At 71.5% G+C, this 110,725-nt stretch carries 112 protein-coding genes and 2 tRNA genes (1 of these 114 cut by a window edge); 50 read left to right on the forward strand and 64 right to left on the reverse strand.

Translation table 11 applies throughout. The annotated features are described in order from the left end of the window. A partial coding sequence (locus OJ997_RS11885; protein WP_270025315.1) for a hypothetical protein occupies positions 1 to 371 on the forward strand: 371 nt, incomplete at its 5' end. Here the strand turns inward: OJ997_RS11885 and OJ997_RS11890 are convergent. Next, on the reverse strand, positions 352 to 1,707 hold the full coding sequence (locus tag OJ997_RS11890) for an FAD-dependent oxidoreductase (protein ID WP_270025316.1): 1,356 nt from the start codon (positions 1,705 to 1,707) through the stop codon (positions 352 to 354). The two genes, OJ997_RS11885 and OJ997_RS11890, sit on opposite strands and share 20 nt — an antisense overlap. Before the next feature lie 155 nt (positions 1,708 to 1,862). Here OJ997_RS11890 and OJ997_RS11895 point away from each other — a divergent pair, with 155 nt between their 5' ends. The 3 genes from OJ997_RS11895 to OJ997_RS11905 all read left to right on the forward strand — a co-directional run bounded on the left by OJ997_RS11895 (position 1,863) and on the right by OJ997_RS11905 (position 4,604). Further along, a complete protein-coding gene (locus OJ997_RS11895; RefSeq protein WP_270025317.1) occupies positions 1,863 to 4,109 on the forward strand; it encodes a CocE/NonD family hydrolase in 2,247 nt (748 codons plus the stop codon). Positions 4,110 to 4,170: 61 nt separating this feature from the next. Next, on the forward strand, positions 4,171 to 4,446 hold the full coding sequence (locus OJ997_RS11900) for a hypothetical protein (RefSeq protein WP_270025318.1): 276 nt from the start codon (positions 4,171 to 4,173) through the stop codon (positions 4,444 to 4,446). Further along, a complete protein-coding gene (locus OJ997_RS11905) occupies positions 4,443 to 4,604 on the forward strand; it encodes a hypothetical protein (RefSeq protein WP_270025319.1) in 162 nt (53 codons plus the stop codon). The genes OJ997_RS11900 and OJ997_RS11905 overlap by 4 nt, the downstream gene beginning before the upstream one ends. Position 4,605: 1 nt before the next feature. On the opposite strand, the gene OJ997_RS11910 is transcribed toward OJ997_RS11905, so the two are convergent. The 9 genes from OJ997_RS11910 to OJ997_RS11950 form a co-directional block, all read right to left on the reverse strand. Further along, positions 4,606 to 5,157, reverse strand: coding sequence for a TlpA family protein disulfide reductase (locus OJ997_RS11910; protein WP_270025320.1), 552 nt, complete (start codon positions 5,155 to 5,157; stop codon positions 4,606 to 4,608). Next, positions 5,154 to 5,546, reverse strand: a complete 393-nt coding sequence (locus OJ997_RS11915; RefSeq protein WP_270025321.1) for a hypothetical protein — start codon at positions 5,544 to 5,546, stop codon at positions 5,154 to 5,156. The genes OJ997_RS11910 and OJ997_RS11915 overlap by 4 nt, the downstream gene beginning before the upstream one ends. Before the next feature lie 13 nt (positions 5,547 to 5,559). Beyond that, positions 5,560 to 8,184, reverse strand: coding sequence for a hypothetical protein (locus OJ997_RS11920; RefSeq protein WP_270025322.1), 2,625 nt, complete (start codon positions 8,182 to 8,184; stop codon positions 5,560 to 5,562). A 152-nt stretch (positions 8,185 to 8,336) separates the two neighbouring features. Next, positions 8,337 to 9,617, reverse strand: a complete 1,281-nt coding sequence (locus tag OJ997_RS11925; RefSeq protein ID WP_270025323.1) for an ABC transporter ATP-binding protein — start codon at positions 9,615 to 9,617, stop codon at positions 8,337 to 8,339. Next, complete coding sequence (locus tag OJ997_RS11930; protein WP_270025324.1) at positions 9,614 to 10,636, reverse strand: ABC transporter ATP-binding protein; 1,023 nt, start codon at positions 10,634 to 10,636, stop codon at positions 9,614 to 9,616. The genes OJ997_RS11925 and OJ997_RS11930 overlap by 4 nt, the downstream gene beginning before the upstream one ends. Before the next feature lies 1 nt (position 10,637). Next, positions 10,638 to 11,669, reverse strand: a complete 1,032-nt coding sequence (locus tag OJ997_RS11935) for an ABC transporter permease (RefSeq protein WP_270025325.1) — start codon at positions 11,667 to 11,669, stop codon at positions 10,638 to 10,640. A 3-nt stretch (positions 11,670 to 11,672) separates the two neighbouring features. Continuing rightward, positions 11,673 to 12,698 (reverse strand): ABC transporter permease, encoded by a 1,026-nt coding sequence (locus OJ997_RS11940; protein WP_270025326.1) that lies wholly within the window; start codon positions 12,696 to 12,698, stop codon positions 11,673 to 11,675. A 4-nt stretch (positions 12,699 to 12,702) separates the two neighbouring features. After that, positions 12,703 to 14,163: an ABC transporter substrate-binding protein gene (locus tag OJ997_RS11945; RefSeq protein ID WP_270025327.1), complete on the reverse strand. Its 1,461-nt coding sequence runs from the start codon at positions 14,161 to 14,163 to the stop codon at positions 12,703 to 12,705. Between the two features lie 278 nt (positions 14,164 to 14,441). Continuing rightward, positions 14,442 to 15,686 carry a helix-turn-helix domain-containing protein gene (locus OJ997_RS11950; RefSeq protein WP_270025328.1) on the reverse strand — a complete coding sequence of 415 codons (1,245 nt, stop codon included), beginning with the start codon at positions 15,684 to 15,686 and terminating at the stop codon, positions 14,442 to 14,444. A 46-nt stretch (positions 15,687 to 15,732) separates the two neighbouring features. On the opposite strand from OJ997_RS11950, the gene OJ997_RS11955 reads away from it, so the two are divergent. After that, on the forward strand, positions 15,733 to 18,837 hold the full coding sequence (locus OJ997_RS11955; RefSeq protein ID WP_270025329.1) for a hypothetical protein: 3,105 nt from the start codon (positions 15,733 to 15,735) through the stop codon (positions 18,835 to 18,837). Here the strand turns inward: OJ997_RS11955 and OJ997_RS11960 are convergent. From OJ997_RS11960 to OJ997_RS11975, 4 genes are all read right to left on the reverse strand, one after another. Continuing rightward, positions 18,834 to 19,835, reverse strand: a complete 1,002-nt coding sequence (locus tag OJ997_RS11960) for a proline racemase family protein (protein ID WP_270025330.1) — start codon at positions 19,833 to 19,835, stop codon at positions 18,834 to 18,836. The two genes, OJ997_RS11955 and OJ997_RS11960, sit on opposite strands and share 4 nt — an antisense overlap. A gap of 3 nt (positions 19,836 to 19,838) precedes the next feature. Next, positions 19,839 to 20,726 (reverse strand): dihydrodipicolinate synthase family protein, encoded by an 888-nt coding sequence (locus OJ997_RS11965; protein WP_270025331.1) that lies wholly within the window; start codon positions 20,724 to 20,726, stop codon positions 19,839 to 19,841. A gap of 2 nt (positions 20,727 to 20,728) precedes the next feature. Further along, entirely contained in the window at positions 20,729 to 21,412 is a 684-nt protein-coding gene (locus OJ997_RS11970; RefSeq protein ID WP_270025332.1) for a FadR/GntR family transcriptional regulator, read from the reverse strand. Positions 21,413 to 21,713: 301 nt separating this feature from the next. Then, positions 21,714 to 22,466: an oxygenase MpaB family protein gene (locus OJ997_RS11975; protein WP_270025333.1), complete on the reverse strand. Its 753-nt coding sequence runs from the start codon at positions 22,464 to 22,466 to the stop codon at positions 21,714 to 21,716. A 25-nt stretch (positions 22,467 to 22,491) separates the two neighbouring features. On the opposite strand from OJ997_RS11975, the gene OJ997_RS11980 reads away from it, so the two are divergent. Genes OJ997_RS11980 through OJ997_RS12035 form a run of 12 tightly spaced genes read left to right on the forward strand, consistent with a single transcriptional unit; the run spans position 22,492 to position 32,619 of the window. Beyond that, positions 22,492 to 23,241 carry a precorrin-2 dehydrogenase/sirohydrochlorin ferrochelatase family protein gene (locus tag OJ997_RS11980; protein WP_270025334.1) on the forward strand — a complete coding sequence of 250 codons (750 nt, stop codon included), beginning with the start codon at positions 22,492 to 22,494 and terminating at the stop codon, positions 23,239 to 23,241. Positions 23,242 to 23,290: 49 nt separating this feature from the next. Continuing rightward, positions 23,291 to 24,940: a S8 family serine peptidase gene (locus OJ997_RS11985; protein ID WP_270025335.1), complete on the forward strand. Its 1,650-nt coding sequence runs from the start codon at positions 23,291 to 23,293 to the stop codon at positions 24,938 to 24,940. A gap of 10 nt (positions 24,941 to 24,950) precedes the next feature. After that, positions 24,951 to 25,445, forward strand: coding sequence for a MogA/MoaB family molybdenum cofactor biosynthesis protein (locus OJ997_RS11990; protein ID WP_270025426.1), 495 nt, complete (start codon positions 24,951 to 24,953; stop codon positions 25,443 to 25,445). Beyond that, the gene (locus tag OJ997_RS11995; RefSeq protein WP_270025336.1) at positions 25,423 to 26,076 is read left to right on the forward strand and encodes an ATP-binding cassette domain-containing protein; all 654 of its coding nucleotides are present in this window, start codon (positions 25,423 to 25,425) and stop codon (positions 26,074 to 26,076) included. Before OJ997_RS11990 ends, OJ997_RS11995 begins: the two co-directional genes overlap by 23 nt. After that, entirely contained in the window at positions 26,069 to 26,743 is a 675-nt protein-coding gene (locus OJ997_RS12000) for a heme exporter protein CcmB (RefSeq protein WP_270025337.1), read from the forward strand. Before OJ997_RS11995 ends, OJ997_RS12000 begins: the two co-directional genes overlap by 8 nt. Beyond that, on the forward strand, positions 26,740 to 27,480 hold the full coding sequence (locus OJ997_RS12005) for a cytochrome c biogenesis protein (protein ID WP_270025338.1): 741 nt from the start codon (positions 26,740 to 26,742) through the stop codon (positions 27,478 to 27,480). The genes OJ997_RS12000 and OJ997_RS12005 overlap by 4 nt, the downstream gene beginning before the upstream one ends. A gap of 1 nt (position 27,481) precedes the next feature. Continuing rightward, positions 27,482 to 27,682 carry a hypothetical protein gene (locus OJ997_RS12010; protein WP_270025339.1) on the forward strand — a complete coding sequence of 67 codons (201 nt, stop codon included), beginning with the start codon at positions 27,482 to 27,484 and terminating at the stop codon, positions 27,680 to 27,682. After that, the gene (hemA, locus tag OJ997_RS12015; protein ID WP_270025340.1) at positions 27,679 to 28,974 is read left to right on the forward strand and encodes a glutamyl-tRNA reductase; all 1,296 of its coding nucleotides are present in this window, start codon (positions 27,679 to 27,681) and stop codon (positions 28,972 to 28,974) included. Before OJ997_RS12010 ends, hemA begins: the two co-directional genes overlap by 4 nt. Beyond that, positions 28,971 to 29,783 carry a hydroxymethylbilane synthase gene (hemC, locus tag OJ997_RS12020; protein ID WP_270025341.1) on the forward strand — a complete coding sequence of 271 codons (813 nt, stop codon included), beginning with the start codon at positions 28,971 to 28,973 and terminating at the stop codon, positions 29,781 to 29,783. Before hemA ends, hemC begins: the two co-directional genes overlap by 4 nt. Before the next feature lie 11 nt (positions 29,784 to 29,794). Continuing rightward, entirely contained in the window at positions 29,795 to 31,198 is a 1,404-nt protein-coding gene (gene cobA, locus OJ997_RS12025; protein ID WP_270025342.1) for a uroporphyrinogen-III C-methyltransferase, read from the forward strand. Positions 31,199 to 31,213: 15 nt separating this feature from the next. Continuing rightward, the gene (locus tag OJ997_RS12030) at positions 31,214 to 31,942 is read left to right on the forward strand and encodes an SAM hydrolase/SAM-dependent halogenase family protein (RefSeq protein WP_270025343.1); all 729 of its coding nucleotides are present in this window, start codon (positions 31,214 to 31,216) and stop codon (positions 31,940 to 31,942) included. Beyond that, complete coding sequence (locus tag OJ997_RS12035) at positions 31,939 to 32,619, forward strand: biotin--[acetyl-CoA-carboxylase] ligase (protein ID WP_270025344.1); 681 nt, start codon at positions 31,939 to 31,941, stop codon at positions 32,617 to 32,619. Before OJ997_RS12030 ends, OJ997_RS12035 begins: the two co-directional genes overlap by 4 nt. Here the strand turns inward: OJ997_RS12035 and OJ997_RS12040 are convergent. The 4 genes from OJ997_RS12040 to OJ997_RS12055 are packed head-to-tail and all read right to left on the reverse strand — an operon-like array spanning position 32,603 to position 39,966. After that, positions 32,603 to 33,994 carry a hypothetical protein gene (locus tag OJ997_RS12040; protein ID WP_270025345.1) on the reverse strand — a complete coding sequence of 464 codons (1,392 nt, stop codon included), beginning with the start codon at positions 33,992 to 33,994 and terminating at the stop codon, positions 32,603 to 32,605. The genes OJ997_RS12035 and OJ997_RS12040 overlap by 17 nt on opposite strands. Beyond that, on the reverse strand, positions 33,991 to 35,439 hold the full coding sequence (locus OJ997_RS12045; RefSeq protein WP_270025346.1) for a hypothetical protein: 1,449 nt from the start codon (positions 35,437 to 35,439) through the stop codon (positions 33,991 to 33,993). The genes OJ997_RS12040 and OJ997_RS12045 overlap by 4 nt, the downstream gene beginning before the upstream one ends. A 36-nt stretch (positions 35,440 to 35,475) precedes the next feature. Then, positions 35,476 to 36,255 (reverse strand): SDR family oxidoreductase, encoded by a 780-nt coding sequence (locus OJ997_RS12050; protein ID WP_270025347.1) that lies wholly within the window; start codon positions 36,253 to 36,255, stop codon positions 35,476 to 35,478. Further along, positions 36,256 to 39,966, reverse strand: a complete 3,711-nt coding sequence (locus tag OJ997_RS12055; protein ID WP_270025348.1) for a DEAD/DEAH box helicase — start codon at positions 39,964 to 39,966, stop codon at positions 36,256 to 36,258. It abuts the gene before it with no gap. A gap of 351 nt (positions 39,967 to 40,317) precedes the next feature. Between OJ997_RS12055 and OJ997_RS12060 the strand changes: the two genes are divergently transcribed. The 4 genes from OJ997_RS12060 to OJ997_RS12075 are packed head-to-tail and all read left to right on the forward strand — an operon-like array spanning position 40,318 to position 42,908. Next, positions 40,318 to 40,908, forward strand: coding sequence for a TlpA family protein disulfide reductase (locus OJ997_RS12060; protein ID WP_270025349.1), 591 nt, complete (start codon positions 40,318 to 40,320; stop codon positions 40,906 to 40,908). Continuing rightward, a complete protein-coding gene (locus tag OJ997_RS12065; protein WP_270025350.1) occupies positions 40,889 to 41,842 on the forward strand; it encodes a galactose-1-phosphate uridylyltransferase in 954 nt (317 codons plus the stop codon). The genes OJ997_RS12060 and OJ997_RS12065 overlap by 20 nt, the downstream gene beginning before the upstream one ends. Beyond that, positions 41,839 to 42,264, forward strand: a complete 426-nt coding sequence (gene dtd / locus OJ997_RS12070; protein WP_270025351.1) for a D-aminoacyl-tRNA deacylase — start codon at positions 41,839 to 41,841, stop codon at positions 42,262 to 42,264. The genes OJ997_RS12065 and dtd overlap by 4 nt, the downstream gene beginning before the upstream one ends. Positions 42,265 to 42,320: 56 nt before the next feature. Then, a complete protein-coding gene (locus tag OJ997_RS12075) occupies positions 42,321 to 42,908 on the forward strand; it encodes a hypothetical protein (RefSeq protein ID WP_270025352.1) in 588 nt (195 codons plus the stop codon). Between the two features lie 3 nt (positions 42,909 to 42,911). Here the strand turns inward: OJ997_RS12075 and OJ997_RS12080 are convergent, their stop codons facing one another. Continuing rightward, complete coding sequence (locus OJ997_RS12080) at positions 42,912 to 43,547, reverse strand: ATP-dependent Clp protease proteolytic subunit (protein ID WP_270025353.1); 636 nt, start codon at positions 43,545 to 43,547, stop codon at positions 42,912 to 42,914. A gap of 67 nt (positions 43,548 to 43,614) precedes the next feature. Between OJ997_RS12080 and OJ997_RS12085 the strand changes: the two genes are divergently transcribed. The 4 genes from OJ997_RS12085 (at position 43,615) to OJ997_RS12100 (ending at position 45,647) form a co-directional block, all read left to right on the forward strand. Further along, positions 43,615 to 43,974: an SRPBCC family protein gene (locus tag OJ997_RS12085; protein ID WP_270025354.1), complete on the forward strand. Its 360-nt coding sequence runs from the start codon at positions 43,615 to 43,617 to the stop codon at positions 43,972 to 43,974. Beyond that, entirely contained in the window at positions 43,962 to 44,273 is a 312-nt protein-coding gene (locus tag OJ997_RS12090; RefSeq protein ID WP_270025355.1) for an ArsR/SmtB family transcription factor, read from the forward strand. Before OJ997_RS12085 ends, OJ997_RS12090 begins: the two co-directional genes overlap by 13 nt. Before the next feature lie 10 nt (positions 44,274 to 44,283). Further along, positions 44,284 to 44,976: an SDR family oxidoreductase gene (locus OJ997_RS12095; protein WP_270025356.1), complete on the forward strand. Its 693-nt coding sequence runs from the start codon at positions 44,284 to 44,286 to the stop codon at positions 44,974 to 44,976. Between the two features lie 74 nt (positions 44,977 to 45,050). Next, complete coding sequence (locus tag OJ997_RS12100; RefSeq protein ID WP_270025357.1) at positions 45,051 to 45,647, forward strand: Clp protease N-terminal domain-containing protein; 597 nt, start codon at positions 45,051 to 45,053, stop codon at positions 45,645 to 45,647. A gap of 464 nt (positions 45,648 to 46,111) precedes the next feature. On the opposite strand, the gene OJ997_RS12105 is transcribed toward OJ997_RS12100, so the two are convergent. From OJ997_RS12105 to OJ997_RS12120, 4 genes are read right to left on the reverse strand one after another with little or no spacing between them, the layout of a single operon-like run. Next, entirely contained in the window at positions 46,112 to 47,182 is a 1,071-nt protein-coding gene (locus OJ997_RS12105) for an ABC transporter ATP-binding protein (protein ID WP_270025358.1), read from the reverse strand. Further along, positions 47,179 to 48,246, reverse strand: a complete 1,068-nt coding sequence (locus OJ997_RS12110; RefSeq protein ID WP_270025359.1) for an ABC transporter ATP-binding protein — start codon at positions 48,244 to 48,246, stop codon at positions 47,179 to 47,181. The genes OJ997_RS12105 and OJ997_RS12110 overlap by 4 nt, the downstream gene beginning before the upstream one ends. Then, a complete protein-coding gene (locus tag OJ997_RS12115; protein WP_270025360.1) occupies positions 48,247 to 49,218 on the reverse strand; it encodes an ABC transporter permease in 972 nt (323 codons plus the stop codon). A 7-nt stretch (positions 49,219 to 49,225) separates the two neighbouring features. Beyond that, positions 49,226 to 50,218, reverse strand: a complete 993-nt coding sequence (locus OJ997_RS12120) for an ABC transporter permease (protein ID WP_270025361.1) — start codon at positions 50,216 to 50,218, stop codon at positions 49,226 to 49,228. Between the two features lie 115 nt (positions 50,219 to 50,333). Between OJ997_RS12120 and OJ997_RS12125 the strand changes: the two genes are divergently transcribed. Beyond that, positions 50,334 to 50,405: transfer RNA gene (locus OJ997_RS12125), tRNA-Arg, on the forward strand. Between the two features lie 13 nt (positions 50,406 to 50,418). On the opposite strand, the gene OJ997_RS12130 is transcribed toward OJ997_RS12125, so the two are convergent. Then, on the reverse strand, positions 50,419 to 50,979 hold the full coding sequence (locus OJ997_RS12130; protein ID WP_270025362.1) for an orotate phosphoribosyltransferase: 561 nt from the start codon (positions 50,977 to 50,979) through the stop codon (positions 50,419 to 50,421). A 42-nt stretch (positions 50,980 to 51,021) separates the two neighbouring features. Between OJ997_RS12130 and OJ997_RS12135 the strand changes: the two genes are divergently transcribed. Continuing rightward, on the forward strand, positions 51,022 to 52,134 hold the full coding sequence (locus OJ997_RS12135; RefSeq protein ID WP_270025363.1) for a carboxylate-amine ligase: 1,113 nt from the start codon (positions 51,022 to 51,024) through the stop codon (positions 52,132 to 52,134). On the opposite strand, the gene OJ997_RS12140 is transcribed toward OJ997_RS12135, so the two are convergent. Genes OJ997_RS12140 through OJ997_RS12150 form a run of 3 tightly spaced genes read right to left on the reverse strand, consistent with a single transcriptional unit; the run spans position 52,089 to position 54,594 of the window. Then, entirely contained in the window at positions 52,089 to 53,063 is a 975-nt protein-coding gene (locus tag OJ997_RS12140; protein ID WP_270025364.1) for a L,D-transpeptidase family protein, read from the reverse strand. The two genes, OJ997_RS12135 and OJ997_RS12140, sit on opposite strands and share 46 nt — an antisense overlap. Further along, complete coding sequence (locus OJ997_RS12145; RefSeq protein ID WP_270025365.1) at positions 53,060 to 53,929, reverse strand: CPBP family intramembrane glutamic endopeptidase; 870 nt, start codon at positions 53,927 to 53,929, stop codon at positions 53,060 to 53,062. Before OJ997_RS12145 ends, OJ997_RS12140 begins: the two co-directional genes overlap by 4 nt. Next, entirely contained in the window at positions 53,926 to 54,594 is a 669-nt protein-coding gene (locus OJ997_RS12150) for an HAD family hydrolase (protein ID WP_270025366.1), read from the reverse strand. The genes OJ997_RS12145 and OJ997_RS12150 overlap by 4 nt, the downstream gene beginning before the upstream one ends. A 29-nt stretch (positions 54,595 to 54,623) precedes the next feature. Here OJ997_RS12150 and OJ997_RS12155 point away from each other — a divergent pair, with 29 nt between their 5' ends. From OJ997_RS12155 to thiL, 5 genes are all read left to right on the forward strand, one after another. Continuing rightward, positions 54,624 to 55,385: a mechanosensitive ion channel family protein gene (locus tag OJ997_RS12155; protein ID WP_270025367.1), complete on the forward strand. Its 762-nt coding sequence runs from the start codon at positions 54,624 to 54,626 to the stop codon at positions 55,383 to 55,385. A 73-nt stretch (positions 55,386 to 55,458) separates the two neighbouring features. Then, a complete protein-coding gene (locus tag OJ997_RS12160; protein WP_270025368.1) occupies positions 55,459 to 57,591 on the forward strand; it encodes a transglycosylase domain-containing protein in 2,133 nt (710 codons plus the stop codon). A 64-nt stretch (positions 57,592 to 57,655) separates the two neighbouring features. After that, a complete protein-coding gene (locus OJ997_RS12165) occupies positions 57,656 to 57,859 on the forward strand; it encodes a cold-shock protein (protein WP_270025369.1) in 204 nt (67 codons plus the stop codon). A gap of 3 nt (positions 57,860 to 57,862) precedes the next feature. After that, complete coding sequence (gene infA / locus OJ997_RS12170) at positions 57,863 to 58,081, forward strand: translation initiation factor IF-1 (protein ID WP_270025370.1); 219 nt, start codon at positions 57,863 to 57,865, stop codon at positions 58,079 to 58,081. Next, on the forward strand, positions 58,053 to 58,961 hold the full coding sequence (thiL, locus tag OJ997_RS12175; RefSeq protein ID WP_270025371.1) for a thiamine-phosphate kinase: 909 nt from the start codon (positions 58,053 to 58,055) through the stop codon (positions 58,959 to 58,961). Before infA ends, thiL begins: the two co-directional genes overlap by 29 nt. A gap of 24 nt (positions 58,962 to 58,985) precedes the next feature. Here the strand turns inward: thiL and OJ997_RS37525 are convergent, their stop codons facing one another. The 3 genes from OJ997_RS37525 to OJ997_RS12190 all read right to left on the reverse strand — a co-directional run bounded on the left by OJ997_RS37525 (position 58,986) and on the right by OJ997_RS12190 (position 61,800). Further along, positions 58,986 to 59,096: a flagellar biosynthesis anti-sigma factor FlgM gene (locus tag OJ997_RS37525; RefSeq protein WP_270025372.1), complete on the reverse strand. Its 111-nt coding sequence runs from the start codon at positions 59,094 to 59,096 to the stop codon at positions 58,986 to 58,988. Between the two features lie 176 nt (positions 59,097 to 59,272). Continuing rightward, positions 59,273 to 59,983 carry a class E sortase gene (locus OJ997_RS12185; RefSeq protein ID WP_270025373.1) on the reverse strand — a complete coding sequence of 237 codons (711 nt, stop codon included), beginning with the start codon at positions 59,981 to 59,983 and terminating at the stop codon, positions 59,273 to 59,275. Continuing rightward, positions 59,980 to 61,800 (reverse strand): hypothetical protein, encoded by a 1,821-nt coding sequence (locus tag OJ997_RS12190; RefSeq protein ID WP_270025374.1) that lies wholly within the window; start codon positions 61,798 to 61,800, stop codon positions 59,980 to 59,982. The genes OJ997_RS12185 and OJ997_RS12190 overlap by 4 nt, the downstream gene beginning before the upstream one ends. A gap of 55 nt (positions 61,801 to 61,855) precedes the next feature. Here OJ997_RS12190 and OJ997_RS12195 point away from each other — a divergent pair, with 55 nt between their 5' ends. The 4 genes from OJ997_RS12195 to OJ997_RS12210 all read left to right on the forward strand — a co-directional run bounded on the left by OJ997_RS12195 (position 61,856) and on the right by OJ997_RS12210 (position 66,696). Beyond that, a complete protein-coding gene (locus OJ997_RS12195; RefSeq protein ID WP_270025375.1) occupies positions 61,856 to 62,566 on the forward strand; it encodes a response regulator transcription factor in 711 nt (236 codons plus the stop codon). 3 nt (positions 62,567 to 62,569) lie between these two features. Further along, the gene (locus OJ997_RS12200) at positions 62,570 to 64,024 is read left to right on the forward strand and encodes a sensor histidine kinase (protein WP_270025376.1); all 1,455 of its coding nucleotides are present in this window, start codon (positions 62,570 to 62,572) and stop codon (positions 64,022 to 64,024) included. After that, positions 64,021 to 65,157 (forward strand): S1C family serine protease, encoded by a 1,137-nt coding sequence (locus OJ997_RS12205; protein ID WP_270025377.1) that lies wholly within the window; start codon positions 64,021 to 64,023, stop codon positions 65,155 to 65,157. Before OJ997_RS12200 ends, OJ997_RS12205 begins: the two co-directional genes overlap by 4 nt. Positions 65,158 to 65,229: 72 nt before the next feature. Next, positions 65,230 to 66,696 carry an alpha,alpha-trehalose-phosphate synthase (UDP-forming) gene (locus OJ997_RS12210; protein ID WP_270025378.1) on the forward strand — a complete coding sequence of 489 codons (1,467 nt, stop codon included), beginning with the start codon at positions 65,230 to 65,232 and terminating at the stop codon, positions 66,694 to 66,696. Here OJ997_RS12210 and OJ997_RS12215 read toward each other — a convergent pair. Continuing rightward, positions 66,693 to 67,175, reverse strand: coding sequence for a hypothetical protein (locus tag OJ997_RS12215; protein ID WP_270025379.1), 483 nt, complete (start codon positions 67,173 to 67,175; stop codon positions 66,693 to 66,695). The two genes, OJ997_RS12210 and OJ997_RS12215, sit on opposite strands and share 4 nt — an antisense overlap. 60 nt (positions 67,176 to 67,235) lie before the next feature. Between OJ997_RS12215 and rpsF the strand changes: the two genes are divergently transcribed. Further along, positions 67,236 to 67,610 carry a 30S ribosomal protein S6 gene (rpsF, locus tag OJ997_RS12220; protein WP_270025380.1) on the forward strand — a complete coding sequence of 125 codons (375 nt, stop codon included), beginning with the start codon at positions 67,236 to 67,238 and terminating at the stop codon, positions 67,608 to 67,610. Between the two features lie 561 nt (positions 67,611 to 68,171). Here the strand turns inward: rpsF and OJ997_RS12225 are convergent. Next, on the reverse strand, positions 68,172 to 68,672 hold the full coding sequence (locus OJ997_RS12225) for a single-stranded DNA-binding protein (RefSeq protein ID WP_270025381.1): 501 nt from the start codon (positions 68,670 to 68,672) through the stop codon (positions 68,172 to 68,174). Between the two features lie 247 nt (positions 68,673 to 68,919). On the opposite strand from OJ997_RS12225, the gene rpsR reads away from it, so the two are divergent. Then, positions 68,920 to 69,243, forward strand: coding sequence for a 30S ribosomal protein S18 (rpsR, locus tag OJ997_RS12230; RefSeq protein ID WP_245971830.1), 324 nt, complete (start codon positions 68,920 to 68,922; stop codon positions 69,241 to 69,243). Between the two features lie 10 nt (positions 69,244 to 69,253). Continuing rightward, positions 69,254 to 69,706, forward strand: coding sequence for a 50S ribosomal protein L9 (gene rplI, locus OJ997_RS12235; RefSeq protein ID WP_270025382.1), 453 nt, complete (start codon positions 69,254 to 69,256; stop codon positions 69,704 to 69,706). Positions 69,707 to 69,771: 65 nt separating this feature from the next. Here the strand turns inward: rplI and OJ997_RS12240 are convergent, their stop codons facing one another. Continuing rightward, positions 69,772 to 70,452 carry a hypothetical protein gene (locus OJ997_RS12240; protein ID WP_270025383.1) on the reverse strand — a complete coding sequence of 227 codons (681 nt, stop codon included), beginning with the start codon at positions 70,450 to 70,452 and terminating at the stop codon, positions 69,772 to 69,774. A 143-nt stretch (positions 70,453 to 70,595) separates the two neighbouring features. Here OJ997_RS12240 and OJ997_RS12245 point away from each other — a divergent pair, with 143 nt between their 5' ends. Then, the gene (locus tag OJ997_RS12245; protein ID WP_270025384.1) at positions 70,596 to 70,970 is read left to right on the forward strand and encodes a DUF3592 domain-containing protein; all 375 of its coding nucleotides are present in this window, start codon (positions 70,596 to 70,598) and stop codon (positions 70,968 to 70,970) included. Position 70,971: 1 nt separating this feature from the next. Beyond that, positions 70,972 to 71,430, forward strand: a complete 459-nt coding sequence (locus tag OJ997_RS12250) for an RNA polymerase sigma factor (RefSeq protein ID WP_270025385.1) — start codon at positions 70,972 to 70,974, stop codon at positions 71,428 to 71,430. Here the strand turns inward: OJ997_RS12250 and OJ997_RS12255 are convergent. Beyond that, positions 71,406 to 74,111 (reverse strand): ATP-binding protein, encoded by a 2,706-nt coding sequence (locus tag OJ997_RS12255; protein ID WP_270025386.1) that lies wholly within the window; start codon positions 74,109 to 74,111, stop codon positions 71,406 to 71,408. The two genes, OJ997_RS12250 and OJ997_RS12255, sit on opposite strands and share 25 nt — an antisense overlap. Before the next feature lie 79 nt (positions 74,112 to 74,190). Here OJ997_RS12255 and dnaB point away from each other — a divergent pair, with 79 nt between their 5' ends. Genes dnaB through OJ997_RS12270 form a run of 3 tightly spaced genes read left to right on the forward strand, consistent with a single transcriptional unit; the run spans position 74,191 to position 77,719 of the window. Further along, positions 74,191 to 75,567, forward strand: a complete 1,377-nt coding sequence (gene dnaB / locus OJ997_RS12260) for a replicative DNA helicase (protein ID WP_270025387.1) — start codon at positions 74,191 to 74,193, stop codon at positions 75,565 to 75,567. After that, positions 75,567 to 76,373, forward strand: a complete 807-nt coding sequence (locus OJ997_RS12265; RefSeq protein ID WP_270025388.1) for an ATP-binding protein — start codon at positions 75,567 to 75,569, stop codon at positions 76,371 to 76,373. Before dnaB ends, OJ997_RS12265 begins: the two co-directional genes overlap by 1 nt. 23 nt (positions 76,374 to 76,396) lie before the next feature. Continuing rightward, on the forward strand, positions 76,397 to 77,719 hold the full coding sequence (locus OJ997_RS12270; RefSeq protein ID WP_270025389.1) for an adenylosuccinate synthase: 1,323 nt from the start codon (positions 76,397 to 76,399) through the stop codon (positions 77,717 to 77,719). Here the strand turns inward: OJ997_RS12270 and OJ997_RS12275 are convergent. From OJ997_RS12275 to OJ997_RS12335, 13 genes are all read right to left on the reverse strand, one after another. Further along, positions 77,716 to 78,699 (reverse strand): Gfo/Idh/MocA family protein, encoded by a 984-nt coding sequence (locus tag OJ997_RS12275; protein WP_270025390.1) that lies wholly within the window; start codon positions 78,697 to 78,699, stop codon positions 77,716 to 77,718. The genes OJ997_RS12270 and OJ997_RS12275 overlap by 4 nt on opposite strands. Before the next feature lie 114 nt (positions 78,700 to 78,813). Continuing rightward, entirely contained in the window at positions 78,814 to 79,587 is a 774-nt protein-coding gene (locus OJ997_RS12280) for an aminotransferase class IV (protein WP_270025391.1), read from the reverse strand. 179 nt (positions 79,588 to 79,766) lie between these two features. Next, entirely contained in the window at positions 79,767 to 80,483 is a 717-nt protein-coding gene (locus tag OJ997_RS12285) for a hypothetical protein (protein ID WP_270025392.1), read from the reverse strand. After that, on the reverse strand, positions 80,480 to 81,319 hold the full coding sequence (locus tag OJ997_RS12290) for an ABC transporter ATP-binding protein (RefSeq protein ID WP_270025393.1): 840 nt from the start codon (positions 81,317 to 81,319) through the stop codon (positions 80,480 to 80,482). The genes OJ997_RS12285 and OJ997_RS12290 overlap by 4 nt, the downstream gene beginning before the upstream one ends. Before the next feature lie 17 nt (positions 81,320 to 81,336). Then, positions 81,337 to 81,675: a hypothetical protein gene (locus OJ997_RS12295; RefSeq protein WP_270025394.1), complete on the reverse strand. Its 339-nt coding sequence runs from the start codon at positions 81,673 to 81,675 to the stop codon at positions 81,337 to 81,339. A 191-nt stretch (positions 81,676 to 81,866) separates the two neighbouring features. After that, positions 81,867 to 83,129 carry a calcium-binding protein gene (locus tag OJ997_RS12300; protein ID WP_270025395.1) on the reverse strand — a complete coding sequence of 421 codons (1,263 nt, stop codon included), beginning with the start codon at positions 83,127 to 83,129 and terminating at the stop codon, positions 81,867 to 81,869. Between the two features lie 75 nt (positions 83,130 to 83,204). Further along, positions 83,205 to 84,875 (reverse strand): GGDEF domain-containing protein, encoded by a 1,671-nt coding sequence (locus tag OJ997_RS12305; RefSeq protein ID WP_270025396.1) that lies wholly within the window; start codon positions 84,873 to 84,875, stop codon positions 83,205 to 83,207. Positions 84,876 to 84,932: 57 nt separating this feature from the next. After that, a complete protein-coding gene (locus tag OJ997_RS12310) occupies positions 84,933 to 85,442 on the reverse strand; it encodes a CAP domain-containing protein (RefSeq protein ID WP_270025397.1) in 510 nt (169 codons plus the stop codon). Positions 85,443 to 85,494: 52 nt separating this feature from the next. After that, on the reverse strand, positions 85,495 to 87,165 hold the full coding sequence (locus OJ997_RS12315) for a GGDEF domain-containing protein (RefSeq protein ID WP_270025398.1): 1,671 nt from the start codon (positions 87,163 to 87,165) through the stop codon (positions 85,495 to 85,497). 2 nt (positions 87,166 to 87,167) lie between these two features. Continuing rightward, positions 87,168 to 87,755: a hypothetical protein gene (locus OJ997_RS12320; protein WP_270025399.1), complete on the reverse strand. Its 588-nt coding sequence runs from the start codon at positions 87,753 to 87,755 to the stop codon at positions 87,168 to 87,170. A gap of 79 nt (positions 87,756 to 87,834) precedes the next feature. Then, positions 87,835 to 88,554 carry a helix-turn-helix transcriptional regulator gene (locus tag OJ997_RS12325; RefSeq protein ID WP_270025400.1) on the reverse strand — a complete coding sequence of 240 codons (720 nt, stop codon included), beginning with the start codon at positions 88,552 to 88,554 and terminating at the stop codon, positions 87,835 to 87,837. 162 nt (positions 88,555 to 88,716) lie between these two features. Next, positions 88,717 to 89,517: a helix-turn-helix domain-containing protein gene (locus OJ997_RS12330; RefSeq protein ID WP_270025401.1), complete on the reverse strand. Its 801-nt coding sequence runs from the start codon at positions 89,515 to 89,517 to the stop codon at positions 88,717 to 88,719. Between the two features lie 53 nt (positions 89,518 to 89,570). Continuing rightward, positions 89,571 to 90,983, reverse strand: coding sequence for a DHA2 family efflux MFS transporter permease subunit (locus OJ997_RS12335; RefSeq protein ID WP_270025402.1), 1,413 nt, complete (start codon positions 90,981 to 90,983; stop codon positions 89,571 to 89,573). Between the two features lie 57 nt (positions 90,984 to 91,040). Here OJ997_RS12335 and OJ997_RS12340 point away from each other — a divergent pair, with 57 nt between their 5' ends. Continuing rightward, positions 91,041 to 91,520 (forward strand): winged helix-turn-helix transcriptional regulator, encoded by a 480-nt coding sequence (locus OJ997_RS12340; protein WP_270025403.1) that lies wholly within the window; start codon positions 91,041 to 91,043, stop codon positions 91,518 to 91,520. 33 nt (positions 91,521 to 91,553) lie between these two features. Here the strand turns inward: OJ997_RS12340 and OJ997_RS12345 are convergent. From OJ997_RS12345 to OJ997_RS12360, 4 genes are all read right to left on the reverse strand, one after another. Then, a tRNA-Lys gene (locus OJ997_RS12345) sits at positions 91,554 to 91,626 on the reverse strand. Positions 91,627 to 91,660: 34 nt separating this feature from the next. Beyond that, positions 91,661 to 92,371, reverse strand: coding sequence for a tetratricopeptide repeat protein (locus OJ997_RS12350; protein ID WP_270025404.1), 711 nt, complete (start codon positions 92,369 to 92,371; stop codon positions 91,661 to 91,663). Between the two features lie 13 nt (positions 92,372 to 92,384). Continuing rightward, positions 92,385 to 93,383, reverse strand: a complete 999-nt coding sequence (gene tatC, locus OJ997_RS12355; RefSeq protein ID WP_270025405.1) for a twin-arginine translocase subunit TatC — start codon at positions 93,381 to 93,383, stop codon at positions 92,385 to 92,387. Between the two features lie 28 nt (positions 93,384 to 93,411). After that, positions 93,412 to 93,678, reverse strand: coding sequence for a Sec-independent protein translocase subunit TatA/TatB (locus OJ997_RS12360; RefSeq protein ID WP_270025406.1), 267 nt, complete (start codon positions 93,676 to 93,678; stop codon positions 93,412 to 93,414). A 158-nt stretch (positions 93,679 to 93,836) separates the two neighbouring features. On the opposite strand from OJ997_RS12360, the gene OJ997_RS12365 reads away from it, so the two are divergent. Next, on the forward strand, positions 93,837 to 94,268 hold the full coding sequence (locus OJ997_RS12365; protein ID WP_270025407.1) for a hypothetical protein: 432 nt from the start codon (positions 93,837 to 93,839) through the stop codon (positions 94,266 to 94,268). A 9-nt stretch (positions 94,269 to 94,277) separates the two neighbouring features. Here OJ997_RS12365 and OJ997_RS12370 read toward each other — a convergent pair whose 3' ends face one another. The 10 genes from OJ997_RS12370 to OJ997_RS12415 form a co-directional block, all read right to left on the reverse strand. Beyond that, positions 94,278 to 95,252: a polyprenyl synthetase family protein gene (locus OJ997_RS12370; protein WP_270025408.1), complete on the reverse strand. Its 975-nt coding sequence runs from the start codon at positions 95,250 to 95,252 to the stop codon at positions 94,278 to 94,280. Positions 95,253 to 95,307: 55 nt separating this feature from the next. After that, a complete protein-coding gene (locus tag OJ997_RS12375; RefSeq protein WP_270025409.1) occupies positions 95,308 to 95,988 on the reverse strand; it encodes a ubiquinone/menaquinone biosynthesis methyltransferase in 681 nt (226 codons plus the stop codon). Positions 95,989 to 96,000: 12 nt separating this feature from the next. Beyond that, on the reverse strand, positions 96,001 to 96,744 hold the full coding sequence (locus OJ997_RS12380) for a c-type cytochrome (RefSeq protein ID WP_270025410.1): 744 nt from the start codon (positions 96,742 to 96,744) through the stop codon (positions 96,001 to 96,003). 1 nt (position 96,745) lies between these two features. Then, complete coding sequence (locus OJ997_RS12385; protein ID WP_270025411.1) at positions 96,746 to 97,549, reverse strand: cytochrome b; 804 nt, start codon at positions 97,547 to 97,549, stop codon at positions 96,746 to 96,748. Continuing rightward, complete coding sequence (locus tag OJ997_RS12390) at positions 97,546 to 98,235, reverse strand: QcrA and Rieske domain-containing protein (RefSeq protein WP_270025412.1); 690 nt, start codon at positions 98,233 to 98,235, stop codon at positions 97,546 to 97,548. Before OJ997_RS12390 ends, OJ997_RS12385 begins: the two co-directional genes overlap by 4 nt. Before the next feature lie 50 nt (positions 98,236 to 98,285). Continuing rightward, positions 98,286 to 98,726: a hypothetical protein gene (locus OJ997_RS12395; protein ID WP_270025413.1), complete on the reverse strand. Its 441-nt coding sequence runs from the start codon at positions 98,724 to 98,726 to the stop codon at positions 98,286 to 98,288. Continuing rightward, entirely contained in the window at positions 98,723 to 100,009 is a 1,287-nt protein-coding gene (gene hemL / locus OJ997_RS12400) for a glutamate-1-semialdehyde 2,1-aminomutase (RefSeq protein WP_270025427.1), read from the reverse strand. Before hemL ends, OJ997_RS12395 begins: the two co-directional genes overlap by 4 nt. Continuing rightward, entirely contained in the window at positions 100,006 to 101,085 is a 1,080-nt protein-coding gene (gene ahbA / locus OJ997_RS12405; protein WP_270025414.1) for a siroheme decarboxylase subunit alpha, read from the reverse strand. Before ahbA ends, hemL begins: the two co-directional genes overlap by 4 nt. Then, entirely contained in the window at positions 101,070 to 102,047 is a 978-nt protein-coding gene (gene hemB, locus OJ997_RS12410; RefSeq protein ID WP_270025415.1) for a porphobilinogen synthase, read from the reverse strand. The genes ahbA and hemB overlap by 16 nt, the downstream gene beginning before the upstream one ends. A gap of 173 nt (positions 102,048 to 102,220) precedes the next feature. Next, positions 102,221 to 103,555, reverse strand: a complete 1,335-nt coding sequence (locus tag OJ997_RS12415) for an AI-2E family transporter (RefSeq protein WP_270025416.1) — start codon at positions 103,553 to 103,555, stop codon at positions 102,221 to 102,223. A 204-nt stretch (positions 103,556 to 103,759) separates the two neighbouring features. Here OJ997_RS12415 and OJ997_RS12420 point away from each other — a divergent pair, with 204 nt between their 5' ends. Further along, complete coding sequence (locus OJ997_RS12420) at positions 103,760 to 104,530, forward strand: TIGR00282 family metallophosphoesterase (protein ID WP_270025428.1); 771 nt, start codon at positions 103,760 to 103,762, stop codon at positions 104,528 to 104,530. Here OJ997_RS12420 and OJ997_RS12425 read toward each other — a convergent pair. Both OJ997_RS12425 and OJ997_RS12430 read right to left on the reverse strand, forming a co-directional pair. Beyond that, entirely contained in the window at positions 104,490 to 105,962 is a 1,473-nt protein-coding gene (locus tag OJ997_RS12425) for an alkaline phosphatase family protein (RefSeq protein ID WP_270025417.1), read from the reverse strand. The genes OJ997_RS12420 and OJ997_RS12425 overlap by 41 nt on opposite strands. Then, positions 105,963 to 106,556, reverse strand: a complete 594-nt coding sequence (locus OJ997_RS12430) for a DUF4126 family protein (protein ID WP_270025418.1) — start codon at positions 106,554 to 106,556, stop codon at positions 105,963 to 105,965. A gap of 24 nt (positions 106,557 to 106,580) precedes the next feature. On the opposite strand from OJ997_RS12430, the gene OJ997_RS12435 reads away from it, so the two are divergent. Genes OJ997_RS12435 through OJ997_RS12445 form a run of 3 tightly spaced genes read left to right on the forward strand, consistent with a single transcriptional unit; the run spans position 106,581 to position 110,449 of the window. Further along, positions 106,581 to 107,918 carry an aminotransferase-like domain-containing protein gene (locus OJ997_RS12435; protein ID WP_270025419.1) on the forward strand — a complete coding sequence of 446 codons (1,338 nt, stop codon included), beginning with the start codon at positions 106,581 to 106,583 and terminating at the stop codon, positions 107,916 to 107,918. After that, positions 107,915 to 108,859 (forward strand): D-alanine--D-alanine ligase family protein, encoded by a 945-nt coding sequence (locus OJ997_RS12440; protein ID WP_270025420.1) that lies wholly within the window; start codon positions 107,915 to 107,917, stop codon positions 108,857 to 108,859. The genes OJ997_RS12435 and OJ997_RS12440 overlap by 4 nt, the downstream gene beginning before the upstream one ends. 51 nt (positions 108,860 to 108,910) lie before the next feature. Further along, a complete protein-coding gene (locus OJ997_RS12445) occupies positions 108,911 to 110,449 on the forward strand; it encodes a hypothetical protein (protein WP_270025421.1) in 1,539 nt (512 codons plus the stop codon). Here the strand turns inward: OJ997_RS12445 and OJ997_RS12450 are convergent. Further along, positions 110,446 to 110,725, reverse strand: partial view of a bifunctional nuclease family protein gene (locus OJ997_RS12450; protein ID WP_169542186.1) — the 3' portion only. 203 nt of this gene lie beyond the right edge of the window; the window shows 280 of its 483 coding nt (coding positions 204-483); its start codon lies beyond the right edge, outside the window; it ends in the stop codon at positions 110,446 to 110,448. The two genes, OJ997_RS12445 and OJ997_RS12450, sit on opposite strands and share 4 nt — an antisense overlap.

Here is a 110,725-nt window from a genome sequence, read left to right on the forward strand (position 1 = left end):
CGCCCCCCGCGCCGCCGGCCCCGCCGGCACCCCCGGCGCCCACGCCGACCGCGACGCCGACGCCGGCCCAGGCCACGCTCGCCCCGGGCGCCAAGCCGAAGCTGACGAAGACGCTCGCGCTCCCGATCACCTGCCCACCCGGCACCGCCTGCGAGGTGAGCGGCACCGTCACCGTCGGCGGCAAGACGCTCGCACGCTTCACCCGCGAGCGGATCCCGGCCGCCGCGACGCGCACGCTGCGCCTGAAGCCGGCGGCGTCCGTGCTCCGCACCCTCAAGCGCAAGTCCTCCGTCACCGCCACGGTGACGATCGCCACCGCCCGCGCCGGCTCGACGCGTCAGACGGTGCGGATCACTCTGCCGCGGTCTTGATCAGCACGTCGAGCTGCACCGGCCGCATCGGCGCGCGCGAGCTGAACCGCGCGGGCTCCTCCGGCAGCCGGGACGCGACGAGCCGCTCACAGGTGCGGCCCTGGCACGGGCCCTGCCCGGCGCGGGTGACGACCTTCAGCGCCGACATCGAGGTCGCGCCGCCGGCGACGGCCGCGTCGACCTCGCCGAGGGTGACGTCCTCGCAGCGGCACAGGATCGTGTCCGGCGTGGCCAGCGACCGCAGGCCCGGCCGCGGGTCGAAGAGCTCGCCGAGGATGCCGGCGAAGTCCGCGAGCTTGGCCCGCCGTGCGCGCAGCTCCGACGGCACGGTCGGCTTCGCCTTGCCGTTGCCGTTCGTGCCCCGCGCGACGTACGCGGCCGCCGTCCAGCCCGCGAGCTCGCCCTCCACGCGCGCGAGGTCGGAGCCGCCGATGCCCGTCGCCTCGCCGGCCACGTAGACACCGGGGACCGACGTCGCCATGTCGGCGTCGTGCGCGACGGCGTCGCCGCGCAGCTCGCAGCCGAGCGCGCGCGCCAGGTCGACGGACGGCAGGAAGCCGTAGGCGGTGCAGACGGCGTCGACGTCGTAGGTGCGCTCGTTCCCGGTCGGCGCCCAGTCGGGGCCGCACTCGGCGATCGTCGCCGACTCCACGCGGTCGCTGCCCTCGGCGCGGACGAGCACGTGACCCCACTCGATCCGGCGCACCTTCGTGCGGTACCCGACGTACTCCTTCAGCTTGCCGGGATGGCCGGACATGCGCGGGCTGACGCGGGCCCAGTCGCGCCGGCGCGTGGCCTCGGCGACCGCCACGACCTTCGCGCCCGTCGCCGCGAGCTGCGCCGCGACCGGCAGCAGGAACGGGCCGGCGCCGGCGAGCAGCACGCGCCGGCCGGGGACGATGCCCTGGCCCTTGGCGAGCGCCTGCGCGCCGCCGGCCGTCATCACGCCGGGAAGGGTCCAGCCGGGGAAGGCGATCGGGCGGTCGTAGGCGCCGGTCGCGAGCACCGTGGCGGTCGCGCGCACGCGCTCCACCGGGCCGGTCAGCAGCAGGTCACCGGGAGCGGGCGCGGCCCAAACAGAAACGCCCGACAGCACCGTCACCGTGGAGGCGGCGAGCGCGGCGCACAGCTCGCGCGCCGCGCCGGGCAAGGAACGCGGCGCGGCCTCACCCACTTCGTCGAAGCGACGGCGCCAGATCTGCCCGCCGGGCGCGGCGTACTCGTCGATCAACGCGACCCGGAGCCCGGCTCGCGCGGCCGCCAGCGCGGCGCTCATGCCCGCCGGCCCGCCCCCGACCACGGCCACGTCGACGTGCAACTCCTCCATCATCGCCATCGAGCGTACGGTCGCCCCGGCCGCCCATATACCGGCAGTTGTCGAACGTTGGCCCGCCCCGCTTACACGATCTGCCGGAACCTACGCGCGCGCGATTGACCCGCCCTCCCCACCCGAGTAGGACTCATCGTGGGAACCCAAGGAGGGCTTTTTACATGCACAGCAAGATGCGGCGAGTGGGCCTCGCCGCGGCGGCGGTCACCGCCATGCTGGTCACCGCGCCGACCGCGTTCGCGCAGACGGCACCGGTACTCGAGGGCGGCAAGACGTCGCCCGTGTTCGGCTACGCGGACTCGATCCGCGAGCGCGTCTTCATCGAGTCCCCGTACGACTCCGACAAGAACGGCGTCAAAGACGTCATCGCGATCGACATCAAGCGTCCCAAGGCCACGAGCACGGGCCTGAAGGCGCCGGTGATCATGGATCCGAGCCCGTACTACTCGACGCTCGGGCGCGGCAACGAGTCGCAGCTCAAGCGCGACATCGACGGCGACGGCCTGCTGGACCAGTGGCCGCTGTTCTACGACAACTACTTCGTCCCGCGCGGCTACGCCGTGATCCTCATGGACATGATCGGGACCAACAACTCGACCGGCTGCCCGACCGTCCACGACGAGTCGGACAACCTCAGCGCCAAGATCGTGATCGACTGGCTCAACGGCCGGACGAAGGGCGTGGACAAGAATGGCGTTGAGGTCAAGGCCGACTGGCACAACGGCAAGACCGGCCTCATCGGCAAGTCCTACGACGGCACGCTGGCCAACGCGGTCGCCGCGTCCGGCGTCGAGGGCCTGACGACGATCGTCCCGATCTCCGCGATCGCGTCCTACTACGACTACACGCGCACCAACGGCGTCATCCAGCGCGACAACAACTACGTCGCCAGCCTCGCGCTCGCGGTCACCAACCCCGACCGGCGCGACTACTGCAAGCCCGTGCGTGACGCGCTCGACGCCGCCGACGGCGACGACACCGGCGACTACAGCGACTTCTGGGCGGTCCGCGACTACCTGAAGGACCTCGACAAGGTCAAGGCGAGCGTGTTCATCACGCACGGCGTCCAGGACGAGAACGTCCGCGCCGACCACTTCTCCAAGTGGTGGTACGGGCTCAAGGAGCGCGGCGTCAAGCGCAAGCTGTGGATCCTGCGCCAGGGCCACGTCGACCCGTTCGACGGCCGCCGCGCGGTCTGGGTGGACACGATCCACCGCTGGTTCGACCACGAGCTCTACGGCATCCAGAACGGGATCGACAAGGAGCCCGCCGTCGACATCGAGGAGTCCGTGGACAACTGGAAGTCCTACACGGACTGGCCGATCCCGGGCACGCAGATGACCAACGTCTTCCTGCAGAGCAACGGCGCGACGCAGACGCTCGGCGGTAGCTCGGGCGGCACGGACGCGACCACGACGTTCCGCGACAACAACCTGAGCGAGAACAACTACCTCAACCTCAACAGCAACGCGACGCAGCAGGGCCAGAAGCGCATGTTCCTGTCGCCGCCGCTGAAGAAGCCGCTGCGCCTCTCCGGCACGGCGATCGTCGACCTGCAGGCCTCGCTGAGCAAGGTCTCGTCGAACCTGACGGCGTTCATCGTCGACTACGGCCCGAGCACCCAGACCAACCGCAGCGGCGACGGCGTCTCGACGCCCGCCAACGCGACCGTCTCCTGCTGGGGCGAGTCGGTGCCGGACGACACGGGCTGCTTCAAGGAGACCACCAAGCCGCAGCAGACCGTCACCCAGTGGCGCGTCACCAAGGGCATGATGGACTCCAAGAACCGCAACTCGCTGCGGGTCCCCGAGCCCGTCACGATCGGCTCGTCCTACAAGTTCAGCTGGCCGATGCTGCCGGAGGACTTCACGTTCGCCGCCGGCCACCGCGTCGGCATCGTCATCGGCGCGAACTTCAGCGGCTACGGCTCCACCAACGGCCTGACGCAGACCGACGTCACGATCGACACCAAGTTGTCGAAGATCCAGCTGCCGATCGTCGGCGGCTACAGCGCGGCCGTGCAGGCCGGCCTGTTCGGTGAGGCGGTCGAGGCTCCGGTCGGCGGCACCGTCCCGGCCACGCTGAGCCTCGCGCTCGGCGCGCCCGCGACGTTCGGCGCCTTCACGCCGGGCATCGACAAGGAGTACACGGCCCAGACCGACGCGACGGTGATCTCCACCGCCGCCGACGCGGCCCTGACCGTGAGCGAGCCCGGCCACCTGGCCAACGGCGCGTTCACCCTCTCCGAGCCGCTGCAGGTCGCGTTCAGCAAGGCGGCCTGGACCGGCCCGACCTCCAACGAGAAGGTCGACATCACGTTCAAGCAGCTCGTGAAGAAGACCGATCCGCTCCGGACCGGCGCGTACAGCAAGACGCTGACCTTCACGCTCAGCACCACCACGCCGTAGCCCTCACCGGTGGGCGCCGGCCTGTTCGCCGGCGCCCACCCCGGGTACTGTGCAGCCCGGAATGGAACGGCTCCGCCAGATCGGCACGGTCATCGGTTGCGTCTGGGGCGGCGGGATCCTCGGGCGTCTGATCTCGGATTGGATCCTCGGATTGGACCGCGGCTGGGTCCGGGCGACCGTGATCGTCTTCATGCTGATCGGGCTCGCCATCGGGATCTCCGCCGCACGCGAGCTCGAGCCGTGGAACGCGCGGGACCGGCGCGACGCGAAGATCGGCTGGGGGATCGTGCTCGCCTTCGTCGCGCTGATCGCCGTGTCGGCGGTGGTGGCAGGATGAACGCCGACCGCCGCGACACGATCCTCGTCGTCATCGCGCTGCTCGGCGCGCTCCTGAGCTTCTGGATCCCGATGCCGTGGGGCGCGATCCCCGCCGCGATCACGCTGCTGATCGCGGGCGCGGCGCTGATCCGCAGCCGCCGCGCCCGCGACCGCTAGCTCAGTCGCGCACGAGCGCCTCGAGCTCGTCCTCGAGCACTCCCCGCTCGACGCCGCCCGTCCACCCGCGCAGGAGCTTGCCGCCCGGCGCGACGAGCACCACCGCCGGCGGCGTGCGCACGGCGTACTGGCGCCACTTCTTCAGGTCCGGATCGATCCCGACCGGATAGCCGACCTTGTGGTCGGTCAGCCACGGGCGCAGCTTCTCCTTCGTGTCCTTCCCGGCCACGCCGACGAACGCCACCTTGTCGCCGTAGCGCTCGCCCATCGCCGCGAGCGTGTCCTGCTGCGCGGCGCAGCGACTGCACCAGGAGGCGAAGAAGAACAGCACCGTGGGCCGGTCGCGCCACAGCGTGGCCACGTCCAGCTTGGTGTCGTCGAGCAGCGTCAGCTCCAGCGGCGGGCTCTTGGCCTCGGTCTCTGCCGGGGCGTAGCTCACGCCGTCCGGCACCGGGCCCGGCACGGAGCCCTTGCCGCCGTCGTAGGTCGCGTCGTCGCCACCACAGCCGGCGACGACCACCGTCGCCGCCAGCACCGCAAGCCATCGCCTCAATTGAGCGTCACCATCGCCTGTCCGTCCTTGAACCCGAACTCCTGCGGCGCGCTGTCGCCCAGCCGCAGCGTGTAGCGCCCGGACGCCTCGACGTCGACGCGCACCCGGAAGGTGCAGTTCGTCGGCACGCGGTCGACGCCCGGGTCGTGGTTGAGCAGCGCCGTCGCCTCACCCTCCGGCAGGACGTCCTCCTCGAGGATCTTGCCCGACGCGTCGGCGAGCGTGAACTCCGCTGTGGCGTGGGCGTAGAGGAACGGCTGGCCGCCCGCGCACGGCTCACCGAGCTCCCGCAGGACGCCGTCCGGAGCGACGACGCGCAGCACCAGGCCCTGCGGCCAGGACGGCTTCTCGCCGCCGCAGCCCGTCAACAGGGCCGCGGCGGCGAGCACGACGACGGGCCCGCTACGGGTTGGTCGTCGAGAGCGTGAACGTGAGCGTCTTGGTGTAGGCACCCGTGCGCAGCGGGTCATTGAGGCCGATCGTCTGCTTGAAGTCCAGCGAGACCTCTTCGCTGGAAGTCGGCTTGTCCCAGGTCAGCAGGTTCAGCGAGGAACCCACATTGTTGTACGCGGTGCCGGTGTTGCTGGCGTTGCGCGCGCGAGCCTGCAGCGGCTGCGGGAGCGAGAACGAGCCGTTGACCAGGTGGCCGGTGTTGACCGAGGAGGCGTCGGACACGCTCAGGAGCGCGTCGCCGGCCGTCGAGGTCACGGTCGCCTTCGTGTCGGCGAAGTAGTCACGCGCGACGCCCGGCTGGAACGCGCCGAACGAGGCGGGAGCGCCGAGCGAGAGCGCCAGCGTCGCCGGCACGTTGCCGCCGACCGTGCCGTCGGTCTGCGTCGAGGCGCAGGTCGCCGTGGCGGTCTTGCTCGGATCGCTGACCGAGGTCGCGGTCAGCGTGACGGTGTTGCTGGCGCCGGTGCCCTTCGTGATGTACACGGGGACGTCGACGCTCTCGCCGAACTTCGCGGTGGCGAGCGCGTTGCGCAGCTCCGCCTTCCAGCCCTGGCCGGAGGCCGAGGCGGAGAGGCGGTAGATGTCGTTGTTGAACGACGCCGTCTCGTCCTGCGGGTGCAGCGCCGGGTCGGTCGCCGCGGCGACGCCGGTGTTGGTGACCTTGAACGTGCACGACTCCAGCGCCGTGCCCGGCTGGCTCGCGACGCTGACGCCGCGCGTCTGCGGGCCCGCGCCCTTCGGGTTCTGGACGCCGAGGACGTAGTGCAGCAGGCCGCGTGCGTCCTTGTAGGTGTCGACCACGTAGAACTGCAGGTCGTTCGGCTCGTCCTTGAGCTCGTACGAGGAGCCCGAGTTCGTGCCGGCGTGGAACAGCGCGTCGTTGAGCTGCCGGTAGTCGGCGGCGGTGCGCATGATCGGGGTGCCGTCGGGCTTGTAGTAGTCGACGGTGTTCATGTCCTCGGGATGCGCGTCCTTGACCCAGGTGAAGCAGTTGTAGCCGCAGGAGCTGCCCTCGGTGCCGCGCGTCGCGCCGGCCGCCCAGGCCTTGTTCTTGGCGATCAGCACCCCCTGGTCGGCCCCGAAGGAGCCGTAGCCGATGCGCTGGACGGTCTCGAGCGAGTAGTTCGTCCAGGTGCCGCCGTCGCACAGCGGGTCGGTGTTGATGTTGCACGCCGGGGTCTTGTCGACCGGGGCGGCGCCGTCGAGGAAGACCTGCACGCCGGCGCGGATGCCGGCCGGGAGCGGCTCGGCGTTGGCCGCGCGCGCGACCACGTCCGCGACCGCGAGACCCGTCTGCGCGAGCCCGTTGCGGTTGAGCCGCAGCACGGCCGAGTTGGGCACGAAGCCCATGCCGACCTTCGAGCGCAGCGTGTGCTCGGCGCCCATCGACCCGCCGTACAGCGCCGGCACCTGCCAGCGGTTGTGCGGGCCACCCGGGCCGTTGAAGGACCCGCGGTCCATCATGTCCCAGGTGCCCGAGCCGACACGGCGGTACGGCGTCACGTACGGGTTGTTGTTGTTGTCGCCGACCGAGAAGATGTTGTGGCTGATCTCGTGCGTGATCGTGCCCGAGCTCTCGCCCTGGCGGATCGAGGACTCGCCCCACTGCTGCTGGCCGGCGAACCACGACGTCCAGTCGACGTAGCGGGTGGCGACCCAGTTGGGCTTCTTCGGGTTCGGGTTGCCCCAGACCTCGTGCGGGATCTGCTCCTTGTTCTGGAACATGATCTCGCCGAACTCCTGCCACACCGACGTCTCGTCGTAGCCGGCGTACATGTACAGGTGCACGGTCTGCCCGCAGTTGGTGGCCGCGCAGCCGGTATCGGCGTTCCAGAGCGCGGTCGCGTCCTGGTTGAACTGGTTGCTGGAGAAGTTGCAGTCCTGCACCGCGGTGCCGGCCGCGACGGTGATCGGCACGCTGACGGTGATGTGGGTCGAGTCCGGGATCGCCGTGACGGTCTTGTTGCCGGTCGGGGTGACCGCGCCGAACTGGATCACGTCACCGACGTAGAAGAACGCCGAGTCCTCGACGGTGATCGTCTGCGTCGCGGTGTGCGCGCCGACGACGGTCGTCGCCGCCGGGCAGCCGTTGCCCGTGGGCTTGCCGGACTGGCCGATGTCGCTGACGCCGTACTGGTAGAGCCGCTTCGGCATCCGGTACGGGCCGTAGGTCTTGACGTCGGTGACGCCGACCCGGCCGCCGGACTGCTCCATCCAGTAGCCGTTGATCGTGTGCCCCTGGTTGAGCGGGCTCGGCGTGTTGTAGAAGTCCGCGTAGAACTTCGGCACGTCCTCGCGCTTGACCGGATCGATCTGCGGGTTGCCGAACGGGTCGCTGTTCTTCTTCTGCGTGATGACGAACGGCTGGTCCTCGAAGTCGAACGCGACCAGCGCGATCGTGACCTTGCGGACGCTCGGGACGGCGCCGTTGGTCGCCCAGTCCACGCCGGGGATCGGCTTGTAGTCCTGGAACGTCATGTCCTGCTGATCCTGGACCTTCTGCGGATCAAGCGGCGGCGGGACCGCGGCCTGCGCTACGGCAGGCAGTGTGACGCCGACGGCGAGTGCAGCCATCACCGCGGCGGACCGACACGAGCTGAAAATCCTCACAACACCCTCTCTCATCGAGACCCTGCCTGAAACCTACGGGCAGGGACCCTCGATGAGCATCCGTCAATCGCCAGAACTCTGGTATCCGGCGACCGACGGATGGCGAAGCGGACGGACTACTCCGGCTTGTAGAGCAGGCAGGCGGCCCGGGAGCTGTCCGTGTCGTACAGCGGCGGGTCGATGCCGGGCTCGAACGCGATGCGCACGCCGTGCGCCTCCGCGTTCATGGCGTTCACGCCCTTCCACAGCGGCTCGTCCGGCTCCTCCTCGCGGATCTTCTCCAGCATCGCGAGGAGCGCGCCCGGGTCCTTGCCCGAGCCGGCCGGGACGAACGCGTCGTGACCGGCTTCGTCGAGCTTCTCCAGGTCGCCGACGAGCGGACGCTCGGCGTTGTAGAGGTCCTCGCCGCCCTCGACCCAGCGCTGCTCGAGGATCGCCCGCATGTCGCGCGACTCCCAGCCGCAGATGTCGAACGCCTTCGGGCAGCGCGGGTGGAACGCGCAGCCGAGCGGCGGCCGGGCCGCGTCGGGGATCTCGCCGCGCGGCAGGTCGCGCGGGAGCGCCTTGTCCGGGTTGGGCTCCGGGATCGCGCGGATCAGCGCCTGCGTGTACGGATGCTTCGGGTTCTCGAAGATCTCGTCGACGGTGCCGATCTCCACGATCCGGCCGAGGTACATGATCGCCACGCGGTCGCAGAAGAACTTCGCGCTCGCCAGGTCGTGCGTGACGTAGACGTACGTCAGCCCGATCCGGTGCTTGAGGTCGATCATGAGGTCCAGGATCTTCGCCCGGACGCTCATGTCGAGCATCGAGACGGGCTCGTCGGCGACGACGAGGTCCGGCCCGGTGATGATCGCCCGCGCGATCGCGGCACGCTGCTTCTGGCCACCCGACAGGTCGCTCGGGTAGCTCGTCGCGAACCGCTCGGTCGGGTACAGGCCGACGAGCTCGAGCGTCTCGCGGACCTTCGCCTCTGTCTCCGCGTTCCCGCTGGTGAGCTTGTGGATCTGCAGCGGGTGCGCGAGCGCGGTCTGCAGCGTCATGCCCGGGTTCAGCGACGCGTGCGGGTCCTGGAAGACCATCTGCAGGTGCCGGCGCTTCGGGCGCAGCGCGCGCTCGGGCTGCCCGACGAGCTCCTCGCCGCGCAGCTTGACGCTGCCCGCGGTGGGGCGCACGAGGCCGAGCAGCGCGCGGCCGAGCGTGGTCTTGCCGGAGCCGGACTCGCCGACCAGGCCGAGGACCTCGCCCTCCGCCAGGTCGAACGACACGCCGTCGACGGCCTTCACCGACGCGCCGCCGCGACCCGTGAGCCGCGACTTGAACGACGTGTTCAGGCCGAAGTGGACCTGGAGGTCACGGACCTCGATCAGGTTCTTGGTGGCGACGGGAGCGCTCATGCTTCCTCCGCGGCGGCCAGCGCCTCGCGCTCGAGCGGGGCGTCCAGCCCCTTGGGGATCTGATCCTTGGAGTGCAGCCAGCACTCCGAGCGCCGGCCCGGGCTCGTGGCCACGGTCGTCGGCCACTGCTGCGCGCAGATCTGCATCGCGTCCGGGCAGCGCGGGTGGAACCGGCAGGCCGGCGGCGGCGAGACGAGGTCCGGCGGCGCGCCCGGGATCGAGTGCAGCTCCGTCGTCGACAGCGAGATCGTCGAGCGCAGCAGCTCCCGCGAGTACGGGTGCGACGGCTTGGTCGTGATGTCGTACGCCGGGCCCTGCTCGACGACGCGGCCCGCGTACATCACGGCCACGCGGTCGCACGCCTCGGCCACGATCCCCAGGTTGTGGGTGATCAGCAGCAGCGCCGTGTCGAAGTTGCGGCGCAGGTCGGCGAGGATCCGGATGATCTGCGCCTCGACGAGCACGTCGAGCGCGGTCGTCGGCTCGTCGGCCACGACCACCGCCGGGCGCAGCACGAGCGCCAGGGCGATCATGATCCGCTGGCGCATGCCGCCCGAGAACTCGTGCGGGTACTGCTTGTAGCGCGTCGGCGGGATGCCCATGCCGCGCAGCGCTTCCATGGCGCGGTTGCGGGCTTCCTTGCGGCTGAGCTTGGGCTCGTGGATCTTCAGGACCTCTTCGAAGTGGTCCGAGATCTTCATGAGCGGGTTGAGCCGCGTCATCGGCTCCTGGAAGATCATCCCGAGCTCCGGCCCGCGCATCGCGCGCAGGCGCTTGGGCTTGAGCTCCAGGATGTTCTGGCCCTTGTAGTTGACCTCACCGGCATGGCCGGCGCCGGCCGGCAGCAGGCCGATCACGCCGCGACCGAGCGTGGACTTGCCACAGCCCGACTCGCCCACGAGGCCGACGGTCTCACCGGGCAGCAGGTCCAGCGAGACGCCGTCGACGGCACGCACGGCGCCGCGCTCGGCGCCGTACCAGATGCGCAGGTCGCGCAGGGAGAGCACGGGATCAGCCATCTCAGCCCACCTCGCTCTCGACCTCGGGCGCGGACGCGGGACCCACGGCGCTCGACGAGATGACCGGCTTCTTGACGCGGCGGCGGCGCAGCGTCGGGTTGAGCACGTCGTTCAAACCTTCTCCCACCAACGTCAGTGCGGTCACGGCGAGCACGATGCCGAGACCGGGGAAGAGCGCCGTCCACCAGATGCCGGCACCGGCATCGGAGATCGCGCGCTGCAGGTCGTAGCCCCACTCGGCGGCCTCATCCGGCTGGATTCCCAGACCCAGGAACCCGAGGCCCGCGAGCGTGAGGATCGCGTCCGCCGCGTTGAGCGTCGCGATCACCGGCACGCTCTGGATCACATTGCCGAACAGGTACTTGCCGATGATCGTCCGCGGCCGCGCGCCCATCGCGCGCGCCGCCTCGATGTAGGTCGCCTCTCTCGCACTCAGCGTGGAGGCGCGGACGACTCTGAAGTACTGCGGCACGTACACGACCGTGATCGCGATCGCGGTCACGACGATGCCGCTGTCGATCGTGTTCGTCAGCAGGAAGGCCGCGACGATCGCGAGCAGCAGGTACGGGAACGCGAACAGCGCGTCCATGATCAGCACGAGGATGCGGTCCACCCAGCCGCCGACGTAGCCCGAGATGAGCCCGAGCGGCACGCCGATGGCGAGCGAGAACGCAACCGCCAGGACGACGACCTCGAGCGCCGTGCGCGCGCCGTAGATCGTGCGCGACATGACGTCGAAGCCCTGCACCGTGGTGCCCCACGGGTTGAGGTCGCTCGGCTCGCCCTGCGTCGGGAAGCGCACGCCGTCCGACTGGTAGGTGTCGAAGCTGAACGGGGCGATCAGCGGAGCGAAGATCGCCATGAAGATGAAGAGCAGGGACACGAGCGTCCCCGTGACGAGCATGAAGCGCTGGATGCCGTGCGACTGCTTGTACGGCTGCGCGATCTTGCTCAGGATGCCGCCGCGGCGCTTGGGCGGCTCCGCGATCGGGGGCTTGTCCGGCGTGCCGGTGACGGTCGACGTCGCGGTCATCGCCTAGTACCTCACGCGGGGGTCGATGAGCGCGTTGACGATGTCGATGATCAACGAGATGAACACGACGATCAGCGCGAAGAACGTGATCAGACCTTGGACGCCGATGTAGTCGCGGCTATTGAGGTACTGGAGCAATCGTGTCCCCAGTCCCGGCCAGCTGAAGGTCTGCTCGGTGAGCACTGCACCTCCGAGCAGCAGCGCGGCCTGGAGGCCCATGACGGTGACCACCGGCACGAGCGCGTTGCGGAACGCGTGGCGGGAGACCACGCGGCGCTCGGACACGCCGCGGGCGCGGGCGGCCTCGACGTAGTCGCCGCCGAGCGCCTGCCCGACGTTGACCCGGACGAGCCGGATGAAGACGCCCATGACCAGCAGGCCGAGCGTCGTCGCCGGGAGGATGAGGTGCTGGATCACGTCCCAGACCCCATCCCAGTTGCCGTCTATCGCCAGGTCTATGAGGAGGATGTGCGTGTGCACCTCCGCCGTCGCCTGGGTGATCGGCGAGGCCATCTTCGACGCCGGCAGCCAGTCGAGGTTCTTCGCGAACAGCAGCTGCGCGAGCAGGCCGACGAAGAACGGCGGCGCCGCGTAGCCGAGGATGGCGAACACGCGGATGAAGGCGTCCGGGATCGTCTCCCGGTAGCGCCCGGCGATGAGGCCGAGCGGAAGGCCGAAGACGAGCGCGACCACGAGGGCCGCGACCGTCAACGTCAACGTCGCACCGCCGTTCTCGACGATCAGCGAGCCGATCGTCTGCCCGTCGGTGACCGTGGTGCCGAACTGGAAGCGAACGGCATCCCACAGGTAGTCGAAGTACTGCACGATCAGGGGGCGGTCAAAGCCGAGCGCCGCTTCGCGCTCGGCGATCTCCGCAGGCGGCAGCTTCCCGCCCAAGGTGGCCGAAACCGGACTGCCCGGGGCCACGCGCATCATCAGGAACACCACGGTCAGAAGCACCCAGACCATGGGGATCATCAGCGCGATCCGGACGAGGACGTAGCCCCGTAGCGATCCGGCACGGCTCATGTTGCTAGTCGGCCTTCTTGGAGACGACCCAGAAGCGGAACTGGAAGGCGGGGTCGAACGTCGTCTCGACGCCCTCCACACCCTCGCGAATGGCCGCGACCTGCTTGCCTTCCCACAGCGGGATCAGCGGGGCGTCCTCGGCCTGGATGTCCTGGATCTTGCCGAAGGCTTCCTCACGGACGGCCGCGTCATCGGTCGCGAGCTCCTCGTCGAGGAGGTCATTGACTTCCTTGTTCGAGTAGCCGTTGACGAAGAAGCCACCGTCGCGCATGAACGGCGACAGGTAGTTGTCGGCGTCCGGGAAGTCCGGGAACCAGCCCATGCCGTAGAAGTAGTACGTGCCCTTCTCGAAGGCCTCCGACTTGTACTGATCCCACTCGGTGGAGTCCAGGGAGACCTTGAAGAGGCCCGAGCCCTCCAGCTGACGCTTGAGCTCGTTCCACAGGTCAGCCTCGACCGGGCCGTAGTGGGTCGGCGTGTACCAGCCGTCGAGCGCGACCGGGGTCGAGACGCCGGCCTCCTCGAGGATGGCCTTGGCCTTCGCCGGGTCCGGATCGCCGTAGGCCTCCTGGAACGCCGGCTTGGCGCCCGGGAAGGCAGACGGGACCGTCGAGTACAGCGGGGTCGCCGTGCCCTTGTAGATGTTCGTCGTGATGGCCTCGCGGTCGATCACCTGGGCGATCGCCTTGCGGACCGCGACGTTGTCGACCGGCTTCTTCTTCACGTTGAACGTGATGTAGCGGATCTCCGTACCGGCGCCGTCCACGACCTTGACGCCGTTGCCGCCGCTGCGCAGCGACTCGAGGTCGGTCGGGGAGAGGCTGCGGTAGGCGATGTCGACCTCACCCTGCTCGATCGCCAGCTTGAGGGCCGAAGCCTGCTCGAAGTACTGGACGATGAAGTTGGGGGTCTTGCCCTTGTTCGGGCCGGTGTACTCGGGGTTGATCGAGAACACGGCCTGCTGGTTCGGGGTGTACTTGTCCAGCTTGTACGGGCCCGAGCCGACGATCTTGTCGTCCGGCTGCTTCTCCGTCGCCGAGTACACCTCGTCCGGCACGATCGCCGCGACGTTGTGGGTGAGGATGAAGGGGAAGGTCGCGTCGGCCTTCTTGAGCTTCATCGTCACGGTCGTCGGATCAGTCGCCTCGACGCTGTCGAGCGAGCCGAGCAGCGTGTACGGACCAGTCGCGTCCGCGATCTTGACCATGCGGTCGAGGGAGAACTTGACGTCCTCCGCCGTAAGCGGGTCACCGCTCGAGAACTTCAGGTCCGGCTTCATCTTGCAGACGTACGTCTTCTCGTCCGTGAACTCGCAGGACTCGGCAGCATCGGGCTCGGGCTTGTTGCCGCCCGCCGGAACCGAAAGCAGGTTCTGGTAGATGTTGCCGATCAGCTGCTGAGAGCCGAGGTCGTAGGCCCCGACCGGGTCCAGCGCCACGACCTTGTCGGTCGAGCCGAGGATCACCGTGTCGGCGACCCCCGCAGAAGCTTCGGGGGTCGAGCCCCCGGCAGGTGCGTTGCCGTCGTCATCCGAGCTGTCACCGCATGCTGCGGCACCAACCGCGAGCAACGCAGTACAGCCGAAAACGGCCAATCGATATGCGCTCATAGTCTCCGCCCCCCTCCAATGGGCACGGGTTCGTCCTCCGTCCGTCCCTCAACTTAGTGGACGGGCGGGGAGCGGCTCGTCGTGCATGTGTCGAAACCGCAGCGCGGCAGCGTAAACCAACGTCGCAACCGTGACTAGTCGGCGTTGGTGCGTCTCAACGCGGGATGGGTGCCCACGAGGCGTGCCAGCTTGAGGCCCGAGTGCAGCGCCAGGCGGTCCGCGCCGCTCTTGAGCGAGGTGCCGGTGATGGCCTCGATCCGCTGCAGTCGGTAGTACAGCGACGCACGGTGCAAAAACAGCGCCTCTGCGGTGAGTTTCGTGTCGCAGCCGTTGTCCAGATAGGCCTCGAGCGTCTGCACGAGGGACTCCTTGCTCTGGAGCGCGAACAGCTTCGGCAGACCCGGGTGGATGAGCTCGCGAGCGTGCGGCGTCTCGGCCGCGCGGGCCAGCAGCCGGTAGGCGCCGAGACCATCCCAACCAGCTGGTGTGCCGTGCTCCGGAAGTGCGCCGGAGACCCTTAATGAGAGCCGGGCGTGCTCATGCGCACGGTGCGCGTCCCGCAGGTGCTCGTGCTGACCGCTGTAGCCGAGCGCGATCCGCACCGGACCCTCGGCGAACGCCTGGTCGAGCGCGTCCTGGGCGCGGGTCGCGAGCTCGTCGAGCGTGCCGTGGCGACCGTCCAGCGCGACCAGCATCACGCCGTGGTCGCCGTGCACGACGCTGAGCGACTGGCGGCGCGGCAGCGCGCGCCGGAACTGGTCGAGCGCGAGGCCCAGGCGGGCGCGTTCGGACGTCGGCAGCTCCTGCTCAGGGTCCCGCCACGGCCGCATCGCGAGCACCGCGATGTGCGCGCTGGCCACCAGCAGCTCCTGGGCGGACAGCTCGTGCGCGGCCGTCTCGCGCTCCGCCGGGTCCGGCCCGAGCAGGGCTTCGAGCAGCTTGAGCTCGTGCTCGCGCTGCGGGCGCTCGAGCTCGTCGCGGCGGTACATCGCCGTGCCGATCTCCGCCGCGGTCAGCTCGGCCGCCTCGCAGTCGGCGTCCGTGAGCGACTGGTCGGCGTCGATCAGCCACAGGTAGCCGAACAGCGCGCCCTGGCAGCGGATCGGCACGCACACGCGCGACTCGAGCCCGACGTCCGGGCGCGGCGCGGTGCGCACCGGCCGGGAGGCGTTGGCGATGCCCTGCGCGAAGTGCAGGTCGCGGATCACACGCGGGGTCTCACGCGTGAGGATCGCGGTCTTGCGCACCTCGTCCTCGCTGCCGAGGGTCGGGCTGTAGGCCAGCAGACGCAGGCTGGCGTCGTCGACGAGCACCGAGCGATCGAGTTGCGCGCTCAGCTGCTCGACGAGGGCCTGAACCTCGTCATCGCGCGCGGCCATACCCCGGGAGCGTACCGTGCCCGGGGTGCCCCGATCGGCCAGAGATGTGCGCATTGCGGAGCTGGGCCGCGCGCTGCGGCGACTGCGCGACCTCCCCGACGCCCTGCTCGTGGCCGACGGCGCGGTGTGGACGGTGCCGATGGACGCCGACCGCACGCCCAGCTGGCTCACGTCGCCCACGCTCGCTCCACCGCACGTGACGGTGAAGGTCGACGAGGCGACGGTGTGGCGGGCGCGCGGCGCGTTGCGGCGGGCGCGCTGGACGCGCGACGCCACCGGGCTCGTCGGCGAAGGACCGCTGCGGACGTTCCGCCCGGCGGACGTCGAGCGCCTGTGCGCCGCCGCGGAGCCGGTGATCGAGCGGCTCGAATGGGCGTTCTCGCCCACGGGCGCACGGCCGCGCGGCGTGCTGGTCGCCGAGCCGGCGACGGAGCTGCGCTACGCGTCGCGGGTGCCGCTCCCGGCGGTGCGCTGCGGCCGGCTGCGCGTGGAGCTGGCGATCGCCGACCGGCTCTACGACCTGCGTGGACCGGTGCTGGCAGACCGCTGGCTGCGCTCGTGCGCGGCGCGGACCTGGCCGACGCCGGCCCTGCTCGCCGAGCTCGCCCGGCTGCGCTCCGCCGACGACGAGACACTCCGCGTGTGGGCGCTCGACCATGGCGTCGGCGAGGGGATCGGCGCCGCGCTGCGGGCCGACGGCGCCGACCGCGCGAAGGTCCACGAGCGCGTCGTCGACCGCATGTGGGGCTCCGACGACAACTACCGCGCGGCCGTGATCGGCGTGCTCTTGGCGGACCCCGAAGCGCGCTACCACGTCCCGGCCCGGCCGGAGAACGAGTGGGAGCTCTACGGCGCGATCGTCGAGCTGGAGGCGGCCACGCCGCGCTGGCGCGCCCGTACCCGGGCGCACATGCCGCGCTGGCTCGCCGATCCCGACGTGACCTTCGAGAGTGACCTCGCCCGCTTCCCGCCCGACCTCGCGATCCGGGTGATGCGGCTCGGCGGGGCGTTGCCGGAGCCGCCGCGCGGAAGCTGGCCCACACGCTCGCTGCGCCGCTACGTCGAGCTGCTCGAGCGCGTCGACGAGCCCACCCGGAAGCTGCTGCGCAGCCCCTGGGTCGTGGACGTGCTCTCGAGCCGGCTCGGCGACGGGGCGTTCGGGCTGCTGGCCGCGGCGAAGCGGATCACGCCGGGTACGGAGGACGCGATCGCCGCGCTGCTGGCGACGCAGCGTCCGGGCGCGGGCGACGCGCAGCGGGCGCTGACGGCCTGGCAGCGCAGCCCGGTGACCGAGGACGCCGAGGCACTCGCGGTCGCGACCGGGCTCGACGCGACGCTGATCGCCCGCTGGCGCCACCACCGCGAGCTGCTGGGCGAGCCGGTCGCGCTCCCGCGGCGCGCGGCGCAGGTCGCGGACGTGCCGGCGCGGCTCGCCGCGGAGGCGGAGGCGATCCGCGCGAAGCTCCAGATGGCCGCCGATCGCGCCGCCCCCGTGCCGGTCGACCCGACCGGGACACGCGCCGCCCCCACGCCCGCCGATCCGTCCGGGACACGCGCCGCGCCCGCGCCCGCCGATCCGTCCGGGACACGCGCCGCGCCCGCGCCCGCCGACCCGACCGGGACACGCGCCGCGCCCGCGCCCGCCGCGCCGTCCGCGACACGCGCCGCCCTCGCCCCTGACGCGATCGCCGAGCTCGAGCGGCGGCTCACGCGGCTCGAGGACCCCGACGGGGTCGCCGCCCGCGTGGAGGCGGCCCGGCGCCAGGCGGCGCGCAGCCTCGAGCGGGCCGTGGCCGACGCCCGGCTGCGCTCGCTGCGCGCGGTGCTGGAGGCCGAGGCGCGCCGTCGCCTCCCGGGCCTCCGCGACGGCCTGCCGCTCGTCCTGCTCGCCGATCTCGCCGGGCTGGCCGCGCTCGCCCCGCTCGACCAGCGCCTCCTCGAGCGGCTGCTCGCGACGATCCTGGACGGCGGTGACGTCTACGCGTGGCCGGAGAACGCGGCGTGGCTCGCCCGGCGGCGGTTCGATGCACGCGCCTGGCGCGCCGGCTTCGACGCGACGGTCGAGGGGGTCCGGTACGTCACCGAGACCGACCCGCTGAAGGCGCTGCACATGGGCAGCTGGTTCGACACGTGCCTGTCCCTCGACGGTGGGATCAACCAGCACGCGGCGCTCAACAACACGATCGAGGCGAACCGGCACGTCGTCTACGGGTACGGCCCGCGCGGCGAGGTCCTTGCGCGGCGGTTGCTGGCCGTGACCGACGACGGGACCCTGCTCAAGTTCCACACGTACGCGTTCGCCGACCGGCGCGCGCACGAGCACGCGATGGACGCCCTGTGCGAGGCGCTCGCGGCGCGCTCCGGGCTCACGCTCGGCACGCGCGGCGAGCCCCGCTCGTTGACCGGCTCGCCGTTCTATGACGACGGCGTCCAGTCGTGGGCGTCCGCCCCGGCCGAAGCCCAGCGGCACCGGATCTCGTCGCTGGACCTGCTGACCCTGCCGATCGACGAGGTGCGGCGGACCGTGGAGGCGGGGGTGGTCGCGATCCAGGCGACGCCGCTGGTCATCCGCGCGCTGCGCCGGCGGGGTGTCGCCCCGGAGGCGCTCGTGGCGATCGCCGACGTCTACTGGTCCCTCGGGCTGCGCTGGCCGGCGTCCTCCACCGAGCAGCTGCTCGAGCACCTCGACGAACCCGCGGCCGTGCTGGAGCTCGTCGACCGCGACGAGGGGGCCGACGCGATCCTGGCCGCGCTCGCCGAGCGGCCGCGCGACGACGTGCTCGGGCTCGCCGCCGCCGCGCTCACCGGCGCGCCGCTCCGGCGCATCCGGCCGAACGCCGCCCCCGAACGGCTGCTGCGCCGCGCGATCGGGCGCACGGAGGCGCGGCTGCCGGCACGTCCGGCCGGGGTCAAGCTGCGCGTACCGCTGATCCGCCGCTTCGACGCGGCCGTGCGTGAACGGGACTGGCGCGCGCTCGAACGCGCGCTCCGGGCCGCTCCCGCGTTCGCCGACGACCCGCGCGTCGAGGACCTGCTCCTCGACGCGTGCACGGACCCGCCGGTGAGCGCCCAGGTCAGCCGGATCGTGCACGACCTGGCCGAGCGCCGGCAGGAGCTCGGGACACTCTCGGTGCAGCTGCTGCAGGGCTAGAGCGCGAAGCCCGCCGGGAACGGATCCTCGGCGTCGAGCAGGTACTGGCCCATGCCCGTGACCCAGGCGCGGCCGGTGATCTCGGGGATGATCGCGGGCTTGCCGGCCACCGTCGTCTCCTCGACCACGCGGCCCGTGAAGCGGGTGCCGATCACAGACTGGTTGACGAACGGAGCGCCCGTGGCGAGCTCGCCGCGCGCGTGGAGCTGGGCGAGGCGGGCACTCGTACCCGTGCCGCACGGGGAGCGGTCCAGCCAGCCGGGGTGGATGCTCGTCGCGGCGACCGCGTCGGCGCCGTCCCGGCCGGGCTCGTGGAAGACGACGTGGCGGCAGCCGCCGATCCGCGGGTCCTCCGGGTGGACCGGGCGGGCCTGCTCATTGATCGCGGCCATCGTCGCGAGGCCCGCTTCGATCAGCTCCTGCGAGCGGGCGGGGTCCACGACCAGGCCGGCGTCGGCCGCGGGCGTGAGCGCGTAGAAGTTGCCGCCGTAGGCCATGTCGTAGGTGACCGGGCCGAGGCCGGGCACCTCGACGGTGCGGTCGGTCTCGTGCAGGAACGACGCGACGTTGCGGATCGTGACGCTCTTCGCGCGCCCGTTCTCGACCTGCACGCGCGCTTCGACGAGGCCGGCAGGGACGTCGAGCTTGATGATCGTCTCCGGCTCGGTGACCTCGACCATCCCGGTCTCGACGAGCACGGTCGCGACGCCGATCGTCCCGTGCCCGCACATCGGCAGCAGGCCGGAGACCTCGATGTAGATCACGCCCCAGTCGGCGTCCGGGCGGGCCGGCGGCTGCAGGATCGCCCCTGACATCGCGCCGTGGCCGCGGGGTTCGCGCATCAGCAGTTGGCGCAACTCGTCGAGGTGCTCCTCGAAGTGGAGCTTGCGGTCCAGCATCGTGGCCCCGGGAATCGGGCCGATGCCCCCCGTGATCACACGGGTCGGCATCCCCTCGGTGTGGGAGTCGACGGCGGCGAAGTAGCGGGCGGCGCGCATGGTTTAGACCGTAACGGGCTCGCGCAGGATGGCGAGGGCGGCGCTGAGTGCTTCGACCTCGTCGGGCTTGAGCGGCAGGCGCGGAGCGCGGGTCGGACCGCCGGTGAAGCCGACGGCGTCCTGGGCGGCCTTGAAGTACTGGACGAGCTTGGAGGTCATGTCGAAGCGGGCGACGGGCAGCAGCCGGCGGTACACCTCGCGCGCCGTCGCCAGGTCGTTGTCGCGGACCGCGTCGAAGAGCTCCACGCACTCGCGCGGCGCGAGCACGCCGACGCCCGTGATCCAGCCGACCGCCCCGGCCGCGAGGCCCTCGAGCGCCCAGTCGTCGCCGCCGACGATCACCTCGAGGTCGCCGTCCAGGTGCAGCAGCGCGGGAATCCGGCGCGTGTCGCCCGAGCACTCCTTGACGGCGACGACGCCTTTGACCTCGGCGTAGATGCGCGCGACGACGCTCGCGGGCAGGTCCACGCCCGACGCCTCGGGGTTGTTGTAGGCCATCACCGGCAGCCCGCACGTGGCCAGCTCGGCGTAGAAGGCGACGACCTCGTCCTCGTCGGCGCGGTAGCCGAGCGGCGGCAGCGCCATCACGTACTGCGCGCCGGCGGCCTTGCCGTCCTCGGCGTACTCGAGCGACTGACGAGCGCTGCCGCTCGACACACCCACGGTCACCGGCACACGGCCGTCCGCGGCCTCGACGACGCTGCGCACGACCAGCGCCCGCTCCGCGCGGGTCAGGCTGCCGGCCTCGCCCATCGTGCCCGTGGCCACGAAGCCGTGGACCCCGGCCTCGAGCAACTGCTCGACGTTCGCCTTGAGCGCCGCGACGTCGATCTCGTCGTCGGCGGTGAACGGCGTGGTGACGGCGGGGATGATGCCTTCGAAACGGGCCATGGCTAGGAGAGCTCCATGTAGGCGCGGACGCGGTTGATGTGCTGCTGGGAGTAGAAGGCCGCGGCGTCGGCGTCGCCGGCGACGATCGCCTCGTAGATCATCCGGTGCTCGGCCACGTGGATCCGGGTGCGGCCCTCGGTGGCGATCGAGTCGTCGCGCAGCCGCTGCCACAGCGGCTGGTCCATCAGGCCGGCCACGTGGTCGGCGAACGCGAGCAGCACCGGGTTGCCGGTCATCGCGGCGAGCTGCCGATGGAACAGCCGGTCGGACGTGTTCCAGGTGGCGATGTCCACCGGCTCGGCCTCCATCGCGGCGAGCAAGCTCTCGGCGGCCTCGTCGCGCTGACCGCGAGCGGCGGCCAGTCGCGCGACGCACGGCTCGAGCTGCGCGCGCGCCTCGAGCACCGCGGACGGCGACGCGTCGTGCGGCGGCTCCTCGGCCACCGGCGGCCGGGACGACACGAACGTCCCGGCGCCCTTGCGGGTCTCGACGACGCCCTGCAGCTGCAGGGCCGCGAGGGCCTCACGCACGGAAGCCCGGCTGACCTCGAGCGTGCGCGCGAGCTCCCGCTCACTCGGCAGCCGCGAGCCAGGCGCGAGGAGCCCGCTCCGGATATCGCCGGCGAGCCGTTCGGCGATTTGCTCATACCGCTGGAGCGGTCGGAATGTGGTCTGAGTCTCGGACATATCCTTCGCGAATTGGTCCGCTCAACGTACCACGACTCGGCGAGGTCAGCAAATCAGAGAGGGGGTGCGGTCGGAAACTGTCCTGTCAGGAAGCTTTCCGACCGCACCCCCCTCGCCGCCGACCAGGATTGGTCCAAGTGGTCCGATCGAGGTGAACGCCAGGGCGTTTCACTCAGTGAGGGGAACCCTCCTCACCTGCCCACACCACGCCCGCCGCGTCGGGTCAAGCGGCTCGCCGCGAAGCGCGAGTTGCTTGACGCGGCGCCCGCGGGTGTGGTCAGCCGTTGCCGTTACCGCGCGGTCACACGGGAAGACGCCGCAGCACTTCGGCACCCGAGCGGAGCGCCACGGCCCGCAGCGGGTCCCACCGGAACCCGTACTGCCGCCGGAGCCCGGAAGGCAGCAGCCCCACCGTGACCTGGTTGACCAGCTCGCGCAGCGCCACGTACTTCGCCGGCACGGGCGGCTTCATCACGATGTCGATCGCCAGCTCCCGCGCGGCGTCCGTCACGCACAGGTCACCGCTGGCGTACATGTCCGCCATGTACCGCTCGAAGCTGTCGATGTCGGCCGGCATCTCGTCGCCGGCGAGCCCGAACGCCCGTCCCACCTCGCGGTAGTCCAGCCACAGCGCGTTGAGCTCTTCCCGCGACAGCCCGCGCACCGCGCGCGGGAACACGACCATCGCCGACTCGGCCAGCGCGGCCAGGATCCACAGCAGCAGCTCCGGATCGTCACCGCGGTACGGCGTCCCTGCCGGGAAGCGCCCCGCGTCCTCGCGCAGCTCCCCACGCACCCGCGAGTGCGCACGGCGGACCGGCGCCGTCATGCGGTCCGCCTCGGCTCGCGTCCCGAACGCGACCGCGTCAAGTACGCGACCTGTACGCCGAAGCCGTCCGTACGGGTCATCAAGGGCACCGGTGTGGGCGAAGAAGCCCGCGAAGGCCACCGGGTGCGCGGCCATCACGAGCAGCGCACGCGGGCCGGACAACGCCGTGAGCCGATGACCCACGACCTCCCGGAGCAGTGAGTGATGATCGAAGTAGCGCTGCATCTGTCCTTAGTACGGTTGTAATCACATGCCAGCTCAGGCCTACGCCGGCAAAGAGTGCGTCTGCCAGTACCGCCGCGGGATCTGCGACCAGACCTGCGTGCGCGACATGCTCGACACGCCGTTCTACATCGCGTGCCTCAAGCTCACGGGGCGCCGCTGCGTCGTCGTCGGCGGTGGGGAGATCGGGCTCGAGAAGGTCGAGGGCCTGCTGGCCTGCGACGGCCGGGTCGTGCTCATCGCGCCCGAGATCGAGCCCGCGCTCGAGAAGCTCGCCGAGGAAGGCTCAATCGAGTGGATCCGCCGCCGCTACGAGCGCGGGGACCTCGAGAAGGCGTTCATGGTCATCGCGGCCACGAACGACACCGACGTGAACATCGGCGTCTACAACGACGCCGAGGAGCGGGCGATGCTCGCCAACGTCGTCGACGTCCCGCCGCTGTGCAACTTCATCCTGCCCGCGATCGTGCGCACCGGCCCGCTGGCGATCGCGATCTCGACCGCTGGCGCCTCACCCGCGCTCGCCAAGCGCATGAAGGCCCAGATCGCCGAGACGTTCGGGCCCGAGTACGCGCGGCTGGCGGTCATGCTCAACGACGTCCGCGGCTGGGCGAAGGGCACGCTGCCCACCTACCAGGACCGCAAGGCGTTCTTCGAGAGCATCGTCAACGGCGATCCGGACCCGATCGCCCTCCTCCGTGCGGGGGAGGAAGCGACCGTGCTCGAGCTGATTCGCACGGCGCAGCGCCAGCACGAGCCGGCGAAGTCCGCACTCTGACACTTGTCAGGTAGAAGACGGTGAGCCTCCGGCCGATCACTGGGGCGAGATGCTCCGGCGTTCCCTGCTGCTCGCTTGCCTGCTCGCCTTCGGCGCGGCGGTCCCCGCACGCGCCCAGACGGCCTCGCAGCTGATCGTCGGCTACAAGGCCGGCACGCCCGCGAGCGCGGTCCGCGCCGCCGCCGCTAGCTACGGCGCGAGCGTCCGCCGCATGGGTCTGCCGAACGCCTACGTGCTCACCGCCACCAGCGGGACCTTGGACACCAACCTCGTGATCCAGGACGCGCGCGTGTCCTGGGTGGAACCCGCCCGGCGCACGTGGGGCTCGGCGGTCACGCCGTTCCAGGACCAGTGGGGCCTGAACAACGTCGGCCAGTTCAACGGCACCAAGGAAGCCGACATCGACGTCGTGCGGGCGTGGTCCTTCGGCAGCTACGGCGCCGGCGTGCCCGTCGGCATCATCGACTCCGGGACGAACTTCGTCCTGCCGCAGCTCGCCGGGATGAGCGTCTTCGCCAACCCCGGGGAGGCGGGCGCGAAGGCCACCAACCGGATCGACGACGACGGCAACGGCTGCGTCGACGACGTGCGCGGGTGCGACTTCGTGGACGGCGACGGCGACCCGACCGACGCGAACGGCCACGGCACCACGACCGCGAGCGTCACGCTCGGCCCGTACGGCCCGTCGAACGTCGTCGGCATCGCGCCGCAGGCGACGCTGATGACCGGGCGCGCGCTCGACAGCGAGGGCTACGGCACCACGGCCACCGCCGCGTCCGCGATCGCCTACCTCGGCGCGATCGGCGCGCGGGTCGTGAACATCAGCCTGGTCGGCCCCGACTCGCTCGCCATGCGCAACGCGGTCGCCGCCTACCCGAACACGCTCTTCATCGCCGCCGCCGGCAACGACGGCGCCGACAACGACGTCAGCGACTCCAGCTACCCGTGCGAGGACCCGGCGCCGAACGTGATCTGCGTCGGCGCGTCCACCCCGCTCGACTCGCTCTCGAGCTTCTCGAACTTCGGCGCCGCGTCGGTCGACCTCGTCGCGCCCGGCCAGCTCATCGCCGGCCTGCGCCTCAACGGCACCACGGGCTCCTACCGCGGCACGAGCTTCGCCGCGCCGATGGTCACCGGCACCGCCGCGCTGCTGTTCGCGGCCCGGCCCGGCGCCACCGTCGCGCAGGTCCGCGCCGCGCTCCTCGCGGGCGTCGAGCGCAAGCCCGCGTTCGCCGGCAAGGTCGTCACCGGCGGGCGCCTGAACGCCTACAACGCGCTCGCCGCGCTCCTCGGCGTCAGCCCCGCGCCGCGCCCGTCGACCCTCAAGCCGACCGGCCCCGCGGGTGGCTCCTCGGGAACGACACCCACCACCCCGACCGCGCCGCCGACGCCGGCCACGACGCCCTGGACCACCGCCAGCGGGCTCCCGCACACGATCGACGTCAACGCCAAGGCCACGCTCAAGAAGAACAAGCTCAAGCTCACCCTCAAGTGCAAGGGCCAGCAGAGCTGCGAGGGGTCGGTCGCCGCGATCACCGGCAAGGCGAAGGCCTCCAACGCGGTTAGCTACGCGATCGCCGCGAACAAGTCGACGTCGGCCACGCTGACCGTCAAGCTGGCCAAGAAGGCCAAGACCGTGGCCGTCGCGATCACCGAGGACGGCATGACCGTCCGCCACACGGTCAAGCTCAAGCGCTAGCCTCCGGCGCATCCGCGCTGCCGTCCTGACAGTTTCCACGCGCGTCTCGCGCCGTGAAGCCGAGGACCTCTCCGGGCCCAAACTCGCCGCCGCCGCCGAAGACGCGGGCTGCGAGGTCGTGGGCATGGAGGTCGTCCCCGATGACTTCGCCCTGATCGAAGACCGCCTGCACCACTTCGTGGCCGCCGGCTGCGACCTGATCTTCACCACGGGCGGCACGGGCCTGACCCCGAACGACATCACGCCCGAGGCGACGCGCTCGGTGATCCAGCGCGAGGCGCCGGGCTTCGCCGAGACGATGCGCGCCGAGGGCCTGAAGTACACGCCGCACGGCATCCTCACGCGCGGCGTGTCCGGGATCGCCGGCAAGACGCTGATCGTGAACTTCCCGGGCTCGCCGAAGTCGATCGAGCAGCTCTTCCCGGTGCTGGCGCCGACGCTCAAGCACGTGGTGCGCACCCTGCGCGGGGACTCGTCGCACCATGAGAGCGATCGAGCTGGCTGACGTCGGCCGCGCCTACGGGGAACGGGTCGCGCTCTCGGGCGTGACCCTGGCGGTCGAGGAAGGCGAGACGCTGGCGGTGTTCGGCGCCAACGGCGCGGGCAAGACGACGCTGCTGCGGATCCTGGCGTCCCTGCTGCGGCCGCACCGGGGCGAGGCCCGCGTCCTCGGGCACGTGCTGCCGAAGGAGGGTTGGGCGGTGCGCGGGAAGGTCGGCTTCCTCGGCCACGACCCGCTGCTTTACCGCGACCTGACCGCGCGCGAGAACCTCGAGTTCCACGCGCGGCTGCACAAGGTCCCGTTCGCGCGGATCGACGAGCTGCTGGAGGCCGTGGGCCTGGCACGGCGCGCCGACGACCCCGTGCACACGTTCTCGCGCGGGATGATCCAGCGCACGGCGGTCGCGCGGGCCGTGCTCCACGCGCCCGAGCTGCTGCTGCTCGACGAGCCGCTCGCGGGCCTCGACCCGGGCGCCGCCGCTCTCGTCGAGCCGTTGATCAGCGGCGGCACGCGCGTGGTGATCTCCCACGACCCCACGTTCCGCGGCGACCTCACGCTGGGCCTGCGCGACGGGCGCGTCGCCTTCTGCGAGCGCGACGTCACCACCGACGACGTGCGGGCGCTGTATGCGTAGCGCGGTCGGCGCGCTGCTCCGCAAGGACCTGCTGCTCCAGCGCCGCACGCCGGAGGCGGTCCCGGCGATGGTGCTGTTCTCGATCGGCACGTTCGTGCTCTTCCACTTCGCGCTCGACGAGCGCGAGGTGACCGGCAACCTCGCGTCCGGGATCCTGTGGGTGACGCTGCTGTTCGCGGCCGTGCTCGGGATCAACCGGCTGTTCGTGTCCGAACGCGAGGAGGGCGGCTTCGACGGCTTCCTGCTCGCGCCCGTGGACCGCACGTCGATGCTCGTGGCGAAGGCGATCCTGCTGTTCCTGTTCCTGAGCGTGGTGGAGGTGTTCGTGCTCGCCGCGTTCACGATCCTGCTGCTCGGCCCGTCGCCGTGGGGTCCGCTGCCCGAGCTGATCCTCGTCCTGGCGCTCGCCAACGCGGGGATCGCGGTGATCGGCACGCTCGTCGCCGCGCTCGCCATCCAGACCCGCGCGCGTGACCTGATCGTCCCGCTGATCGCGCTCCCGCTGAGCGTTCCCCTGGTGATCGCGGCGGCCCGCGCGTGTGCGCCATTGCTCACGGAGGGCGGCGCGGGGGCGCTCGAAGCACGGTGGTTGGCGATCCTCGGCCTCTATGATCTCGTCTTCGGGCTGCTCGCCTACGCGATCTTCGACTTCCTGCTGGAGGAATGAACGCTGTGTTCGGCCGGGGGCTGAAGACCCTCTCGCTCATTACGGTCGCCCTGATTGTGGGCGCCTTCGCCATGGTGTTCTTCTACGCGCCGAACGACGCGGATCAGGGGTTCATCCAGAAGATCTTCTACCTGCACGTGCCGCTGGCGATCGTCGCGCTGTTCGGCTTCGTGGCCGGTGGCGTGTACGGGATCAAGTACCTGCGCACGGGTGACCGCCTGCACGACCTGCGGTCCTACGTCGCCATCCACCTGTCGCTGATCCTCGCGGTCGGCGCGCTGGTCACGGGCTCGATCTGGGCCCGCGGCTCCTGGGGCGTGTGGTGGACGTGGGACGAGCCCACGCTCGTGAGCTTCCTGATCGTCTTCCTGCTCTACGCGTGCTACCAGCCGCTGCGGTTCTCGATCGAGGATCCGGAGCGCCAGGCGCGCTATGCGGCGGTGTTCGCGATCATCGCGGGCGCGTTCGTGCCGCTGAACTTCATGGCCGTGCGGATGGCGGAATCGCTCGTGCACCCGCGCGTGCTCTCAACCACCGGCGGCTCGATGCCGAGTGACATGCGTATCACGTTCCTCGTCTCCACGGTCGCTATGGCGTGCCTCTTCATCACGCTCTGGAAGTACGAGCTCGCGTCCAAGCACGCGACGTTCCGCCTGCGCGCCCTCAAGCGCCGCCTCGCCGACGGCGAGGATGCCTGGACCCCGAACCCGCGCCGGTCGGCGGCGCCCACCCTCTGACATGCCTGCTCTCCCTCTCGACGAAGCCGGCAAGTACGTCGCCGCCGCCTACCTCGTCTTCCTCGCGCTCGTGCTGATCTACGTGGCGATCATGGCCGGCCGCCTGGCGCGCGTGGAGCGCGATCTCGGCGAGATCACGGACCTGCTGGAGCAGCGCACCGCCGAGGCGGAAGACGACGAGCGGGAGACGGTCCCGCGGTGAGCGAGCTCCTGGCGCTGGGCGCCTCGCACAAGACGGCTGACCTTGCCGTACGCGAGCGGCTGGCGCTGCTGGACGGCCAGGTGGAGCCGTTCCTGCACGAGCTGCTGCTGCTCGACGGCGTCAGCGAGGCCGTCGCCATCTCCACCTGCAATCGGACCGAGCTCTACGTCGTCGGCGAGGCGCCCGAGCAGGCCGTGCAGGTGCTGGACGCACGCACCGGTGCGCCCCTCGGCGAGGCGCTGTACTCCTCGCGCAACTGCGACGCCGCACGTCACCTGTACCGCGTCGTGTCCGGCCTGGACTCGATGGTCGTCGGCGAGGCCGAGATCCAGGGCCAGGTCAAGCGCGCGTACGAGCGGGCCCTGGCGGCGCGCACGACCGGGCCGCTGACGAACCAGCTGTTCCGGGCCGCGCTGGCCACGGGCAAGCGGGTGCGGACGGAGACGGCGATCTCCGAAGGTCACGCGTCGGTCGCCTCGGTGGCCGTGGACGCGGCGCAGGCGCTGATCGGCGACCTGACCGCCTCCCGCGTCGTGATCGTCGGCGCGGGCGAGAACTCCGAGCAGGTCGCGCGCGCGTTCCACGCGCACGGCGTGTCGACGATGTTCGTAGCCAACCGCCACCGCGACCGGGCGATCGCGCTCGCGGCGCGCTTCGGCGGCGGGTCGGGCTCGTTCGACGAGCTGCCGGGTGAGCTCGAACGCGCCGACGTGGTGGTCTCTTCGACCGCTTCGCCCCACGCGATCATCGGCCCGGAGGAGCTCGCGGCGGTGATGGCCGAGCGCGACGGACGGCGGCTGCTGCTCGTCGACCTGGCCGTGCCGCGGGACATCGACCCCGCATGCGCCGCGGTCGAGGGCGTGACCCTGATGGACATGGACGCGCTGCAGCGCGCCATTCGCGGACATCTGTCCGTGCGCCGCGCGGAGGCCGTGCGCGCCGAGGTGATCGTCGAGGAGGAGATCCAGACGTTCGCGGGCTGGCTCGGCCGGCTCGAGGTGATGCCGACCCTGGCGGCGTTGCGGATCCGCGGCGACGAGGTCGTCTCCGAGCTGCTGGCGGCCAACGCCGGGCGCTGGGAGTCCCTCAGCGAGCGGGACGCCGCGCGGGTGGAGGCGCTGGCGCGCGCGGTCGCGAAGCGGCTGCTGCACGAGCCGACGGAGCGCGTGAAGGCGCTCGACGGCGAGCATCGCCACGCCCGGCTGGGGCTCCTGCGCGAGCTCTTCGGCCTCGAAGAGGAAGTGGCGTCGGAGGCCGGCGAGGCCGCCGAGGTCCGCCGGCTGGCCGGGTGAGCAAGCTCCGCCTGGGAACGCGGGGCAGCGCGCTGGCGCTGGTCCAAGCTCGTGCTGTCGCCGCGTTGCTCGACGTGGACGCCGAGCTCGTGACGATCACCACCGCCGGTGACGTCGACCGTGCGCGCGGCGACAAGTCGCGCTGGGTCGGTGCGCTGGAGGCCGCGCTGCTGGCGGGCGAGATCGACCTGGCCGTGCACTCGGCCAAGGACGTGCCGTCCGAGCTGGCGCCGGGCACCGAGATCGTCGCGACGCCGCGGCGGGCGGACCCGTTCGACGTCGTCGTCGGGGACCTGCGCGAGGGCGCGCGGGTCGGCACGAGCGCGTTGCGGCGCCGCTCGCAGCTGCTGGCGTGGCGCCCTGACCTCGAGGTCGTCGAGATCCGTGGCAACGTTGACACGCGGCTCGCCAAGCGCGAGGCGGGCGAGGTCGACGCGCTGGTGCTCGCGGCGGCCGGGCTGGACCGGCTCGGGCGCGACGTGGGGCGCAAGCTGATGGAGGACGTCTTCGTGCCCGCGGCCGGGCAGGGCGTGATCGCGGTCCAGGGGCGCGTGGGGACCTCCGCGCCGGGTGTGGACCACGCGGCGACGCACGCGGCGCTGGACGCCGAGCGGGAGGTGGTGCGCGCGCTGGACGCGTCCTGTCACACGCCGATCGGGATCCTGTCGTTGGAGGGCCGGATGCGCGGCTACGTAGGCCTGCCGGACGGCTCGTCCTGGATCTTGGAAGAGGGCGCGGACGCGTCCGATCTGACGCGGCGCCTCGTCGCCGCGGGGGCGGAGGAGCTGTTGCGGGCGGTGTCGGCTTGACGGTCTTCCTGGTGGGTGCGGGTCCCGGCGATCCGGGGCTGATGACGGTCCGTGCGCGCGACCTGATCGCCGCCGCCGACGTGATCCTCTACGACCGCCTGATCCCGCCGGGAGCGCTGGACGGCGCGCGGGCCGACGCCGAGCTCGTCTACGTGGGCAAGATCGGCGGCGGGCCGCAGATGCCGCAGGAGGAGATCGACCGCCTGCTGATCCAGTACGGCACCGGCCCGCGCACGGTGGTGCGGCTCAAGGGCGGCGACCCGTTCGTCTTCGGGCGTGGCGGCGAGGAGGCGCAGGTGCTGCGCGCCGCCGGCATCCCGTTCGAGATCGTGCCGGCCGTGACGTCGGGCATCGCCGCTCCGGCCTACGCGGGCATCCCGGTCACGCACCGGGACTACGCGTCCGGCGTGGCGTTCGTCACCGGGCACGAGGACGGGTCGATGGACTGGGAGGCGCTGGCGCGCTTCCCGGGGACGCTCGTCTTCTACATGGGCGTGAAGGCGCTGCCGCGGATCGCTGATCGGCTGGTGGCGGGCGGTCGCTCGGCGGACGAGCCCGTTGCAGTCGTCGAGCGCGGCACGCTCCCCGGGCAGAAGACGGTCGTGTCGACGCTGTCCTCGGTCGTCGAGGACGCGGCGGGGATTCGCGCGCCCGCGATCACGCTGGTCGGACCGGTCGCGGGGCTGCGGTCGGAGATCGCGTGGCTCGAGCAGCGGCCGCTGTTCGGGAAGACGGTCGCCGTGACGCGGGCCCGGGCGCAGGCCTCGGCGCTCGCCGCGCGCCTGCGAGAGCTGGGCGCGACGACGGTCGAGGCGCCGGCCATCCGCACGCAGCCGCTGGACGTGACGTTGCCCGCGCCGCGTGACTACGACCTGCTGTGCGTGACCTCGCCCGCGGGCGCCGAGTACCTGTTCACGCACCTGCGCGACGCGCGGGACCTGGCGGGCGTGACCGTGGCCGCGATTGGACCGGGGACGGCGCGCGAGCTGCGCGCCCGCGGCGTCGAGCCGGACGTCGTGCCGGAGCGCGCGGTGGCCGAGGGCCTGATCGAGGCGCTCGCGGAGCTGTCCTTCGAGCGCGTGCTCATCGTCCGCGCGCGTGAAGGCCGCGACGTGCTGCCCGACGCGCTCCGCGAGCGCGCCGAGGTCGACGTCGTCGCGTTGTACGAGACCGTCGCCGAGCCGCTCTCGGACGAGACCCGCGAGGCGGCTGGGAAGGCCGACTACCTGCTGTTCACGTCGGGGTCCTCGGTGCGCTTCTTCGCCGAGGCGGGTGGTTCGCTCACCGGACCAAAGCTCGTCTCGATCGGTCCGGCGACCTCGGACGTCCTGCGCGAGCACGGCGCCGAGCCGGACCTCGAAGCCGACCCGCACACGCCGGACGGCCTGATCGCCGCCCTCGTCGCCGATTCCTAAAGACCCAGGTCCTTTATGTTCGTCACGTTCCTGAGCGACTACGGGCCGGGCGACGAGTACGTCGGCGTGGTCGAGGGCGTGATCGCGTCGATCGCGCCGGACGTGCGGGTCATCCACCTCGGGCACGGCGTACCGGCGCAGGACGTGCGGACGGGCGCGCGGCGGCTGGCGCGGGCCCTGCCCTTCACGCCGGCCGGCGTCCATCTCGCGGTCGTCGACCCGGGGGTCGGCGGCGCGCGGCGTGGGCTCGCGATCCGCTGCGGTGCGCGCTGGCTCGTCGGACCCGACAACGGGCTGCTCGTCCCGGCGGGCGAGCGGTTCGGGATCGACGAGGTCGTCGACGTGAGCGACTCGCCGTGGCGGCTGCAGCCCGTCTCGGCCACGTTCCACGGCCGCGACGTGTTCGGGCCGGTCGCGGCGCACCTCGCGCTGGGCGAGGCGCCGGACGGTCCGCGACTGGACGGCGAGGCGCTCGTACGGCTCGCCGCCCTGCCCGCGGATAAGGTCAACGTCGTGGAAGTCGACGGGTTCGGCAACCTGATCACGGACGCGGCGCTGCCCACGGGCGAGCGTGTGCGGATCGGTGGCCACGAGGTCGTGGTCGGCCGGACGTTCGGCGACGTAGAAGTCGGCGGGCTCGTGATCTACGAGGATTCGGCGGGCGACATCGCCGTCGCCGTCAATGGTGGAAGCGCGGCCGCGCTGCTCGGCGTGGGCGCGGGTGACGAACTGGAGCTGGCATGACGCTGGGTGAGCCGCGTGAGCATCACGCGACGATCGGGTCGACGAACGAGCGGGCACGGACGCTCGCCGACGAAGGTGCGGCGCACGGGTCCCTGGTGACCGCGGACGCCCAGACCGCGGGGCGCGGCCGCCAGGGCCGGACGTGGGTGACGCCGCCGGGGGTGGCGATCGCGGCGTCCTTCGTGCTGCGCGAGTTCGACGACCTCCTGCCGCTGCGGGCCGGGCTCGCCGTGGCGGACGTCGCCGGCCCGGACGCGGTCGTCAAGTGGCCGAACGACGTCTGGGTCGACGGCCGCAAGGTCGCGGGCATCCTCGCCGAGAGCAAGTCCGACCCGCGCTGGGCGGTGCTCGGCATCGGCGTCAACGTCGCGGTCGACGTGGCCACGCTGCCCGAGGAGGCCGCGACCGTCGCGGGCTCACTCGGCCTGAAGCCCGAAGACGTCGAGTTGATTCTGAACGAGCTGCTGATCACGCTGCAGACGCGGCTCGAGCAGGACCGCTCTTCGCTGCTGACCGCGCTGCGTCAGCGCGACGCGCTGCTCGGCCGGCGCGTGCGCTGGCAGGACGGCGAAGGGCTCGGCGCCGGGATCGACGAGACCGGCGCGCTGCTGGTGGACGTCAACGGCAAGACGCTGAAGCTCAACGCCGGCGAAGTCACGCTCAGCGCCCACCTTTAGCTTTCGCGCGCCGCCGCGGGAGGAACCGGCGCCCGAAGCGCGGGCGCGGGTTGCGGTCGGTGAACTCGTCCCACTCGGCCTGGCGGCGTGGGCCGAGGTGGGCGCGGACCTCGTCGTCGTCGCGGCGGTACGGGCGCGCCGCCGGGGCGAGGATCTCGTCGTGGAGCGTGCTCGCGAGGCCGTTCGGGGCCTTCGCGAAGATGCTGAAGGTGATCGCCAGCAGCTCCTGCGGGTCCTCGCTGGCGGAGAGCGCGTTCGTGAGCGCGAACGTCATCGTCTGGTCGAAGCTCGTCTCGCCGACCGCCCCGCGGATGCGCTCGATCGCGTCGAAGTAGCCGTCGACGATCTGCGGCTCGATCAGCTCGGCCGCGACGAGCTCGAGCAGCTCGTGCGCCCGCTCGACCGGGACGTCGTGGTTCGGGGCGAGCGCGCGGGCGGCGAACCGACCCCAGGCGTCGAAGCGGTGCGTCGGGCCCGGGCGGCGCGCGGCCGCGTACCAGGCGCAGTACGCCGGCAGCTCGAGGTGATGCGGGACGCCCCGCAGCGCGAGCGCGAGCGGGTCGGCGGTGTCGACGTCCGCCAGCGGGTCCGCCATCAGCAACGCGCTGGCGTGCTTGATGTCCAGCTCCGGCGGGCGGCGCTCGGCGTCGTGGAACACGCGCAGCAGCTCGGCCAGGTGCTCCTTGGTCTCCGGGCCGTCCTCGCCCCACAGCGCGCGGACGTCCGCGACCGCGTGCGGGTCGAGCATCAGCAGCGTCTTCGCGGACTGCGCGCGCCGTTCCGGATAGCGATCCACGACCGCCCACAGGTACACGGACATCAGCGCGAGGCTCGGGCTCGTGGTCGCGCGGTGCTTGAGCGCGACCAGCGCCTGATCGTTCTTGCACAGCTCGCGCAGCAGCGGCCGGCGGTCCGGGTCCTCGGCGACCTGGTCCGCCAGGTGCTCGGCGACCTTCGCGACGAGCGGATCGAGCAGCGCCTGCTTGCCGACCTCGCCCATCGCCTGCTGGACGGTGTCGAGCTCGAAGTCGGCGACGATCACCGCTGCCGCGCGCTCGTCGGCCTGCGGGTCGATCCCGAGCAGCCCGAGGTCCACGCCCGCGGCGAGCAGCGTGCCGGAGGCAGGCGTGCCCTGCGCGGCCTCGAGCCGCTCCAGCCACGGCGTGAGCGCCTCGGGCGACGGCTTGGTGGGCGCGTGGACGCCGACGAACGGCAGCTCCTCGGGCAGCTCGGTCGCGAGCGGGATGACGTGCCTGAGCGCCGCGTCCGCGAGCGCCGCCGAGTCCGCGTCGGCGGGCAGCTTGCGCGCGAGCTGGTGCAGCTCCAGCCAGGCGTCGAGCGCCGAGCGGTCCGCCTCGAGCCAGGTCGCGCTCACGGCTGCTCACCCCGCTTGAGGGAAGCCTCGAGGTCGGCCAGGGACATCCCGACCTCCCGCTCCTCGATCACTTCGACCTCCGGCACTGCTTCTTCCTCGGCAGCTTCCGGCTCCGGCGTTGAGGGCGCGGGCGCCTGGCTCAGCGACTGTGCGAACGCTTCGAGCGAGATGCCGAGCTCGATGGTCGTGTCGGCCACCTCGGGCTCCTCCTCGGCCACCGGCGCGGGCGCGGGCGGGGTCACGAACCGGTCGCGGATGCGCCGCTCCTCGATCTCGGGCATCGGCGGCAGGCTCTCGTCGGGCTGGACGCTCTCGGTCTTCAGCTCCGCGAGCAGGCTCGACCAGGCATCCATGTCGGGGAGCTCGTCGGGCTCCTCGTCCTCCGGCGCTTCGGACATCTCGGGCTCCTCCGCGGCTGGCTCGGGCTCGGGCTCTGGTTCGAGATCGGGCTCGGGCTCCACCGGCACGGCCTCGAACGGGACCTCGATGACCTCGTCGTCATCCAGGGTCTCGAACGGGCCTGGCGGCTCAACGATCTCCGGCTCCGGCTCGGGCTCGACCTCGAACGTGGCGTCGATGACCTCGTCCTCCTCCACGACCTCGGCGTCGAGGATCTCGTCGGGCTCGGTCAGCGCGACGATCTCCATCGGGGCGGGCTCGTCGCGCACGGCGAGCGCAGTCGTCGGGCCGGCCGTCGGCAGGCCGTCCGCCGCGCGGGCCGCGAGCGCGACCTCGCCGGAGGTGGCCAGCTCGATGATCAGCTGGAGGGCGAGCGGCAGCTGGTGCGGCGCGAGCAGGTCGGTCGCGCCGCCGTACACGGCGAGGGACAGGCCGTCGGGCTCGTCGAGGCGGGCGACGGCCTCGATCAGCTCGCCGCGCGCCGCCAGCTCCTGCGCGACGCGGGCGTAGAGGGTGGGGGCGAGATCGCAGGGCTCGGTGGCGTCGATCGCGTCGGCGATCGGTTCGGCGGAGGCGCTCACGCGCACCCCATCGTCACCAGCCGTGGAGAACGTGAGCCCTGCACCGCCGGGCAGCGCAGAGTTCAGCCATTCGACCCATGCGGCGCGGCGCGTGTCGTCCGGCTCGAAGAACACGACCGGGCCGGCGAGGGCGGCGTCGAGCAGGCGCGTGGCCACGCCGGCCGGGGCGTCGGCGAGGAAGCCGAGGTCGACCGGGCGAGCCTCCAGCGCGTCGAGCTCGAGCGGGCCCGGCTCCACGCGCCAGAAGGACGCGCCGTGCAGCCCGGCGCCGGACGGGACGCCGGCGACGACGTGCGTGAAGTCGTCCACCCGGCGTGCCGCGACGAGGCCGACGCCCTCGACGGCGCTCACGCGCAGACCATCGTGCCCCGGCAGGACCGCGAGCAGGGCGACGGGATCCAGCGTGTCGTGCGACGCGAGGACCTCGGTCAAGTGGAAATACGCCTGCGGGTGGCCCTTCGCCACAGCAGAACGGTACCCGGACTGGGGTGTCCAGGAGCGCTAACCGGCGGCGACGCGCGCCTGCAGGCGTCGCATCCCGGCCAGCCAGCGCTCGTAGTCGCTGGTCTTGTGCCGGTAGAAGTCCAGCACCTCGGGGTGCGGGAGGATCAGGAACGTCTCCGTCTCCAGCCCCGCGATCACGATCTCCGCGACCTCCTCGGGCTCGAGCACGCGCCCGGAGGCTTTGACCACGTCACCCGAGCGGCCGGAGCCGTGCAGCAGTGGCGTGTTGACGCCCATCGGGCACAGGCAGCTGACGCCCAGCCCGCGGTCGCCGTAGGTGATCGAGAGCCACTCGGCGAACGCGACCGCCGCGTGCTTGGTCACCGCGTACGGGGCCGAGCCGATCTGCGTCACGAGCCCCGCCGCCGACGCCGTCGCCAGGAAGTAGCCCGTCTTGCGCTCGAGCCAGCTCGGCAGCAGCCGCTCGGCGGCGTTCACGTGCGCGCGCAGGTTCACGCGCAGCGCGAGGTCCCAGTCGTCGGTCTCGCCGAGCCCCTCACCGACGGCGACGCCCGCGTTGGCGCAGAAGATGTCGACGGGCCCGAACGCGCTCTCGGCGATGTCCATCAGCGCGTCCGCATGGTCGGGATCGACCACGTCACACGCGAACGGCAGCGCGGCGTCACCGATCTCCCGGGCGACGGCCTCGGCGCCGGCCTTGTCGAGGTCGGCGACGACCACGCCGGCGGCACCCTCAGCGGCGAAGCGGTGCGCCAGCGCGCGCCCGATCCCGGACGCGCCGCCCGTGACGACGGCGACCTTCTCCGTGACCCTCATTTAGGCGGCGGCGTCCTCGACCGCCGCTCGGACTCGTTCGATCGCCGCGTCCAGCTCGCCGGCCGGCGGCTTCTTCGCGCGTGGCTTGGCCTTCGCGGCGGGCTTCTTCTTCGCGGCCGCCTTCGGCTTGGCCTTGGCCTTCGGCTTGGCTTTCGGCGCGGCCTCGACCGCGGGCGCCTTCGCGCGCGGCTTGCGCTTCGGCGCCTCGGCGACCTCGACCGCGGGCTTCGCGGCCGGCTTGCGCGTGGCGCGGGCCTTGGGCTTCGGCGTCTCGGCGGGAGCGTCGAACAGCGCCGCCTGCGCCTCGGGTGCCGCCTTGGCGCGCGGCTTGCGCTCGGGCGCGGGCTTCGCGGCCGCCACCTCGACGACTTCGACCGCCTCCGCGGCGGGCTTGCGCGCCCGCGGCTTGCGCTTCGGCTGGGCGGCGTCGACCTCGACGACCTCGACGGTCTCGGCCGCGGGCGACTTCGCGCGCGGCTTGCGCTTGGCCGCCGGCTTCGCGGCGGTCACCTCGACGACTTCGACCGCCTCGGCAGCAGGCTTACGCGCCCGCGGCTTGCGCTTGGGCTGGGCGGCGTCGACCTCGACGACCTCAACCGGCTCCGCTGCGGGCTTCCGGCGAGAACGCGCGGCGGGCGCGGGCGCTTCGGCCTGCCCGGTGGTGACCGCGGGCTCCGCCGTCGCGGGCGAACGACGCGAACGCGACGGACGCGCGGGCGCTTCGGCCTCGGTCGCCGCGGGCGCCTCGACGGACTCCGCTGCGGGCGTGCGACGCGAGCGCGACGGGCGCGCGGGCGTCTCCGCCTCGGGCGCGGCTTCGGCCGGACGACGGCGTGAGCGCGGCGCCTCGGTCTCGTTGGTGGCCGCGGCCTCGACCGGCTCGGCGGCCGGCTTGCGACGACCACGCGACCGGCCGCTCGACGACTCGCCCTGCGGCTCGGAATCGCTCGCGGCGACGGCCTCAGCTGGCTCGCCGTCGGTCACCGCACGACGACGCGAGCGCGGCTCGCGCTCGGGCGCCTCGGACTCGGACTCGCTCGCGGCGACAGCCTCGGTGGGCTCGCCCTCGGGCGCCGGACGGCGACGTGAACGCGGCTGGCGCTTGGGCGCTTCGGACTCGGTCTCGTTGGTGGCCGCGGCCTCGACCGGCTCGGCGGCCGGCTTGCGACGACCGCGCGACCGGCGCGACGGCCTCGACTCGCCCTGCGGCTCGGACTCGCCCTCGCCACCGGCGACGGCCTCGGCCGGCTGCTCGCCATCCGCGTTGGCACGGCGACGCGAGCGCGGCTGGCGCTGCTTCTGCGCGTCGGGATCGGAATCGACCGCACGGCGGCGACGCGAGCGGCCACGGCGCGGCGCGTCCGACTCGACCGCCTCGCCACCCGTCTCGACGTCGAGGCCATCGTCCAGCCCGACGTCCAGGCCGTTCGTCGCGGCGGCCGCGAGGGCCTCGGGCGCCACGCCCTCCCCGGCGCCCTTGCGGCGACGGCGGCGCTTGGCCTTGCTGCCACGGCCCTTGGGGAAGTTGCGCAGCAGCTCGCGCGCCAAAGCGGCGGGCTTGCGGGACATCCGGGTGCGGGCGCCATTGATGACCTCGCCCGCCTCGGCGGTGTGCGGGATCGCGGCGGCGAGCAGCGCGGCGCTCAGCCGCCGGTCCTGCGTGCGGGACTGCGCGACGAGCCGCCGGGCGTTGCGCGCGTGCGCCCCGCCGGACGAGTTCACCAGCAGGCCCAGGAGGCGCTTGGTCTCCGGCCAGCGCTGGACGGCGTACTCCTCGTGGACCTCGCGCGTCATGTTCGCGCAGCGCCAGATCCAGTTGTTGGCCTGGTCGCGGCGGCCGATCTTCTTCTCGGCCAGCGCCTGCAGGACGACCTTCACGCCCTCGCGCTTGTCCTCACGCGGCCAGGACTCGACGAAGTCCAGCGCACGGTCGAAGGCTTCGGCGTCCCGCCCCGAGGCGATCTCCTGCAGCGCGCGCAGGCGCAGCTGCGGGTTCTTGTTGCGGTCGACCGCGGTGATCAGGAACGTGCGCTTGAGCTCGCCGCCCTGGTCGAAGTGCAGCATCGCGCGAGCGCGGCGCCAGCCGGTGGGAGCGACGCGCGCGCCCGCCAGAGCGGCCCACTGGACCTGCTCGCCGTAGTCCAGATGCTCGACGGCGATCCGCCACAGCTCGCGCTCGAAGACCTCGATCCGCCGGTTCTCCTCGGCGGTGACCGGCAGCACGCGGCGCTCGACGCGCAGGCGACGGCCGCGGCCACGACGCACCGGGCCGACCACGATCGCGCCGCCGCGGTAGACGTCACGGTCCAGCAGCGAGTGCAGCGTGACGACCGGGTCGTCGTGCTTGGTCGCGGGGTGGACGAAGTCGACGACGATGCCGGCTTCCTTGCCTTGCTGGCGACGGGTGACGCGGCCGACGCGCTGCTGGTAGATGCGCTTGGACGCCGTCGGCGCCAGGTGCATGCAGACCGTCGCACGCGGCGAGTTCCAGCCCTCGGCGAGCAGCTGCGCGTTGACCAGCACGTCGACGTCGCCGGCCTCGTAGCGGGCGAGGATCTGCGCCAACTCGCGCTTGGGCGTCTCACCCGAGACGGCCTGCGCGTTGATGCCGACGTCCCGGAAAGCCGAGGCGACGTTGTACGCGTGGCGCACGCCGGCGGCGTAGACAACGCCCGGCACGCCGTTGAAGCGCGTCTTGTAGAGGTCGGCGATCGCCAGGTTGAACGGCAGCTGATCGAGCAGCTGGGCCAGCATCTCCTGGTCGAACTCGGTGTCCACCTCGCCGCGGCGCAGCGGCACCTTGGCGATCGTGCGGACGCCCGGCCCCGGCGGGATGCGGACGCAGCGCAGCGGCGAGATGACGCCGCGGCGCGCGGCCTGCGCCAGGTCGAAGCGCGAGGTCTGCGTCGGGAAGAGGTCCGTGACGTGGCGCGCGATCAGCGCGCCCGTCGCCGTCATGCCGACGAACACCGGGCCGGTCCAGGCGCGGATCGCGGCCGAGGTCTTCTCGCCCAGCGCGGTGTGCGCCTCGTCGCAGATGACGATCGAGTACGCGTCCGAGATGTTGCCCGCGTTGCGGACGAACCACTGGTAGGTCTCGACCGTGACCGGCCCGTTGGCCGTGTCGTCGTGGCCGAGCAGCGCGGGCGCGATGCGCTTGGCGTACCCACGGTCGCGCAGCTCGCCGTGGAACTGGTCCACGAGGTTGCGGCGGTGGGTGAGGATCAGGACGCCGCCGGTGCGGGAGGCTTCGACGAAGCCGACGGCGGCGACGGTCTTGCCGGCGCCCGTCGCGTGCTCGAACCAGAAGCGCTTGCCGGCGTTGGGGTCCTCGGGGGCGTCGGAGACGTCCTCGTCCTCCTCGCCGGCGCCGGCGTCCCAGTCCGGCGCGTCCTCCTCGACCTCCTCCGGCTCGTCGTCGTCCTCGTCGTCCTCGTCTTCGTCCTCATCGACGACGATGGGCTTCTCGACGGGGGCGAGGACGGGCTCGGGCACGGGCGTGCCGGGGGCGGCGGTGTCGCCGGTCTTCAGGCGATCGGCGAGCAGCGCGGTGAGCGTGCCCGAGAGCGCGTCGATCTGGTGCGCGGAGAGCACGGTGCCGTCGACGAGGTGCGGCTCGTCCTGGGAGAGCAGCCGTTCGAGCCCGAGCAGCAGCGACCATTGCCGTCGCCAATGCGGTGACGGCACCTTGGCGCCGCCCTCGATTTCCACGAGGGCGGCTTCGAGCGCGCGGCGACGCGGCGTTCCCGGAGCCAACGCCTGTGCGGCGTCCTCTCCCTCAGTGAGGAAGGGCTCACGACTGAACGCCGAAGCGCGTTCGATCTCTTCGGTTGAAGGAAGCGTGGCCAGATCGGCCACCGGAGTGGTCTCAGCCATGAACCGGCTCTGGAAGTGACGGTGAGAAGCGGACGCCGCGCGACACGGCGGACACTCCAGGCAAGGCCCGCGAAAGAGAGCTCCAGGCGCCGATTGGCGTTCCCCTCGGTCGTGCTCCCTGCGGGCTGGGGACTATTCAAGCAGACTCGGTTCCCGGAGCCGCTTCATCTGCCACCCTCTGCACCGATGCGCCGGGTGCTGATCCTCCTTGCCTCTCTAGCCCTCATAGCGGTCGTGGTCATCGGCCTGACCAGCGCCGGGGGCGGCGACGGAGCCACCGATCCGCCCGACAGCCTCGCTGACGCCCGTGAGGAGCTCGCCGGCGCGCCGGCTCCGCTCGCCGCGCTGCACGCCCAGGCGAACGAGCTGCTCCCCGGCGGGACCGAGGCCTTCGACCAGCAGCTCGCCGCGCTCAAGGGCCGCCCGATCGTGGTCAACAAGTGGGCCTCGTGGTGCCTGCCGTGCAAGGAGGAGTTCCCGGTCTTCGAGTCGATCGGGACCAAGCGCGGCAAGGAGGTCGCGTTCATCGGGGTCAATGGCGGCGACAAGGACCCCGCGGCCCGCAAGTACCTCGACAAGACCTGGCTGCCGTTCCCGTCGTTCACGGACCCGGACGAGGTCATCTCCCGGGAGCTCAAGGCGCCGAAGAACTATCCGATGACGGTCTTCATCGATCGCACGGGCAAGACCACCTACATCCACTCGGGCCCGTACCGCTCCGACCAGGCGCTCATCGACGACATAGACAAGTACCTCGGTGCCGCAGGTTCGAGTTGACCCGCTGAGCGGGCTCAAGACGATTGTCGCCGGCGCCCGCGCGGACCGGCCCAACAGCGGCTTCTCGGTCACGGCGGAGCCCCCGGTCGATCCCGCCACCGACGTGTTCGCGCCCGGCCACGAGGACCAGACCCCGCCGACGCTGCACACGGACGGCGCCCCCTGGCGCGTGCGGGTGTTCGACAACCTCTATCCCGCGCTGGTCCCGGCGACCGAGACGCCCGAGCGCGACGCCCACCCGGACCTCTTCACCGCCCAGCCCGCCGCCGGCGCGCACGAGGTGATCGTCAACGCGCCCGACTCGGTCACGAGCCTCAGCGACCTGAGCGAGGAACAGCTCGCGCTCGCCGTCGAGACCTGGCGCGAGCGCATGCGCGTGCACCGGGACGCCGCCTGCAAGCACCTGATCGTCAACGAGGGCAAGAGCGCCGGCGCCTCGATCCCGCACACCCATGCCCAGCTCTACGCGATGGACTTCGTGCCCGCCGCGATCGCCCGTGAGCGCGAGCGCTTCGGCGCCTACGCCGTGCGGACGATGGGCGGGAACCTGCTCGGGGACCTCGTGCAGGAGGAGGTGCGCCGCCGCGAGCGGATCGTGGCGATCGACAAGGAAGCCGTGCTGATGACGCCGTTCGCCTCGCGCTCGCCGTTCCATCTGCTGCTCGCGCCCCGCCGCACCCAGGCGCGCTTCGAGGACGACGGCGGCGGCGCGGCGCTCCTGCACGACGCGCTCCGGCGACTGAAGGCGCGCCTCGGCGCGAGCCCGCCGCTGAACCTGTGGGTTCGGACCCAGCCGAGCGGCGCCGACCACTACTGCTGGCGGATCGAGATCGTGCCGCGCCTCGGCCAGCCCGCGGGGCTGGAGCTGGGGTCGGGCGTGCACGTCTGCATCCACCCGCCCGAGCAGGCGGCCGCCGAGCTGCGCGAGCTTTGAGAGCGCTGGTCCAGCGGGTCAGCCGGGCGCGCGTGACGGTCGAGGGAGCCGTGACCGGCGCGATCGGCCCCGGGCTGCTCGTCCTGCTCGGCGTCACTCACACGGACACCGAGGCCGACTGCGACAAGCTCGCCGCCAAGGTCCTCGCCCTGCGGATCTTCGAGGACGCGGACGGGAAGATGAACGAGGCGCTGGGCGCGGAGCGCGAGATCCTGTGCGTCTCGCAGTTCACGCTCTACGGCGACGCGCGCAAGGGCAACCGGCCCGCATTCGTGGCCGCAGCGCGCCCGGAGCTCGCCGAGCCGCTGTACGAGCGCTTCTGCGAGCGGACGGGCGCGCAGCGCGGCGTCTTCGGCGCGCACATGGACGTCGAGCTTGTCAACGACGGGCCCGTCACGTTGATGTTGGAGATTCCCGGCTAGGCGCCCCGCGCGAGAACGCGGCGCGGTCGGGGCGCGGGGTACTAGGGTTGCGCCCTATGCCGATCTGCCGCTTTGCCGCGGAGCCGCCGCAGGGCGGGCTTCCACCGGAAGACGACCTCAAGGCCGAGTTCCTCGCCGCGTGCCTGCGCATCGAGACCGACTCGGACGACCCGGAGCTCGGGGACGCGGGCGAGATCCACTGGTTCCCGGACCGCACCTGGTCCGGCCGCACCTACGTGCCCGCCACGGCGCGCACGAGCACCGGCCTGGAGCTGTTCGGGTACGTGTCCTTCGCGCCCGGCGACGAGCCGAGCGAGCTGTACGCGTTCGCCGACTACACGCCGGACATCGCCGACGACCACCCCGAGTGGCGGATGGACATCTCCCAGGAAGTGATCGGGACCTGGCGCGGTGACAACGGCGACGTGGCCGCGATGACCCTGATCTGGGGCGTCCCGTTCGAGCGCCGCGGGCAGCTGGTCAGCGCGCTGCTCGGCCAGACCGCCGTCGACGAGACGCTCATCGAGGGTGAGCGCTTCACGCTGCTCGCTCCCGACGACTACGGCGGGGAGTACCTCGACGTCGTCCTGCAGGACGGCGCCGGGAACGAGCTCGTGCGCGAGTCGCTCTACGACGACGAGTAGCCGTCAGGTAACGTCGCGCGACGTCCGAGCTTGCGAGGACGGAGCGCGAAACACGTTCTCCCGGTCCGTCACCACGCGGTCGATCAGGCCGTAGTCGGCGGACTGCTGGGCCGTGAAGTAGCGATCTCGCTCCAGGTCGAGCGAGATCTGCTCCTGCGGCTGGCCCGTGTGGTGGGCGTAGATCTCCTCGATCCGCTCCCGCAGCGCGAGCGTCTCCTTGGCGTGGATCTGGATGTCGGTCGCCTGGCCCTGGAAGCCACCCGAGGGCTGGTGGATGAGGATGCGGCTGTTGGGCAGCGCGCTGCGCTTGCCCGCCGCACCGCCGGCGAGGATCAGCGACCCCATCGACATCGCGACCCCGCAGCAGATCGTCGCCACGTCCGGCTTGATGAACCGCATCGTGTCGTAGATCGCGAGCCCGGCGTAGACCACGCCGCCGGGCGAGTTGACGTACATCTGGATGTCCTTGTCCGGGTCCTCGGCCTCGAGGTGCAGGAGCTGGGCGACGACCAGGTTGGCGATGTCGTCGTCGATCGCGCTGCCGACGAAGACGACCCGCTCGCGCAACAGCCGCGAGTAGATGTCAAAGGAACGCTCCCCACGGGAGTCCTGCTGGACGACGACTGGAACGAGCGGCATTGATGTGCAACCTCCGAGTTGCGTATTTGAGGCCATGGTAGCCTGTCGTGCAACCAAGGAGTTGCTGATGCCAGTCGTGAACCGAGATGTCGTCCTCCCTTGCGACCGCGAGCGCGCGTGGGAGCTCATCACCGAGCCATCCGAGCTCGAGGGCTGGCTGGCCGACGAGGTCGACTTCGAGCCCGAGGAGGACGCGCCGCTGCGCGTCGTCGACGGCGGCCAGACCCGCGAGGGCGTCGTCGAGGAGGTCACCGAGGGCGAGCGGATCGTGTTCCGCTGGGGCGACTCGCGCGTGGCCTGGGAGCTCGCCGACGCGCCCGGCGGCACGCGCTTCATCGTCACCGAGCACCGGTTCGCCCACGACTCCGTCACCTGGGGTCCGAAGCTGATGGCGCTCAGCGCCGCGTCCGCTCTGTGCCTGGCGTAGACGACGTCTTCGCCGCGCTGAGCGACCCGACGCGCCGCGAGGTCCTGCGGTCGGTCGCGGCGCGGCCGGAGCTGACCGCCTCGCGGCTGGCGGGCGAGCTGCCGATCACGCGCCAGGCCGTCGCCAAGCACCTCGCCGCACTCCAGAAGGCGGGGCTGGTCGAGCCGCGCCGCGAGGGGCGCGAGACCAAGTACACGCTCACGCCCGCGCCGTTGATGGACGCCATGGACTGGATGGCCGAGGTCGGCGCCGAGTGGGATGTGCGGCTGGCACGACTCATGGAGCGCGCTCGCGGGTAAGCGGGGCCGCATGCCCGCCGCTCTCGTCACCGGTGCCGCCAGCGGCATCGGCAAGGCCACGGCCGAGCGACTGGCCGCCGACGGCTTCGACGTCCTCGGGTTCGACCTCGAGGACGGCGACCTCACCACGCGCGAGGGGAACAAAGCCGCGGTCGACGCGGCGCTGGAGCGCTTCGGCGCGTTGGATGTCGTCGTCGCGAACGCCGGCGTCCAGCACGTCTCGCCGGTGCGTGACTTCCCGGAGGACCGGTGGGACGCGATCCAGGCGATCCTGCTGACGAGCCCGTTCCTGCTCGCCAAGTACGCCTGGGACGCGCTGACTGCGTCCGAAGCCGGGCGCTTCATCGTCGTCGCGAGCGCGCACGCGCTGGTCGCCTCGCCCAACAAGGCCGCCTACGTCGCCGCCAAGCACGGCGTGCTCGGGCTCGTCAAGACGCTCGCCCTCGAAGGCCTCCAGGCCACCGCCGTCTGCCCGGGCTACGTCCGTACCCCGCTCGTCGAGCAGCAGATCCCCGACCAAGCGGCCGCGCACGGAATGAGCGAGGATGACGTCCTGGAGGAAGTCATCCTGGCCCCGCACGCCATCAAGCGCCTGATCGAACCGGAGGAGGTCGCGAACGTGATCGCGTTCCTCGCCGGGCCCGGCGGCGCGGCCTTCTCCGGCGTCCCCGTGACCATGGACCTCGGCTGGAGCGCCCGATAGACCTCCCGGACCGCCTCACCGAGCTGCTCGAGCACGCCACCCACGCCTCCGACCCGGAGGCGGCGCTGCACGCCGTGTCCGCACTCCGCCGCGAGCTCGACGCCTTCGAGCGCGTCCAGGCCTGGAAGGCCCTGGACGGCGGCTCCTCCTACGGCGCGGTCGCCCGCGCGCTGGGCATCTCGAGGCAGGCCGCGCACCGCCGCTACCGCGAGCTCGCCGCCGCGACCGAACCGCCACCCGGCGCGGCCCCGGCCCCGAAGCTCCGCGTCTCCCCCGAGGCCCGCGCGGCCGTCCAGCTCGCGGGCGAGGAGGCGAAGGAGCTCGGCGCCCTCCGGCTCGGCTCCGAGCACCTGCTGCTCGGCATCCTCCGCGGCGGCGACGTCTTGGCCGCCACCGCGTTGCGAGCTGAAGGCGTGACGCTCGAGGCCGCGCGCCTCGCGGTCGCGCCAACGTTGGTCGGCGAGGAGCCACCGCCCAACGGCGGCATCACGGCCTACGCGCGCAAGGTGTTCGGCGAGGCCCTGCGGGCCGCCGCCAGCGAGCCGGGCCACGTGATCGGGGTGGCCGACCTGCTCCGCGAGGCCTTGCGGGATCCGCGCGGGGGCGCGTGCCAGACGCTGGCCGCGCTGGGCGTCTCCGTCGACGGCGTGCGGGCGCGGCTCGCGGGCTGACGGCAACGGCTGACCTCACCGTCGGGCGTCGCGTCAAGAAATTCATGCCCCGGCGGCTTCGCGCTGCGCGGCCGCCCCAGGAATTTCTTGACCCGCCGCGGCCGGCGTGGTGCGGGCAGGTGAGGAGGGTTCCCCTCACTGAGTGAACGCCCAGGCGTTCACCTCGATTCGATCACGAAGGACCACCCGGATTGGTCAGTTTTGGAGACACGCCACGCGAGCGTTCAGTTAGTCACCCAGGAGGGGACAAAGTGAACGCTCGCGTGGCAAGGGCGGTGTTCGTTTTGCATCGCGGAACGAACCCTCGCGAATCGCCGAGGGGAACGCGAACGCGTTCACAGTCCGGGGAACCCGGCTCATTGGCACATGAGCGCGCCGGCCGCGGCGGGTCAAGCGGCTCGCCGCGAAGCGCGAGTTGCTTGACGCGCCGCCCGACGGTGTGCTCGCCGTTCACGCGGCCGAGCTCAAGACTCCACGTTGCGCGCCGTCGGCACCCGCTCCAAGACCTCGGCGTCGGTCAGCGGGAAATGGCACGTCGCCAGGTTCCCGCCGTCCTTGGGCTCCAGCGGCGGGTCCTCGTTGCGGCAGATCTCCTGCGCCTTCCAGCAGCGCGTGTGAAAGCGGCACCCAGGCGGCGGGTTCGTGGGCGACGGCACGTCGCCCGTGAGCACCTGGCGCTTCTTCGCGGCGGCCAGGCGCGGGTCGGCGACCGGCACCGCCGACATCAGGGCGCCCGTGTAGGGCATCCGCGGGTGCGAGTAGAGCTGGTCGGAGGTCGCGAGCTCGACGATCCGGCCCAGGTACATCACGGCCACGCGGTCGCACATGTGGCGCACGACGGAGAGGTCGTGGGCGATGAAGATCAGGGTCAGCCCGAGGTCTCGCTGGAGGTCTCGCAGCAGGTTCAGCACCTGGGCCTGGATCGACACGTCCAACGCCGAGACGGGCTCGTCGGCCACGATCACCTTCGGCTTCAACGCCAGAGCCCGGGCCACGCCGATGCGCTGGCGCTGGCCGCCGGAGAACTCGTGCGGGTAGCGGTTGTAGTGCTCGGGGTTGAGGCCGACGATGTCCATCAGCTCCTGGACGGCCTTCTTGCGCGCCCCACCCTCCTTGTGCATCCCGTGGATGACGAAGGGGTCGCTGATGATCGAGCCGACCGTCTTGCGGGGGTTCAGGGACGAGTAGGGGTCCTGGAAGATCATCTGCATCTCGCGACGCAGGGCCTTCAGCTCGGGCCCCTTGGCGTCCGCGATCTCCTGGCCCTCGAACTTGATCGAGCCGTCCGTCGGCGCCATCAGGCGCAGGAGCAGCCGCGCGGTGGTGGACTTGCCGCAGCCCGACTCGCCCACCAAGCCCAGCGTCTCGCCGCGCATGACGTCGAAGGAGATGCCGTCGACGGCCTTGACCGCCCCGACCTGGCGGCGGAAGAAGCCCGCGTGGATCGGGAAGTGCTTGAAGAGGCCGTCGACCTCCATGATCTTCTCGCCGGCGACGGGAGCCGAGCCGGACGTCTCAGAGGCAGCGATGCTCATACGGCCTTCTCCTCAGCAGCCATCACGTCGGCACGGGCCTCGTCGGGCTTCACGCCCGTTCGCAGCTCGCTCCAGAGCTTACGGCGCACGCTGGAGTCCAGCAGGCACGCCGACTGGTGGCCCGGATTGCCGGCCACGGGCTCGAGCTTCGGGTCGACCTTCTTGTGCGCCTCGCGCACGTACGGGCAACGTGGGTGGAAGGAGCAGCCGCCCGGCAGGTTGATCAGCGACGGCGGGCGGCCCGGGATCGGCACGAGCTCCTCGTCGCGCGACGCGTCCAGCCGCGGGATCGACGACAGCAGGCCCCACGTGTAGGGGTGCTCGGGCGCGGCGAAGATCGTGTCCGTGTCGGCCTTCTCGACGATCCGGCCCGCGTACATGACCGAGATCTCGTCCGCCATCTCGGCCACGACGCCGAGGTCGTGGGTGATGACGACGACCGCAGTGTCGAACTCGCTCTGCAGCCGCTCGATCAGCTCGAGGATCTGCGCCTGGACCGTCACGTCCAGCGCCGTCGTCGGCTCGTCGGCGATCAGCAGCTTCGGGTCGTTCGCGAGCGCCATCGCGATCATCGCGCGCTGACGCATGCCGCCCGAGAACTCGTGCGGGTAGGCATCGGCGCGCTTGCGCGGCTCCGGGATGCCGACCAGCGAGAGCATCTCCACGGCGCGGTCCCAGGCCTGCGCCTTCGAGACGTCCCGGTGCGCCCGCACGCCCTCGGCGATCTGCGCCCCGACCTTGTAGAAGGGGTGCAGGGAGGACAGCGGGTCCTGGAAGATCATCGCGATGTCGTTGCCGCGGATCGAGCGCATGTCCTCCTCGGACGCGCCGAGCAGGTCCTTGCCGTTGAAGCGCACCGTGCCGCTGATGCGGGCGTTGCGCGAACGGGTCAGGCCCATCACGGTCAGCGAGGACACGGACTTGCCGGACCCGGACTCACCGACGATCCCGAGCGTCTGCCCGCGATCGACGGTGTAGGAGATGCCGTCGACGGCCTTGACCAGCCCGTCCTCGGTCTCGAAGTGGACCTTGAGGTTCTCGACCTCGAGCAGCGGGGCGCCCATCTAGTACCTCACTCTCGGGTCGATGAAGGCGTACAGGATGTCGACGATCAGCGACATCATCACGATGAAGAACGCGCCGAAGAGCACGGTGCCCTGGATCACCGGCAGGTCCGACACGGTGATCGCGTTGAACGCGTAGCGCCCGATGCCGGGGATGTTGAAGACGGTCTCGGTGAGGATCGCGCCGCCGAGCAGGATGCCGATGTCCAGGCCGAGCAGGGTCACGATCGGCGTGATTGCGGCGCGCACGCCGTGCCGGAAGATCACCCGCCGCTCGCTCAGGCCCTTGGCCCGCGCGGTGCGGATGTAGTCCTCCTGGAGCGTGTCTATGAGGTTGCCTCTCAAGAACCGCGCGTAGATCGCGGCGAAGGCGGCCGCGAGCACGCACCACGGCATGATCAGCGCCTCGGCCTTCCCGAGTAAGGAGTCCGCCTCCCCGTACGCCGAGTTGCCGGGCAATATCGGCCAGATGCCTATCTGGTCGTCGAACAGGTAGAGCGCGACCAGGCCGAAGAAGTACACCGGCGCGGAGATGAACAGCAGCGCGATGCCCATCGCGATCCGGTCCAGCGCCGAGCCGGTCTTGACGGCGGAGAGCACGCCCAGCGGGATGCCGATCGACAGCCACAGGATCACGGCGCCGGTCGCGAGGAAGATCGTCACGGGCAGCCGCTCGAGGATCTCCGGCAGCACGTCCGTGTTGTTCTGGTAGCTGAAGCCGAGGTAGATCCCGTTCCCGCCGACGAACGGCAGGATGTCCCCGATGTAGTTGATGAACTGCTCGGGCTTGGACTTGTCCAGGCCCAGCTGCACGCGGATGACCTCCACGAGCTGCGGAGACGGCGAGCGGCCGGCGCGCGCGACCGCGGGGTCGCCCGACGGCAGGACGCTGAAGATCACGAACGTGATGCACGTGATCGTGAAGAGCAGGAAGACGACCCAGAGGAGCCGGCGTGCGATGTAGGCAGCCATGTTCAGCTCACTTCTGCTTGTTGCCCTTGGGGTTCAGCGCGTCCTGCATGCCGTCGCCCACGAGGTTGAACGCGAGCACGGTCAGCAGCAGCGCCATGCCCGGGAAGAACATGTACCACCAGGCCGTGTCGATCTTGCCGGTCGCCTCTGACAGCATCTGACCCCACGACGCCTGGCCCGTCACCCCCACCCCGAGGAACGACAGCGCCGCCTCCAGGAGGATGTTCGCCGGGATGAACAGCGACGCGTAGACGATGATCGGCGCGACGAGGTTCGGGAGGATCTCGCGGAAGATGATCCGCATGTTCCCCGCCCCGAGCGAGCGGGACGCCTCCACGAACTCCTTCTCCCGGAGCGAGAGGACCTGGCCGCGGATGATGCGCGCGACATAGGGCCAGTTCGAGAGGACGATGATGAAGATCACGATCGTCAGGCCCGGCTCCAGCGCGCCGCCGAGGCAGCCGTCCTTGGTCGAGCACGCCGACGCGAGGCCGAGGCCGAGCAGCAGCACCGGGAACGCGAGCAGGATGTCGATGACGCGCGCGATCAGCGTGTCCACCCAGCCGCGGAAGAAGCCGGCGATCATGCCCAGCGTCACGCCGATCGTGACCGACAGGCCGGTGCCGATGAACGCCACCAGCAGCGACACCCGCGCGCCGTCGAGCACGCGGGCGAAGATGTCGCGGCCGATCGAGTCGACGCCGAAGAGGTGCTCGGAGGTCGGACCCTGCGGGAGGCCGAAGTCGTCCAGCGCGTCCGTGGACGTCTGGCCCGGCGGCGGCGCGCCGACGAGGTTGCGGATGACCGGCGCGAGGATCGCCACCAGCACCAGCAGCACGATGAACGTCAGCGCGACGAGCGCGACCTTGTCCTTGCGGAACCGACGCCAGAACAGCGCCAATGGCGAGCGCGCCGCCACCGGCGCCTCGCCGGCGACGATCTGATCGATGCCGTGGTCATCGGCGTGCAGCAGATCGCTGGCGCCTGTTCCAGTACTCAATTCGATAGCCCCCTCGGGGTGGTCTCGCTCCTAGTTCCCCGAACCGACGAACAACCTACACGTTGCTAACCGGGATGCCCGTTGCTGGACGGCCGCAATACCCTTCCCGCGCGACGCCCTCGTAGCTCAATGGATAGAGCACGCGCCTCCTAAGCGCGGGATGCAGGTTCGATTCCTGCCGGGGGCACTGGTTTCCGGGGTTACCCGTCCGTGCGGTCCGGGCGGTCGGGGTAGACCTCGTCGATCGTCGCGAGCGCCTCGTACGGCGCATCGTCGCTTGCAAGCTTGATCTTCTCGGCGCCGCCCGCGAGGCGGTCCAGCACGGTGACGACGCCGACGACGTCGTAGCCCTCGGCGCGCACGGCCTCGATCGCCTGCACCGTCGAGCCGCCCGTGGTGACGACGTCCTCGACGATCAGGCACCGCTCGCCCGGCTGCAGCGGCGGGCCCTCGACCTTGCGCTGCAGCCCGTGCGCCTTGCTCTCCTTGCGCACGAAGAACGCCTTCACGTCCGCCCCGCCGGCCAGCGCCGCGCAAGCGGGCGCGTCCGCACCCATGGTCAGACCGCCCACCGCCGTCGCCTCCCATTGACGGGCGTAGTGCGCGACCAGCTCACCCAGTGCGGTGAAGCCCGCGGGGCGCAGGATCGCCCGCTTGGCGTCGACGTAGTACTGCGCGGTGGCGCCGGAGGTGAGGGTGACCTCGCCGATGATGAGCGCGTGGCGACGCAGCTCCTCGACCAAGGTGTCTTTTGCTGACATTCCCAAGGACACTATTGGCCGCTGCGGCCGTAGACTGACCGCGTGGAGCACCGCTTCGGCCTACGGCCGGGTTTCCCACTGGGCATCGAAGAGGAGCTCCTGCTCGTCGACGGTGCGACGTTCCGTCCCGCGAACATCGCGAGCGAGCTCGTCCAGTCACTGACGCCGCCGCGCGGCGTGATCATGAACGACCTCTACGAGGCGCTCATCGAGACCTCGACCCCCGTCGTCGACAGCGCGCCCGAGGGCGCGCGGGTGCTGGGCGCCCTCCGCGACCAGATCCACGACGGGGGCGCGACGTTCATCGGCGGCGGCCTGCACCCGCACGTCGCGTTCGGCGAGGTCGTGCACGTCGAGGCCGACCGGTACCTCCAGATCCGCGACGAGATGCGCGGGCTCGTCAGCCGCACGCCGACCGCGGCGCTGCACGTGCACGTCGGCATGCCGGACCCGGAGACCGCGATCCACGTCTGCAACCGGATGCGCGTGCACCTGCCGCTGCTGCAGGCGCTCGCGGCGAGCTCCCCGTTCTGGTTCGGCCACGACTCCGGGCTCGCCAGCGCCCGCTCGACGATCTTCCGCTCGTTCCCGCGCTCGATCGTGCCCCAGGACTTCCGGGACTGGGAGCACTACCAGGACGTGATCCGCTGGTCCGTCGAGACGGCGGACGTCCCGGACTACACGTACCTGTGGTGGGACATCCGCCCGAGCCCGAAGCTCGGCACGGTCGAGATCCGCGCGATGGACGCGCAGAGCCGGCTGGAGTCCGTGGCCGGGCTCGCGGCGCTCGTGCACGCGCTGGCCGTGGCCTGCGCGAACGGCGAGGAGGAGCTCGCCCCGCCGACCGAGGGGATCATGGAGTCGTCCTTCCGCGCGGCGCGCGACGGGATCGAGGCCACGATCTGGTGGCGCGGCGCGCTGCGGCCGGTCCGCGAGGTGGGCGCGGACGCGCTCGAGCTCGCCCGCCGCTACGCCCCGGACCTCGACGGCGAGGACGCGCTCGAAGAGGTCGAGCGCATCCTGCGCGAGGGTGGCGGCGCGGACCGCATGCGCGCGGCCCACGCCTCCGGCGGGATGGACGAGGTGCTCGCGCGCCTCGCCGCGGAGTCCTACCCCTCCACCCAGACCACGTCGCCGAGCCGCAGCCAGTCGTAGATCGCCCGCGCGTTCGGCACGGGGACCCGCAGGCAGCCGTGGCTGGCGTTGTAGGGAGGGACGGACGCGTAGCCGTGGATGGCGTAGCCGCGGATGAAGTACGCGGAGTCGACCATGCCCTTGGCGTTCGTGCCCGGGTCCTTGCGGTAGACGCGGAACTTGCCGCGGATCGTCGGCGTCGCCGGCGCGCCCGAGGACGTGTGGTAGATCCGCTCGACCTTGCCGCCGTTGATGAGCGCGAGCACCTGCTTGTCGATGCGCGCCTCGACGTGGCGGCCGTCACCGGGATGGCGGACCTTGAACTGGCCCTTGCCGGCCAGCAGCCCGTTGAACACCTCGGAGGTGGCCGTGTAGGTGCGCGAGAGCCCGGCGACCTTGCGCCAGGCCATGACGGCGTTCGCGGTGCCGCCGTCGTAGACGCCGGTGCGCGGCACGACGTACTTCATCGCCGCGAGCTTGGCCTGCAGGATGCGCACGGCCGGGCCACGGGAGCCAGTCGACGCGAACGGGCGCACGACGGTGACCTTCGAGGTCTTCGTCCGCGCCGTCGCGAGGCCGGGTGTGGCCTCGTGGGAGGCGCGCAGCGAGATCGTGCCCGCCTTCGCGGACTTGACCTTGAGCGTCGCCACACCCGCCGTCCCGCCGGCGACCGGCTTGAAGGTGAGCGTCTTGACGCGGATCTTCTTCTTGCCCCGGTAGACGCGCAGGATCGCCGTCTCGTTGGCGACGTAGGGCTTCATCACGACGCGCGCGGTGAACGAGCGGCTCGTGAACGCGGCGCCGTCGAGCGTGTCCTGAGCGGCGACCGTCATCGTCGCGGTCGCCGGTGCGGGCGGCACCGGGGTGGGGGCCGGCGGAGGCGTCTGAGCGGAGGCGGTGGCGGGGAGCACCCCGAGCGCGACGAGCGTCGCGAGCCCGGTGCGCTTCATGCAGCCACCGATCGGCGGGACGAGAGGGCCTGTGCGGCGACCGTCACGGCGCCGACGCTGCCGATGACGATCCCCGCGAACAGCGCGGGATCGAGTTCCCTCGTCAACCCGAAGGTGATCGAGTTGTTCAGGGCGTGGAGAGCCATGCACGGAACTATGGACTGTGTGCGCCAATAAAGCAGGCACAACCCCACTCCGAACGCGCCGAGCGCGATCAGCGAGATCGCCGGGTTGGGCGCGTGCGCGAGGCCGAACACCACGCCGGTGATCGCCATCCCCCACCACGGGCCGAGCCGCCTGGCGAGCGCCCCGAACATGAACCCGCGGAAGAAGAACTCCTCCACGACCGGCGCGATCAGGCAGATCGTGAGCACGTAGCCGACCAGCACGAGCGCCGAGTCCTCGTTCTTGACGTCCTCGACCAGCGCCTGCTCCTCGGGCTTGCCGAAGATCTCCACGAGGACGTTCTGGAAGACGATGAAGCCGACGTAGACGAGCACGACCAGCCCGATCGCCTGCCACACGCGGCTCACGCGGTTGAGGCCGAACGCCTCGCGGGGCACCCGGCCCAGCGCCAGGCGGACGGTGATGCAGGCGGCGATCACGAACACGACGCTCTGGAAGACCGTCAGGCCGAGCGTGACGCCGACCGGGATGTCGTCGGAGTCGAAGTCCGGGTCGGCGGCCTGCAGCAGGCCGAGCAGCGTCCCGCCGATCAGCAGGACGATCATCAGCGCGGCGGCGAGCGCGGCGAACGGCGCCCACGCGGGCACCTGGCGCTCGGCGGGCGGGCCTACAGGGGCTTCGTCGTGCGGCGCTTCCGGGGGCTGCCAGCCGCCGTACGTGGGAGGTTCGGGAGTCGTCAAGGCGCGGCCAAGGGTATGAGCTCAAGCAGGGTTCTGACCGTGCGGACGCCGTCGAGTGGCGCCCCGCCGCGCGCGATGTAGATCGGCGTCAGGCCGGCGCCGCGCGCGCCTTCGACGTCCGCGGCGGGCGTGTCGCCCACGTGCCAGGCCTGCTCGGGCGCCACGCCGGCGACCTCCAGCGCCGCCGTGAAGATGGCCGGATCGGGCTTTGCAACGCCCACCTCGGCCGAGGCGAGCGCGCCGTCGAGCAGCGGCGTCAGCCCGGTCTCGGCGAGCCGCTCGTGCAGCGAGAAGTCCCAGTTGGAGACCACGACGAGCCGGATCCCGCGCTCGCGCAGGGCGAGCAGCGCGGGCGCGGAGTCGGGGTACGCGAAGAACCGCAAGGCCGCGAGCAGCGCGTCGAGGATCACCGCGCGCGGGATGCCGGGCAGCGCGGGCTCCATCGCGCCCGCGCAGCGCACGCGCAGGTCATGGAGCGACGCCGCGTCGCGGCCCTCGTCCAGGTGCGCGCGGTAGTAGGCGATCTCGGCGCGGATCGCGACTTCGGCGGTCTCGGCGCTCACCGCGTGTCCACGCGCCCGCAACTCGGCTTGCAGATGCGGCGCCGGTGGCTCGAAGCCGATCAACGTCCCCAGGGCGTCGAAGAGAATCGCTCTAGGGTGCATCGACGATGTGCCCTCTAGGGTTCGGCGCCATGTTCGCGGTCGATACTGGCACCTGGATCAACGCGGGAGTCTCCATCCTCGTCGCGTTCGCGGTCGCGACGCTGCTCGACCGCGCCTTCCGCGGCAAGGCGGCGCGCGAAGTCGCCGACAAGGCCGGGATCTCGCGCCAGAGCGCCACCCGCCTGCGGTTCGTGCGGCGGCTGCTGTACGCCGTGATCGTCCTGATCGGGATCGCGTTCGCGCTCTCGGAGTTCGACGGCATCTCCAGCCTCGCGCGCGGCCTGCTCGCCTCCGGCGCGATCGCCGCGGCCGTGATCGGCTTCGCGGCGCGCCAGGTGTTGGCCAACTTCGTCGCTGGGATCATGCTCGCCGTCACGCAGCCGCTGCGCGTCGGCGACTGGGTGACGTTCGACGGCAACTACGGCGTCGTGGAGGACGTGCGGCTCAACTACACGATCCTCAAGACCGCGACCCACCAGCGGATCGTGATCCCCAACGAGAAGCTCGCCTCGGGGATCCTCAAGAACGACACGCTGGTGGTCGAGGTCGTGAGCCTCGACGTCTCCATCTGGATCCCGCCGGAGGCTGACGTGGAGGCCGCGATCGCGGCGCTCGAAGATGAGACGGGGCAGGAGGTGACGGTCGCCGAGGCGGTCCCGTGGGGCACGCGGCTGGGCGTGGGCTCAGACCCCGTGGCGCCGCCGGATCGGGCGCCGCGAGAGGCGGAGCTGCGCCGGCAATGTCTCGCCCGACTTCGTAAAGAAGGGTTGCTTCGGGTGCAATCGAACTAGACTCGGGGTTTCGCCCGTGAGTCATTCCGCGCGTATCAGGCGACGCCGCAAAGGCGTCGGAGCAGGCCGTTGGTTGTTGCTGGCGGTACTCGTCGTGCTGCTCGCGGGCGTCGGAACGGCGCTCGCCGCGGTCGGTTGGGTCGTGCGCACGGCCAATGACGGCCAGGCGCTCTCGTCCTACACGCCGCGTAACGCCGGCGCGCTGACCGAGGTGCTCTCCGCGGACGGCACGCGCCTGGGCTTCATCCAGAACGACGACCTCGTCCTCCCTGTGTCGGCGAAGACGCTGCCGCAGGTGATGAAGGACGCGACGGTCGCGATCGAGGACGAGCGCTTCTACAAGCACACGGGCGTGGACTACGAGGGCATCATCCGCGCCGCGGTCAAGAACGCCACGTCCGACAACCAACAGGGCGGCTCGACGCTCACGATGCAGCTGGTGCGCAACCTGTACACGCAGGATGTGACCCGCTCGGGCATCGACGGCTACAAGCGCAAGATCCGCGAGGCCCGCCTGGCCCAGGAGCTCGAGGAGGAGCACTCCAAGGAGTGGGTCCTCAGCCGCTACCTGAACACCGTCCCGTACGGCACCTACGGTGGCCAGAGCGCGATCGGCGCCAACGCCGCCGCCCGCCTGTACTTCGACAAGAGCGTCAAGGACCTGACGGTGCGCGAGGCCGCGATGCTCGCCGGCATCCCGCAGGCGCCGTCGATCTACTCGCCCGTGGACAACCCGAAGGGCACGAAGGCGCGCCGCAACGAGGTCCTGCAGAAGATGGCCGACCTCGGCTACATCACGCAGGCCAAGGCCACGCGCGAGAAGGCCAAGGGCCTCGGCCTGAACATGGACCGCTACTTCTCGCGCGCCCGCGAGCGCTACGTCCTGGACTTCGTCAAGTCCGAGCTGATCAAGGAATACGGCATCAGCGAGACCAAGCGCGGCGGCTTCCGCGTCTACACGACGATCAACCTCAAGTACCAGCAGTACGCGCGCACGGCCATGAGCCAGCTCTCCGGCGTCGGCCCGTCCTCGGCGATCGTCACGATCGACCCGAAGAACGGCGACATCGTGACCATGGCCTCGACGCAGCAGTACGGCCGCTCGAAGGGCAAGTCGACGTACAACCTCGCCACCCAGGGCAAGCGGCAGCCCGGCTCGTCGTTCAAGACGATGGCGCTGCTGACCGCGCTGCGCGAGGGCGTCAGCCCGAACACGTCCTACACGTCGATCTCGCCGATGAAGATCGCCAAGCCGCCGTGCGGCTCGCCGACCGCCCCGTGGGAGCTCAAGACCTACGGCGGCAAGGGCGCGGGCACGATGGACCTGCGCACGGCGACCCTGAAGTCCGACAACTCCGTCTACGCCCAGCTCGTGTCCGACCTCGGGCCGGACAAGGTCAAGGAGACGGCGCGGATGATGGGCATCAAGTCCAAGCTGCTCGGCGTCTGCGCCGAGTCGCTGGGCGGCCTGACGGACGGCGTCTCGCCGCTCGAGATGGCCAACGCCTACGCGACGATCGTCAACGGCGGCTACCGCAACCGGCCGCGCGTGATCAAGAAGATCGAGCGCAACGGCAAGAAGGTCAAGCTGCCGGCGCGCTGGCGCGTCAAGCGCACCAAGGCGTTCGAGGACGGCGTGACCGACCAGGTCGTGAAGATCCTGCAGGCCAACGTCGGCGGCGGCACGGGCGGCAAGGCCCAGATCCCCGGGTGCAACCAGGGCGGCAAGACCGGCACGACCGACAAGAACATCGACGCCTGGTTCGTGGGCTTCACGCCCAGGTTCGCGACCTCGGTCTGGGTCGGCTTCCCGGGCTCGGCGAAGATCTCGATGAACGGCCTGTACTTCGGCTCGAACATCGACGGCGGCACGTACCCGGCGCAGATCTGGGGCGACTACATGAAGAACGTCGTCAAGAACGGCTGCGGCGAGTGGCTCAAGCCGAAGGAGCCGTTCAACAGCCAGCCGTTCATGGGCAAGTACGCGCGTGAGGGTGCCAAGGACGAGGAGTCCGGCGAGGACCAGCCGGGCGCGGAGCCGGGCACCGGCGACACGACCACGCCGCCGGCGGACGACAAGCCGCGTACCGAGGACACCGACAACGGCGGCGACGACAACGACGGCCCAGGGTTCGACCCGGGTGCCTACGAGACGCCACCGCAGGATCCGAGCAACGGCGGGACCCAAGCACCAACCGACGGCTGACAGGCGCTTCCCTGACTGGTACAACTTGCGCCGTCAGGGCTGGATCTAACAGGAGTGCTGTCAGATGGCGACCGGTGTCGTGAAGTGGTTCAGCGACGAAAAGGGCTTCGGCTTCATCACTCCGGATGACGGGGGGAAGGACGCGTTCGTCCATTTCTCCGCCATCTCGGGTGACGGGTTCCGCACCCTCGCGGAGGGGGCCAAGGTCGAGTACGAGCTCGGCGAAGGCGCCAAGGGCCCACAAGCCACGGACGTCAGGGTCATATAGCTCTTGTCGAAGGAAGAGAAGGTCGAGTTCGAAGGCGAGGTCGTCGAGGCGCTCCCGAACGCGATGTTCCGGGTGGAGCTCGACAACGGTCACGAAGTTCTCGGCCACGTGGCAGGAAAGATGCGGCGGTTCCGCATCCGCATCCTGCCCGGCGACCGGGTCCGCGTGGAAGTCTCGCCTTATGACCTCAACCGTGCGCGGATCGTCTACCGGCATCGGTGAGCTCGCGCTCATAGAAGCCATCCGAGGTGCCTTGACGGTGCGCTCGGAGCGCGTCGTCCGCTGGATCGGCGACGACTGCGCCGTGATCCGCGCGGGAGGCGCTTGCGCGGTGTCGACCGACGTGATGGTCGACGGGACGCACTTCCGGCTCGGCCAGGCGAGCCCGGAGGACGTCGGCTGGCGCGCGCTCGCCGGCGCGTTGTCGGACATCGCCGCGATGGGTGGCGAGGCCGGCGAGGCCTACCTGTCGGTGGTGCTGCCACCGTCAATGGACGATGACGACGTGCTCGCGCTGCACCGCGGCGCCGAGGCGCTGGCGAGCGAGTGCGGCGTGACGATCGCGGGCGGCGACCTCGCCCGGGGCCCCGCGTTGATGGTCGCGGTGACCGTGATGGGCTGGGCGGACGCGCCCGAGGACTTCGTGCGGCGCGACACCGCACGGCCGGGCGACCGCGTGGGCGTGACCGGCACGCTGGGCGCATCAGCCGCCGGGCTGGCGATCCTCGACGGGCTCGCCGAAGGGCCGCCCGCGCTGGTCGAGCGCTACCTGCGGCCGTGGCCACGCCTGAAGGAGGGCCGCGCGCTCGCCGGCAAGGCGACCGCGATGATGGACCTGTCCGACGGCATCGCCTCGGACGCGCGCCGGCTCGCCGAGGCGAGCGGGGTCAAGCTGATCCTCGACGCGGGCGCGCTCCCGCACGCGCCCGGCGTCGACTCCATCCAACTCGCCGCCACCGGTGGCGAGGACTACGAACTGCTGGTGTGCGGTCCCGATTCGCTGCCCCTGCTCACCTGGATCGGAGAAGTCGTCGAGGGTGAGGGCGTCGAGTGGGTCGGAGCCCCGCCAGACGCTGACGCCTGGCGGGGGTTCGAGCACTAACTGGCTAGTTGCGCCAGTGCGGCATCAGCCCGCCTCCTCCTCGTTGCCGAGGAGGCGCTTGAGGATCGCGGCGGCGACAGCTTCGCTGTCGACCGCGTACGTCCCGCACTGGATGCGCTCTCGTATTTGCTGCACTTTGGTCACCGCACCGTCCTTGGAGGGAGCGATGGGGGCCGATCGGTTGAACCGTCGACCGCCATCACGAGCCGGACCCGTCATCCGGACTCGCGACACATATCGGGTATCCAGCACCGTCATATGAGCCTCATCGTCCTGGCGCGGACATTGGTCCATCAGGTGCTCACCCCAGCTCAAGCTGCCGATCCGCGAGGCTCGGAGCGCACGAGCCGCGCGAAAACCACGATCCGCTGGGCGGCGGAGTACAGGGGGTGACAGGCCGTCAGCACTAGCCGATCGTACGAGCGGTCGTCCACCACCCAGACGTCGGTCGGCTTGACGATCCGCGTTCGCTCGACCCGGTAGGTGAAGCGCCCGTAGGGCATCGTGACCACGATGTCGTCGCCCGTGCGCACCTTGTCGATCTTGCGGAACGGCGCGCCGTAGGTCGTGCGGTGGCCGGCGATGGCCACGGTGCCACGCTGGCCGGGCAACGCCGTGGACGGGTAGTGCCCGGGGCCACGGCGCAGGTCGTCGGCGTTCGTGCCCTCGAGAACCACGCTGGAGAGTCCGATCCGCTCGATCCGCAGCCGCCCGACGGCGTCGCCGTCGTCCGTACGCCGGTCGAGCGCGCGCGCCGCGAAGGCGAGCTTCTTCTTCGGGTCCGGCAGCTTGACGATCGCCTTGCGTTCCACGGGCGTCAGCGGGATCTTCTCGAGCCGGTCGAGCTCGCCCGACAGCTCGTTCTGCTGGAAGTGGGCGTAGGTCGAGGAGACCGGCTCCTCCCACACGAGCGTCAGGAGCGCGTCGAGCAGCAGCAGCGAGCCGGCGATGATCAGCGCGTTCGCGAACCCGCGCAGGATCTTGCGCGCGCGACCCGGCCTGGCGGTGGAGGAAGCGCTCATCGCCGCAGCGCCGATTCCGTGCCGCCGAGCGAGCCGGGGCCGGCGTAGCTGAGCGGACCGCGGGTCGCGAACTGCGGCCCCTTCTTCCCGGTGTCGCCCATCCGGCGCCGGGCGATCAGCACCCGGAACACGCCGGCGAACGCCGCGAGCAGACCGGCGAGCAGGAGCATCGAGCCGATCCCGGCGCCCGTCATCGCCGCGAGCGCCATCCCCCAGACGAGCTCGTGCGGCCCGAGGTTCAGCGCGCCGGCGAGGTGCACGATCGCGAGCACGGGCACGACCAGCCCCACGACCAGCGCGGCCGCGGCCGCGCGGCCACGCCAGCCGGTGGCGGCGAACAACCACAGATGCGCCGCGGGAACAAGCAGACCCGCAGCGTAGGGATTGCGCACCCACGCGAGCCCCACCAGCACGCACAGCCACAGCGCCGTGGCCACGGCGAGGCCCTCCACGCCGGGCGCGCCCGGGCCGCGGCGGCCGTTCACGGGCTGCTCGGCGGCGGGCGTGCGCGCGAAGGCCCGGGCGACCAGCCGGGCGCCGAACCACACCAGGGCAGCCACGATCGCGGCGCTGACCAGCGCGATGATCCCGCTCGTGCCGACGGGCCAGCGCGCCGGGTTCACGACCCCGGCGGGCGCGTCCACCAGCCCGGTCGCCGCGAGCACGCGCAGCCACAGCCACGCGGCCGGGAGCGGCACCGCGGCGACGGCCAGCCACGCGAGCCACGACCCGATCGGCACGTGCCGGCGGCGGGCGCGGAAGAACGCGTCGAGCGCGGCGAGCAGCGCGGGCAGCAGCAACGTGCCGACGACGAGCCGCACGGTCCAGTCCGGGGCGACGTTGCGCAGGGTCGAGATGCCGCTGGCCGTGCCCTCGAACGCGGGCGCGTCCTGGCGGCCGACGGCGTCGAGCGCGCCGACGGCCCGCACCGCAGAGCGGCCGAACGCCCGTAGGCGCTTGCGGTAGACGGTCGCGCCCTCGTCCGGCCCGAGCTCACCCGAGGCCGAGAGCAGCACGGCGGGCAGGCCCTCGGAGGCGATCGGGCCCTGCTCGGACAGCGTCACGGGCAACGCGCGCCGGACCCACTGGCCGACGGCGTGCGGGCCGCCCGGGTCCGCCCGGGTCTCCCGCCGCACGGCGGCCTGCACGGTGCGCTCGAGCCCGAGCGGGACCGCGCTCGGGGTCCCGGTCCAGGACACGACCCACGGCTTGCGCAGGTTGTTGGAGGCGAGGTCGCCGAGCACGAGCACGCCGTCGACCGGGCCACCGGCCTCCGAGCGCGCCCAGTCGCGCGCACCCTTGAAGCCGTTGCTCGCTCCGGTGGTGGAGACGATCACGAGCGTCTTGTCGAGGTCGCGCGACTTGAACACGCGCGCCAGCTCGAGCAGCACCGCGGTGGCCGACAGCTCCGCGCGACCGCGCGAGTCGCGGTCCGCGAGCACGACGATCCGCCGCGACGACGCGCCCGGCCGCGTCGCAACGACCGTCGTGTAGCCGTCGTCATCCGTGGTCTTGCGCACGGTGAACGTGGCGCGCTGGCCTTCCGCCCACGGCGCCGCGAGGTCCTCCGCGACGTAGTCGGCGAGCGCCTGGTCGCCGGGGGAGCCGGGCGTGCGGTCCGGGAAATCGGCGTACAGGCCCTGCAGCGAACCCGGATCCTTGTCGCGCACGGTGCCGAACGCGCGGTCGGAGCTGAACGCGTCGGGGGGCAGCTCGGAGCGCCCAGGGGTCGGCCGATCCTGCAGCGCGAAGGCCGCGAGGAACAGCGCGAAGAGCGCGGGAAGGAAGGCGGTCCGGTAGACGCGGCCGTCGAGCACGCGATCCACGTTAATGCCTCGTGTAGGAGTCGAACTATCCTTGCCTTGCTCCGGCATGGCCGACCGCGCCCCCCGAATCTTGCTCGTCGACGACGAGCAGCCCATTCAGACGCTCCTTTCCTTCCCCCTCCAGCGGGATGGTTACGAGGTCGTACAGGCCGCGGACGGCCCCGAAGCGCTCGAGCGGTTCGACGAGCAGGTCTTCGACCTCGTGGTGCTGGACGTGATGCTGCCGCGGATGGACGGCCTCGAGGTCTGCCGGCGCCTGCGCGCCAAGGGCGAGACCGTGCCGATCATCATGCTCACGGCCAAGTCCGAGGAGATCGACAAGGTCCTCGGCCTCGAGCTCGGCGCCGACGACTACATCACCAAGCCGTTCTCGATGCGCGAGTTCCGCTCGCGCGTGAAGGCCGCGCTGCGCCGCTCGGGCATGGCGCGCCAGGAGACCGACGACGAACGGCCGATCGAGGTCCGGGGCCTGAAGATCGATCCGGGCAAGCGCACGGTCTCGCGCAACGGCGACGGCGTCTCGACGACCTACGTCGAGTTCGAGATCCTCGCCGCGCTCGCGCGGTCGCCGGGCCGCGTGTTCACCCGGGACATGCTGCTCGCGCGGGTGTGGGGCGACAGCGCCTACCGCGACCCGCGCACCATCGACGTGCACATCCGCCACCTGCGGGAGAAGATCGAGGTGGATCCGAAGGAGCCGGAGTACCTGTTCACGGTGCGCGGCGTCGGATACCGCTTCCGCGACGAAGAGGGCTAGCCCGTGCCGGGCCTGCGGTCGCTCCGTAACCGGCTGGCCGTCATCTTTGCGCTGATCATCATCGGCGCGATCGGCACGATCTACCTGTCGGTGACGCCCCGCCTGGAGGCGTCGCTCACGGCGCAGCGGCTCGACCAGATCCGCGCGACGGCGACGCAGTACACGCCGAGCGTCGGCTCGCGGCTCCGCCTGCCGAACGAGTTGCCGCTCCTCGAGGACGGCGAGACCGTCGACGAGGCCCGGATCATCCGCGATCGCAAGCTTCGGATCCGCGACGAGGTCGCCGACCGCATCAACACCGAGGTCATCGTCATGTCCCGCAACGAGGACGGCCTGTTCGCGTACGCGGACTCGCAGCCCGGGGGCGGCGTGACCAGCCAGGACGTGCAGCGCGTGACGGAGGAGACGCTGCGCACCGGGCGGCTGGCCTCGGCGACCGTGACCACGCCGACCGGGCCGTTCGCCATCGCCGCGTCGAGGATCACCGACGACCAGATCGCCGAGGACGAGGGTCCGTACGTGGCCGTCTTCGCCACCTCGCTCTCCGACGTGCAGGACAACGTCACGCTGATCCGCAGCCAGGTGCTCATCTCCGGCGGCATCGCGCTCGTGATCGCGATCCTCGCCGGCTATCTCGTGGCGCGGGCGCTGTCGGCGCGCGTGAAGCGGCTCGAGCGGGCGGCCCGCAAGGTGGCGGCGGGCGACTTCTCGCAGCCGATCAAGGCCGACTCGGACGATGAGCTCGGCCAGCTCGCTCGCACGTTCAACGAGATGCAGGACCAGCTCGCGCGGCTCGATCGCGCGCGCAAGCAGTTCATCGCGTCGGCCTCGCACGAGCTGCGGACGCCGATCTTCTCGCTCGGCGGCTTCCTCGAGCTGCTCGCCGACGAGGACCTCGACGAGGAGACGCGGCGCGCGTTCCTGGAGCAGATCCGCGGCCAGGTCGACCGGATGCGCAACCTGGCGGTCGAGCTGCTCGACCTCTCGCGGCTGGAGGCGGGCGCGCTGGAGCTGCGGCCGGAGCCGACGGACGTGGGGCAGCTCGCGCGTGAGGTGGCGTCGGAGTTCACGCCGCTCGCCTCCCAGCACGCGTCCGAGGTGGAGCTGGACCTGCGGCCCGAGCCGATCGAGCTCGAGTGCGATCCCGAGCGCGTCGCGCAGGTGCTGCGGATCCTGCTCGACAACGCGCTGCGCCACACCCCGCCGGGCACCGGGGTTCGGGTTTCGGCGGCACGGGCGAACGGGCACGTTCGCCTGGAGGTCGTGGACCGCGGCCCCGGGATCACGGACCAGAACATGCCCCACATCTTCGAGCCGTTCTTCACCTCCGCCGAGCAGGCCCAGGGCGCCGGCCTCGGGCTCGCGATCGCCCGCGAGCTGGCCGAGCGCATGCAGGGGCGCCTGGACGTGCGCTCGCGCCCGGGCAAGACGATCTTCGCCCTGGTGCTGCCGACATGAGGCGGCTGCTCGCCGCCGCCGGCGTGGCGCTCGTGTGCGCCGGATGCGGGGGCGACGGCGACGATCCCGCCCCGCGGGCCACCGCGTCCTCGGCGCCCACGACCCGTGACGAGGTGGTCGCCGACCAGGCCGAGGGCGGCTTCGACGCGCGCAAGATCTACGAGCAGGAGGCGCCGGGCGTGGTCACGATCGTCTCGCGCTTCGGGTCCGAGGCGGGTGAGGGCTCGGGCTTCGTCCTCAACGAGGAGGGCGAGATCGCCACGAACGCGCACGTCGTGACCACGGGCGAGAGCGGCGCGCTGCGCCGGGCCGACGAGGTCTACGTGGAGTTCGCGGACGGCAACCGGGTCGAGGCGCGGGTGCTCGGCGCCGACCCGAACGCGGACATCGCGCTGGTGAAGGTCGACCCGAAGGACCTGAAGCTCAACCCGCTGCCGCTCGGGACGGACGACAGCGTCGACGTCGGCGAGCCGGTGGCGGCGATCGGGTCGCCGTTCGGGCAGGCCCAGTCGCTGTCGGTGGGGATCGTGTCGGCCAAGGACCGCGCGGTCGCGTCGCTGACCGAGTTCGCCATCTCCGGCGCGATCCAGACGGACGCGGCGATCAACCCGGGTAACTCGGGCGGGCCGCTCGTGGACGCCGAGGGCAAGGTGATCGGCGTCAACCAGCAGATCCAGTCGCGTTCGGGCGGCGGCGAGGGCGTCGGGTTCGCGGTGCCGATCGACACCGTCAAGCGCTCCGTCGACCAGCTGCGCGAGTCCGGCACCGCGAAGTACGCGTACCTGGGCGTGACGTCGGTGCCCCTGTATCCGCAGCTCGTCGAGCACTTCGAGCTGGACGTCGAGAAGGGCGCGTGGGTCCAGACCCTCAACCCGGGCTCCCCGGCCGCGCAGGCCGGCGTGAAGGCCGGCAGTGGTCGCGAGGCGTTCCAGGGCACGGCGTTCGCGCGCGGCGGAGACGTGATCACCAAGGTCGGCGACCAGCCGGTCGAGTCCGCCGACGACCTCTCCGGCGCGCTCGCGCGGTACAAGCCAGGCGAGACGATCAAGGTCGAGGTGCACCGTGGTGGGCAGACCCAGACGGTCGACGTCAAGCTCGGCGAGCGTCCCGCGGACATCGCGACGGGCGGCTGAGCGGTAGGCGCGGTGACCGCCGCGTGAGGCGTGCGGTTCATTGACGCGACAGCTGGATATTGTCAGAGCCAGATGAGCGAGCAGCCCCCACTGGTCCTGGTCTCCAACCGCGGTCCGGTCACGTATCAGGAGGACGGCTCGGTCAAGCGCGGCACGGGCGGCCTCGTGACCGCCCTGACGGGTCTTGCCTCCCACCGCGACGCGATCTGGATCGCGTCCGCGATGACCGAGCAGGACGTCGAGGTCGCGCGCGAGCACGACGGCAAGCCGTTCGAGGTCGAGGCGCCGGAGGGCGGCTCCTTCCGCGTGAAGTTCATCGAGAGCGACGCCGAGGCCTACGACCGCTTCTACAACATCATCGCCAACCCGATGCTCTGGTTCATCCAGCACTACCTCTGGGACCTGAGCAACGCGCCGGACATCCGCCGGCACGAGGTGGAGGCCTTCGACCAGGGCTACCAGGTCGTCAACCAGGACCTGGCGCAGGCGGTGATCGACGAGATCGACGGCCAGGAAGAGCCCGTCGTGATGGTCCACGACTACCACTTCTACACGCTGCCCGGGATGGTCCGCGAGGCGCGGCCGGACGTCTTCCTGCACCACTTCGTCCACATCCCGTGGACCCAGCCGGACGCCTGGCGCGTGCTGCCGAACGCGATCCGCGAGCAGATCTACACCGGCCTGCTCGCCAACGACATCATCGGCTTCCACACCAAGTCCTACCAGCGCAACTTCCTGCAGTGCTGCCGGGACCTGATGGATTTCGAGGTCAACTTCGAGGACGGCGTGGTCGTCCACGACGGCCGTGAGACGTGGGTGCGGTCCTATCCGCTGCCGATCGACTACGAGGCCACGCGCAACGTCGCCCGCCGCCCGCGGGTGCGTGAGTACGAGGAGCGCGTGCTCAAGCGCCGGCGCGAGTACGCGATCCTGCGCGTGGACCGCGCGGACCTGTCGAAGAACGTGCTCCGCGGCTTCACGGCGTTCGACATCTTCCTCGAGCAGCACCCCGAGTTCGCCGAGCGGATCACCTTCACGGCCCAGCTCATGCCGTCGCGGACCGACGTGCCCGAGTACGCGGAGTACCTGGAGAAGATCGAGGCGCTGGTCGCCGTCGTCAACCACCGGCACGGCACGCCGGACTGGATGCCGATCGACCTCAAGCTCCGCGACGACCTGGACGAGGCCGTCGCGAGCTACAAGCACTACGACGTGATGATGGTCAACGCGATGTTCGACGGCATGAACCTCGTGGCCAAGGAAGGTCCCCTGGTCAACGAGCGCCACGGCGTCTCGATCCTGAGCGAGAACACCGGCGCCCACGAGGAGCTCGGCGAGTTCGCGATCTCCGTCAACCCGTTCGACGTCCAGGAGCTCGCCGACGCGATCCACTCCGCGCTCGTGATGTCCCCCGAGGCCCGTGAGCGCCGCGCGCGCGGCCTGAAGGAGATCGTCACCTCCCGCGACCCGGGCGACTGGATCGACGAGCAGATCGCCGACATCCGCGCCAAGGCCGCCGGCTCGCGCGCCGCGAGCTAGCCGCCCTCGAACCCGAACTCGCCGCCGCCTCGCCGGGGCGGCGCCGTCGTCGTCCGTCGCGGCGTGGGTGGCGCCACGACGGCGGGCGGAGCGGAGGCCTGCGGCGTCGCGGACGACCGCGGCGCCTTCGATGCGGGCCGCCGCCGGGCGCTCGTCCGCGTGCGAGCGAGGGGCGTGCCGCCCTCTCGCCGGGCGCCGCCGTCGCGCGCCTCGCCATCCCGCGCCCCATCCTTGCGCGTCTCGCCCCGGCGCCTCTCACTGGCCGGCGTCTCGCCCGCAGCGGGCGCCGGTGGCACGAACTCGGCCGGAGCCGTCGGCGCCGGCGTATCGGCCACCAGCGGGCGCGGTTCGTCGGCCGGCAACGCGGTCGTCGTGCTGCTCGAGAACGCCCACACCGAGCCAAGGACGAGCGCCACGCACACCGCCGCGGCGAGCGCGACGTTGCCCCAGCGAACCCGGCCGATCAGGTTCCGTCCCATACCTCCCTTAGGGTTTGGGTCGGGATCGTTCGCCCCACGTTGCTACTCTCTGCCACCGCAATGGCGAGCGGAAAGCACATCTACGACCTCACGCTCCTGCTGGACCCGGCCGTCGAGGCCGAGCGTCGTGAGCAGATCGTGGCGGACGTCGCAGACCTCATCGACCGCACCGGCGAGTTCATCGGACGGCATGACTGGGGTACTCGCCAGGCTGCCTACGAGGTGCGCAAGAAGGCTGAGGCTGACTACCACCTGATTCAGTTCAGGGGCGCGAACGAGCTGCTCGATCAGCTCGATCACAACCTCAAGATCACGGACGGCGTCCTGCGCCACCGGATCATCAAGCTGCGGCCGGGTACGCCCGACCCGCCGGATCTCCGCCCGTCGGCAGTGCCGACGCCGGAGGCCGCGGAAACGCAGCCCCAAGAGGCTTAGATCGCAACCTTGTAGGGCCGCCGAGAGGCGGCCCTCATTGTTTAACGGCCCGCGCGCGCCGCTTGAACGGCCAACGTCAACGGCGAGCACACCCGCGGCCGCCGCGTCAAGCAAACTCGCGCTTCGCGGCGAGCCCGCTTGACCCGTCGGGGCGGGTGCGCTCTTGTGCCAATGAGCCGGGTTCCCCGGACTGTGGAACGCGTTGCGTTCCCCGTTGGTATGGCGAGGGCCGAACACCGCCTCGTGGGGGTCATCCGTCACTTGACGCCCCTCAGGGGGGTCAACTGACGGATCACCTCGACGGCACGTGCGCGGATGGTCCTTCGTGATCGATCTGAGGTGAACGCCTGAGCGTTCACTCAGTGAGGGGAACCCTCCTCACCTGCCCACACCACATCCGCCGCGACGGGTCAAGAAACCCGTGACGACCGTCGCGTAGCGCCGCGCGGCGCGGACACGGGTTTCTTGACGCGGCGCTAGTGGATGTGGTCAGCCGTTGCCGTTAAACGAAGCGGGCCGCCCCGAAGGACGGCCCGAGCTGCTCACGACGTGGCGAGCGGTCTAGAACGGGATGTCGTCGTCCGCCGGCGCGGTGTTGCGCGCGCCGACCGGCTGGGGCGAGAAGTCCGACGTGTCCGTCGGGACGTCCGAGTGCGGGGTGAAGCCGTTGCCGGCCCCCGCCCCGGCGCCGCCGCCGTAGCCACCGCCGCCGCCGCCCTGGCCGTCCTCGCGGCCGCCGAGGAACTGGACGCTGTCGGCGACGATCTCGATCGCCTCGCGCTTGTTGCCGGTCTGGTCCTGCCATTCACGCCACTCGAGGCGGCCGTCGATGGCCACCGGGCGCCCCTTGGACAGGAAGCGCGAGGCGTTCTCGCCCTGTGCACCCCAGACCGTGACGCTGAAGTAGTTCGGCTTGTCGACCCACTCGCCGTTCTCCTTGCGGCGCGAGTTGGACGCGATGCGCAGGTTGCACACCGACATGCCCGACGGCAGCGACCGAAGCTCCGGATCGCGCGTCAGGTTCCCCGTGAGGACGACGCGATTGATGTTGCTTGCCGCCATGGTGGTCGGCTCTCCTTTCAGACTTTCGTAGTCTCTGGAAGGCGAGTCTACGGCCGGGATCGGAGGGATAGACCTTCTACGCCGCTTTCTCCGCACAATTGATGCAAAGGCGTTACACGTCGTGGCGGACGGAAAGCGAATGCGCCGGTTCGCTACCCTGTTCGGTCCAACGCCCGCATGGCGTCTGGCCTCGCGCGCGCGAGGCGCGCAACCGAAGCTAGACAGCAGCTAGAGAGGTTTTGTAACAGTGGCGAAGCAGCGCAGCCGGCCTACGCGCCGGAGGGATCGTAAGACCGGCGGGGGCGGCGGACGCCGCAAGTCCTGCCAGTACTGCCGTGACAAGGTCGAGTTCGTCGACTACAAGGACATCAACGCGCTCAAGAAGTTCGTGAGCGACCGCGGCAAGATCCGTTCGCGTCGCATCACCGGGGCGTGCCGCCGGCACCAGAACCAGATCGCCACCGCGGTCAAGCGCGCGCGTGAGCTGGCGCTGCTTCCGTACGTCGGCGAGGGTTCCGACAAGGACGAAGAGCGCGGCGGCCGTGGCGGCCGTGGCGGGCGCGACCGGTAGGTAGGGACCGATGCCCCAGGCCATCCTCCTGCAGGACCACGAGACCCTCGGCGAGCGCGGTGCGGTCGTCGACGTCTCCAAGGGCTACCTGCGCAACTACCTGATCCCGCGCAAGCTGGCTCAGCCGGCGACCAAGGGCGCCATCGTCGCGGCCGAGAAGCGCCGCGAGTCGGTCGAGAAGGCCGCCGCGACGGCCCTCGCCTCCGCGCAGGAGACCGCGGCGCTGCTCTCCAAGACCGTCCTGACGATCCCGCATCAGGCGGGCGACGACGGCCGCCTGTTCGGCTCCGTCACGACGCAGGACATCGTCGACGCGATCCAGGAAGCGCGCGGCATCGCGATCGACCGCCGCAACGTCTCGCTCGAGGAGCCGATCCGCACCGTCGGAACGCGCATGATCGAGGTCGAGGTCGAGGACGGCGTCGTCGCGACCATCAAGACCATGGTGGTCGAGCAGAAGTAAGTCGGGATCACTCCCGCAACGACCTTGAAGCGCCGGCCCCAAGCCGGCGCTTCGTCGTTAAGCGACTACATCTGCGTCTGCACGTAGCCGGAGACCGGCACCGCGTGCAGGTTCAGGTTCTGGAGCGTCACGGCGTCGTCGCCGTAGCCGTAGCCGCCGTCGTCCTTGCAGGCCAGTTGCGCGGTCTCGGGCACAGCCGTCCCGACCCGCATCACCCCCTGCAGCGCGAACGAGGCGTACTCGGGACCGCCGTCGCTGACCTCGACGACCCCTGCGTCCATGATCTCCAGCTTCCCGTCGGCGTGGGTCACGCGCAGCTGGCACGTCACCGCCGACCAGTAGTCGTGGCCGAGCACCTCCTGCATGTACGCGGTGCCCTTGGCGGTCACGTGGTACGCGCCCTTGAACAGCGGGAGGTCGACCACGGTCCCGTAGCTGCTGCCGAACGCGACGCTGCCCTTGCGCCACTTGGCCGAGACCGACGGCAGCGAGACCGGGCCGGGCGCGCCCTGCGGGCCGGCCGGACCCTGCGCCCCCGCGGGGCCCTGCTGGTTCATCGGCAGGACCGTCTCGGTGTTCGCGCACGGCCGCGCCACACCGCTGGGATCGACGGCGCGCACCGCACCCGTCGTGTTGCTCACGCACATGGTCACGACGCCGTTGTTGGAGATCGCGGCCTGGCCGACACCGGCGACGGCGCCCGCGACGACCACGGTGGCCGCGGCCACTTTGAAAGAGAAGCGCATCTGGGAGTTGCCTTTCGTCTTGGGGAGGACACCCGGCAAAGGCCCCAGCCGCCCGCCGCATTACCCCGGGGTGCGAAAGGCAGGGGAAATCCTCGGGTGGGGTCCCGTGGTGGCGCGCCCCGCACCGGCGGAGGATGCGAGCCATGGGATTCCTCAAAGACATGCGCGCCTTCAAGCAGCTCGCCGACGCCACCCCGCGCCCCGGCCTGCGCTCCACGCTCCGTGACGGCCTCGCGGTCGCCAATCACACGATGGCCGACGCGCAGCGCGCCCAGCACCTCGCCGTCAACGGGCTCGCCGGCAGCGCGACGATCACGAGCGTCCGCGACACCGGCACGACGATCAACGAGCACCCGCTGGTGGAGCTCGGCCTCGACGTCACCCTCGACGGGCGCCCGCCCTACGCCGTCACCCACACGCAGCTGATCAGCCGCCTCGCCGCCCCCGGCTTCACCCCCGGCGCGACCGTCCCCGTGCGCGTGGACCCGGCCGACCCGACCTCCGTGATGGTGGCCTGACATGCGCGACCCGGAGCTGGTCGCCGCGCTCTACAAGGAGCATTTCGACCCGGTCCGGCGGCGGGCGCAGGCGATCACGCGCTGCCCGCACGCGGCCCAGGACGTGGCTCAGGACGCGCTGCTCGCGACGTTCGCGCACCTGGACCGCCTCGACCACGACGCCGTCGGCCCGTACGCCACCACCGTCGCGCGGCGTACGGCGCTGCGCCAGCGCGTCCTGGTCGCCGAGCCGGCCGACCAGTCGCAGGAGGATCACGTCAGCGCCGTGGTGCTGCGCGACCACGTCCGCGGCGCCCTCAGCGCGCTCCCGGAGCGCCAGCGTCAGGCGATGTTCCTGCACCTGTACGCGGACCGGCCCAACGACGAGATCGGCGCCGCGCTCGGCCTGAACGCCAACGCGACCGGCCAGCTCCTGCACCGCGCGCGGCGGTCGCTTCAGTCCAGCCTCGAGGCGAGCTGAGCTCGGCTCGAGATGTCCAGCTTGCGATAGGCCGAGCTCAGGTGCATCTCGACCGTCTTCAAAGTCACGAACAGCTCCTGCGCGATCTCGCGGTTGCTCGCCCCGTCCGCCGCGAGCCGCGCCACGCGCGCCTCGGCCGCCGTCAGCCCCAGCGCGCCGTGCCCACCACGGCGGCGCGGCTTCGCGCCCGCGGCGGCGAGCTCGTCGAGCGCCTCGTCGACCAGCCCCTTCGCCGCGCACGCCGACGCGAGCTCCATCGCCTCCCGCAGCGGCTCCCGCGCCGCGGCGGGGCTGCCGGCGACGCGCCGGGCACGCCCGAGCGCGAGCAGCGCGCGGGCGCGCACGAGCGGCGCATCCGTCTCCGCGGCCGCTTCGAGCGCGTCCACGTCGCGCGTGACCAGCGCCTGCGTGAGCAGGGCGTCCGCCGTGATCCCGTAGGCGCGGGCGAGGTCCAGGTGCTCGGCCGCCAGCGCCGCGGCCCGCTCCGGCTGCCCCGCCGCCGCGGCGCCGAACGCGGCCGTCCGGCGCCAGGGGACGTAGACCGGGTTGTCGCAGCGCACGGCCTGCACGCGACGGCCGAGCGCCTCGGCCGCCGCCAGCGCCGCGTCCGGGCGCCGCTGGGCGAGCAGCACGCGCCCGCGCGCCTGCTCGGCGAGCAGCACCACCGGCAGCGGCTGGACGGTCTCCGTGTCGATCGCGGCGACGGTCGCCGCGGCCTCGTCGACCCGGCCCTGCTCGAGCAGGATCTCGGCCAGGAACTGCATCGCGCCCGCGTTGCCGAACCGCCACGACGGGTGCTCGGACAGTGCCAGCGACTGCAGGGCGTCCGCCTCCGCGGCCTGCAGCGCGCCGCTGCGCAGATGCGTGCCGGCGCGCAGGACCAGCGCGAGCGCGTGGACGACGAGCGCCCCCGTCCGCCGGCCGACCTCCACCGCGCGATCGAGCTCGGCCCGCGCCAGGTCGAGCTGCTCGCTGATCATCAGCGCCCAGACCGCGTACCCGTACGCCATCGCGGTGTCCAGGCCCAGCGGCGGCGGCCCGTCCGTGAACGCGGGGACCGCGAGCGCCGCCACCTGCGCCGCGGGCGCGTTGCGCATCGCGAGCTCGTACGCCGTGGTCGCCGCGAGCAGGGCGCCCTCCGGCGTGCCGGAGGCCACCGCGTCCCGGTGCGCCAGCGCGGCCGGCGACTCGGTGAACAGCGCGGCGGCGTGCAGGGCCGCGCGGATGGTCGGCTCGTCCGGCAGCTCCGCGCGGTCGAGCACGGCGAACGCGTCCGCCGTCCGCCCGGCCATCGCCAGAGCCCCCGAGTACTGCAGCGTGATCCGCGTGTCCGCCGGCGCGAGCGTGCGGGCGCGCTCGTAGTGGCCGATCGCGTCCGGCAGCCCCGCCGACGACTGCGCGTCGGCCAGGCGCGCGAGCCGGCGCGCGCGTTGCTCGTCACCGGCGGCCGGCTCCTCGAGCGCCCGCGCGAGCAGGTGCGCGGCGGACTCGGGCGCCCCGGCGGCCAGCGCCCGCTCGGCCGCGGCCTCCAGCTCCTCCGCGGCCCACGGGTCGCCGACCGGCCCCGTGTGCAGCAGATGCGCGGCGACCTGCTCCCCGCCGACGCCACGGTCGTGCAGCGCGCTCGCCGCCCGCCGGTGCTGCGCGGCCCGCTCGACGGGCGAGAGCAGGCGGTAGACCGACGTGCGCACGAGCGGATGGACGAACCGCAGCCCGTTCGTGCCTTCCTCGAGGATGTTCGCGCGCAGCAACGCCTCCACGGCCCCGGGCTCGACCTCTGTGAACGCGAGCGCCTCGGCGACCGGCGTGTCGTCGCCGAGCACGGCGATCGCCTGCGCCAAGGCCAACGCCGCGGGTGAGCCGCTCAGCGCCCGGCGCACGCGCTGGCCGATCGGGCGCACCCCGAACGCGCGCAGGGCGTCCACGCTGTCCACGTTCCCGCGCGCCTCGGCGACGAGCGCTCGCAGCATCAGCGGGTTCCCGGCGGTCAGCTCGTGGCAGACCGCCGCCAGATGCGTGCCCTCGGGCCAGGCCTGCTCGAGGTAGCGACCGGTCGCCTCGGGCGAGAGCCGGTCCACCGCCAGCGTGTGCACGAGCGGGTCGTCGAGCATGTCGGCCAGCGCGGGGCGGTGCTCGACCTCCGCCAGCGGGCGGCTCGCCAGCACCTGCGCGACGGTCACCCCGTCTAGCCGGTGGCCGAGGAAGCGCAGGAAGCGCAGGCTGGGCTCGTCGGCGCGGTGCGCGTCGTCGACGGCCAGCACGAGGGGCCCGAGCCGCTCCGCGAGGTTGACCACGAGCCAATACAGGCCCTGCTGGCGCGCGAACGACGTGTCGTCGCCGGCCTGCGGCGCGGGATCGAACACGGAGCGGGCCAGCTCGGCCGGGCCGTGCCAGACGTCCTCCAGCGTGCGCGTGAGCGGCTCCAGCAGCTGGCGCACGACGCCGTACGGGAACTCCTGCTCGAGCTCGTCGCCGCGGGCGCGCAGCACGGTGGCGCTCGCGGCCGCGCGCGTGAGCTCGCGCAGCAGCATCGACTTGCCGACGCCCGCCTCCCCCACCACGAGGATCGTCGTCCCCGCGCCCGCGCGGACCTCGCGCAGGGCGTCCGCGAACGCGCCGAGATGGTGCTCGCGCTCCAGGAGCAGGCCCGCCGGGCTCGGCGCGACGACGGGATCGATCATGGTCACCGGAACGAGATCTTTGCAGTTTGCGACAATACGAACATGCGTTCGTCCACAGACACCTAGACTCGAGGGTTCGATGGCCGCCACGAATGGCACTTCTGAGTTCCAGGGCGCGCCGCTCGCGCCGCCGCAGAACCTGGAGGCGGAGCAGTCCGTCCTGGGCGCGGTGCTGATGTCGGAATCCGTCCTGCCGGCGCTCATCATCGACGAGCGCCTCACGGCCCGAGACTTCTATCGGGCCAGCCACGGTCGCATCTACGAGGCGATGCTGGACCTCAACAACTCCGGCAGCCCGATCGACGTGCTGACGGTGGTCGAGCACCTCAAGCAGGCGGGTGACCTGGACGAGGTCGGCGGCGCGGCGGCGGTCGAGCTGCTGTCGGGCTCGGTGCCGGCGCTCGGCAACGTGCGCCAGTACGCGCGGATCGTGCGCGAGAACGCGATGCTGCGGCGGCTGCTGCACGCCTCCTACGAGATCCAGGAGCGTGTGCACGGGCACGAGGCGCTCCCGCGGGAGCTCGTCGATCAGGCCGAGCGGCTCATCCTCGAGGTCGCGCACGAGGACTCGAGCAAGGACTTCAAGTCGATCGAGAACGTGCTCGACGAGGAGCTGGACAAGCTCCAGAAGCTCTCGCAGGAGGGCACGGCGATCACGGGCACGCGCTCCGGGTTCGAGGACCTCGACGTCCTGACGGGCGGCTTCCAGCCCGGCAACCTGATCATCCTCGCCGCGCGTCCGTCGATGGGCAAGTCGGCGCTGATGGCCAACTTCTGCGAGAACGCGGCGCTGAACTCCGACAAGGCCGTGCTGCTGTTCTCGCTCGAGATGTCGGACTCCGAGCTCGCGCAGCGCTTCATCGCGTCCCAGGCCTCGATCAAGGGCGACGACCTGCGCAAGGGCCGCGTCCCGCAGTCGCGCTGGGGCAAGATCATGGCCGCGTCCGCGCGCCTCGCGGAGTCCAAGCTCTACGTCGACGACTCGTCGGACCTGTCGGTGCTGGACGTGCGCGCGAAGGCGCGCCGCCTGCTCCAGCAGAACCCGCAGGGGCTCGGGCTCATCGTCATCGACTACCTGCAGCTCATGCACGCGGGCGGCGGCAGCTCGGACAACCGCGTCGAGCAGATCGGCCAGATCTCGCGCGGTCTGAAGACGCTGGCGCGCGAGCTGTCGGTGCCGGTGATCGCGCTGTCGCAGCTCAACCGTGGCGTCGAGCAGCGCAAGCCGCCGACGCCGATGCTCTCCGACCTGCGTGAGTCGGGCGCGATCGAGCAGGACGCCGACCTGGTGATGTTCATCTACCGCGAGGACTACTACGACAAGGAGTCCGAGCGCGAGGGCATCGCCGACCTGATCATCGCCAAGCACCGCAACGGCGGCCTGGGCACGATCGAGCTCACGTTCCAGCGCGACTTCCCGCGCTTCATGTCCTACGCCGGGGACGATCGGTACTGATGGACTGCACCAAGTGCGACGGCTCGGGGTTCATCTTCGACGAAGAGGCGCGCAAGTCGTACCCGTGCGAGTGCCGCCCGGCGCGGCTGGCGCGCAAGCGGGCCGCGGCGGTCGCGGGGCGAATCCCGAAGATGTACCGGGGCGTCTCGTTCGAGCGTGAGCCGCTGCCGTCGCTGGAGCGCTCGCACCGCAACGTGGTGCGCGAGGTGCGCCGCTACTGCGACTCGGTCTCCGAGCACCTGGACGCCGGCCGCGGCATGTGGTTCACCGGCCCGCCCGGCACCGGCAAGACGACGCTCGCGATGCTCATCTCCAAGCACGCGATGCAGGCCGACCGCACGGTCGCCATCTACTCGCTGCCGCGCCTGCTGGCGATCCTGCGCGAGACGTTCCGCGACGACGCGACCCACAGCCTCAGCCAGCTGATCGACGTCCTGTGCTCCGTGGACCTGCTGCACATCGACGACGTCGGCGCCGAGCAGACGTCGCCGTGGGTGCTCGAGCAGCTCTACACGGTGGTCAACACGCGCTACGAGGAGCAGCGCGCGATCATCGTCACCACGAACCTGATCGACGTCAGCGGCGCGTCGGGCGAGCCCGACCGCGAGCTGCGCGACCAGATCGGCGAGCGCACGGTCTCGCGCCTGTACGAGATGTGCGGGGACCCGCTGCCGATGTTCGGCACCGACCGCCGTCTGGAGACCCAGTTCAACCTTCCCGAACCGGTTTCGGCCTCCACCACTCCGGACCCGTTCGACGACTCGCAGTGGGACGAGCGGCCGTCCGGATACGGGCGCCCGCGCTGACCCCCGTAGACTGACTCCACGACATGGCCGGCATCGTGATCGTGGGCGCCCAATGGGGCGACGAAGGCAAGGGCAAGGTCATCGACCTGCTCGCGGAGAACGCGGACATGGTTATCCGCTTCCAGGGCGGCAACAACGCCGGCCACACCATCGTGCGCGGTGACGTGCACTGGAAGTTCCATCTGATCCCGTCCGGGATCCTGTACCCGGGCAAGCTCTGCGCGATCGGCAACGGGGTCGTGATCGATCCCAAGGTGCTGACGGACGAGCTGGACGGGCTGCGGGCGAAGGGCGTAGACCTCTCGGGGCTGCGGATCAGCGCCAACGCGCACCTGATCATGCCGTACCACATGTACCTGGATCACGCGGGCGAGACCAAGCTCGGCAAGCTCCAGATCGGCACGACGCGCCGCGGCATCGGCCCGGCCTACGCCGACAAGGCCGCGCGCCTCGGCATCCGCGTGCAGGACCTGCTCGACGAGAAGATCCTCAAGAAGAAGATCGTCGCGGCGATGGAGCCCAAGCGCCTCCAGCTGCGCCCGTACGCGAAGGCCCCGGAGCTCGACCTGCAGTCGATGACCGAGGACTACCTGACCTACGGCCACCGGATCGCCCAGTACGTCGCCGACACGGCCAAGCTCACCTGGGACGTGCTGGACACGGGCAAGAACGTCCTGTTCGAGGGCGCGCAGGGCACGCTGCTGGACATCGACCACGGCACCTATCCCTTCGTGACCTCGTCGAACCCGGTCTCCGCCTCGGCCTGCACGGGCACCGGCGTCGGGCCGAAGGACATCGACGAGATCTGGGGCATCGCCAAGGCGTACGCCACGCGCGTCGGCTCCGGCCCGTTCCCGACCGAGCTGGACGACGATCTCGGCGTGACGCTGCGCGAGGCCGGCGGCGAGTACGGCACGACGACGGGCCGCGCCCGCCGGGTCGGCTGGATCGACCTGGTCGCGCTGCGCTACGCCGCGCGCATCAACTCGCTCACGCACCTCGCGATCACGAAGCTCGACGTGCTCACCGGGCTCGGCGACCTCAACGTCTGCACGCGCTACCGCGGCCCCGAAGAGGCGACGTTCGACGTCTATCCGTACCACCAGACCGTGATGCACCACGCGTCGGGCGAGTACGAGCAGCTCCCGGGCTGGGACGAGGACATCACGGGCGTGCGCTCCGAGGAGGAGCTGCCGCAGACGGCCCGGGACTACCTGAAGTTCATCGCGGACTTCGTCGGCGTGCCGATCGCGCTGATCGGCGTCGGGCCGGGTCGCGACCAGGTGATCTGGACGGACTCCGGCCGGGCGACCTACGCCGCCCGCGCCGAAGGCGTCACGGCCTAATTCGCTTTCAGGCTCTCCTGGAGGGCCGAGAGGACGCGCACCACACGCAGCCCCGCTTCTCCGTCGGAGCGGGGCGTCGTGCCGTTGCGGATGGAGTCGATGAAGTGCTCGCACTCGATCCGCAGCGGCTCCTTGTTGGCGATCCGCGGTGAGCGGATGTCGCCCGAGCGCGTGATGTACTCGCCGTAGGACTCGGCCTTCTCGTCGAAGCCCTTGTCGTAGACGGTGACCTTGCGCTCGAGCTCCATGTCGTCGAACGTCGCCATCCGCTTGGAGCCGACGACCGTGAACGCGCGCGTCTTGTGCGGGTCCAGCCAGCTCAGGTGCAGGTGAGCGGCGACGCCGGATTCGAAGCGCATGAACGCGAACACGACGTCCTCGACGCCCTCGCGCATGTAGGCCTGGCCGCGCGCCTCGATCCGCGTCGGGTCCTCGCCGGCGAGGTGCAGGATCACGGACACGTCGTGCGCGCCGAGCGACCACAGCGCGTTCTCGTCCGTCCGCAGCTGGCCGAGGTTCAGGCGCTGGGAGTAGATGTAGTGGATGTCGCCGAGCTCGCCGGAGTCGGCGATCTCCTTGAGCTTCTCGACGCCGGGGTGGTAGACGAGCAGGTGGCCGACCATGAGGATGCGGTCGGCCTGCTTGGCGGCCGCGACCGCCCGCTCGGCGTCCTCGACGGTGTAGGCGAGCGGCTTCTCGACGTAGCAGTGCTTGCCCGCCTGGAGCACGCGCTCGGCCAGCGGGCCGTGCGTGGGCACGGGCGTGGCCAGTACGACCGCGTCCAGCTCCGGATCGTTGAGCAGGTCGTCGAGGTCCGGGGTGAACTGCGCGCCGGGGAAGCTCGGCGCCCACTTCTCCCGGTTGGCCTCGGACTCGTCACAGCACCACTTCAGGGTGCACGTGGGGATGGCGGCGAAGTTCCGCGCCAGGTTGGGTCCCCAGTAGCCGAGACCTACGACGCCGACGTTAATGGGCTGCATATGGGTGGGTAATACGTAGACATGGGTCTCCTTCGAGGCATCGTCCACGCCTCGCGACATGTGGCTTGGTACGTGGACTACCAGTGCGGCGGCAAGCCGCGTCCGCGCGGCTGATCACCCGAGCTCCGCCTCGATCGCCTGCCGCAGCGCGGCGTGCGCGTGCAGCGTGACCGGGCCGGGCGCCGCCTTGAGCTGCAGCTCGTCGATGGCGGCGAGCGGCTGCACCTCGCGCACCGAGGACGCCAGGAACGCCTCCTCGGCGCCGTGGAGCGTGTCCAGGGTGCACACCTCCTCGACCGCGCCGGCGACGTCGATCAGCGTCTGCCGGGTGACCGACGGCAGGATCCGGTCCTCGATCGGCGGTGTGAAGAGCTGTCCGTCGCGGACCCAGAAGAACGCGGACGTGGCGCCTTCGAGCACCCGGCCGTGCGGCGTGACGAGCAGCGCGTCGTCGAAGCCCTGCTCGCGCGCGAGCCGCAGCGCCAGGTCGTTCGCGGCGTAGGAGATCGTCTTCAACCCGTCGGTGATGCGGTTGGGCGCGTACCGCACGGTGCCGACGCGGGCGATCCGCGGGCGGCGCGGCAGCGGCTCGACGAACAGGATCCGCCGCCCGCCGCGGGTGAGCACGATCCGCAGCACGCCGTCCACCGGCCCGGCGGCCTCGAGCAGCTGCGCGAGCTCGTGCGCCAGCGCGCGCTCGTCGAGGTCCAGTCGCAGCCCCGCGCAGGTATGCGCCAGCCGCGCGAGGTGGTCGTCGAGCCCGAACGGACGGCCGGAGTACAGGCGCAGCCCTTCGAACGCCCCGTCGCCGCGCAGCAGCCCTTCGTCCGTGATCGGGATCCGCGCGTGCTCCGCGGGGCCGATCTCGCCGTCGACGCTCGCGAGCATGGCGAAGGAGGGTATTAGGAGTCCGCCGGACCATGGTCGGTGGGCCTGATGTGGTGCAGCCGCCAGTGCCTCGGGCCGCGCGCTCGAGCGTGGCGTGCCTCTGGCACGTGAGCCGAGTGGGTGGACCGAGGTGCCGCGGATGTGCCGCAGCAGGCGTGCCGGAATGCTCCGGTGGGCTCCTAGGGCACGTCTCGGCGGGCGGTGAGGGCCGTGGCGGCAGCGGCCGCGATCGCCGCGTAGAGGCAGAGCGTCAGACCGCCGGCCCACGCCGGAGGGAGATCCTCGGTGGCGCTGCGCGTGAGCGAGGCGCCGGCGCCGCCCGGTCCCCAGCGGGCGACCGGGTCCGACAGGCCCGAGAACAGCGGGTCGAGGAAGAGCAGCACGGCGAGGATCGCGATCACGGGCGGCGCCGCCGACCGCGCGGCCAGGCCGATCGCCGCGCCGATGCCGCCCATCAGCGCCGTGTAGGCGACCGTGCCGAGCGCGCGCGTGGCCAAGTCGCCCGCCGCCGGGAGATCCGCGCCGCCGAAGCCGAGCAGCACGTACGTCAGCACCGCGGCCATCGCGGTTCCACCCGCCCCGATCAGCGCGCCGGCGGCGGCGTACGCGGCGAGCCGGTCGCGCAACGCCGCGCGGCGCTCCGGGCGGGCGATCAGGGCGAGGCCGAGGCCGCCGCGTGCGACCTCTCCGCCGGCCGAAGCGGCGCCGTAGACGATCGCCACCAGGCCGGAGATCGCGCCGGAGGACAGGGCACTGCGCGCGTCCGTGAGCGTCGTGGTGCCCAGGTCCTTCAGGCCGAGGTAGGAGATCGCGAGGAAGCCGGTGAACGCGAGCGCCAGCGCCAGCGCACGACGGAAGCCGGGGACCGTCCGCAGCGCCGCGAGCTCGGTGCTCATCGCGACGCCTCTGTGAGCCCGACGTAGAGCGCCTCGAGCGCGCCCTGCGTGCTCATCTCGTGCAGGATCACGCCGCTGTCGCGGACGGCCCGGCCGACCGCGTCGGGATCGGCGCCGGCGACGATGATCGTGTCCGGGCCGTCGGGCGTCGCGTCGAGGCCCTTCAACGCGGTCAGCAGCCGCTCGGGCTCGGGCGTGCGCAGCCGGATTCGCTGGGCGAGCAGCCCGGCGAGCTCGCCCTCGGCCACGCGCCGGCCGCGGTTGACCACGACCACCCGATCGCAGGTGGCCGCGACGTCCTCGAGCACGTGGCTGGAGAGCAGCACCGTCCCGCCGGCCGCGGCGTGGGCGCGGAGCCGCTCGCGGAGCGTCCGCAGCGCGTGCGGGTCCAGTCCGCTGGCGGGCTCGTCGAGCAGCAGGACCTCCGGCTCGGCGATCAACGCCGCCGCGAGGCTCAGCCGCCGCCGCGTCCCGTGCGAGCACTGGCCGACGCGCTTGTCCGCCGCGTGTTCCAGGTCGGACGCGGCGAGCGCCGCGTCGATGTCGGCCTCGCGCCTGCCCGCCCGCGCCGCGGCGAGCGAGAGCTCGTTCCAGACGCTGCGCGCCGGGTGGAAGCCGTCGCGGTCGAGCACACCGCCGACGCGCCCGATGGCCTCCGCGCGCCCGCTCGTCGCGCGCGAGAGCCCGAAGAGGACCCGCAGCGTGGTCGTCTTCCCCGCCCCGTTGGGCCCGAGGAACCCGCACACGCTCCCGCGCGGGACGGTGAACGACAACCCGTCGACGGCGACGGTGCGCCCGTAGCGCTTGGTCAGCTCCTCGACGACGAGCGCGTCCACCCGCCCGAGGCTAGTGGCTAGTTCGGGCTGTAGTCCTGCGCGAGATCCGGCGTCTGGGGCACGGACTTCGGGACGAGGATGTGCTCGGCGTTCGCGAACACGTCAGCGGTCGCGGCCTCGATCGTCACCGGCCACGGGTGCGGCTCGACGCCGATCACCGAGCGCACCGTCTCGTCCGTGCCGCGGATCGCGATGCCCTCGGCGGCGAGCACGTCCGCCACCGCGCGGGCGACGGCCAGCGCCTCCCACTCCGACACCCGCTCCAACAGGACGGTCAACCGGTAGGACCGCGGAACCGAGTCGGGCTCCGCCTCGGCGTGAGGGCCGAGATGCACGTGGGGGAAGCCATCGCTCATGCGCGCACGCTACCCCGATCGCCCGTGTTCCGTCCCGGCCGTCCGCTCGAAGTGGGGGAACACAGCGGACGGCCTAGGACGGGGCAACGACTCGCCCAGCGGGCTCGCCGTCGCTTGGACCCGTCGCCCAGAGGGCTCCGGGTCCCGCCGCGTGTCGGGACACGCGGCCTCTGCGCCGGACGGGGAGGCGGTCAGCCGGCGCGGAGGACCTTTTCGCAGCGACGCTGGCGGTCGCCGCGGTTGAGCCGGACGGTGTCGCGTCCCGGCCCGCAATCGATGATCTGGCGGCCCTTGCGACCGCGGGCGTCCACGCGGTCGTTGCCCGGGCCCGCCGACACGCGGTCGCGGCCCGTGCCGGTGACGATGACGTCGTTGCCGGCGCCGCCGAACAGGCGATCGGCGCCCGCGCCGCCGCTGAGGCGGTCGTTGCCGCTGCCGCCGATCAGGTAGTCGGCGCCGCCGGCGCCCGTGAGGCGGTCGGCGCCGGTCGCGCCGTCGACGCAGTCCGCGCCGGACCCGCCGGACAGCCGGTCACCCGCCGCGAACCCGAACACCCGGTCGGCGGTCCGCGTGCCGACCATGCGATCGGCACGGCTCGTGCCGACGAGCGCGCGGTCGCCGCCGTAGCGGGCGTTGCGGCACGGGTGGTTCAGCGACACCCCGAGGCGCGCCAGGTCGGCGAGCGTGACCGTACGCGGCACGTCAGGCGTGCTGGGGGTGCCCGTGGGCGTGTTCGGCGTGTTGGGGTTGGTCGCGCCCGGCGTGTTCGGGGTGGTGGGCGTCGTGGGCGGGAAGTCGCCCTCGTCCTCGCCGTCGGCCCTCACGGCCACGGGGCAGACGGCGCCCGCGGCGACCTCACCCACGACGACGTCGGCCAGCGACGTCCCGGCCAGCGTCAGCGTCACGTGCAGCGCCCGGCGCGTGACCGTGCCGGCCGCGCGCACCTCTTCGCCGGCGGCGACGCGCAGCACCGAGCCGATCGGCAGCCCGTCGAGGCCGGTGCCGACGCGCTGGAGCACCGGGTCGGTCCCAAGCTCGAGCGCCCCGAGCCGGACCCGCGCGATCGTGCTGTCGGCGCTGAGCACCGGGGTCTCGCCGCTGCAGCGCGCGGCGGCGGTGGCCGTGACCCCGTCGATCCGCAGCGGTACGGCCGCCAGCGGCACGGTGAGGGTGGCGACGCCGGCCTTGGCGTCACCCGGAGCGACGGTCGTCGCGTAGGCCGCGTCCAGCGTCAGCAGCGTGGGCAGCGGGCTCCCGGCGACCGACGCGCACCCGCTCGGCTTGGCTGCGAACGGCTCCACCGTGAGCGCGCCCAGCAGCTGCGCCCGGACCACGCTCGCCCGGCAGGTGAAGGACGGTTCGGCGACCGCCGCGCTCGCCGTCGTCGCCATCCCGCCCGCGACGGTCACCGCGCCACACACCGCCACCACGCCTCGCTTTGTCATTCCTGACATCTCCGTGCAACCTCCTGTCGGGTCTCCGCAGAGAACCGCAGGAGCGGGCCGCGCTCAACGGCCGTGGACGGCAGGTCAGCGGAACGTCGTAGCCGCCCGGTCGAAGATGACGCGGTCCTTGCCGGTGCGCTTGGCGACGTACAAAGCGGCGTCCGCGGCGGCCACGAGCCCTTCGCCGTCCGGCGCCGACGGCCCCAGCTGCGCCACGCCGAAGCTCGCCGTCACCGACACGGGACCCTCGGGCCCGTCGACCACGGCCGCGGCCACCGCGGCGCGCAGCTCCTCGGCCAGGGCGCACGCGCCCGCGGCGTCGGCGCCGGGCATGATCACGGCCAGCTCCTCGCCGCCGTAGCGGGCCGGGGTGTCCGCGGCGCGGGTCCGCTCCCGCAGGATCGCGCCGATCGCCTTCAGGACCTCGTCACCGCACTGGTGCCCAAAGGTGTCGTTGACGCGCTTGAAGTTGTCGACGTCGACCAGGATGAGGCTCACGGGCTCGTCGGCGCGACCGGCGTGGGCGACCGCCTTGCCCAGCGTCTCCTGGAAGCGCCGGTGGTTCGCGAGCCCGGTCATCTCGTCCACCGTCGCCTGGCGCTCGAGCAGCTCGTGCAGGTCGATCACGCGCAGCGCGGACGCGGCCTGCCCGGACAGGTAGGCGAGCAGCCGCTCGTCCTCGGCCGCGATCGTCGTCCGCGGCCCGGCGACGGCCAGCGTCCCACCGGCGGGAACCCGCAGTGGCTCGGCCAGCGCGACCCAGCCGTCGGCCTCGGCGCGGGCGGGACCGTCGAGCGCCAGCGCCGCCTTCTCCGCCTGGGCGACCAGCGTCCGCACACCGATCGACGGCCAGCCGACGTCGTGCACGTGGTCACCGGCCTCGATCCGCCCGACCGGCACGGCCACGACGTCCATGGCGGCGTCGAGGATCACCTCCAGCGTCGTCGCGCGGTCCAGCGAAGCCCCGATCGACCGGCCGAGCCGCTGGACGGCGGTGCGCACGCGGGCACGGTTGCGCTCGAGCTCCTCCAGCCGCTCCAGCGCCTCCACGAGCCGCTCGTTGCGGTCGTGGGTGATCGCGCCGAGGAGCACCAGCATCGGGATCAGCGCGAGCACCGCGGCCACGACGTTGCTGGCGACCGCGACCACGAGCAGCCCGACGGGCAGCAGCAGCAGGTCGACGGCCCACACGAGTGCCATCACCCGCAGCTGGGCGGCCGGCCGGATCCCGCGGCCGAGCCACTCGCGCCCGACGCTCAGGATCGCGTCCAGGCCCCACTGCGCGAGCATCGCCAGCGCGAGGACGAGCGGCGTCACCTCGTCCAGCGAAGGGCGACCGGCGGCGATCAGCACCGCGACGGGCGCGAAGACGTAGCCCGCGTCCCCCGCGCCGGTCAGCAGCCGCACGCCGACCGGGGAGCCGCGCCGCGCGAGCGAGGCCAGCGCGCAGGCGCACAGGACGGCGAGCGGAACCAACGCGAGCGGCAGCAGGAACAGCATCGGGACGAGCGCGAGCTGCGTCGGCAGCGCCGAGCCGCCGCCCATGTAGAGCGTGATCCGCGCGGCCACGACGTAAGCGAGCACGCACGCGCCGACCTCGAACAGCTCGAACGCCCGCACGCGCGTCCCGAACACCGCGAGCAGCACGCACGCGGACACGACGGCCAGCGCCAGGACCAGCTCCACGCGTGCTTCGCGAGACGGAAGCGAGCGGCCGCGGTCCGGGCGCGACGCGCTGATCAGCAGATCGGTCACCCGGTCCTATCGGTCGCGGCCGGCGGCGCCCGCATCGTCCGAAGGTCTGATTGAGGGTCAGCGCGCCCCGAGCGCGAGCGCGACGGTCACCGCACCCGTGCCCTGCACCGACTGCGGCGCGCCCTCGGCGAGTCCGATGCCCACCTCGCGTGCCCGTCGGGAGAGCACGAGCCGCCGGTGCGGTGGGCTCGCCATCCACATCCGCACGATCCCGGCGGGCGTCCCGCGCGACCCGGTGCCCCACGCGAGGCACTCCCCCACCCACCAGCGCGGGCGGTCGCGCAGGTACCCGGCCGCGCGGGCGCGGTCCCCGACGCCGTCGCCGTCGGGCGCGACGTGGGCGAAGTAGCTCCGCGCGACCATGTCCTTCGCGTGGCCTTGCGCCGCCTGAGCGAGCACGGACGAGGGGCGCAGCGGCGCACGATCGTGCTGCTCGCGCTCCGCGTTGACGTGACACGCGATCGCCCGCTCCGGCGCGAGCTCCGCGCACCGGTCCCGCTCCGCCGCCGCGGCGGACGGCGTGACGGTCATCGCGATGCAGAAGCTGAGCGCTGTACGTCCCTTCATGCACGCCAGCGTGTCCCGGCCGGAGCGTCCGGCAACGGGCCCGGCGCCCGGATCAGACCTTGGTCGGATCCGGCGCCGTGCGGTTGCGCCCGCCGTCCTTGGCGGCGACGAGCGCGCAGCGGGCGGCGTCCAGGAGCGCTTCGGCGCTGCAGGTGGAGGCGGTGCGCTCGGCGATCCCGATGCTGACCGTGAGCCGCACCGCGCCGGTGCCGGCGGGCACGTCGAGGCGGCCGATCCCGGTCCGCAGATCCTCGGCCACCATGTGCGCGCCTTCGAGCGACGTGCCCGGCAGGATGAGCACGAGCGTGTCCTCCTCATAGCGGGCGGCGACGTCCGTGAGCCGGGCGCGTTCGGCGACGAACCCGGCGATCGCGCGCAGGGCGTCGTCACCGGCGTCCTCGCCCAGGGCCTCGTTGACGTCGCGCAGGCCGTCGACGTCGAGCATGAGCGCGCTCAGGCGGCTCTCGGTGCGGTCGGCGCGTTCGACCGCGAGGTGCAGCTCGTCGCGAAGGGTGCGACGGTCCGGCAGGCCGACGAGCGGGTCGAGCCGCTGGCGGGCGACGACGCGCTCGGCCAGCTCACCCCGCTCGAGCGCCACCTGCGCCTGCGCCGCGAGATAGGCCAGCAGTCGGCGCTCGCGTGGGGTGAACGCGCGGTCGGCGCGGCCGACCGAGATCGCGCCGACGGGCTGCACGGGTACCGCGACCGCGTGCCACCCCGAGTCCTCCACCACCACCTCGGGCCGCCCGGACAACGCCCCGCGCTCCGCGGCCAGGAGCGCGCTCGTGTGCGCGGCGCACGCCTGCCCGGGGAGCGCGCCGAAGACCGTCGCGTCGTGCTCACCCGCCAGCCGGGCGCGGCCGGCGTCCGCGGCGAGCGCGTCGACCGCGGTCCCGACGGCGAGCTCGAGCACGTCGAGGCCTTCCAGCCCGGCGCCGAGGGTGCGACCGGCGCGGTGCAGCGCGAGGTCCACGCGCTCGCGCTCGCTCTCCAGGGCGGCGACTTCGTCGGCCGCGTCGGCGAGGCGGGCGTTGCGCTCCCGCGCCATCACCACCAGCAGCCCACAGAGCGGGACGAGGACGAGCGCGATCGCAGGTTGGTCCGCCGCGGCGACGCCGATGGCCACGCCGACAGGCGCGAGCGCGGCGTCGACGCCGAACACCACCGCCATCACGTGCAGCTGCAGCTCGGGCCGTATGCCGCGGCCGAGCCACTCGCGTCCGATCGACAGCGCTGCGTCGGCGGCGAACTGCGCGGCCAGCGCGTGGACGATGAGCACGGGCGTGGGGCCATCGAGGACGAGCAGGACGAGCACCGGCGCGAACACGTACGCGGCGTCGCCACCCGCCGTAAGCACCCGCCAGCCGGGATGGCGCACCGCGAGCGCGGCCGGCGTCGCGGCGAGGCAGAACGCGGCGGCAACCGCCGCGGGCACCCACGGCAGCGGGATCAGCCACAGCAGCGGGATCACCCCGAGCGTGGCGCCGGTGGCGCTGCCGCCGCCCGCGTGCAGGCGCACGGTCGACGTGACCGCCACCACCAGGATCCCGATCGCGAGCGCGGGCAGTGACGGCGCGGGGCCGCCGAACGCCGCGATGCAGCCGCCCGCGCCGGCGATCACCAGCGCCGTGAGGGCGAGCTCGATGCGGCGCTCACGCTGGGCCAGCGCGCGTGCCCGGTCGGGCCGCTCGCGCGCCAGCAGCGACTCGACCTCGTGCTGCAACGCTAGTGCTTGCTGTACGGGTCGAGGTACACGTCGTCGACGAGCCACTCGCTCTTGTAGCCGGCGGCGGTGAGCTCGAACCGCACGTTCCCCGGGCCGCCGAGCAGCGTGAGCAGGTTGACGATCACCGGCATCGGCAGCGTCGGCGACCAGCGCTCGGACGGGTTGAGCACGACGCCGATCGGCAGGCGCAGCTCGCCGAGGAGCGTCGGCACGACCACGGTCGCGCGCACCCGGCCGAGCGGCGCGCCCGTGTTGCGGGCGAAGAAGCGGATCGTGGGGCGGTCGATCGAGATGCAGACGGGCGGGGAGACCGCGGTCGCGCCGGCGGGCAGTTTGAGCGAGGTCGCGTGGCCGGCGCCACCGACGCGCCACGGCTCGTTGCCGGGCACGCGGCTCGCGCCGCCGGTCAGCGTCCACCCGTCGGCTTCGAAGCTGCCGATCGGGACGTACGGCGATGGGTCGAGCCAGGGGCGGAACACGCGCACCGTGGGTTCCTGCGGGCACGTGAGCGGTGCAGCGTGGGCGGCGCCGGGTGCGATCAGCGCGGTGGCGACGACAAGCGATCCGATGAGCTTCCGTGCGTACATGGGAGGGCTTCCTTGTCCGTTGGAGGGCACTCCAGGATCGACACACGCGGGGCGGATCGTCCACCGCCGCGGGCGCGGATCATCCGGAGGTCGTACGTGCCGCCTGCTCCTCGGCGCCCAGGCTGAGCGCGAGCTGCGTGCGCGTGCGCACGCCGACCTTGCTGTAGACGCGCGTGAGGTGGGTCTTCACGGTCGCCTCGGAGATGTGCAGCGAGCGCGCGATCTCCTGGTTGGTGGCGCCGCGCGCAACCAGCTCGGCCACGTCCATCTCGCGCTCGCTGAGCCCGCTGTCGGCGAGCAGCGGCCGCAGCGTGGGCTGCTCGGGGTCGAGCGTGCACGCGAACGCGTGCTCGAGCAGCGGCTGCATCCGGCGCAGCGCGGACAGGTCGGCGGTGCTGAACGGTCCGAGCTCGGGGGCCCGCAGCAGCGCGAACTGGGCGACGATCGTGCCCGCGTTGAAGAGGTAGACGTCCGCGCGGTCGGCGAGGCCCTGGTCGGCCAGGTACGCGCGATAGGCGTCGCAGGACTCCGGCTCGAAGTCCTTGAGCGCGAGCACCGTGGCCGCGTAGGACTCGACGCGCGCCGCAGTGAACGGGTCGGCGTCGGCGACGCACGCCAGGTAGCGCCGCCACATCCACGCCGGCTCGATCTCGAACCGCGCGGTCTGCAGCACGATCGCCTGATGCGACCGGTGCCGTCGGTCGACCGCGAAGTACCACGCGATCGTGGCCGGCGCGACCGCCGTCAAGGCGCTCAGCGCGTGCGCCTTCAGCCGCTCGGACGCTTCTCGCGCGCCCAAGGCCTGCGCGTGAGCGGCGAACGTGGGCTCAGGGGCGATCAGCGCGCTGTACGACGCGGGTCGTGAGGATCGGGACGCACGAAGACCCATGCGAGGTCCATCGGCCCGCCGAAGCGATACCCAACATCACGGCCTCGTTAATGGACGAACGATCTGCGTCGCTCAGGAAAGCTGGCTCGTCGGACGCTGGAACTGCGTCGCGAGCTCCGTTCGGCTCCGGATGCCCAGCTTCGCGTAGATCCGCGTGAGGTGGGTCTTGACCGTGGGCTCGGACATGCCGAGCCGCGTCGCGATCTCCGCGTTGCTCGCCCCGCACAGCACGAGCTGCGCGACTTCGCGCTCCCGCTCGGTCAACCGTTCCTCCGGGAGGATCGGCACCTGGCCGCCCGCGGAACAGCGGCCGAGCACGAGCGCGTCGGCGAGCAGCGGCGCGATCCGCGAGAGCAGACCCGCCTCCTGGCGGCGGTACGGCACTTCGCAGGAGGCGCGCAGCAGCACGATCCCCGCGACGATCCGGTCGTCCTCCCACAGGTAGGCATGGAGCGGCGAGCCGATGTCCAGCTTGCGCAGGTGGCGCCCGAACATCGAGCGCCGCAGCTCCTCCTCGCCGCCGACGTCGTCCGCGCACAGGGTCGTGCACGCCATCGCCTGCGCACGCCGCGCGCTGAAGGGATCGACCGGCTCGAGGGCCGAGAGGCGCTGCGCGATGTCGTCCGTGGCCGTGAAGGTCGCCGTCGTGCCGCGCAGCGCCATCACCGGCCGGCTCGCGCCGAGCTCGTCCACCTCGTAGAGGATCGCCAGCGACGCGGGCAGGAACATCGTCGTGGTCTCCAGCACCGAGGCCGATACCCGGCGGCGCGGCGCGCGCGCGAGGCGCGCCCGCACGAACTCCTGCTCGAGCGCCGAACCCGGGGTCGCGAACCCCTTCGACCTTGTCTCCGTGCTGTCCAGCAATCCCTGCATGCCGTTCAGTGTCGGCATGCAGACCCCGGTTGGGGATGCGACGTTGGTCTGATTCAGGTCTCGACGGTCGCGGCGACGGGTGCCGTCGTGGCGCGGGGCCGAGCCAGGAGCGTGAAGGCCGCGATCGAGGCGGCGAACGAGAGCGCCGCAAGGACCCACCAGCTGCGGTGGAACGCCGCGAGGTCGGGCGCGGCGCCGAGCAGCGCGATCAGCAGCGCGACGCCGATCGCCAGGCCGACCTGGCGCAGCGTGTTGATCACGGCCGAGCCCGTCGCGAACGCGTGCGGCGGCAGCGACCCGGCGGCGGTCGCCATGAGCGTCGGCAACGTCAGGCCGACGCCGATCCCGGTCAGCAGCATCCCCGGGAGCATGTCCGTCGCGTAGTGCGCCTCGTTGCCGATCTCCAGCGCGAACCACACGTGGCCGAGGCCGAAGATCGCGGTGCCGACCCCGGCGACGATGCCCGCTCCGTAGCGGGCGATGAGCCGCCCGGCGAGCAGCACACCGAAGATCGGCACCATCAGCGGGCCGGGCGCGATCGCCAGCCCGGTCTGCAGCGCCGACCAGCCCCAGGCGGTCTGCGCCCACAGCACCGCCGCCAGCAGCATCGCCCCGAACGCCATCGAGAACAGGAACATCGTCAGCCCTGCGCCGCGGAACGGCGCCGCGCGGAACAGCGACGGGTCCACGAGCGGGTTCTCGGCCCTCGCGGTGTGAAGGATGAACAGCGCGAGACCGACGACCGCCACGGCCAGGACGGCCAGCGTCGCGCCGCTCCCCCAGCCCCAGTCCTCGCCCTTTACCAGCCCGAGCGTGAGCGCGCCGATCGCCCCTGTTCCCAGGACCGCGCCGAACGCGTCCGGGTGCGGCACCGCGTGACCGGGCACGCGTGGCAGCCGCCGCCAGCCGACGACGAGCGCGATCAGGCCGATCGGCACGTTGACCAGGAAGACCCAGCGCCAGGACGCGGCGACGAGCACCCCTCCCAGCACCGGGCCGAGCGCGGCCGCGGCCCCGCCGACCGCGGTCCAGATCCGGACGGCGGTCGCCCGCTTGGCCGGTTCCGTCGTCACCAGGATCAGGCTCAGCGACGTCGGCGTGAGCAGCGCCGCCCCCAGCGCCTGCAGGACGCGGAACGCCACCAGTGCCGGGAGCGACTCGGCCGCCGCGCACGCCGCCGAGGCCGCCGTGAAGATCAGCACGCCGAGCAGGAACCCAAGGTCCCGCCGGCGCCGCTCCGCCATCCGACCGAACAGCAGCAGGAACGCGGCGTAGACGATCGCGTACCCGTTCAACACCCACGACAGGTCCGCGAGGTCCGGGTTCCCGAGGTCCGCCGCCATCTCCGGCAGCGCCACATTGACGATGAACAGGTCCAGGCTCGCCAGCACCACGGCCGCGCACACCACCACGAGGACGAGTCCGGACGACGCGTCGGCGCGTCGCAGCTGGCTTAGCTTCTGCATAGCCAGCACCGTACCATGCCTGACTCAGGTTGGATGAAGCCAGGTACGATGGACCTCATGGATGACGTCGTTCAGATGGCCGGCGCGCTCGACCCCCGCAGCGGCTGGAGCGCCACCCACTGCTCCGTGGCCAAGGCGCTCGACGTCGTCAGCACCCGCACGGCCTTCCTGCTCCTGCGCGAGGCCTTCTACGGCACCACCCGCTTCGACGACTTCGCCGAGCGCATCGGCGCGTCCGAGCCGGTCACGTCCGCCCGCCTCCGCGAGCTGGTCGACGCCGGCCTGCTCGTGAAGGAGCCCTACAAGGAGCCCGGCCAGCGCACCCGCCAGCGCTACGTCCTGACCGAGATGGGCACCGACCTGTTCCCGACCGTCGTCGCCCTCATGCAGTGGGGCGACCGCTGGACCAACGACGGCGGCTACGTCCACCTCGAGCACACGGGCTGCGGCGGGCGCATCCACGCCGAGCTCCGCTGCGAGCACGGCCACCCGGTCACGCCGGGCGAGACCGAGCTGCACCGCAACCGCGCCGCTTAACGACGAAACCGCGCTTTCGCGCGGTTTCGTTAGTGCCCCCGGAAGGAATCGAACCTTCAACCTTCGGATTAAGAGTCCGCTGCTCTGCCAATTGAGCTACAAGGGCGCCGGCCGCCAATAATAGCGGCGAAGCGTTGGCGCTAGCCGACGGTGGGCGTCGGGGTGACCGCTTCCTGGATCTGCTGGGTGATCGACTGGGTCTTGGCCTGCTCCAGCTGGTCCTTGAGCTCCTTCTTCTCGTCCGCGCCCTCGGTGAGGTCGACCGCCTTGGTGGCGGCGAGGTCGCCCTTGCGGGTCTGACCGGCCTGGTAGGAGAGGATCGCCAGGTTGGAGAAGGTGTTGGCCTTGGGCTCGAGCTCGGTCAGCATCTCCTGGGCCGTGACGGCCTTGGCGGGCTGGGAGACGGCGAGGTAGGCCTGCGTCATGTTGCGGACGAGGCGCTCGTCGGGCGCGGGCGGGTTGAGCGCGACGTACTTGTCGAAGGCGGCGCCGGCGGCGGTGAGCTGGCGGCGACCCTCGGCCGAGTAGTTGCTCGTGCTCGGGTCGATGTTGTCGCCCAGCTGCGCGAGGCGGTAGCGGGCCTGGGCGAGCTCGGCCCAGGCGGCCGGGTCGCTGGCGTTGGCCTTGGTCTTGGCGTCGGCGGCACGGACTTGGGCGGAGACGCGGTTGACCGCGTCCTTGCTGCCGTCGGTCGTGGAGCCCTGGTCTCGGAGCAGGTCGCCGATGCTGCCGGAAAGGCCGCTGGACCCGATGCCGAACCCGACGAAGCCCACGAACATGAGCAGGGCGAGGCCGAGGTAGACAACTTTGACGGTGCGGCGGCGAGCGCCGGTTCTCAGGTCGAACAGCATGGCGTGGTGCGGACTAGTCCCGGTCGATGGTGAGGTGCTCTGGCTCAGAGTCCTCAAGATCTTCGAGGTCCTCCGGGGCGGCGCGACCTGCGCGCCGGTCTAGCAGCCAGGAGAACAGAATAGAGGCCTCAAATAAAACGTACATAGGGGCCATCATCATCCCCATCGTTATGGGGTCCTGGCCAGGCAGCAACATCGCCGCCACGGCGATCGCCAGGATCGCGTAACGACGGTTGTGCGCGAGCTGGCTGGTGGAGACGATCCCCACCCGCGTGACGGCCACGATCGCAACGGGGATCTGGAAAAGCAGCCCCATCGCGATCAGGAGCATGAGCACGAACTTGTAGTACGGCTGCGCCTGGATCAACACGTCGAACTGGTCCGTGTTGAAGTTCTGGAGGAACTCGATCGCCCTCGGGACGACCGTGAAGTAGCCGAAGACGACTCCCCCAATGAATAGGAACGGCACTGCCAACATGGCGGGGAGCGCCACCTGCTTCTCGCGCGGGGAGAAGGCGGGCAGGACGAACGCGTACACCTGGTAGAGGATCAGCGGCAGCGAGAGCAGCAGGCCGGCGTAGGCGGCGACCTTGAGCGTCTGCATGAACGGCTCGGACACGCCGAGGGTGACCGGCTTGCGGGCCGTGACCTCCGGGGCGAGCTTCGCGACCCGTTCGCTCTCCTCAGCGGCGTCGATCAGGGCGGACTTGGCGCCCGTGTCGTCCTCGCGGGCGGCCAGCGCCCGGAAGACGGCCGCGTGGCTCCCCAGGACCTTGGAGATCTCCTGATCGAAGCCGGCGCCCTGCTGGATCGGGTCGCGGTGGCCCTCGTCGACCGTGGAGGTCAACGGCTCGTTCAGGATGTCGAGGACCTCCTGGTTGAACACGAAGGACACCACCGTCGCGGCGATGAACGCCACGAGGCAGACGACGATCCTGACCCGGAGCTCCGTGAGGTGCTCGACGAGGCTCAGGCGGTCTTCATGCGCGACGGATCGCAGCGCGCTCGCCATGGTGCAACGGGGTTAGACGCTCCGCGCGCTAGCGCGGGGTGTGCTCGCGCGCGGGCTCATCCGCGAGCGGCGCCTTCTCGCCCTCGGGGCGACCGAGCGCGGTCTCGACCTTGCTGCGGTCGTCGTCGTAGTCGTCATCGTCGCGGTCGTTCTTGCCGCTGCCGGTGATCGAGTCCTTGAACTCACGCATGCCGGTGCCGAGCTGACGACCAAGACCCGGCAGGCGCTTGGGGCCGAAGATCAGGAGCATGATCACGAAGACGATCGCGAGCTCCGGGAGTCCGATGTTTGGCATCGCGCTTCTCTCCGCAGACAGATTCGGGGTGGACTGGCGTCCCTGGGGACAAGGCTAGCGGTAACACGCGTCGCCGTTCGGTCAAGTTCGTGAACGCCGCGTCGATTACCGGGAGGCAAGTCGGTTTTGCCCCCTCCCCCGAAGCGACCAGACAGACCATGAGCCAGCCCACGAACTCAAACGGCCAGTACGTCCGACGCGTCACGCTGCCTTCGGGGCGGCAGATCGAGGTCGTCTACTTCGAGCCGCTCGCCGCCGAAGCCGCCGGCCAGGCCGCGATGCCCAAGGCCAACCCGACGGTGGACCTCAGCGTCTGCCCCGAGTGCGACCGTGACCTGGTCTACCCGGTGGACTGGGAGGAAGCCTCCCCGACGCACTGGGAGGTCGAGCTCCGCTGCCCGAACTGCGAGTGGAACGAGATCGGCACCTACGACCAGGGGACCGTCGACCGCTTCGACGAGCACCTGGACAACGGCACCGACGCCCTCGTGAAAGACCTCCGTCGCCTCGTGCAGGCGAACATGGAGGCCGAAGCCGATCGCTTCGCCGCCGCCCTCGAGGCCGGCGCGATCCTTCCCGAAGACTTCTAGGCCGCGAGCCTACGCGTAGCGGTCGACGACGCCGTCGGCCACCAGCTCGAGCGCTGCCTGCTGCGAAGGCTCAGGCAGCGCCGTCAGCTTCGCCTTCGCCTCGGCGACCATCGCCAGCGCCTCTTGCCGGGCCGCTTCGAGCGCGCCCGTCGCCGCGATCGCGTCGCACACGCCCTCGGCCGCCTCCGGCGTACGCACCGAGCGCAGGTCCAGGCCCGCCAGCTCAGGGTCGCGCTCACGCGCGAGGATCAGCGGCAGCGTGACCGTGCCGTCCAGCAGGTCCGTCCCGCGGTGCTTGCCCGTCCGCTCCGCCGGGCCACTCACGTCGAGCACGTCGTCCAGGAGCTGGAACGCGATGCCGATCTCCTCGCCGAACGCACCGAGGAGCGGGACGTTGCCGCCACCCGCCAACGCGCCGAGCTCGCACGCCGCACGGAACAGCCGCGCGGTCTTCAGATCACAGCGGCGCAGGTAGCGCTCGCGCGTCGTCTGGAGCTTCCAGGCGTCCTCGCGCTGCAGCAGCTCGCCCTGGACCAGGGCCGAAGAGGCGTCCGAGAGCACGCGCACCGCGGCGGGCGAACCACCGCCCGCCAGCTCCGCGAACGCGCGCGAGAACAGCAGATCGCCCGTGGCCGTCGCGATCGAGCGGCCGGCGGCGGCCACGACCGTCGGCCGGCCGCGGCGCAGCACGGCCGCGTCGAGCACGTCGTCGTGGACGAGCGTGGCCGAGTGCACGAGCTCCACCGCCACGGCCGCACGGAGCGCCGCGTCGTGTCCGGACGGGGCCGGTCCGGCCGCGACGAAGACCAGCAGCGGACGGAGTCGCTTGCCGCCGGCGGCAATCGTGGCGGTCGCGTGCTCGCCCAGGACCGCGCCGTGCGAGCCGGCGACGGTGACGAGCCGCGCCTCGAGCGCGTCCATCAGCCCGGGGACGTGCGCGCCCCCTGCCTCGACGACCGCGGCGACCGCCTCGGCGCTCGCCACTAGTGGTCGCCCCGGTGGCCCGGCGTGAACGCGCGTCGGGTGGCCGGGACGGCCACTAGGCGACGGTTCCGTGGTGGATGGCGATGATGCCGCCGGCCGTGAGGACCCAGCCGACGTCCTTGCAGCCCGCCGCGACGAGCTCGCCCGCCAGGGCCTCGGGCCCCGGGAAGCGTTTCACGGAGGCCGGGAGGTACGTGTAGGCGTCATCGAAGCGACCCATCAGCGGCACGATGCGATCGAACCACACGGAGAAGAAGGTCGACAAGGGCGGCTTTTGCGGCGTGGTGATCTCCAGGATCACGACCCGCCCGCCCGGCTTGACCACGCGAACCATCTCGCGCAGGCCCTGCGGCAGGTCGCCGAAGTTGCGCGCGCCGAAGCCGACCGTCGCGGCGTCGAACTCGTCGTCGGCGTACTGGAGCGCCGTCGCGTCCGCCTGCTCCCAGGTGAGGCCCGGGGCCTTCACGCGGGCGCGGTCGAGCATGCCCTGCGAGAAGTCCGAGCCGACGACGTCGCCGCCGCGGGAGGCGATCTCGATCGCGAGATCGCCAGTGCCCGACGCGACGTCGAGCGCACGGGTGCCGGGGCCGACGCGCGCGAGATCGACCGCGCGCGAGCGCCACCGGTGGTGCAGACCCGCCGTCATGACGGTGTTCATGACGTCGTAGACCCCGGCGATGCGATCGAACATCGCCCGCACGGAGTCGGCGGGAAGGGTGCCGGGACCGGCGGCCATCGCCGCTGGGACCTAGCCCTCTTCGCCGGAGTCGTTCTGAATCCGGCCCTCGTCTTCGCCCTTGAGCGAGGCCAGGAAGTCCACCATCGCGGCCTTCTTCTCCTCGGGCAGGCCGGCGAACGACGGCATCGGCGCCGTGGGGTTGTCCAGCGTGCGGCGGATCGCGCCCTTGTCCAGCACCGCGCCGATCTCGGTCAGGTGCGGACCGAGGTCACCGCCGTTCTCGCCGATCTTGTGGCAGGCGAGGCAACCGGACTGGGCCACGACGACCTTGCCCTTCTCGTACTCGGGCGCCACTTCCATCTCGATCGAGTTCGGCGAACCGGCCGCTGCGCCGAGGTAGGTCAGGTAGCCCATCGAGAAGATGATCAGGATGCCGGCGATCGTCGCGATCGGACGGCGCTCGGGGCGACGCTCCGGCCCGCGGTCGATGAACGGCAGCAGGAAGAGCAGGATCATGCAGATCGTCGGCACGCCGATGGTCGCGAACGGGACCAGCTCGGGCGGCTTGATGACGCGCAGGAGCTCGAAGAGGAAGAAGAAGTACCACTCCGGGCGGGGGACGTACGTGGTCGTCGTCGGGTCGGCCTTCGGGCCGAGCTCAGCGCCGAGGACGATCGACATCGTGATGATCACGACCATCACGAACGCCATCATGATCGCGTCCTTGGCGACGGCGTACGGGAAGAACGGCTTCCCCTTCGCCTTCAGGAGCGCGTACTCGCGGAGGTATTCCTCCTTCTCACGCTGATTCATGTCAGACCTGCTCCTCGCGGAGCTTCTCGTCGACGTCGGCCCGCAGCCACGGCGGCGCGGTGGTGCCGAGCCTCGCGACCAGGTACAGATGCGCGCCGATGAGCGCAGCGATCAGCCCGGGCACGAGCATCATGTGGATGGCATAGAACCGCGACAAGGTCGTGGCGCCGAAGTCGCCACCACCTCGCAGGAAGTCCGAGAGGAACGGGCCCACGAACGGGCCGGTGCCGTTGATGTTCGCGGCCACGATCGTCGCCCAGTAGGAGCGCTGGTCGAACGGCAGCAGGTAGCCCGTGAGCGACATCACGAACGTGAGGATCACGAGCACCACGCCGATGATCCACTGCAGCTCGCGTGGGTACTTGTACGCGCCGAAGAAGAACGTTCTCGCCATGTGCAAGAAGATCAGGATCACCATCACCGTCGAGCCCCACTTGTGCATGCCGCGCACGAACTCGCCGAGGAACACGTCGTTGGTGATGTGGCGGGCGGACTCGTAGGCCTGCGTCGCCGAAGGCGTGTAGTACATCGCCAGGAAGACGCCCGTGATGGCCTGCGAGACGAAGGCGAACATCGTCGCCGAGCCCAGCGTGTAGAACCAGTTGGTGCCCTTGGGCACCTTGCGGAACATCATCCAGCGCAGGCCGCCGGACAGCGACGCGCGCTCGTCCAGCCAGTCCGCGGCGGTGATGCCGCCCTCGCGCACCTGCTCGAGCTTGGTGGGCTTGGGTGCGGCGCCGGGGCGATCCGGCTTCTCCTGGAAGCGCTTGGGAAGCGGTGGCTTGGGAAGAGTCGGCAGCTTCATGGGTTCTTCGGCGTCGAGAAACGCCCGGGGTAGAGGTACTGGCCGATGCCGTCCAGCGGCTGACCCGGGTCACGGAAGCTCGGGAAGCGCGTGAACTCGGAGTTGACCGAGTAGCGCGGGCCGACCTCGACCTGCCCGTTGCGCATGCGGGTGTAGAAGCGGTCGAGCGGGCGGACCGGCGGACCGCCGACCACGCCGCCGTCGAAGCCGTAGACGCCGCCGTGGCACGGGCAGATGAAGCGCTCGGCGGCGGCCGTCCAGCGGACGGGGCAGCCGAGGTGCATGCAGCGGCTGGAGATCGCGATCACCGGGGCGTCGGTCTCCGGCGGCGCCGGCATGCCTTCCTTGGCGTCGAACTCGGGGTTGAAGCGGCGCACGTAGACCGTCGCCTTGCCGACCTCGCCGATCCCCTGCGTGAGGGTGACGACGCGCGGGATGTAGTCGTCGTCGGGGAAGTCTTCGGGCTTGCCGATCGGCGTCCAGATCACCGGCGCGCGCTCGAAGATGGCCGAGCCGGCGGCGAAGCCGAGCACGGGCAAAAGCACGGCCGCGGTGGCGATTCCGCCGGCGGCGTGCGTGGTCATCGTCATGAAGCGGCGCCGCGTGACCGTCTCGCCTTCGAAGGCGCCGGGGATATTGCGGTCGGCCGTGTACTTCGACTTCGGCTCTTTGCGACTCTCAGGCAAGGGGCTGGAACGATATCGCTCGATGGGATACGGACGGCTTTAGGGGAGCTTCAGGCGCCGCGCCACTGACGTTTAAGCGCCTCGTGGTCAGGTGACGGACCGACTGCAACGGCCGTTGCGCCAGCGCTCCAGACGGCCTCGGCACGCGCGGGATCACCTTCAGCGTGGGCCTGGGCGCACAGCGCGATCACGTCGGCGAGCTCCGCGACGGCCTCCAGGTCACCCGTCGCGGCGAGCCGCTCGAGGCCGAGCGCGTAGAGGCGATCGCCGGCGAGCAGCGCGAGGTCGGGGTCCTCAGGACGCACGACCCGGCCCTCGCCGTAGTGCTCGAGGTAGCCCTCGCGGATCGCCTCGACGAGCAGCGGGTAGCCGTCGCCCTTGGCCGCGACGGCATCGCCGTGCGGCGTCTCGGCGCCGGAGTCCACGACGGTCTCGGCAAGGATCCCGCCCTCGGAGCGCAGCTCCGAGGCCAGCCGGTCAAGTGCGCTCATAGGACCTCGGCGAAGGCCGCCGCGGCCGCCTCGACCGTGCGGGCGATGTGGTCGGCGGTGTGGGCGGTGGAGGGGAACCAGGCCTCGAACTGCGAAGCGGGCGGATAGACGCCGCGGGCGAGCAGGGCGCGGCACCAGGCGCCGTAGGTGTCCAGGTCGCACGCGGCGGCGCTCGCGTAGTCCGTGGGCGGCTCCGCGGCGAAGAAGACGGTCACGAGGCCCGTGGTGGAGGTCACCGAGATCGGATGGTCTCCGGCCGCCTCGCGCAGGCCGTCGGCCAGGGCGCGCGTGGTGTCGCTGAGCGACATGTAGGCCTGCTCGTCGAGCAGCGCGAGCGTCGCCCGGCCCGCGGCGACCGCCAGCGGGTTCCCGCTCAGCGTGCCGGCCTGGTAGACCTCGCCGGCCGGCGCGATCTGCTCCATCAGCGCGATCGGGCCGCCGAACGCCGCGGCCGGGAGCCCGCCGCCGATGATCTTGCCCATCACGGTCAGGTCCGGCAGCACGCCCGTCAGCTCCTGCGCCCCGCCCGGAGCGACCCGGAAGCCGGTGATGACCTCGTCGAACACGAGGAGCGTCTCGTAGCCCGTGCAGAGGTCCCGCAGCAGCTCGAGGAAGCCCGGCGCGGGCGGGATCAGGCCCATGTTGGCCGGGTAGGGCTCGACCAGGACCGCGGCGAGCTCATGCTCGGCGAACGCGGCCTTGACCGCCTCCTCGTCGTTCCAGGGCACGACGACGGTCGCCGCGGCCGCACCCTCGGGCACGCCGGGCGAGGACGGGATGCCCTGGGTCGCGAGGCCGGAGCCCGCGGCGGCGAGCAGGCCGTCCACGTGGCCGTGGTAGGCGCCGGCGAACTTGAGCAGCTTCTCGCGGCCCGTCGCGGCCCGGGCGAGCCGGATCGCGCTCATCGACGCCTCGGTGCCCGACGACGTCATCCGCAGCATGTCGACGGCCGGCATGCGCGCGCTCACGGCCTCCGCCAGCTCGACCTCACCCGCCGTCGGCGCGCCGAAGGAGGTGCCGTTGGCGGCCGCCGCGGTGATCGCTTCGAGGATCTCCGGGTGGGCATGGCCGTGGATGAGCGGGCCCCAGGAGCAGACGTAGTCCACGTAGACGTTGCCGTCGACGTCGGTCAGCTCGGCGCCGGAGGCGCGCTCGATGAAGATCGGGTCACGTCCGATGGCACGCATCGCCCGCACGGGGGAGTTCACCCCGCCCGGAAGGACGTGCAGCGCCCGCCGGTAGAGCTCGGACGAGCGCGTGTCGGAGAGGGACGAGGCGCTTATGAGCTGTGCTCCTGTTCCCAGCGCTTGAAATCGTCCGTGAAGTACATCATCCGGACCTTCTTGAACTCGGTGCTCGAGTAGAGCGTCGCGCGCTCGGTGATGCCGGTGTCCTCGGCGATCGCGTCCAGCACCGCGTCGCACTCCTCCTTGGAGCGCCCGTGGGCCATCGTGAAGACGGAGTAGGGCCAGTCGGCGTAGGTCGGGCGCTGGTAGCAGTGCGAGACGCCGCGGAACGCCGCCATCCGCCGGCCCGTCTCGAGGATCTCGTCGGCCGGGACCGCCCAGACGCCCATGCCGTTGGCGCTGAAGCCGGCGCGGCGGTGGTAGAGGATCGCCGCGACGCGCCGCAGCCCGCCGCGCTCCTGCAGCGACGCGAGCCGCGCGAGCACGTGGGCGACCGGCAGGCCGAGCTTCTCGGCGGCCGGGACGTACGCGTCCGACCGCACCTCCATCGGGCCCTGCGTGGCCTTGATGACCTCGATGTCGAGCGCGTTGAGCTCGATCGGGTCCAGCTCCATCGGCTCGACCGCCTCGCCGGCGGTCTTGAGCGCGTCCGTCCCGCCCTCCATCTCCAGGTCCATGCGGATCTTGAAGAGCTTGAGCGTCGGCAGCTGGCGGATCGACTCGGCGCCGGTCTTGGCCGCCATCACGTCCAGCGTGCCGTCCAGGCCGAGCTTGGAGTCGGGCTCGACGGCGAGCGTGAACCAGAGGTTGAACTCGTGGTTGCGCAGGTAGTTGTGCGTGACGCCCGGGTGCGAGTTGATGAACTGCGCGGCGCGGTGCGGGTTGTCGGCGTCGACCTTCGCCGCGACGAGCATCGACTCGTAGCCGAGCGCGCGGGTGTCGAAGATCGGCGTGATCTCGCGGATGATCCGCTTGTCGAGCAGGTACTGGACCCGCTCCATCACCTCGTCCTCGGAGATCTCGGCCTTGTCCGCCACGCCCTTGAAGGGGTCCGCGCGGAGCTCGAACGAGCCCTGCATGAGGTTCAGGAGCTTTTTGTCGGTCTCGTCCAACGGCACGGCCGAGCCGTCCTTGCGGGAGCGGACCTTGGACCGGGCTATTGGCTGAGCCACTTCGCGACGTCCTTTGCGTGGTAGGTGATGACGATGTCGGCGCCGGCCCGGCGGATGCCGGTGAGCGTCTCGAGCACCGCGGCCCGTTCGTCGAGCAGGCCCTGCGCGGCGGCCGCTTTGACCATCGCGTACTCCCCGCTCACGTTGTACGCGGCTACGGGCATGTTCGTCTCATCCTTGACCCGCCGGATGATGTCCAGATACGGCAACGCGGGCTTGACCATGACGATGTCGGCGCCCTCTTCGACGTCCAGCTTGGCCTCGCGCACAGCTTCAAGAGCGTTGGCGGGGTCCATTTGATAGCCCTTGCGATCGCCCGACTGCGGGGTCGAGTCGGCCGCGACGCGGAACGGACCGTAGAAGGCGGACGCGAACTTGGCGCTGTAGGCGATGATCGGCGTCTCGCTCAGGCCGTGCTCGTCCAGCGCGGCGCGGAGCGCACCCACGCGTCCGTCCATCATGTCGCTGGGCGCGACGGCATCGGCACCGGCGGTGGCCTGCGCGACCGCCGTGCGAGCGAGCAGCTCGAGCGTGGAGTCGTTGTCGACGACGCCGTCCTCGCGCAGCACGCCGCAGTGCCCGTGGGACGTGTATTCGCACAGGCAGAGGTCCGTGATGACCAATAGGTCCGGATAAGCGGACTTGATCGCCCGGGTCGCGAGCTGAATCACGCCTTCGTCGTCCCAGGCGCCGGAGCCCTCCGGGTCTTTGGACGCCGGCAGGCCGAACAGCAGGACGGCCGGAATGCCGAGGCCGTGCGCGATGCCCGCCTCCTCGACGGCACCGTCGATCGAGAGGTGGTCGATGCCCGGCAGCTCCGGGATCGGCGTGCGCTTGGGCCCGCTCGCCACCACGAACATCGGATAGACGAGCTGGGAGACGCGCAGCTCCGTCTCGCGGACGAGCTCGCGCAGCACGCTCGTCTGACGCAGGCGGCGCAGGCGGGTGGCGGGGAAGGCCATCACCAGTTGAGGTTATCCCGGAGTCATCGATGACCGTGGATGCCTCGGCGCCGTAGGCCCCGTTCATGGTCGATCGGCCGGGCCGACGCAGGGCGGGTCCTTCGTGGCCCGGCCGATCGGGCAGGGGCGGTGCATACGGTGGCGAGGCGCCGCGGGGATCGGTGGCTCCGGGATTATCCCGGCGCTGTGGCCGAGGCCGCGACTGCGCTCTCATCATCGCCGAGCTCCGTGCCGCACGCGGGACACTCCGTGGCCCCGCGCGGGACCGGCTCGCCGCACTCCGGGCACGGCACGCCGGACGGCTCCGGCTCCGGCGGCGGTGGCGCGGCGGCCGGCAGGTCCCACTTCTGGAAGCGGATATGGCGGTGGACGTAAACGACCGTCTCGCGGACGATCGCCGCGAGCGGGAGCGCGATGAAGGCGCCGATGAACCCGGCTATCTCCCCGCCCAGCAGCAGCGCGAAGATCACCAGCAGCGGGTTGAGCTGCAACGCGGAGCCGAACACGTTGGGCGCGACGACGTGCCCCTCGAGCTGCTGGAGCGCGGTGAAGGCGATGATCAGCCAGACGGCGTCGAACGGGTTGTCGCTCAGCGCCGCGATCAGCACGGGCGGGAACCCGCCGACCGCGGGGCCGATGTACGGGATCAGCTCCGCGATCCCGAACCAGGCGCCGAACGCGACCGCGTACGTCTTGCCCTCCGGGAAGATCCCGAACGAGCCCAGGACGTAGAGCATCAGGCCGGCGCTCGTGCCCATGATCAGGCTGAAGAGGAACTGCCCGCGGACGTAGCCGAACAGGGAGGCCTGCACGCGCGTCGGGAAGTCGTCCTCGGGCGTGCCGTCGCCGGGCGGGAAGACGGCGCGGACGATCGCCCCGATCCGGTCGCCGTAGATGAGCATGTAGATCGCCAGGACGATGATCAGGATCAGCGCGATGCTGGCCTCGACCAGGCGCTGCAGCGCTTCGCGCGTGAACCCGACGACCTCGCCGGCGCCGCCCGTCAGCCGCTCGCCGATCGTCTGCAGCGCGGTTTCGCCCTCCTGCTTGATCTCGACGTCGAAGCCACGGCGATCCAGCCAGTCCTGCAGGTCGGCGAGCGCGTCGTTGGCGTCGTCGACGTAGCCGGGGATCTCACGCTGGAGCGCGGACGCCTGGTCGGAGATCGGGTCCGCGAGCAGGAAGCCGACGCCCGTCAGCAGCGCCACCACGGACGCCATCACGATCGCCACCGCCGGGCCGCGCGGGATCCGCAGCCGCTGGACGAGCGTGACGAGCGGGTTCAGCAGCAGTGCGATCAGCCCGGCGATCGTGAACAGCAGCAGGACGTGGCCCGCGGCCTTCAGGAGCAGGAACGCGCCGACGATCGACAGCGGCAGCAGCACGAGCTGCACCCACCGCGGCACGAGCACCGGCGCGACCCGCCCAGGCGGCACGGGCGGAGGCGTGTGCGTCGGGTCTGCGCCCTCCGGCGCCTCCTCCCCGAGGTCGGCCCGCGACTCCTCCATACGGCGACGATAGCTTCTGGTGTCCCGACTCAGAATTTCGCGGGCGCCTACCGGGCGTCTCGCCGCGCCTGGCGGCCGCCGGCGATCCCGCACGTACCACCAGTATGCGCTGGAATCACCAGCGGACCCAGCCACGACGATCGGGCCCGCTATGCGCACACGAACTTCCGACTCGGGACACTAGCCATCACCTCCATCCTCTTCATCGGCGACGTCGTCGGCCGCGCCGGCCGGCGCGTGCTGCGCGACCTGCTGCCCGGCCTCCGCGAGGAGCTCGCGCCCGACTTCGTCGTCGTCAACGGCGAGAACGCCGCGGGCGGCATCGGCATCTCCCCCAAGGAGGCCGACGAGTTCCTGCGCCTCGGCGTCGACGCGATCACGCTCGGCAACCACACCTACCGCCACCGCGAGATCTGGCCCTACCTGGCCGACGAGCGCCGCATCATCCGGCCGTACAACTACCTGCCGACCCAGCCCGGGCGGGGGACGACGATCGTCGAGGCGGGTGGCGTGAGCCTCGGCGTCGTGAACCTGTCGGGCATCGTGCACCTGCAGGCGGGGTCACCGCCGCTCGTGGCGATCGACGCGGCGCTCAAGGAAGTCGCGCACTGCGACCAGATCCTCGTCGACATGCACGCGGAGGTCACGAGCGAGAAGGTCGCGCTCGGCTGGTATCTGGACGGCAAGGTCACGGCGGTCGTCGGCACCCACACGCACGTCCCGACGGCCGACCACCGCGTCCTGCCGGGCGGGACGGCCTACATCACCGACGTCGGCATGACCGGCGCTCGAGGGGGCGTGATAGGGATGAAGAAGGAGCAGTCGATCGCGGTCATGCGCACGCACATGCCGATGCGCTACGAGCCGTCCGAGGTCGATCCGTGGCTGATGGGCGTCTTCATCGAATCCGCCGGACCGCGCAAGGCGGCGAAGATCAGCCAGCTACTCCGAAGTGCTGCAGCGCCATCGGCGTGATGTCCCGCAGCGCCCACTGCTCCTTCGACGCCTTCTCCGGGCCGGTGCCGGTCCAGATCAGGACGGCGTTGGAGTCGTTGGCGTGCAGCGAGCCATGCGAGCCGCCACCGACGTGGTGCGCGCCGCCCCAGTCCAGGAACTCGTAGCCCGGGCGGGCGGAGGCCAGGACCTCGCCCGCCGTGTGGCAGCGCAGGGCGCTCCAGACGCGGCTCATGGCGTCCGGGTAGGTCGCGGAGCGGATCTGGTCGTCCTCGACCTTCAGGCCGAGCAGGTCCAGGTCGCCCTCGACGCTCCAGCGGGCGCCGCGCGCGTCGGTCAAGTCGCCGCGCGGGGCGAAGCGCAGCTCCTTCACGCCGCGTGAGCGCTCGCCACGGACGATCGCCTCGCCGTCCGGGTGGTCGCCCATCCGCATCGTCAGATCGACGCCCTCGAGGGCGAGCAGCGTGCGCTCGATCCGCGGGATGAGCTGGCGGCGCTTGTCGCGGTCCAGCACGTAGACCTGCGCGGCGCGGGAGTTCGGGCAAACGGCGATCTCGTCGTCCTCGCGCGGGCGCTGGGCGGCGCGCAGGCCGAAGCCGTCGAAGGCGCGGAAGAGGTCGATCTCGCCCTCGACCTTGGACTGCGAGTGGTCGCTGCACACGATGACCGCGTGGTCCTCGAGGAACTTGTCCGGGCCGCCGGCCGCGTCCATCACGCGGGCGATCTGCTTGTCCGCGGCGGCGATCGAGTCCACCTGGGCGAACGGGCCGTACTTGTGCGAGTGCGTGTCGTTGTCGGGCAGCGACAGCAGCAGGAAGTCGAACAGGTCCTGCTGGACCATGAACTCCGACACGCAGCCCGAGTGCTGGTCACGGACGCCCGGCAGGCCCAGCTGCGAGCGGCAGGACGTCTTGCGCGACGCGAACATGTCGGCGTAGAAGAGCTCCCGCGGGCCCCACGTCGGCAGGCCGAACGCGGTGTGGGCCAGGCGCGAGAGCGCGGTGCTGACCGACGGCTCGTGGCGGTGCCGGCCGCGGTACATCAGGTACGTCGTCCCGGCCGTGCGCACGTCCGCGTCGTCCAGGTGCTCGAACACCGTCTTCACCTCACGCGAGAGGTGCTCGAGGTTCATGTTGTAGATCGTGTCCGTCAGCGACTGGCGGATGCCGAACGCGCGGCTCGCGCCGAAGCTCGTCCCGTACTCGACGTAGCGGTCCTCGCCCCGGTGCCACCAGTTCATGGCCGGGATCTCGTGCTCGGCGGGCCCGGTGCCCGTCGCGATCGACGCGGCGCACACCGGCGTGACCGACGGGAACGCCGCGACGCACTCGTCCGTGTACTGCCCGCGCTCGATCAGCAGCTTGAGCGTCGGCGCGCGGCCCGTCGCGATCGCCCGCTCCAACATCGCGGGCTTCATCGCGTCGATGACCGCGAGGACGAGCTTCTTCGGCATCTAGCGAAGGATCCGCAGGCCCGCGTACTTCTCGCCCTGCCGGCGGCGACTGCCGAACAGCAACCAGGCGAGGCCGACGACGATCAGCAGCGCGAGCGGCGGGAAGAGGATCGAGAGGCCCGCGGTGGCCAGCGCGGCACCTTCGGCGTAGATCGGCAGCGCGCCCTGGGCGTCCTTGTCGAGGCGGGCGCGCACGCGGCCGAACAGCGAGCGGGCGGCCGCGAAGCCGAGCGCCGCGGCGGCGAGCCCGACCGGGATCCCGGGCCACCAGTCGGCCGAGAGGTCATCGATCGACCCGGCCGCCTCCAGGGCGCCGAGCCCGAGGGCCAGCACCAGCAGGACGATCACGACGGGGTCGCGATCGCTCGTCTCCGCGCCGGTCCGGCGACGGTCGACGAAGCCGAAGATCGCGACCAGCGCGACGATCGCGAGCAGGAATCCCGTCTGCTCCAGGAAAGAGAAGGCCGTGTCCTCGAAGTCGATTCCGAGGTCGGCGGCGGCGAGTGCTCCTGTGAGCAGCACCGGCAGGAAGGGTCGGATCCCGATCGCCGCAGCGATGCCGAGACCCTGCAAGAGGGCAAGGAGATAGTCCATGGCGCTAGCGTTCAGTCGCGGCCGATGACGATAGACGAGACACCCGGTGGCCGGCCCCCGTCCAGCGCGCACGAGATCGAGCGCTATGGCGGGTTGTTCGCCAAGCGCACGCGTGGCATGACGTCTTCCGCGATGCGGGACATGATGGCGGTGACCGCGCGCCCGGAAGTGATCTCCCTGGCAACCGGCCTCCCGGACACGACCACGTTCCCGGCCGAGGACTTCGCGTGGCTGATGGCCCGCGTGGCCGTCGACTCCAGCGCCGCGGCGCTCCAATACGGCCCGACGGACGGCCTGGACGACGTCCGCCGCTGCATCGTCGAGGTGATGGCGGCCGAGGGCACCGAGGTCGAGATCGACGACATCATGGTCACGACCGGCGGCCAGCAGGTCATCGACCTGGTCTGCCGCGCGTTCCTCGATCCCGGTGACGTCGTGGTCGCCGAGGCGCCGACGTATCCCGGCGCGGTGCCGTGCTTCAACTCCTTCCAGGCCGACGTCGTGCAGATCGCGATGGACGAGCACGGCATGCGCATGGACGTGCTCGAGGAGACGCTCGCGCGGCTCAAGCGGGAGGGTCGCCGGCCCAAGTTCATCTACACGATCCCGAACTTCCAGAACCCGGGCGGCGTGACGATGTCCCTCGAGCGCCGCCGCGCGCTCGTGAAGATCGCGGCCGAGCAGGAGCTCGTGATTCTCGAGGACAACCCGTACGGCCTGCTGCGCTACGAGGGCGAGCCACTGCCGACGCTGTACTCGCTCGACGGCGGCCGCTACGTGATCTACCTCGGCACGTTCTCGAAGATCCTCTCCGCCGGGCTGCGGCTCGGCTGGACGGCCGCGCCCAAGCCGATCCTGGAGCGCATGAACCTGGGCAAGCAGGCGGCCGACCTGTGCTCGTCGCCGCTGAACCAGTACTTCGTCGCCGCCTACTTCCAGCACCGCGACTGGCGGACCTACCTCACCCAGCTGCGGACGATCTACCGCCGCCGGCGCGACGTGATGCTCGCCGCGCTGGAGGAGTACTTCCCGGCCGAGGCGACGTTCACCCGGCCGCAGGGCGGCCTGTTCCTGTGGGCGACGCTGCCCGACTACCTGGACACGACGGACCTGCTGGCCCGCGCGCTGCGTGAGCACGTGGCCTTCGTGCCCGGCCGCGCGGCGTACCTGGACGGCCGGGGCGGCTCGGAGATGCGGCTGAACTTCAGCGGCGTCAACGAGGACGAGATCCGCGAGGGCGTGCGGCGCATCGGCAAGGTCATCGCCGAGCAGGTCGCCCTCTACGGCACGTTGACGGGCCAGAAGCCGGCGCCCAAGCGCGGGGCCGACGTGGTCGAGTTCCGGCGGCGGGAGGCCTCGTGAAGGTCGCGGTGCTCAAGGGCGGCTCCTCGCTGGAGCGCACCGTGTCGCTGCGCTCGGGCGCCCGCGTCGAGGACGCGCTCGCGCGGCTCGGGCACGAGGTGCTGCCGATCGACGTCGGCGCGGACCTCGTCGAGCGCCTGCAGACCGAGCGCCCGGACGTCGCGTTCGTCGCGCTGCACGGCCGCGGCGGCGAGGACGGCACCGTGCAGGAGCTGCTCGAGCTCGTCGGCGTGCCCTACACCGCCTCGCGACCCGGCGCCTGCATCCGCTGCATGGACAAGGTGGTCGCCAAGCACGCGCTGCGCGACGCCGGCATCCCCACGCCCGACTTCTACGCCTTCTCCCAGGCCGCGTTCGAGGAGCTGGGGGCCGCCAAGGCGCTCCCGGCGATCGAGGAGCGGCTGGACTTCCCGATCGTCGTCAAGCCCGCCGGCCAGGGCTCGGCACTCGGGATCAAGTTCGCCAGCCGCGCCGCGGACGTGCCCAACGCGCTGGTCTCGGCCTTCTCGTACGACGCCAAGGTCCTGCTCGAGCGCTACGTGCCCGGCCGCGACCTCGCCGTCTCGGTGATCGAGGGCCCCGACGGCCCGCAGGCGCTGCCCGTCGTGGAGGCGATCCCGACGGAGGAGGACTTCTACGACTTCGAGTCGCGCTACGAGATCGGCCGCACGCGCTTCGTCTGCCCGGCGGACCTGTCGCCCGAGCTGGCGGAGCGTGCGCAGGAGCTCGCGCTCGCCACCTGGCGCGTGCTCGGCTGCTCCGGCTTCGCCCGCGTGGACCTGATGACCGACGGCGAGGACCTCACGGTGCTCGAGGCCAACGCCATCCCCGGGCTCACGGACACCTCGCTGCTGCCGCTCGCCGCCGAGGCGGCCGGGATCGGGTTCGACGAGTTCGTCACCCGCGTGCTGGACCTCGCGGTCCAACGAACGTCCGTGTAGATCGTTCTGTGGACGCCGGGCCCGGAGCCCCGGTTTACGGTCGCCCGACCCATGCTGCGACTGCTCCCGCTGTGCCTCATCGCCCTGCTCGTCCTCGCCGCGCCGGCGAACGCCGCCGCCTCGAAGTGCCCGCGCGGCACCGTCGTCATCGGCTCGAAGAAGCACCCGCGCGCCTGCCTGCCCAAGACCCTGCCCGCGAAGAGCCCGGCCCTGCTGAAGCCCTTCGCCGGGAAGGTCGACCGCAAGCTCGAGCAGCTCGCCATGCGGGAGCTCCGGGCGCGCGCCGCCCGCGCGGGCGACCTGCCGCCCGGCGTGGAGATGACGATCGACGGGAGCGTGATCGAGCTGCGCCGCGAGTCGGGCGCCAGCGTGAGCATGGGCCTGGAGACCGCCAGCACGGTGCCGCAGTGCCCACGCGCCGACGGGAACGTGCCGGCCACGCTCGACGAGACGCTGGTCTTCGGCACCGCGACCGCCGACCACGGCAAGCGCACCTGGAAGCTGGTCACGATGCGCAGCGAGGCGACCTGGACCGGCCACGTCGGCGTCGGCGCGAAGGCCGAGACCTTCGATGTCGCGTTCCGGGGGGAGCTGTCGATCAAGTCCGGCGTCGAGATCGCCGCCACCGGCAAGGCACTCAAGCGCAACCCCACGCGTACCTACCGCAGCGCGCTCAGCAAGAAGGGCGTGCCGGTGGGGTTCGATCCGATCGCGCTCGCCCGCGAGCTGACGTTCCGCGGGCCGAAGGGCCTGCGGGCCAGTGAGCAGGACATCGAAGTGGCGACGGGCCTGTTCAAGACGTCGATGCTGGGCCTGATGGAGATCCCGGACGCCCTCGCGGACGGCGACAAGCGCTGGTACGACGAGCGGGCCTGCGCGGTGCTCGACTTCACGTGGTCGCCCGAGAAGGTCGTCAAGGGCGGCCGGGCGGACTGGAACGCCTGGGTGAACGCGCAGGACGGCACGCGGGCCACGGACGCGCGTTGGACGCTGACGAGCGGCTGTGGCGCGTTCAGCGCCGCGAGCTTGAGCGGCGCGACGGTCTCGTTCGGCGTCGCCGACAGCGCCGGCGCGTGGGTCCCGAACTCCGACGGCGCGTGCGCGAAGGGCGAGATCACCTCCACCGCCGGGCGACCGCGACCGTTCGACCACCACGTGTTTCCGGTGGACGCCAAGCGCTGGCGCTACGACATCAAGATCGAGTTCCTCAAGGACATGGGGCCGGAGATCGTCCCGACGAAGGCGACGGGCACCGGCTCGGTGACGGTCGGCCCGGGCGAAGGGGTCGTGGAGGGCAGCGGCGCGTTCTCCGGCACCGAGTGGGCCTCCGGCGCGGATAACACCTGCGGGGACGACATGACCCGCCAGCGCGCGTTCAGCTCCGCGGTCGCCGTGGGCGCCGAGATCCAGGGCGAGGAGGTGACGATCGGCTTCACCGCGATCGAGCGACCGTTCGACGCGGCCTGGATCGTCACCGTGCCCGTGACGGGCGGCGAGCAGACCTTCAAGACCAAGCAGCCCTTCTGCGGCGAGCCGGAGAAGGCGGTGCGCACGGCGATCGTGAGGATCGCCGCGACGCCGGCGTCCTAGGTGTCGCCGCCCGCGAAATCCTCGGGCGTGACGCGGTCCAGGAACTCCTTGAACTTGTCGACGACCTCTTCGGTGTCCTCGACCTCGTGCTCGAACTCGATCGCGGACTCCGCGATCACGTCCTCGGCGGCGAAGATCGGCGCGCCAGAGCGCACGGCGAGCGCGAGCGCGTCGCTCGGCCGCGAGTCGATCTCGACCTCGCGCCCGTTCACGGACAGCGTGATCGACGCGTAGAACGTGTTCTCGCGCAGCTCGGTGACCGAGACCCGCGTGCAC

It is taken from the genome of Solirubrobacter phytolaccae, from assembly GCF_027587195.1.
Classification (GTDB): domain Bacteria; phylum Actinomycetota; class Thermoleophilia; order Solirubrobacterales; family Solirubrobacteraceae; genus Solirubrobacter; species Solirubrobacter phytolaccae.

What these genes read in the sequence shown, in the direction of transcription:
- OJ997_RS11890 (WP_270025316.1), bottom strand. Translation starts at nt 1,707, where the DNA reads ATGGCGATGATGGAGGAGTTGCACGTCGACGTGGCCGTGGTCGGGGGC.
- OJ997_RS11895 (WP_270025317.1), top strand. Translation starts at nt 1,863, where the DNA reads ATGCACAGCAAGATGCGGCGAGTGGGCCTCGCCGCGGCGGCGGTCACC.
- OJ997_RS11900 (WP_270025318.1), top strand. Translation starts at nt 4,171, where the DNA reads ATGGAACGGCTCCGCCAGATCGGCACGGTCATCGGTTGCGTCTGGGGC.
- OJ997_RS11905 (WP_270025319.1), top strand. Translation starts at nt 4,443, where the DNA reads ATGAACGCCGACCGCCGCGACACGATCCTCGTCGTCATCGCGCTGCTC.
- OJ997_RS11920 (WP_270025322.1), bottom strand. Translation starts at nt 8,184, where the DNA reads ATGGCTGCACTCGCCGTCGGCGTCACACTGCCTGCCGTAGCGCAGGCC.
- OJ997_RS11925 (WP_270025323.1), bottom strand. Translation starts at nt 9,617, where the DNA reads ATGAGCGCTCCCGTCGCCACCAAGAACCTGATCGAGGTCCGTGACCTC.
- OJ997_RS11930 (WP_270025324.1), bottom strand. Translation starts at nt 10,636, where the DNA reads ATGGCTGATCCCGTGCTCTCCCTGCGCGACCTGCGCATCTGGTACGGC.
- OJ997_RS11935 (WP_270025325.1), bottom strand. Translation starts at nt 11,669, where the DNA reads ATGACCGCGACGTCGACCGTCACCGGCACGCCGGACAAGCCCCCGATC.
- OJ997_RS11940 (WP_270025326.1), bottom strand. Translation starts at nt 12,698, where the DNA reads ATGAGCCGTGCCGGATCGCTACGGGGCTACGTCCTCGTCCGGATCGCG.
- OJ997_RS11950 (WP_270025328.1), bottom strand. Translation starts at nt 15,686, where the DNA reads ATGGCCGCGCGCGATGACGAGGTTCAGGCCCTCGTCGAGCAGCTGAGC.
- OJ997_RS11960 (WP_270025330.1), bottom strand. Translation starts at nt 19,835, where the DNA reads ATGCGCGCCGCCCGCTACTTCGCCGCCGTCGACTCCCACACCGAGGGG.
- OJ997_RS11965 (WP_270025331.1), bottom strand. Translation starts at nt 20,726, where the DNA reads ATGGCCCGTTTCGAAGGCATCATCCCCGCCGTCACCACGCCGTTCACC.
- OJ997_RS11970 (WP_270025332.1), bottom strand. Translation starts at nt 21,412, where the DNA reads ATGTCCGAGACTCAGACCACATTCCGACCGCTCCAGCGGTATGAGCAA.
- OJ997_RS11975 (WP_270025333.1), bottom strand. Translation starts at nt 22,466, where the DNA reads ATGCAGCGCTACTTCGATCATCACTCACTGCTCCGGGAGGTCGTGGGT.
- OJ997_RS11980 (WP_270025334.1), top strand. Translation starts at nt 22,492, where the DNA reads ATGCCAGCTCAGGCCTACGCCGGCAAAGAGTGCGTCTGCCAGTACCGC.
- OJ997_RS11985 (WP_270025335.1), top strand. Translation starts at nt 23,291, where the DNA reads ATGCTCCGGCGTTCCCTGCTGCTCGCTTGCCTGCTCGCCTTCGGCGCG.
- OJ997_RS11995 (WP_270025336.1), top strand. Translation starts at nt 25,423, where the DNA reads ATGAGAGCGATCGAGCTGGCTGACGTCGGCCGCGCCTACGGGGAACGG.
- OJ997_RS12000 (WP_270025337.1), top strand. Translation starts at nt 26,069, where the DNA reads ATGCGTAGCGCGGTCGGCGCGCTGCTCCGCAAGGACCTGCTGCTCCAG.
- OJ997_RS12005 (WP_270025338.1), top strand. Translation starts at nt 26,740, where the DNA reads ATGAACGCTGTGTTCGGCCGGGGGCTGAAGACCCTCTCGCTCATTACG.
- OJ997_RS12010 (WP_270025339.1), top strand. Translation starts at nt 27,482, where the DNA reads ATGCCTGCTCTCCCTCTCGACGAAGCCGGCAAGTACGTCGCCGCCGCC.
- OJ997_RS12030 (WP_270025343.1), top strand. Translation starts at nt 31,214, where the DNA reads ATGTTCGTCACGTTCCTGAGCGACTACGGGCCGGGCGACGAGTACGTC.
- OJ997_RS12035 (WP_270025344.1), top strand. Translation starts at nt 31,939, where the DNA reads ATGACGCTGGGTGAGCCGCGTGAGCATCACGCGACGATCGGGTCGACG.
- OJ997_RS12050 (WP_270025347.1), bottom strand. Translation starts at nt 36,255, where the DNA reads ATGAGGGTCACGGAGAAGGTCGCCGTCGTCACGGGCGGCGCGTCCGGG.
- OJ997_RS12060 (WP_270025349.1), top strand. Translation starts at nt 40,318, where the DNA reads ATGCGCCGGGTGCTGATCCTCCTTGCCTCTCTAGCCCTCATAGCGGTC.
- OJ997_RS12075 (WP_270025352.1), top strand. Translation starts at nt 42,321, where the DNA reads ATGCCGATCTGCCGCTTTGCCGCGGAGCCGCCGCAGGGCGGGCTTCCA.
- OJ997_RS12080 (WP_270025353.1), bottom strand. Translation starts at nt 43,547, where the DNA reads ATGCCGCTCGTTCCAGTCGTCGTCCAGCAGGACTCCCGTGGGGAGCGT.
- OJ997_RS12085 (WP_270025354.1), top strand. Translation starts at nt 43,615, where the DNA reads ATGCCAGTCGTGAACCGAGATGTCGTCCTCCCTTGCGACCGCGAGCGC.
- OJ997_RS12095 (WP_270025356.1), top strand. Translation starts at nt 44,284, where the DNA reads ATGCCCGCCGCTCTCGTCACCGGTGCCGCCAGCGGCATCGGCAAGGCC.
- OJ997_RS12105 (WP_270025358.1), bottom strand. Translation starts at nt 47,182, where the DNA reads ATGAGCATCGCTGCCTCTGAGACGTCCGGCTCGGCTCCCGTCGCCGGC.
- OJ997_RS12110 (WP_270025359.1), bottom strand. Translation starts at nt 48,246, where the DNA reads ATGGGCGCCCCGCTGCTCGAGGTCGAGAACCTCAAGGTCCACTTCGAG.
- OJ997_RS12115 (WP_270025360.1), bottom strand. Translation starts at nt 49,218, where the DNA reads ATGGCTGCCTACATCGCACGCCGGCTCCTCTGGGTCGTCTTCCTGCTC.
- OJ997_RS12130 (WP_270025362.1), bottom strand. Translation starts at nt 50,979, where the DNA reads ATGTCAGCAAAAGACACCTTGGTCGAGGAGCTGCGTCGCCACGCGCTC.
- OJ997_RS12140 (WP_270025364.1), bottom strand. Translation starts at nt 53,063, where the DNA reads ATGAAGCGCACCGGGCTCGCGACGCTCGTCGCGCTCGGGGTGCTCCCC.
- OJ997_RS12150 (WP_270025366.1), bottom strand. Translation starts at nt 54,594, where the DNA reads ATGCACCCTAGAGCGATTCTCTTCGACGCCCTGGGGACGTTGATCGGC.
- OJ997_RS12155 (WP_270025367.1), top strand. Translation starts at nt 54,624, where the DNA reads ATGTTCGCGGTCGATACTGGCACCTGGATCAACGCGGGAGTCTCCATC.
- OJ997_RS12165 (WP_270025369.1), top strand. Translation starts at nt 57,656, where the DNA reads ATGGCGACCGGTGTCGTGAAGTGGTTCAGCGACGAAAAGGGCTTCGGC.
- OJ997_RS12185 (WP_270025373.1), bottom strand. Translation starts at nt 59,983, where the DNA reads ATGAGCGCTTCCTCCACCGCCAGGCCGGGTCGCGCGCGCAAGATCCTG.
- OJ997_RS12195 (WP_270025375.1), top strand. Translation starts at nt 61,856, where the DNA reads ATGGCCGACCGCGCCCCCCGAATCTTGCTCGTCGACGACGAGCAGCCC.
- OJ997_RS12205 (WP_270025377.1), top strand. Translation starts at nt 64,021, where the DNA reads ATGAGGCGGCTGCTCGCCGCCGCCGGCGTGGCGCTCGTGTGCGCCGGA.
- OJ997_RS12210 (WP_270025378.1), top strand. Translation starts at nt 65,230, where the DNA reads ATGAGCGAGCAGCCCCCACTGGTCCTGGTCTCCAACCGCGGTCCGGTC.
- OJ997_RS12215 (WP_270025379.1), bottom strand. Translation starts at nt 67,175, where the DNA reads ATGGGACGGAACCTGATCGGCCGGGTTCGCTGGGGCAACGTCGCGCTC.
- rpsF (WP_270025380.1), top strand. Translation starts at nt 67,236, where the DNA reads ATGGCGAGCGGAAAGCACATCTACGACCTCACGCTCCTGCTGGACCCG.
- OJ997_RS12225 (WP_270025381.1), bottom strand. Translation starts at nt 68,672, where the DNA reads ATGGCGGCAAGCAACATCAATCGCGTCGTCCTCACGGGGAACCTGACG.
- rplI (WP_270025382.1), top strand. Translation starts at nt 69,254, where the DNA reads ATGCCCCAGGCCATCCTCCTGCAGGACCACGAGACCCTCGGCGAGCGC.
- OJ997_RS12240 (WP_270025383.1), bottom strand. Translation starts at nt 70,452, where the DNA reads ATGCGCTTCTCTTTCAAAGTGGCCGCGGCCACCGTGGTCGTCGCGGGC.
- OJ997_RS12245 (WP_270025384.1), top strand. Translation starts at nt 70,596, where the DNA reads ATGGGATTCCTCAAAGACATGCGCGCCTTCAAGCAGCTCGCCGACGCC.
- OJ997_RS12250 (WP_270025385.1), top strand. Translation starts at nt 70,972, where the DNA reads ATGCGCGACCCGGAGCTGGTCGCCGCGCTCTACAAGGAGCATTTCGAC.
- OJ997_RS12255 (WP_270025386.1), bottom strand. Translation starts at nt 74,111, where the DNA reads ATGATCGATCCCGTCGTCGCGCCGAGCCCGGCGGGCCTGCTCCTGGAG.
- dnaB (WP_270025387.1), top strand. Translation starts at nt 74,191, where the DNA reads ATGGCCGCCACGAATGGCACTTCTGAGTTCCAGGGCGCGCCGCTCGCG.
- OJ997_RS12265 (WP_270025388.1), top strand. Translation starts at nt 75,567, where the DNA reads ATGGACTGCACCAAGTGCGACGGCTCGGGGTTCATCTTCGACGAAGAG.
- OJ997_RS12270 (WP_270025389.1), top strand. Translation starts at nt 76,397, where the DNA reads ATGGCCGGCATCGTGATCGTGGGCGCCCAATGGGGCGACGAAGGCAAG.
- OJ997_RS12275 (WP_270025390.1), bottom strand. Translation starts at nt 78,699, where the DNA reads ATGCAGCCCATTAACGTCGGCGTCGTAGGTCTCGGCTACTGGGGACCC.
- OJ997_RS12280 (WP_270025391.1), bottom strand. Translation starts at nt 79,587, where the DNA reads ATGCTCGCGAGCGTCGACGGCGAGATCGGCCCCGCGGAGCACGCGCGG.
- OJ997_RS12285 (WP_270025392.1), bottom strand. Translation starts at nt 80,483, where the DNA reads ATGAGCACCGAGCTCGCGGCGCTGCGGACGGTCCCCGGCTTCCGTCGT.
- OJ997_RS12295 (WP_270025394.1), bottom strand. Translation starts at nt 81,675, where the DNA reads ATGAGCGATGGCTTCCCCCACGTGCATCTCGGCCCTCACGCCGAGGCG.
- OJ997_RS12300 (WP_270025395.1), bottom strand. Translation starts at nt 83,129, where the DNA reads ATGTCAGGAATGACAAAGCGAGGCGTGGTGGCGGTGTGTGGCGCGGTG.
- OJ997_RS12310 (WP_270025397.1), bottom strand. Translation starts at nt 85,442, where the DNA reads ATGAAGGGACGTACAGCGCTCAGCTTCTGCATCGCGATGACCGTCACG.
- OJ997_RS12320 (WP_270025399.1), bottom strand. Translation starts at nt 87,755, where the DNA reads ATGTACGCACGGAAGCTCATCGGATCGCTTGTCGTCGCCACCGCGCTG.
- OJ997_RS12330 (WP_270025401.1), bottom strand. Translation starts at nt 89,517, where the DNA reads ATGCAGGGATTGCTGGACAGCACGGAGACAAGGTCGAAGGGGTTCGCG.
- OJ997_RS12335 (WP_270025402.1), bottom strand. Translation starts at nt 90,983, where the DNA reads ATGCAGAAGCTAAGCCAGCTGCGACGCGCCGACGCGTCGTCCGGACTC.
- OJ997_RS12340 (WP_270025403.1), top strand. Translation starts at nt 91,041, where the DNA reads ATGGATGACGTCGTTCAGATGGCCGGCGCGCTCGACCCCCGCAGCGGC.
- OJ997_RS12350 (WP_270025404.1), bottom strand. Translation starts at nt 92,371, where the DNA reads ATGCTGTTCGACCTGAGAACCGGCGCTCGCCGCCGCACCGTCAAAGTT.
- tatC (WP_270025405.1), bottom strand. Translation starts at nt 93,383, where the DNA reads ATGGCGAGCGCGCTGCGATCCGTCGCGCATGAAGACCGCCTGAGCCTC.
- OJ997_RS12360 (WP_270025406.1), bottom strand. Translation starts at nt 93,678, where the DNA reads ATGCCAAACATCGGACTCCCGGAGCTCGCGATCGTCTTCGTGATCATG.
- OJ997_RS12365 (WP_270025407.1), top strand. Translation starts at nt 93,837, where the DNA reads ATGAGCCAGCCCACGAACTCAAACGGCCAGTACGTCCGACGCGTCACG.
- OJ997_RS12375 (WP_270025409.1), bottom strand. Translation starts at nt 95,988, where the DNA reads ATGGCCGCCGGTCCCGGCACCCTTCCCGCCGACTCCGTGCGGGCGATG.
- OJ997_RS12380 (WP_270025410.1), bottom strand. Translation starts at nt 96,744, where the DNA reads ATGAATCAGCGTGAGAAGGAGGAATACCTCCGCGAGTACGCGCTCCTG.
- OJ997_RS12385 (WP_270025411.1), bottom strand. Translation starts at nt 97,549, where the DNA reads ATGAAGCTGCCGACTCTTCCCAAGCCACCGCTTCCCAAGCGCTTCCAG.
- OJ997_RS12395 (WP_270025413.1), bottom strand. Translation starts at nt 98,726, where the DNA reads ATGAGCGCACTTGACCGGCTGGCCTCGGAGCTGCGCTCCGAGGGCGGG.
- hemB (WP_270025415.1), bottom strand. Translation starts at nt 102,047, where the DNA reads ATGGCCTTCCCCGCCACCCGCCTGCGCCGCCTGCGTCAGACGAGCGTG.
- OJ997_RS12415 (WP_270025416.1), bottom strand. Translation starts at nt 103,555, where the DNA reads ATGGAGGAGTCGCGGGCCGACCTCGGGGAGGAGGCGCCGGAGGGCGCA.
- OJ997_RS12425 (WP_270025417.1), bottom strand. Translation starts at nt 105,962, where the DNA reads ATGCCGAAGAAGCTCGTCCTCGCGGTCATCGACGCGATGAAGCCCGCG.
- OJ997_RS12430 (WP_270025418.1), bottom strand. Translation starts at nt 106,556, where the DNA reads ATGGACTATCTCCTTGCCCTCTTGCAGGGTCTCGGCATCGCTGCGGCG.
- OJ997_RS12435 (WP_270025419.1), top strand. Translation starts at nt 106,581, where the DNA reads ATGACGATAGACGAGACACCCGGTGGCCGGCCCCCGTCCAGCGCGCAC.
- OJ997_RS12445 (WP_270025421.1), top strand. Translation starts at nt 108,911, where the DNA reads ATGCTGCGACTGCTCCCGCTGTGCCTCATCGCCCTGCTCGTCCTCGCC.